The organism is Streptomyces sp. NPDC048734 (assembly GCF_043198675.1).
Lineage (GTDB): Bacteria > Actinomycetota > Actinomycetes > Streptomycetales > Streptomycetaceae > Streptomyces.
In genome coordinates, this window is the sequence record NZ_JBICUZ010000003.1 from 406682 (window position 1) to 522024 (window position 115343).

General features: G+C 70.3%; 98 protein-coding genes, 3 tRNA genes and 3 pseudogenes (1 of these 104 cut by a window edge). 44 read left to right on the plus strand and 60 right to left on the minus strand.

Annotation, left to right across the window (positions count from 1 at the left end; translation table 11 throughout):
- Positions 1-130 precede the first annotated feature (130 nt).
- On the minus strand, positions 131-1894 hold the full coding sequence (gene aspS, locus ACGFQC_RS10825) for an aspartate--tRNA ligase (RefSeq protein ID WP_363087633.1): 1764 nt from the start codon (positions 1892-1894) through the stop codon (positions 131-133).
- Between the two features lie 144 nt (positions 1895-2038).
- Between aspS and ACGFQC_RS10830 the strand changes: the two genes are divergently transcribed.
- Complete coding sequence (locus ACGFQC_RS10830) at positions 2039-4252, plus strand: SpoIIE family protein phosphatase (protein WP_363087634.1); 2214 nt, start codon at positions 2039-2041, stop codon at positions 4250-4252.
- On the opposite strand, the gene ACGFQC_RS10835 is transcribed toward ACGFQC_RS10830, so the two are convergent.
- The gene (locus ACGFQC_RS10835; protein WP_363087718.1) at positions 4147-5268 is read right to left on the minus strand and encodes an AI-2E family transporter; all 1122 of its coding nucleotides are present in this window, start codon (positions 5266-5268) and stop codon (positions 4147-4149) included. The genes ACGFQC_RS10830 and ACGFQC_RS10835 overlap by 106 nt on opposite strands.
- 192 nt (positions 5269-5460) lie before the next feature.
- Here ACGFQC_RS10835 and ACGFQC_RS10840 point away from each other — a divergent pair, with 192 nt between their 5' ends.
- A complete protein-coding gene (locus ACGFQC_RS10840) occupies positions 5461-6441 on the plus strand; it encodes a Bro-N domain-containing protein (protein WP_363087635.1) in 981 nt (326 codons plus the stop codon).
- 78 nt (positions 6442-6519) lie between these two features.
- On the opposite strand, the gene ACGFQC_RS10845 is transcribed toward ACGFQC_RS10840, so the two are convergent.
- Positions 6520-7497: a pirin family protein gene (locus tag ACGFQC_RS10845; RefSeq protein ID WP_363087636.1), complete on the minus strand. Its 978-nt coding sequence runs from the start codon at positions 7495-7497 to the stop codon at positions 6520-6522.
- A gap of 185 nt (positions 7498-7682) precedes the next feature.
- Positions 7683-8150 (minus strand): SseB family protein, encoded by a 468-nt coding sequence (locus ACGFQC_RS10850; RefSeq protein ID WP_363087637.1) that lies wholly within the window; start codon positions 8148-8150, stop codon positions 7683-7685.
- A 177-nt stretch (positions 8151-8327) separates the two neighbouring features.
- Here ACGFQC_RS10850 and ACGFQC_RS10855 point away from each other — a divergent pair, with 177 nt between their 5' ends.
- The 3 genes from ACGFQC_RS10855 to ACGFQC_RS10865 all read left to right on the plus strand — a co-directional run bounded on the left by ACGFQC_RS10855 (position 8328) and on the right by ACGFQC_RS10865 (position 11955).
- A complete protein-coding gene (locus tag ACGFQC_RS10855; RefSeq protein ID WP_363087638.1) occupies positions 8328-10154 on the plus strand; it encodes an acyl-CoA dehydrogenase in 1827 nt (608 codons plus the stop codon).
- 164 nt (positions 10155-10318) lie between these two features.
- The gene (locus tag ACGFQC_RS10860; protein ID WP_363087639.1) at positions 10319-11617 is read left to right on the plus strand and encodes a M18 family aminopeptidase; all 1299 of its coding nucleotides are present in this window, start codon (positions 10319-10321) and stop codon (positions 11615-11617) included.
- A 101-nt stretch (positions 11618-11718) separates the two neighbouring features.
- On the plus strand, positions 11719-11955 hold the full coding sequence (locus tag ACGFQC_RS10865; protein WP_363087640.1) for a DUF6458 family protein: 237 nt from the start codon (positions 11719-11721) through the stop codon (positions 11953-11955).
- 13 nt (positions 11956-11968) lie between these two features.
- On the opposite strand, the pseudogene ACGFQC_RS10870 reads toward ACGFQC_RS10865, so the two are convergent.
- A pseudogene (locus ACGFQC_RS10870) lies at positions 11969-12493 on the minus strand (alkyl hydroperoxide reductase); the annotation flags it as partial.
- Positions 12494-12879: 386 nt separating this feature from the next.
- Between ACGFQC_RS10870 and ACGFQC_RS10875 the strand changes: the two are divergent.
- Entirely contained in the window at positions 12880-13374 is a 495-nt protein-coding gene (locus ACGFQC_RS10875; RefSeq protein ID WP_363087641.1) for an LURP-one-related family protein, read from the plus strand.
- A gap of 150 nt (positions 13375-13524) precedes the next feature.
- Here the strand turns inward: ACGFQC_RS10875 and ACGFQC_RS10880 are convergent, their stop codons facing one another.
- Positions 13525-14346 (minus strand): carbon-nitrogen family hydrolase, encoded by an 822-nt coding sequence (locus ACGFQC_RS10880; RefSeq protein WP_363087642.1) that lies wholly within the window; start codon positions 14344-14346, stop codon positions 13525-13527.
- A gap of 178 nt (positions 14347-14524) precedes the next feature.
- On the opposite strand from ACGFQC_RS10880, the gene ACGFQC_RS10885 reads away from it, so the two are divergent.
- Positions 14525-15349 carry a maleylpyruvate isomerase family mycothiol-dependent enzyme gene (locus ACGFQC_RS10885; RefSeq protein WP_363087643.1) on the plus strand — a complete coding sequence of 275 codons (825 nt, stop codon included), beginning with the start codon at positions 14525-14527 and terminating at the stop codon, positions 15347-15349.
- Positions 15350-15448: 99 nt separating this feature from the next.
- On the opposite strand, the gene ACGFQC_RS10890 is transcribed toward ACGFQC_RS10885, so the two are convergent.
- Complete coding sequence (locus ACGFQC_RS10890; protein WP_363087644.1) at positions 15449-16351, minus strand: serine hydrolase; 903 nt, start codon at positions 16349-16351, stop codon at positions 15449-15451.
- Positions 16352-16579: 228 nt separating this feature from the next.
- Between ACGFQC_RS10890 and ACGFQC_RS10895 the strand changes: the two genes are divergently transcribed.
- Together ACGFQC_RS10895 and ACGFQC_RS10900 are read left to right on the plus strand one after the other, a co-directional pair.
- Positions 16580-17242, plus strand: coding sequence for a GntR family transcriptional regulator (locus ACGFQC_RS10895; protein WP_363087645.1), 663 nt, complete (start codon positions 16580-16582; stop codon positions 17240-17242).
- Complete coding sequence (locus ACGFQC_RS10900; protein ID WP_363087646.1) at positions 17239-18552, plus strand: MFS transporter; 1314 nt, start codon at positions 17239-17241, stop codon at positions 18550-18552. The genes ACGFQC_RS10895 and ACGFQC_RS10900 overlap by 4 nt, the downstream gene beginning before the upstream one ends.
- Positions 18553-18669: 117 nt before the next feature.
- On the opposite strand, the gene ACGFQC_RS10905 is transcribed toward ACGFQC_RS10900, so the two are convergent.
- The 3 genes from ACGFQC_RS10905 to pdhA (ACGFQC_RS10915) are packed head-to-tail and all read right to left on the minus strand — an operon-like array spanning position 18670 to position 22415.
- Positions 18670-20172, minus strand: a complete 1503-nt coding sequence (locus ACGFQC_RS10905; protein WP_363087647.1) for a dihydrolipoamide acetyltransferase family protein — start codon at positions 20170-20172, stop codon at positions 18670-18672.
- A 10-nt stretch (positions 20173-20182) separates the two neighbouring features.
- The gene (locus ACGFQC_RS10910) at positions 20183-21160 is read right to left on the minus strand and encodes an alpha-ketoacid dehydrogenase subunit beta (protein ID WP_363087648.1); all 978 of its coding nucleotides are present in this window, start codon (positions 21158-21160) and stop codon (positions 20183-20185) included.
- Position 21161: 1 nt separating this feature from the next.
- Entirely contained in the window at positions 21162-22415 is a 1254-nt protein-coding gene (gene pdhA, locus ACGFQC_RS10915) for a pyruvate dehydrogenase (acetyl-transferring) E1 component subunit alpha (protein ID WP_363087649.1), read from the minus strand.
- Positions 22416-23034: 619 nt separating this feature from the next.
- On the opposite strand from pdhA (ACGFQC_RS10915), the gene ACGFQC_RS10920 reads away from it, so the two are divergent.
- A complete protein-coding gene (locus ACGFQC_RS10920; RefSeq protein WP_363087650.1) occupies positions 23035-24039 on the plus strand; it encodes a phosphotransferase in 1005 nt (334 codons plus the stop codon).
- A 104-nt stretch (positions 24040-24143) separates the two neighbouring features.
- Here the strand turns inward: ACGFQC_RS10920 and ACGFQC_RS10925 are convergent, their stop codons facing one another.
- The gene (locus tag ACGFQC_RS10925; RefSeq protein ID WP_363087651.1) at positions 24144-25778 is read right to left on the minus strand and encodes a protein kinase; all 1635 of its coding nucleotides are present in this window, start codon (positions 25776-25778) and stop codon (positions 24144-24146) included.
- Between the two features lie 345 nt (positions 25779-26123).
- On the opposite strand from ACGFQC_RS10925, the gene ACGFQC_RS10930 reads away from it, so the two are divergent.
- Positions 26124-27758, plus strand: coding sequence for a protein kinase (locus ACGFQC_RS10930; RefSeq protein WP_363087652.1), 1635 nt, complete (start codon positions 26124-26126; stop codon positions 27756-27758).
- Between the two features lie 93 nt (positions 27759-27851).
- Here ACGFQC_RS10930 and ACGFQC_RS10935 read toward each other — a convergent pair whose 3' ends face one another.
- On the minus strand, positions 27852-28400 hold the full coding sequence (locus tag ACGFQC_RS10935; protein WP_363087653.1) for a bacterial proteasome activator family protein: 549 nt from the start codon (positions 28398-28400) through the stop codon (positions 27852-27854).
- Positions 28401-28601: 201 nt separating this feature from the next.
- Between ACGFQC_RS10935 and ACGFQC_RS10940 the strand changes: the two genes are divergently transcribed.
- Positions 28602-29321: a hypothetical protein gene (locus ACGFQC_RS10940; RefSeq protein WP_363087654.1), complete on the plus strand. Its 720-nt coding sequence runs from the start codon at positions 28602-28604 to the stop codon at positions 29319-29321.
- A gap of 280 nt (positions 29322-29601) precedes the next feature.
- On the opposite strand, the gene ACGFQC_RS10945 is transcribed toward ACGFQC_RS10940, so the two are convergent.
- A complete protein-coding gene (locus tag ACGFQC_RS10945; RefSeq protein WP_363087655.1) occupies positions 29602-30582 on the minus strand; it encodes an NAD(P)H-quinone oxidoreductase in 981 nt (326 codons plus the stop codon).
- Positions 30583-30730: 148 nt separating this feature from the next.
- Between ACGFQC_RS10945 and ACGFQC_RS10950 the strand changes: the two genes are divergently transcribed.
- The gene (locus ACGFQC_RS10950; protein ID WP_363087656.1) at positions 30731-31735 is read left to right on the plus strand and encodes an ATP-binding cassette domain-containing protein; all 1005 of its coding nucleotides are present in this window, start codon (positions 30731-30733) and stop codon (positions 31733-31735) included.
- Positions 31732-32580, plus strand: coding sequence for an ABC transporter permease (locus ACGFQC_RS10955; protein ID WP_363087657.1), 849 nt, complete (start codon positions 31732-31734; stop codon positions 32578-32580). Before ACGFQC_RS10950 ends, ACGFQC_RS10955 begins: the two co-directional genes overlap by 4 nt.
- A 70-nt stretch (positions 32581-32650) precedes the next feature.
- Here ACGFQC_RS10955 and ACGFQC_RS10960 read toward each other — a convergent pair.
- Positions 32651-33319, minus strand: a pseudogene (locus tag ACGFQC_RS10960) (potassium channel family protein); the annotation flags it as partial.
- Positions 33320-33432: 113 nt separating this feature from the next.
- Here ACGFQC_RS10960 and ACGFQC_RS10965 point away from each other — a divergent pair.
- Complete coding sequence (locus ACGFQC_RS10965) at positions 33433-34548, plus strand: potassium channel family protein (protein WP_363087658.1); 1116 nt, start codon at positions 33433-33435, stop codon at positions 34546-34548.
- Between the two features lie 122 nt (positions 34549-34670).
- Here the strand turns inward: ACGFQC_RS10965 and ACGFQC_RS10970 are convergent, their stop codons facing one another.
- The 5 genes from ACGFQC_RS10970 to pdhA (ACGFQC_RS10990) all read right to left on the minus strand — a co-directional run bounded on the left by ACGFQC_RS10970 (position 34671) and on the right by pdhA (ACGFQC_RS10990) (position 40706).
- Positions 34671-36074: a molybdopterin molybdotransferase MoeA gene (locus ACGFQC_RS10970; protein ID WP_363087659.1), complete on the minus strand. Its 1404-nt coding sequence runs from the start codon at positions 36072-36074 to the stop codon at positions 34671-34673.
- A complete protein-coding gene (locus ACGFQC_RS10975) occupies positions 36071-36991 on the minus strand; it encodes an NTP transferase domain-containing protein (RefSeq protein ID WP_363087719.1) in 921 nt (306 codons plus the stop codon). Before ACGFQC_RS10975 ends, ACGFQC_RS10970 begins: the two co-directional genes overlap by 4 nt.
- Before the next feature lie 177 nt (positions 36992-37168).
- Complete coding sequence (locus ACGFQC_RS10980) at positions 37169-38569, minus strand: dihydrolipoamide acetyltransferase family protein (RefSeq protein ID WP_363087660.1); 1401 nt, start codon at positions 38567-38569, stop codon at positions 37169-37171.
- Entirely contained in the window at positions 38569-39573 is a 1005-nt protein-coding gene (locus tag ACGFQC_RS10985; protein WP_363087661.1) for an alpha-ketoacid dehydrogenase subunit beta, read from the minus strand. The genes ACGFQC_RS10980 and ACGFQC_RS10985 overlap by 1 nt, the downstream gene beginning before the upstream one ends.
- On the minus strand, positions 39573-40706 hold the full coding sequence (gene pdhA / locus ACGFQC_RS10990; RefSeq protein ID WP_363087662.1) for a pyruvate dehydrogenase (acetyl-transferring) E1 component subunit alpha: 1134 nt from the start codon (positions 40704-40706) through the stop codon (positions 39573-39575). The genes ACGFQC_RS10985 and pdhA (ACGFQC_RS10990) overlap by 1 nt, the downstream gene beginning before the upstream one ends.
- A 175-nt stretch (positions 40707-40881) precedes the next feature.
- Here pdhA (ACGFQC_RS10990) and ACGFQC_RS10995 point away from each other — a divergent pair, with 175 nt between their 5' ends.
- Positions 40882-41457 carry an Lrp/AsnC family transcriptional regulator gene (locus tag ACGFQC_RS10995; protein WP_393288059.1) on the plus strand — a complete coding sequence of 192 codons (576 nt, stop codon included), beginning with the start codon at positions 40882-40884 and terminating at the stop codon, positions 41455-41457.
- 2 nt (positions 41458-41459) lie between these two features.
- Here ACGFQC_RS10995 and ACGFQC_RS11000 read toward each other — a convergent pair whose 3' ends face one another.
- Positions 41460-42047: a TetR/AcrR family transcriptional regulator gene (locus tag ACGFQC_RS11000; RefSeq protein WP_363087663.1), complete on the minus strand. Its 588-nt coding sequence runs from the start codon at positions 42045-42047 to the stop codon at positions 41460-41462.
- Entirely contained in the window at positions 42044-43558 is a 1515-nt protein-coding gene (locus ACGFQC_RS11005) for a 3-hydroxyacyl-CoA dehydrogenase (protein WP_363087664.1), read from the minus strand. Before ACGFQC_RS11005 ends, ACGFQC_RS11000 begins: the two co-directional genes overlap by 4 nt.
- Positions 43559-43718: 160 nt before the next feature.
- Here ACGFQC_RS11005 and paaN point away from each other — a divergent pair, with 160 nt between their 5' ends.
- The gene (paaN, locus tag ACGFQC_RS11010) at positions 43719-45410 is read left to right on the plus strand and encodes a phenylacetic acid degradation protein PaaN (RefSeq protein WP_363087665.1); all 1692 of its coding nucleotides are present in this window, start codon (positions 43719-43721) and stop codon (positions 45408-45410) included.
- A gap of 15 nt (positions 45411-45425) precedes the next feature.
- Here the strand turns inward: paaN and ACGFQC_RS11015 are convergent, their stop codons facing one another.
- From ACGFQC_RS11015 to ACGFQC_RS11025, 3 genes are read right to left on the minus strand one after another with little or no spacing between them, the layout of a single operon-like run.
- The gene (locus ACGFQC_RS11015) at positions 45426-46184 is read right to left on the minus strand and encodes a TrmH family RNA methyltransferase (protein ID WP_363087666.1); all 759 of its coding nucleotides are present in this window, start codon (positions 46182-46184) and stop codon (positions 45426-45428) included.
- Positions 46181-47398 carry an HTTM domain-containing protein gene (locus ACGFQC_RS11020; protein ID WP_363087667.1) on the minus strand — a complete coding sequence of 406 codons (1218 nt, stop codon included), beginning with the start codon at positions 47396-47398 and terminating at the stop codon, positions 46181-46183. The genes ACGFQC_RS11015 and ACGFQC_RS11020 overlap by 4 nt, the downstream gene beginning before the upstream one ends.
- A complete protein-coding gene (locus ACGFQC_RS11025; protein WP_363087668.1) occupies positions 47395-48267 on the minus strand; it encodes a DUF5819 family protein in 873 nt (290 codons plus the stop codon). The genes ACGFQC_RS11020 and ACGFQC_RS11025 overlap by 4 nt, the downstream gene beginning before the upstream one ends.
- Positions 48268-48662: 395 nt before the next feature.
- Here ACGFQC_RS11025 and paaA point away from each other — a divergent pair, with 395 nt between their 5' ends.
- From paaA to ACGFQC_RS11050, 5 genes are read left to right on the plus strand one after another with little or no spacing between them, the layout of a single operon-like run.
- Entirely contained in the window at positions 48663-49703 is a 1041-nt protein-coding gene (gene paaA, locus ACGFQC_RS11030) for a 1,2-phenylacetyl-CoA epoxidase subunit PaaA (RefSeq protein WP_363087669.1), read from the plus strand.
- Complete coding sequence (gene paaB / locus ACGFQC_RS11035; protein WP_363087670.1) at positions 49700-49987, plus strand: 1,2-phenylacetyl-CoA epoxidase subunit PaaB; 288 nt, start codon at positions 49700-49702, stop codon at positions 49985-49987. Before paaA ends, paaB begins: the two co-directional genes overlap by 4 nt.
- Positions 49984-50706 (plus strand): 1,2-phenylacetyl-CoA epoxidase subunit PaaC, encoded by a 723-nt coding sequence (gene paaC, locus ACGFQC_RS11040; RefSeq protein WP_363087671.1) that lies wholly within the window; start codon positions 49984-49986, stop codon positions 50704-50706. The genes paaB and paaC overlap by 4 nt, the downstream gene beginning before the upstream one ends.
- Positions 50700-51221: a 1,2-phenylacetyl-CoA epoxidase subunit PaaD gene (gene paaD / locus ACGFQC_RS11045; RefSeq protein ID WP_363087672.1), complete on the plus strand. Its 522-nt coding sequence runs from the start codon at positions 50700-50702 to the stop codon at positions 51219-51221. Before paaC ends, paaD begins: the two co-directional genes overlap by 7 nt.
- On the plus strand, positions 51221-52282 hold the full coding sequence (locus ACGFQC_RS11050) for a 2Fe-2S iron-sulfur cluster-binding protein (protein ID WP_363087673.1): 1062 nt from the start codon (positions 51221-51223) through the stop codon (positions 52280-52282). The genes paaD and ACGFQC_RS11050 overlap by 1 nt, the downstream gene beginning before the upstream one ends.
- Before the next feature lie 363 nt (positions 52283-52645).
- Here ACGFQC_RS11050 and ACGFQC_RS11055 read toward each other — a convergent pair whose 3' ends face one another.
- The 5 genes from ACGFQC_RS11055 to ACGFQC_RS11075 form a co-directional block, all read right to left on the minus strand.
- Entirely contained in the window at positions 52646-52975 is a 330-nt protein-coding gene (locus tag ACGFQC_RS11055; protein WP_363087721.1) for a rhodanese-like domain-containing protein, read from the minus strand.
- Between the two features lie 294 nt (positions 52976-53269).
- Positions 53270-54085 carry a J domain-containing protein gene (locus ACGFQC_RS11060; RefSeq protein ID WP_393288061.1) on the minus strand — a complete coding sequence of 272 codons (816 nt, stop codon included), beginning with the start codon at positions 54083-54085 and terminating at the stop codon, positions 53270-53272.
- Between the two features lie 17 nt (positions 54086-54102).
- Entirely contained in the window at positions 54103-54573 is a 471-nt protein-coding gene (locus tag ACGFQC_RS11065) for a hypothetical protein (RefSeq protein WP_363087675.1), read from the minus strand.
- Between the two features lie 21 nt (positions 54574-54594).
- On the minus strand, positions 54595-56058 hold the full coding sequence (locus ACGFQC_RS11070; protein WP_393288122.1) for a DUF2252 domain-containing protein: 1464 nt from the start codon (positions 56056-56058) through the stop codon (positions 54595-54597).
- A 378-nt stretch (positions 56059-56436) separates the two neighbouring features.
- A tRNA-Leu gene (locus ACGFQC_RS11075) sits at positions 56437-56520 on the minus strand.
- Between the two features lie 422 nt (positions 56521-56942).
- Here ACGFQC_RS11075 and ACGFQC_RS11080 point away from each other — a divergent pair.
- From ACGFQC_RS11080 to pknB, 6 genes are all read left to right on the plus strand, one after another.
- Entirely contained in the window at positions 56943-57818 is an 876-nt protein-coding gene (locus tag ACGFQC_RS11080) for a DUF3662 and FHA domain-containing protein (RefSeq protein ID WP_363087676.1), read from the plus strand.
- 10 nt (positions 57819-57828) lie between these two features.
- Positions 57829-58344 carry an FHA domain-containing protein gene (locus tag ACGFQC_RS11085; protein WP_363087677.1) on the plus strand — a complete coding sequence of 172 codons (516 nt, stop codon included), beginning with the start codon at positions 57829-57831 and terminating at the stop codon, positions 58342-58344.
- Between the two features lie 140 nt (positions 58345-58484).
- Positions 58485-60038, plus strand: a complete 1554-nt coding sequence (locus ACGFQC_RS11090) for a Stp1/IreP family PP2C-type Ser/Thr phosphatase (protein WP_363087678.1) — start codon at positions 58485-58487, stop codon at positions 60036-60038.
- Positions 60039-60065: 27 nt separating this feature from the next.
- The gene (locus ACGFQC_RS11095) at positions 60066-61505 is read left to right on the plus strand and encodes an FtsW/RodA/SpoVE family cell cycle protein (protein ID WP_363087679.1); all 1440 of its coding nucleotides are present in this window, start codon (positions 60066-60068) and stop codon (positions 61503-61505) included.
- Positions 61502-62974: a penicillin-binding transpeptidase domain-containing protein gene (locus tag ACGFQC_RS11100; RefSeq protein ID WP_363087680.1), complete on the plus strand. Its 1473-nt coding sequence runs from the start codon at positions 61502-61504 to the stop codon at positions 62972-62974. The genes ACGFQC_RS11095 and ACGFQC_RS11100 overlap by 4 nt, the downstream gene beginning before the upstream one ends.
- Positions 62975-63143: 169 nt before the next feature.
- Complete coding sequence (pknB, locus tag ACGFQC_RS11105; RefSeq protein ID WP_363087681.1) at positions 63144-65120, plus strand: Stk1 family PASTA domain-containing Ser/Thr kinase; 1977 nt, start codon at positions 63144-63146, stop codon at positions 65118-65120.
- 107 nt (positions 65121-65227) lie between these two features.
- Here pknB and ACGFQC_RS11110 read toward each other — a convergent pair whose 3' ends face one another.
- The 6 genes and pseudogenes from ACGFQC_RS11110 to ACGFQC_RS11135 all read right to left on the minus strand — a co-directional run bounded on the left by ACGFQC_RS11110 (position 65228) and on the right by ACGFQC_RS11135 (position 68933).
- A complete protein-coding gene (locus tag ACGFQC_RS11110; RefSeq protein WP_393288064.1) occupies positions 65228-65995 on the minus strand; it encodes a class E sortase in 768 nt (255 codons plus the stop codon).
- Between the two features lie 29 nt (positions 65996-66024).
- A complete protein-coding gene (locus ACGFQC_RS11115; RefSeq protein ID WP_393288124.1) occupies positions 66025-67119 on the minus strand; it encodes a class E sortase in 1095 nt (364 codons plus the stop codon).
- Entirely contained in the window at positions 67038-67676 is a 639-nt protein-coding gene (locus ACGFQC_RS11120; protein ID WP_363087684.1) for an aminodeoxychorismate/anthranilate synthase component II, read from the minus strand. Before ACGFQC_RS11120 ends, ACGFQC_RS11115 begins: the two co-directional genes overlap by 82 nt.
- On the minus strand, positions 67673-67882 hold the full coding sequence (locus ACGFQC_RS11125) for a hypothetical protein (RefSeq protein ID WP_393288131.1): 210 nt from the start codon (positions 67880-67882) through the stop codon (positions 67673-67675). The genes ACGFQC_RS11120 and ACGFQC_RS11125 overlap by 4 nt, the downstream gene beginning before the upstream one ends.
- Before the next feature lie 4 nt (positions 67883-67886).
- Positions 67887-68078: pseudogene (locus tag ACGFQC_RS11130) on the minus strand (class E sortase); the annotation flags it as partial.
- Between the two features lie 66 nt (positions 68079-68144).
- Positions 68145-68933 carry a DUF881 domain-containing protein gene (locus ACGFQC_RS11135; RefSeq protein ID WP_363087686.1) on the minus strand — a complete coding sequence of 263 codons (789 nt, stop codon included), beginning with the start codon at positions 68931-68933 and terminating at the stop codon, positions 68145-68147.
- A 141-nt stretch (positions 68934-69074) separates the two neighbouring features.
- On the opposite strand from ACGFQC_RS11135, the gene crgA reads away from it, so the two are divergent.
- On the plus strand, positions 69075-69329 hold the full coding sequence (gene crgA, locus ACGFQC_RS11140; RefSeq protein WP_363087687.1) for a cell division protein CrgA: 255 nt from the start codon (positions 69075-69077) through the stop codon (positions 69327-69329).
- Between the two features lie 256 nt (positions 69330-69585).
- Here the strand turns inward: crgA and ACGFQC_RS11145 are convergent, their stop codons facing one another.
- Both ACGFQC_RS11145 and ACGFQC_RS11150 read right to left on the minus strand, forming a co-directional pair.
- The gene (locus ACGFQC_RS11145; protein ID WP_363087688.1) at positions 69586-70479 is read right to left on the minus strand and encodes a rhomboid family intramembrane serine protease; all 894 of its coding nucleotides are present in this window, start codon (positions 70477-70479) and stop codon (positions 69586-69588) included.
- 139 nt (positions 70480-70618) lie between these two features.
- Positions 70619-71146, minus strand: a complete 528-nt coding sequence (locus tag ACGFQC_RS11150) for a peptidylprolyl isomerase (RefSeq protein ID WP_363087689.1) — start codon at positions 71144-71146, stop codon at positions 70619-70621.
- 333 nt (positions 71147-71479) lie between these two features.
- On the opposite strand from ACGFQC_RS11150, the gene ACGFQC_RS11155 reads away from it, so the two are divergent.
- Positions 71480-72181 (plus strand): DUF5324 family protein, encoded by a 702-nt coding sequence (locus tag ACGFQC_RS11155; protein WP_363087690.1) that lies wholly within the window; start codon positions 71480-71482, stop codon positions 72179-72181.
- Positions 72182-72311: 130 nt separating this feature from the next.
- Here ACGFQC_RS11155 and ACGFQC_RS11160 read toward each other — a convergent pair.
- A tRNA-Ala gene (locus ACGFQC_RS11160) sits at positions 72312-72384 on the minus strand.
- 184 nt (positions 72385-72568) lie between these two features.
- On the opposite strand from ACGFQC_RS11160, the gene ACGFQC_RS11165 reads away from it, so the two are divergent.
- Entirely contained in the window at positions 72569-73117 is a 549-nt protein-coding gene (locus ACGFQC_RS11165) for a DNA-binding protein (RefSeq protein ID WP_363087691.1), read from the plus strand.
- 202 nt (positions 73118-73319) lie between these two features.
- Positions 73320-74966, plus strand: a complete 1647-nt coding sequence (locus ACGFQC_RS11170; RefSeq protein WP_363087692.1) for a protein kinase — start codon at positions 73320-73322, stop codon at positions 74964-74966.
- Here the strand turns inward: ACGFQC_RS11170 and ACGFQC_RS11175 are convergent.
- Positions 74930-76321, minus strand: a complete 1392-nt coding sequence (locus tag ACGFQC_RS11175) for a hypothetical protein (RefSeq protein ID WP_363087693.1) — start codon at positions 76319-76321, stop codon at positions 74930-74932. The genes ACGFQC_RS11170 and ACGFQC_RS11175 overlap by 37 nt on opposite strands.
- Positions 76322-76770: 449 nt before the next feature.
- Positions 76771-76899: a DLW-39 family protein gene (locus tag ACGFQC_RS11180; protein WP_003999697.1), complete on the minus strand. Its 129-nt coding sequence runs from the start codon at positions 76897-76899 to the stop codon at positions 76771-76773.
- 339 nt (positions 76900-77238) lie between these two features.
- On the opposite strand from ACGFQC_RS11180, the gene ACGFQC_RS11185 reads away from it, so the two are divergent.
- On the plus strand, positions 77239-77607 hold the full coding sequence (locus tag ACGFQC_RS11185; RefSeq protein ID WP_363087694.1) for a DUF6344 domain-containing protein: 369 nt from the start codon (positions 77239-77241) through the stop codon (positions 77605-77607).
- Between the two features lie 454 nt (positions 77608-78061).
- On the opposite strand, the gene ACGFQC_RS11190 is transcribed toward ACGFQC_RS11185, so the two are convergent.
- The 9 genes from ACGFQC_RS11190 to dnaA all read right to left on the minus strand — a co-directional run bounded on the left by ACGFQC_RS11190 (position 78062) and on the right by dnaA (position 91028).
- Positions 78062-78138 (minus strand) — tRNA-Ile (locus ACGFQC_RS11190).
- Between the two features lie 123 nt (positions 78139-78261).
- Positions 78262-79074 carry a DUF3566 domain-containing protein gene (locus ACGFQC_RS11195; protein ID WP_363087695.1) on the minus strand — a complete coding sequence of 271 codons (813 nt, stop codon included), beginning with the start codon at positions 79072-79074 and terminating at the stop codon, positions 78262-78264.
- 18 nt (positions 79075-79092) lie between these two features.
- The gene (gene gyrA / locus ACGFQC_RS11200) at positions 79093-81687 is read right to left on the minus strand and encodes a DNA gyrase subunit A (protein ID WP_363087696.1); all 2595 of its coding nucleotides are present in this window, start codon (positions 81685-81687) and stop codon (positions 79093-79095) included.
- A 42-nt stretch (positions 81688-81729) separates the two neighbouring features.
- Positions 81730-83790 (minus strand): DNA topoisomerase (ATP-hydrolyzing) subunit B, encoded by a 2061-nt coding sequence (gene gyrB, locus ACGFQC_RS11205; protein ID WP_363087697.1) that lies wholly within the window; start codon positions 83788-83790, stop codon positions 81730-81732.
- 500 nt (positions 83791-84290) lie between these two features.
- A complete protein-coding gene (locus ACGFQC_RS11210; protein ID WP_363087698.1) occupies positions 84291-84821 on the minus strand; it encodes a DciA family protein in 531 nt (176 codons plus the stop codon).
- The gene (recF, locus tag ACGFQC_RS11215; protein ID WP_363087699.1) at positions 84818-85939 is read right to left on the minus strand and encodes a DNA replication/repair protein RecF; all 1122 of its coding nucleotides are present in this window, start codon (positions 85937-85939) and stop codon (positions 84818-84820) included. The genes ACGFQC_RS11210 and recF overlap by 4 nt, the downstream gene beginning before the upstream one ends.
- A gap of 77 nt (positions 85940-86016) precedes the next feature.
- A complete protein-coding gene (gnd, locus tag ACGFQC_RS11220; RefSeq protein WP_393288068.1) occupies positions 86017-86892 on the minus strand; it encodes a phosphogluconate dehydrogenase (NAD(+)-dependent, decarboxylating) in 876 nt (291 codons plus the stop codon).
- A 188-nt stretch (positions 86893-87080) separates the two neighbouring features.
- On the minus strand, positions 87081-88211 hold the full coding sequence (dnaN, locus tag ACGFQC_RS11225; RefSeq protein ID WP_363092295.1) for a DNA polymerase III subunit beta: 1131 nt from the start codon (positions 88209-88211) through the stop codon (positions 87081-87083).
- An 870-nt stretch (positions 88212-89081) separates the two neighbouring features.
- Positions 89082-91028: a chromosomal replication initiator protein DnaA gene (gene dnaA, locus ACGFQC_RS11230; protein WP_363092296.1), complete on the minus strand. Its 1947-nt coding sequence runs from the start codon at positions 91026-91028 to the stop codon at positions 89082-89084.
- Positions 91029-91406: 378 nt separating this feature from the next.
- On the opposite strand from dnaA, the gene rpmH reads away from it, so the two are divergent.
- From rpmH to ACGFQC_RS11275, 9 genes are all read left to right on the plus strand, one after another.
- Positions 91407-91544, plus strand: coding sequence for a 50S ribosomal protein L34 (rpmH, locus tag ACGFQC_RS11235; protein ID WP_018846094.1), 138 nt, complete (start codon positions 91407-91409; stop codon positions 91542-91544).
- A 21-nt stretch (positions 91545-91565) separates the two neighbouring features.
- Positions 91566-91937, plus strand: coding sequence for a ribonuclease P protein component (gene rnpA / locus ACGFQC_RS11240; RefSeq protein ID WP_363092297.1), 372 nt, complete (start codon positions 91566-91568; stop codon positions 91935-91937).
- Positions 91934-92287: a membrane protein insertion efficiency factor YidD gene (gene yidD / locus ACGFQC_RS11245; protein WP_363092298.1), complete on the plus strand. Its 354-nt coding sequence runs from the start codon at positions 91934-91936 to the stop codon at positions 92285-92287. The genes rnpA and yidD overlap by 4 nt, the downstream gene beginning before the upstream one ends.
- Positions 92288-92290: 3 nt before the next feature.
- Positions 92291-93550, plus strand: coding sequence for a membrane protein insertase YidC (yidC, locus tag ACGFQC_RS11250; protein ID WP_363092299.1), 1260 nt, complete (start codon positions 92291-92293; stop codon positions 93548-93550).
- A gap of 15 nt (positions 93551-93565) precedes the next feature.
- Positions 93566-94078, plus strand: a complete 513-nt coding sequence (locus ACGFQC_RS11255) for a R3H domain-containing nucleic acid-binding protein (protein WP_363092300.1) — start codon at positions 93566-93568, stop codon at positions 94076-94078.
- A gap of 118 nt (positions 94079-94196) precedes the next feature.
- Positions 94197-94913 carry a 16S rRNA (guanine(527)-N(7))-methyltransferase RsmG gene (gene rsmG, locus ACGFQC_RS11260; RefSeq protein ID WP_363092301.1) on the plus strand — a complete coding sequence of 239 codons (717 nt, stop codon included), beginning with the start codon at positions 94197-94199 and terminating at the stop codon, positions 94911-94913.
- Between the two features lie 265 nt (positions 94914-95178).
- Positions 95179-96249, plus strand: a complete 1071-nt coding sequence (locus ACGFQC_RS11265; RefSeq protein ID WP_363092364.1) for a ParA family protein — start codon at positions 95179-95181, stop codon at positions 96247-96249.
- Positions 96246-97352: a ParB/RepB/Spo0J family partition protein gene (locus tag ACGFQC_RS11270; RefSeq protein WP_363092302.1), complete on the plus strand. Its 1107-nt coding sequence runs from the start codon at positions 96246-96248 to the stop codon at positions 97350-97352. The genes ACGFQC_RS11265 and ACGFQC_RS11270 overlap by 4 nt, the downstream gene beginning before the upstream one ends.
- Positions 97353-97677: 325 nt before the next feature.
- Complete coding sequence (locus tag ACGFQC_RS11275; protein ID WP_363092303.1) at positions 97678-98295, plus strand: GNAT family N-acetyltransferase; 618 nt, start codon at positions 97678-97680, stop codon at positions 98293-98295.
- Between the two features lie 144 nt (positions 98296-98439).
- Here the strand turns inward: ACGFQC_RS11275 and trxA are convergent, their stop codons facing one another.
- The 7 genes from trxA to ACGFQC_RS11310 form a co-directional block, all read right to left on the minus strand.
- Positions 98440-98769, minus strand: a complete 330-nt coding sequence (gene trxA, locus ACGFQC_RS11280; RefSeq protein ID WP_363092304.1) for a thioredoxin — start codon at positions 98767-98769, stop codon at positions 98440-98442.
- A 40-nt stretch (positions 98770-98809) separates the two neighbouring features.
- Positions 98810-99778 (minus strand): thioredoxin-disulfide reductase, encoded by a 969-nt coding sequence (trxB, locus tag ACGFQC_RS11285; protein WP_363092305.1) that lies wholly within the window; start codon positions 99776-99778, stop codon positions 98810-98812.
- Positions 99779-99945: 167 nt separating this feature from the next.
- The gene (locus ACGFQC_RS11290) at positions 99946-100362 is read right to left on the minus strand and encodes a hypothetical protein (protein ID WP_363092306.1); all 417 of its coding nucleotides are present in this window, start codon (positions 100360-100362) and stop codon (positions 99946-99948) included.
- Between the two features lie 482 nt (positions 100363-100844).
- A complete protein-coding gene (gene sigM / locus ACGFQC_RS11295) occupies positions 100845-101570 on the minus strand; it encodes an RNA polymerase sigma factor SigM (RefSeq protein WP_363092307.1) in 726 nt (241 codons plus the stop codon).
- 27 nt (positions 101571-101597) lie between these two features.
- Positions 101598-103313 (minus strand): protein kinase family protein, encoded by a 1716-nt coding sequence (locus tag ACGFQC_RS11300; protein WP_363092308.1) that lies wholly within the window; start codon positions 103311-103313, stop codon positions 101598-101600.
- A gap of 136 nt (positions 103314-103449) precedes the next feature.
- Positions 103450-105741 carry a murein biosynthesis integral membrane protein MurJ gene (gene murJ / locus ACGFQC_RS11305; RefSeq protein WP_363092309.1) on the minus strand — a complete coding sequence of 764 codons (2292 nt, stop codon included), beginning with the start codon at positions 105739-105741 and terminating at the stop codon, positions 103450-103452.
- 44 nt (positions 105742-105785) lie between these two features.
- Positions 105786-108170 (minus strand): DUF6049 family protein, encoded by a 2385-nt coding sequence (locus ACGFQC_RS11310; RefSeq protein ID WP_363092311.1) that lies wholly within the window; start codon positions 108168-108170, stop codon positions 105786-105788.
- A 257-nt stretch (positions 108171-108427) separates the two neighbouring features.
- Between ACGFQC_RS11310 and ACGFQC_RS11315 the strand changes: the two genes are divergently transcribed.
- Positions 108428-109894: a CCA tRNA nucleotidyltransferase gene (locus ACGFQC_RS11315; protein ID WP_363092312.1), complete on the plus strand. Its 1467-nt coding sequence runs from the start codon at positions 108428-108430 to the stop codon at positions 109892-109894.
- 99 nt (positions 109895-109993) lie between these two features.
- Here ACGFQC_RS11315 and ACGFQC_RS11320 read toward each other — a convergent pair whose 3' ends face one another.
- From ACGFQC_RS11320 to ACGFQC_RS11335, 4 genes are all read right to left on the minus strand, one after another.
- Complete coding sequence (locus ACGFQC_RS11320) at positions 109994-110491, minus strand: hypothetical protein (RefSeq protein WP_363092313.1); 498 nt, start codon at positions 110489-110491, stop codon at positions 109994-109996.
- Between the two features lie 125 nt (positions 110492-110616).
- Positions 110617-111879 carry an MFS transporter gene (locus ACGFQC_RS11325; RefSeq protein WP_363092314.1) on the minus strand — a complete coding sequence of 421 codons (1263 nt, stop codon included), beginning with the start codon at positions 111877-111879 and terminating at the stop codon, positions 110617-110619.
- 162 nt (positions 111880-112041) lie between these two features.
- Entirely contained in the window at positions 112042-113124 is a 1083-nt protein-coding gene (locus ACGFQC_RS11330; RefSeq protein ID WP_363092315.1) for an inositol-3-phosphate synthase, read from the minus strand.
- 44 nt (positions 113125-113168) lie between these two features.
- Entirely contained in the window at positions 113169-113852 is a 684-nt protein-coding gene (locus ACGFQC_RS11335) for a helix-turn-helix transcriptional regulator (protein ID WP_363092316.1), read from the minus strand.
- A 384-nt stretch (positions 113853-114236) separates the two neighbouring features.
- On the opposite strand from ACGFQC_RS11335, the gene ACGFQC_RS11340 reads away from it, so the two are divergent.
- Positions 114237-115343, plus strand: partial view of a transglycosylase domain-containing protein gene (locus ACGFQC_RS11340; RefSeq protein ID WP_363092317.1) — the 5' end (the start) only. It continues 1590 nt past the right edge of the window; only the first 1107 of its 2697 coding nucleotides appear in the window; its start codon is at positions 114237-114239; the stop codon falls past the right edge of the window.

Below are 115343 nucleotides of genomic sequence, written 5' to 3' on the forward strand. Positions count from 1 at the left end.
CCGTGGGGGGCGCGGGTTGGGTGGCCCGCGCGGGGCCCCCCCCCCCCCCGGGGGGGGCGGCGGGGGGTCGCGGGAAATGGGTTGGGGCCCCGGAACCGACGTCGGTTCCGGGCCACTTCCGTCACACCGTCTACTTCGGCTGCGGCTTGCGCACCGTCAGGTGCAGCTCACGCAGCCGGGCCTCCTCCAGCTCCGTCGGCGCGCCCATCATCAGGTCCTGGGCGTTGCCGTTGAGCGGGAAGGCGATCGTCTCGCGGATGTTCGGCTCGTCCGCGAGCAGCATGACGATGCGGTCGACACCGGGGGCGATGCCACCGTGCGGCGGGGCGCCGAAGCGGAAGGCGCGCAGCATGCCGGCGAACTTCTCCTCGACGGTCTCCCGGTCGTAGCCGGCGATCTCGAAGGCCTTGAGCATGATCTCGGGCTCGTGGTTGCGGATCGCGCCGGAGGACAGTTCGACGCCGTTGCAGACGATGTCGTACTGCCAGCCCAGGATGTCCAGCGGGTCCTGGGTCTCCAGGGCCTCCAGGCCGCCCTGCGGCATCGAGAAGGGGTTGTGCGAGAAGTCGATCGCGCCGGTGTCCTCGTCCTTCTCGTACATCGGGAAGTCGACGATCCAGCAGAAGCGGAAGACGTTCTCCTCGAAGTGCCCGGCCCGCTTGGCGGCCTCGACCCGCACGGCGCCCATGATCTTGGAGACCTCGTCGAACTCGCCCGCCCCGAAGAACACGGCGTGCCCGGCGGCCAGGGAGAGCCGCTTGGTCAGCTCGGCCACGTCGTCCTCGGTGAGGAACTTCGCGATCGGGCCCGTCAGCGAGCCGTCCTCCGTGACGCGCACCCAGGCCAGGCCCTTGGCGCCCAGCGTGACGGCGTAGTCGCCGAGCTGGTCGAAGAACTTGCGGGGCTGCGCCGCGACGTCCGGCACCGGCAGGGCGCGCACGTGCTTGCCGGCGAAGGCCTTGAACTCGGAGCCCTCGAAGATGTCGGTGATGTCCACCAGCTCCAGCTGGGCCCGCAGGTCCGGCTTGTCCGAGCCGTACTTCAGCATCGCCTCACGGAAGGGGATGCGCGGGAACGGGGACGTCACGTGCCGGCCGTTGCCGAATTCCTCGAACAGCTCCGTCATGAGCTTCTCGATCGGCCGGAAGACGTCCTCCTGCTCGACGAAGGACATCTCCACGTCGAGCTGGTAGAACTCGCCCGGCGAACGGTCCGCGCGGGCGTCCTCGTCCCGGAAGCAGGGCGCGATCTGGAAGTACCGGTCGAAACCGGAGATCATCAGCAGCTGCTTGAACTGCTGCGGGGCCTGCGGGAGGGCGTAGAACCTGCCCGGGTTCAGGCGGGAGGGGACGACGAAGTCACGGGCGCCCTCGGGCGAGGTCGCGGACAGGATCGGCGTCGCCATCTCGTTGAAGCCCAGCGCCGTCATCTTGTGACGGATCGCCGAGATGACGGCCGTACGCAGCATGATGTTGCGGTGCATGCGCTCGCGGCGCAGGTCGAGGAAGCGGTACTCCAGGCGCCGCTCCTCGTTGACCCCGTCCTCGGTGTTGATCGTGAAGGGCAGCGGCTGGGCCGCGCCGAGCAGCTCGACCTCGCCGACCTCGACCTCGACCTCACCGGTGGGCAGGTCCGCGTTGACGTTCTCGGCGCCGCGGGAGACGACCTCGCCGTCGATGCGGACCGTCGACTCCTTGGTCAGCTTGTCGAGGGCCTCGTACGCGGGCGTGCCCGGTCGGGCGACGAGCTGCGTGATGCCGTAGTGATCGCGCAGATCGATGAAGAGGATGCCGCCCAGGTCGCGCCGATTGTGCAGCCAGCCGCTCAGCCGGACGTCGGTGCCGACGTCAGAGGCGCGGAGCTCGCCGCAGGTGTGGGACCTGTACCGATGCATCGTCGTTCATCCAGTCTTCGCGGATCGGGGGCATGTTTCACGTGAAACAACCCCCAGGGTACCGGGCGCCCCATGATCGGCTCCCACCATTACGGGCCCGGCGATCAGTGGCAATCCTCGATCGCATGTTCTTAAAGTGGGGCAATGCGCACTGGCGAGCCTCTGCCCGCCGTGGGGGAGGTCCTGGTTTCCCTCGCGACCGGTCTGTGGCACTGGGACACCGCCACCGGACTGGTCACGGTCGATGCCGAGGCGGCCCGGCTGCTCGGGCTGGCCTCCGAGGGCACCGTCCTCACGGAGGCCCAGGCCAGGGCCCGGCTGCACCCCGTCGACTGGAACGAGATCACCGGCGTGGTCCAGCTGGCCGTCGCCGAGGGCACCCTCGCCGAGGTCCGCATCCGGATCATGGACGAACGCGGGCGGATCGTCCGGGTCGTCCGCAGCCGCTCCAAGCCGTCCTTCGACCCGGCCAAGAAGGCGTACGAGCTGATCGGCACCCTCCAGGAGGTCACCGAGCCCTCGCCGGGCACCCCGGCGGGCCGCAGCGCGGTCACCGGTGACTGGCGGCGCTCCCGCGAGGCGTTCCTGCTGGACGCGGGCCGGGCGCTGGCGGAGGCCCGGTCCACGGAAGAGGTGCTGCGGGTCGCGGCCGGTCTGTCGATGCCGGGTTTCTCCCCGGACGGGCTCGCCGTGTTCGGCGTGGAGGCCGACCGCCTGACGATCATCGGGCACCACGGGCAGCGGGACAGCGACCAGGCCCCCTTCACCCAGATGTCGCTCCAGACGGACTATCCGGCGGCGGAGGTCGTCCGCACCGGCAAGGCCGTCTACGTCTCCTCGCCCGAGCAGTACAAGTCCCGCTACCCCCTCACCTGGCCCCTCGCCGCGCAGTTCGGCCACCATTCCTGGGCGTACCTGCCGCTGACGGTGGCCGGGCGCACCATGGGCGCCTGGCTGGCCGCCTTCGCCTACCCCGTCGCGTTCACCCCCGACGAACGGTCGGTGCTCACCACCGTGGCCCGCATGCTCGCCCAGGCCCTCACCCGGGCCGGGGCCGCCGAGACCCAGCGGGAGCTGACGGACGGGCTGCAGCGCTCCATGCTGCCCAGCCTCGGCACCGAGATCCCCGGCATGACCCTCGCCGCCCGCTACATACCGACCGGCGGCGGCCTCCAGGTCGGCGGCGACTGGTACGACCTGATCCCGCTGCCCAGCAAACGGTTCGCGCTGGTCATCGGGGACGTACAGGGCCACGACGTGCGGGCGGCGAGCCTCATGGGCCAGCTCCGCATCGCCCTGCGGGCCTACGCGGCCGAGGGCCACGGCCCCGACGCCGTCCTCTCCCGCGCCTCCCGCTTCCTCTACGGCCTCACCCGCACCGACGACACCGACTTCCTCTCCGACCTGCGCTTCGCGACCTGCCTCTACATCGAGGTCGACCCCGTCACCGGCGTGCTGACCACCGCCCGCGCCGGGCACCTGGACCCGGCGATCCGACTGGCCGACGGCACCGTCATGGTGCGCCCCACGGCCGGCGGGCTGCCCCTCGGCATCGACCCGGACTCCGACTACCCCACCACCCGTCTCGGCCTGGAGCCCGGCGAGGCGCTCATGCTGTGCACCGACGGGCTGCTGGAGACCGGCGGACACGACCTCGACACCGGCTGGCGGCGCGTCCGGAAGACCCTGGAGACACACGGGGGCGGCCTGGAGGAACTGGCGGACGCGCTGGTGCAGGCGGTGCACGGGCCGTCGTCGCACCACACCACCGGTCCGCTGGCCGACCGTCGCGAGGACGACATCGCCCTCCTGCTCGTCTGCCGCCGGGGCAGCGCGGGCTGCGGCGGTCCGAGCGCCGCCGCACCGGTCCGCCCGGCCCTGCGGCGCTCCATGCTGACGATCGCCCAGGCCGAACCCGAGCGGATCGCCGAGGCCCGCGGGCAACTGCGCGACCTGCTGCACGACTGGCCCAGCGACGACCAGGTCGACTCGGCCGTCCTCCTCGTCTCCGAGATGCTGACGAACGTCCTCGTGCACACCGACGACGACGCGCTGCTGGTGGCGGAGGTGGCCGGCGACCCCGGCGGACGCCGGATGCGGATCGAGGTCACCGACACCAGCGACTCCCTGCCCCACAAGCGCCGCCCCGGCGAGCTGGCCTCGTCCGGCCGCGGCCTGGTCCTGACCGAACTGCTCGCCGACGCGTGGGGGGTGTCCCCGCGCGGCGAGGGCAAGACCATCTGGTTCGAGCTCTACGAGCCGGCGGCAGGCGGTGCGGACGGCGTGGACGGGGAGTCCGGCGACGGCGGCGCCGCGGGACCCCCCGGCGAGGCCCCCGGGGAGCCGGGGTCGGCGTAACGCTGCCGCAGCTCGTACAGCACCCCGAAGGCCGCCGCCGTCAGCGGCACGGCGAGCAGCATGCCGAGGACCCCGGCGACCGACGCCCCCGCGGTGATCGTGATCATCACCACCGCCGGATGCATCTGCACGGTCCGGCTCTGGATCATCGGCTGCAGCACGTGCCCCTCCAGCACCTGCACGGCGAGCACCACCCCGAGCGCCCACAGCGCGATGACGAACCCCCGGTCGGCGAGTGCGACCAGCACGGCGACGGCCCCCGAGAGGAACGCGCCGAGATAGGGGACGTACGCGCCGACGAAGACGAGCGCCCCCAGCCCGACCGCGCCGGGCACGTCGAGGACGAGCAGCCCGACGGTGATGCACACGGCGTCGATGAACGCGATCAGCGAGGTCCCCCGCATGAACCCCTCGACGGCCTGGAAGGCCCGCCGCGCCATCGCCTCCAGGCCGCCCGCGGTGCCGCCCGGGGCGGCCGCTCGCAGCGCTGCCACGGCCCGGTCGGAGTCCCGCAGGAAGAAGAAGACGAGCAGCAGCGCCAGTACGGCCATGGCGAGGCTCTCGCCCACCACGCTCACCCCGCTGATCACCCCGGAGGCGGCCGTCCCGCCGAACTTCGTCGCCAGCTCCCGGGCGTTGGAGGCGATGTCGTCGAGCGAGGTCCCGGCGGCCCCGAAGTGCTCGGCGATCCCCCGCGCCGCGTCCTTCAGCGAGGCGACGATCTGGTCCCCGCTGTCCGCGAGCGCGGCGACGACGATGTAGACGGCCCCTCCCACCACGGCCAGAACCGCCAGGCACGTGACCCCCGCGGCCACCGACCGGTTCACCCCCGCCCCGACCAGCCGCCGGTGGAACGGCCCCAGCAACGCCGTCCCCAGCAACGCCAGCAGCACCGGCACGACCGCCGTGCGGAACTCGGCGCACAGCCGGATCCCGACGTACACGACCCCCGAGGCCAGCAGGATCACCACACACCAGGCGGCGAGACGGCGAACGGGGGCGGGAAGCGACGACAGCACGCGTCCAGCCGACCACGCGCTCCGCGGGCTGTCCTGCGCGGACGGACCGGACGGGTGAGCGACGCCTCGTCATGCGGTCGTGCCCACCGCACAGAATCGACACATGAGCACACAAAGGAGTGAACTTACCCATTCTGCGGATGAGTTACACCTCCCTCTCTCTACCGTTCGAGACGGAGGTGATGCTCGATGCACGAGCAGAACGACATGCCGTCCACCGAGGCGACGGCACGACAGGACGCGATCGACATCAACGACTTCGTGTTCGCGGCGACGGGGGCGCGGGTACGGAGGCTGACGACGCCGGACGGGGAGCACTGGTTCGTGGCGGCGGACCTGGCCACGGAGCTGGGGTACGCCAACACGCGGCAGGCGCTCGCCTGGCATGTTGCGCAAGATCGGCAAACCACCCTCAACGATCTTGCCCGAAGCGTCTATGGAGTAGACACCTCAAGCAAGATTGCAGGTCACGGGCTCAAGAAGTCCATGAAGATGGTGAACCTGCACGGTCTCGTCGCCCTCGTCAACGGCTGCACCAAACCCGAGTCCCAGCCCTTCAAGACCTGGGTCTCCGAGGTCATCGCCACCATCCAGCGCGACGGCTCCTACTCCCTGGAACCGGCGGCCGTGCAGCCCGCTCCCACCGGCGGCACGGCCTACGCCATGCCCCAGCAGGTCGCCGACGCGATCGTGCGGCTGGAGACGCGCAACATCCAGGCCGACGAGATGCTGGCGGCCGCCCAGGCGCAGCACACCGAACTCCTGGGAGAGATCAGCCGCAGCCAGCAGGCGATCGCCCGTAGCCAACAGGCGATCGCCCGCAGTCAGACCGCGCTCGTGCGCAGTCAGGACCAGATCGCCGAGGCGCTCCAGGAGATCGCGCACGTCCTCAGGGGAAGCCGCCCCGAGCCGAAACTGACGCCGCAGCAGCTCCTCGCCTCCTGGAAGGCCGAGAACCTCGTCTTCACCGAGGACGTCCACGCGGTGGCGGCCTGCCTGGCGCCCGCGCTCGTCCGGGGCGAGGCGGGCTACCGCATGGAGGAGATCGCCGCGCGCACGGGGCTGTCCACCGCTCGCGTCCACGACTGCCTGCGCACGCTGCTCAAGCGCGGCTGCATGCGGCAGACGGGCTGCACCACGGACGGGGCGCCCGTCTACGTGCTGCCGTAGAAGCATCCCGACGACGACGGGCCCGAAGCCGCAAAACGAAGTTGCGGCTTCGGGCCCTCTCGTACGTTAGCGGCTTCTTCAGGCCTGCGGGCCACTCTCCGACATCCCGTGCACCGCCGGGACCGTGCCCAGGCGCCCCTTCTGGAAGTCCTCGAACGCCTGCTGGAGTTCGTCGCGGGTGTTCATGACGAACGGGCCGTAGTGGGCCATCGGCTCGCGGATCGGCTGCCCGCCGAGGAGGACGACCTCCAGGTCCGGGGTGTGGGAGTCCTGCTTCTCGTCCGCACGGACGGTCAGCGAACCGCCGGCACCGAAGACCGCGGTCTGGCCCAGGTGGACCGGACGGCGCTCCGCACCGACCGTGCCCCGGCCCGCCATGACGTAGGCGAGGCCGTTGAAGTCCTCGCGCCAGGGCAGGGTGATCTCCGCACCCGGCGCCAGCGTCGCGTGGACCATGGTGATCGGGGTGTGGGTGATGCCGGGCCCGGCGTGGCCGTCCAGCTCACCGGCGATGACCCGCAGGAGGGCGCCGCCGTCGGGGGAGGTGAGCAGCTGGACGCTGCCGCCGCGGATGTCCTGGTAGCGCGGGGCCATCATCTTGTCCTTGGCCGGGAGGTTCACCCACAGCTGGAGGCCGTGGAAGAGGCCGCCGGACATCACCAGGGACTCCGGCGGGGCCTCGATGTGGAGCAGGCCGGAACCGGCCGTCATCCACTGGGTGTCGCCGTTGGTGATGGTGCCGCCGCCGCCCTGGCTGTCCTGGTGGTCGAAGATCCCGTCGATGATGTAGGTGACGGTCTCGAAGCCGCGGTGCGGGTGCCACGGGGTGCCCTTCGGCTCTCCCGGCGCGTACTCCACCTCGCCCATCTGGTCCATCATGATGAACGGGTCGAGGTGACGGTAGTTGATCCCCGCGAAGGCCCGGCGCACCGGGAAGCCCTCGCCCTCGAACCCGCTGGGCGCGGTGGTGACGGTGAGCACGGGACGTGCCACGGCGTCGGCCTGCGCGGTCACACGGGGCAGGGTCAGCGGGTTCTCGACGGTCACTGCAGGCATGTCCGTACCTCCTTGGGCGGTGTACGTCCGAGTTTAGTTGAGCGTTGAACTTTCTACCACCCAGAACGACGAGAGCCCGGAGGACATTCCCTCCGGGCCCGTGCCATCTGGGCGGTCGACGTCCGCCGCCGGGGGGGCAGGGTCACCCCCGCCTCCGGCCGGACGGTGAGCCGTCAGCCGTGCGGTCAGCCGTACATCCGGCGCATCGCGAAGTCGACCATCTGCTCGACGGCCTTCGCGTCGAAGACCATCCGGTGCTCGCCCTCCATGTCGAGGACGAAGCCGTAGCCGGTGGGCAGCAGGTCGAGCACCTCGGCACCGGTGATGACGAAGTACTTCGACTCCTTGCCCGCGTACCGGCGCAGCTCCTTGAGCGTGGTGAACATCGGGATCACCGGCTGCTGGGTGTTGTGCAGGGCGAGGAACCCGGGGTTGTCGCCGCGCGGGCAGTAGACCTTCGAGGTGGCGAAGACCTGCTGGAAGTCCTCGGCGGCCAGCTGCCCGGTGGTGAAGGCCCGCACCGCGTCCGCGAGCGAGGGCGGGGACGGCTCGGGGTACAGAGGCGGCTGCTGGCCGTACCCGCCAGGCTGCTGCGGCTGGGCGTACTGCTGCTGCGCGGCGCCACCGTCCATGGGCTGGCCGTATCCATACATGGGCGCAAGCGTACCGAGCGGGGATCACGGCGTCCGTGGGTAGACCCTTCTCACACTCGGCCGAGCGGGGTTGCGTCTTATTACCGACGGGTAGCATCATCGGAGCTACTTGTCGGTACGTGAACTAGCGCGAGGATCAAGTGCCTCGCCGATCTCTCTCTACGGAGCGCAGTCGCCATGGGGCACTACAAGTCGAATCTCCGCGACATCGAGTTCAACCTCTTCGAAGTACTCGGGCGCGACAAGCTGTACGGCACCGCCCCCTTCGAGGACATGGACACCGAGACCGCGAAAAGCATCCTCGAGGAGCTGACCCGCCTCTCGGAGAACGAGCTGGCCGAGTCCTTCGCGGACGCCGACCGCAACCCGCCGGTCTTCGACCCGGAGACCAACACCGCGCCGGTCCCCGCGTCCTTCAGGAGGAGCTACCAGGCCTTCATGGACTCCGAGTACTGGCGCCTCGGCCTGCCCGAGGAGATCGGCGGCACCACCACGCCCCGCTCCCTGATCTGGGCCTACGCGGAGCTGATCCTCGGCGCCAACCCGGCCGTGTGGATGTACTCCTCGGGCCCCGCCTTCGCGGGCATCCTCTTCGAGGAGGGCAACGAGGTCCAGAAGCACATCGCGAAGATCGCCGTCGACAAGCAGTGGGGCTCCACCATGGTGCTCACCGAGCCGGACGCCGGCTCGGACGTCGGCGCCGGCCGCACCAAGGCGGTCCAGCAGGAGGACGGCTCCTGGCACATCGAGGGCGTGAAGCGCTTCATCACGTCCGGCGAGCACGACATGTCGGAGAACATCCTCCACTACGTGCTGGCCCGTCCCGAGGGCGCCGGTCCCGGCACCAAGGGCCTGTCCCTCTTCCTCGTCCCGAAGTACGAGTTCGACTTCGAGACCGGCGAGCTGGGCGAGCGCAACGGCGTGTACGCGACCAACGTCGAGCACAAGATGGGCCTGAAGGCCTCCAACACCTGCGAGATGACCTTCGGCGACCGGCACCCCGCCAAGGGCTGGCTGATCGGCGACAAGCACGACGGCATCCGGCAGATGTTCCGCATCATCGAGTTCGCCCGCATGATGGTCGGCACGAAGGCCATCTCCACGCTGTCCACGGGCTACCTGAACGCGCTGGAGTACGCCAAGGAGCGCGTCCAGGGTCCCGACCTCGCGAACTTCATGGACAAGGCCGCGCCCAAGGTCACCATCACCCACCACCCCGACGTGCGCCGCTCGCTGATCACGCAGAAGGCGTACGCGGAGGGCATGCGCGCCCTCGTCCTCTACACCGCCTCCATCCAGGACGCGATCGCCGTCAAGGAGGCGAACGGCGAGGACGCCAGGACCGAGCACGCGCTGAACGACCTGCTCCTGCCGATCGTCAAGGGCTACGGCTCCGAGAAGGGCTACGAGCAGCTCGCCCAGTCGCTCCAGACCTTCGGCGGCTCCGGGTTCCTCCAGGAGTACCCGATCGAGCAGTACATCCGCGACGCCAAGATCGACACCCTCTACGAGGGCACCACCGCGATCCAGGGCCAGGACTTCTTCTTCCGGAAGATCGTCCGCAACCAGGGCGCCGCGCTGAACTCCCTCGCCGAGGACATCAAGAAGTTCCTGGAGCTCGGCACGGGCGGCGAGGAGCTGGCGGGCGCCCGCGAGCACCTGGCCAAGGCCGCCGTCGAGCTGGAGGCCATCGTCGGCCTGATGCTGACCGACCTCGCGGCCACCGAGCAGGACGTCAAGAACATCTACAAGGTGGGCCTGAACACCACCCGCCTGCTGATGGCCTCCGGTGACGTCGTCGTGGGCTACCTGCTGCTCAAGGGTGCCGCGATCGCCGCCGAGAAGCTGGAGACGGCCTCCGCCAAGGACGTGCCCTTCTACACCGGCAAGATCGCCGCGGCGAAGTTCTTCGCGGCCAACGTCCTGCCGGGCGTCACCCTGGCCCGCAAGATCGCCACCGGCGTCGAGCTGGACCTGATGGAGCTGGACGAGGCCGCCTTCTAGACCCCGGCGCGCGTACCGGCACACGCCGGTACGCATGCCCGCGGGCACCGTCCGGACCGGCCCCCGTCCGCTTCGGCACGGTTGCCCGAACTCCACACCGTCCACACGAAGGCCCGCTCCCCATCACCGGGAGCGGGCTTTCGTACGTCGTTAAGGTGAACCCCATGAGCGAACCCTCCCGCTTCGACCGCGGCCACACCGACGACCTCATGACCTTCCTGACGGCGAGCCCCTCGCCGTACCACGCCGTGGCGACCGCCGCCGAACGGCTGGAGAAGGCAGGGTTCCGCCAGGTCGCCGAGACGGACGCCTGGGAAGGGACGAGTGGCGGAAAGTACGTGCTCCGCGGGGGCGCGATCGTGGCCTGGTACGTCCCCGAGGGCGCCGCGCCGCACACCCCCTTCCGGATCATCGGCGCACACACCGACTCGCCCAACCTCCGCGTCAAGCCGCTGCCCGACACCGGTGCGCACGGCTGGCGCCAGGTCGCCGTGGAGATCTACGGCGGGCCGCTGCTCAACTCCTGGCTCGACCGCGACCTGGGCCTGGCCGGCCGCCTCACCCTGCGCGACGGTTCGACCCGCCTGGTCGACATCGGCCGGCCGCTGCTGCGGGTGCCGCAGCTCGCCGTCCACCTCGACCGGGCGGTCAACACCGACGGCCTCAAGCTGGACAAGCAGCGGCACCTCCAGCCCGTCTGGGGCCTCGGCGGCGACGTGCGCGACGGCGACCTGATCGCCTTCCTGGAAGAGGAGTCCGGACTGGCCGCGGGCGAGGTCGCCGGCTGGGACCTGATGGTGCACTCCGTCGAACCGCCCGCCTACCTCGGCCGCGACGAGGAACTGCTGGCCGGCCCCCGCATGGACAACCTGCTGTCCGTGCACGCCGCCACGGCGGCCCTGGCGGCCGTCGCGACGAGCGGCGCGGACCTGCCGTACATCCCGGTGCTCGCCGCCTTCGACCACGAGGAGAACGGCTCGCAGTCGGACACCGGAGCGGACGGGCCGCTGCTGGGCACGGTGCTGGAGCGTTCGGTGTTCGCGCGCGGAGGGTCGTACGAGGACCGGGCGCGGGCCTTCGCGGGCACCGTCTGCCTGTCCTCGGACACCGGGCACGCGGTCCACCCCAACTACGCGGAGCGGCACGACCCGACGCACCACCCGCGCGTCAACGGCGGTCCGATCCTCAAGGTCAACGTCAACAACCGCTACGCCACGGACGGTTCGGGACGGGCCGTCTTCGCCGCCGCCTGCGAGAAGGCGGGCGTGCCGTTCCAGTCGTTCGTCTCCAACAACTCCATGCCGTGCGGCACCACCATCGGCCCCATCACCGCGGCCCGGCACGGCATCCGCACGGTCGACATCGGCGTGGCCATCCTGTCGATGCACAGCGCACGGGAGTTGAGCGGGGCGGACGACCCGTACCTGCTGGCCAACGCGCTCGCGGCGTTCCTGGAGGGCTAGCCGGCGGTCGGCAAGGATGCGCGCCCGCATGGGAGTTGCCCGCCGGGGTACCCGGTTGCCGTGACCGGAACGACCGGTACACCGAGCAGGGAGGCGACATCATGGGCCTCGGCGGGTGCATCATCCTCATCGCCGTGGGAGCGATACTCACGTTCGCGACCGACTGGGACTTGCAGGGCGTCAACGTCGACCTGGTCGGCGTCATTCTGATGATCGTCGGCCTGATCGGCGTGACGACCTTCAGCAGCATCGCCCGGCGTCGCCGCGTGATGGTCCCCCCGGCCTCGACGACCGTGGTCGAGACGGAACGGCACCACCGCGACGGGTACGGCGTGTGACCGCTCTCCGGGATCAGGCGTCCAGGCCTGCCGGCCCCGACGGCAGCCGGCCGGCGCCGCTCTCGGCGAGCGTCACCGGAACGTCCCGGTCCTGCTGGCGGACACGGCAGGCGGGATGTTCCACCGACGGGTAGTCGTCGCAGGACGCGGCCGTCACGCGGACGTGCAGGACCCCTTCGGGCACCTCCGGGTTCAGCTCGGGCGCGCGCGGGAGGTCGGCGCCCGCACCCTCCCCGGCGAGCAGCAGCCCGGGCGGGGTCGCGGAGACCAGCAGGCGGGTGGCGGGACCGTACCGCGTGTCGGGCTTCTGGTCGGCGGGTGCCGGGAAGACCACGTCCAGCCGCGGGCCGCCCGGCGCCACGTCGGTGGCGGCGCGCCGCGAGCCGGCGGGCGACGGCGTCGTCCCGGACCACTTCTCCGGGCAGCCGGAGCCGGGTCAGCCGGTGCCGCACCGACTCCACGACGACTCCACGACGACGACGTCCTCCTCGATGAGGGCGGCACCGCTGGGCCCCCTCAGGTCGGTCGCCAGGGTGGTTCCGGGTGGCCGTCTCCGGATCGTCCGGCACGGGGTGCTCCACGCCGCATACCGCTCCGCCTTCGGCGAGCGCACCCCGATGACGACCACGGTGTCCCGGTGCTCCTCCTCCGGCTCCCGCACTTCGTCCAGGACGTGCGGGCAGTTCACACAGCAGAACGTCCAGAGATCCAGGATCAACATGCGGCCTCGGAAGTCGGCGAGGGTGAACTCCTTGCCCCGGTGTCCAGCCAGCCGCCCTTGCCCGTCAGCTCGGGGGCACGGACACGGGCACGCCGACGGGGTGCGGACTCGGCCATGGGCCAAGGGTGCCACCCGGCTGCGGCACTCGGCCCGTCGGGCTAGTGACGGCGTTCCGCGCGGCCCTGCGGGGAAGCCGTAGTGCCATGAGATTCCTCGTGCGCGACCGCATCCTCGGCTTCGGCGACGACTACTGGATCGAGGACGACCAGGGCAACAAGGTCTTCCTCGTCGACGGCAAGGCGATCCGGCTGCGGGACACCTTCGAGCTGAAGGACACCCAGGGGCGGGTCCTGATCGACATCCACCAGAAGATGTTCGCGCTGCGCGACACGATGGTGATCGAGCGGGACGGCGAACCCCTGGCCACCATCCGCCGCAAACGGCTGTCCCTGCTGCGCAACCACTACCGCGTCTCCCTGGCGGACGGCCGCACCGTGCTGGACGTCAGCGGCAAGATCCTCGACCGCGAGTTCGCCGTCGAGTACGACGGTGAGCTGCTCGCCGTCGTCTCCCGGCGCTGGCTGCACGTGCGCGAGACGTACGGCGTCGACGTCGTCCGGGACGACGCCGATCCGGCGCTGCTGATCGCGGTCGCGGTGTGCGTGATCCACCTGGCGGAGAAGGAACGCGAGGACTGAGGGGGAGGAGAGGGCTGAGGGGGTCGGGAGGAACGAGGGGACGGAAAGGCCGGGAGGGCCGGGAGCAGGCCGCAGGGCCGACGCAGGCCGGGAGGACCGGCGGACCGGCGGACCGGAAGCCGGCCGAGGCGTCCGGTCGCCCCGGCCCCGTCAGCGGCGCGGTGGCCGCAGCCCCAGCACCCGGTCCTTCAGGGCCGGGAACTGCTCCCTGGTCGCCGCGACCTTCGCCGGGTCGAACTCCACGGTGAGGACCTCCTCGCCGGGCCCGGCCTCGGCCAGCACCTCGCCCCACGGATCGACCACGATCGAGTGACCCGCCTGCGGAACCCCGGCGTGCGTCCCGGCCGTTCCACACGCGAGCACGAACGCCTGGTTCTCCACCGCCCGCGCCCGGGCCAGCAGCGTCCAGTGCGCCCTGCGGCGCTCCGGCCAGCCCGCGGGGACGACCAGGGTCTCGGCGCCGGCGTCGACGAGACCGCGGAAGAGTTCGGGGAAACGGAGGTCGTAGCAGGTGGCCACGCCCAGGGTCGTCCCGGGCAGCCGCACCGTCACCAGGTCATGGCCGGCACCCATCAGCACGGCCTCGCCCTTGTCGAACCCGAAGCGGTGGATCTTGCGGTACGAGGCGGCCAGTTCACCGGAGGGGGAGAAGACCAGCGAGGTGTTGTAGAGGGCGCCCTGCCCCGCGGCGGAGCCGCCGTCGGAGGGAGCCCGCTCGGGGATCGAGCCCGCGTGCAGCCACACGCCCGCGTCGCTCGCCGCCCTGGCCATCGCCTCGTACGTCGGCCCGGCCAGCGGCTCGGCCCGGGCGGCGAACTCCTCGTAGGCGAAGGCGCCGGTCGTCCACAGCTCGGGCAGGACCACCAGGTCGGCGACACCGGCCTGCTCCCGCACCAGAGCCGCGACCCGGCCCCGCCGCGATTCGGCCGATTCACCCTCATCCACGGCAATCTGGATCAGAGAGGCGCGCACACTACCACCGTCCTGGCATTCGAGCCGTCCATACGGGCCTACGATCGTCACACGAAAGCACTGCCGGGGTGCCTCACAGCAGCGTAACTTAGCGTTTCGAGACACCGCCGAGAGCCGCCTCCCGCTGGCAACGCCGCCATCACCCGCCCGTGTACCGACCGCCGAGGGGTCCCGTTCCGTGAGTCTGCATCCCACCCTCCAGCCCTACGCCGACGCCTGGACCCACTCCATCGAAGCGATATCCGAGCTGGTGCAGCCGCTTGTCGAGGGTGAGTGGAACAGGCGGACACCGTGCCCCGGCTGGTCGGTCCGCGACCTCGTGTCGCACGTCATCGGCCTGGACAGCGAGATGTACGGCGACCCGCGCCCCATCCACACGCTCCCGCGCGACCTGTTCCACGTCACGAACGACTTCCAGCGCTACATGGAGATGCAGGTCGACGTCCGCCGCCACCACACGGCGCCGGAGATGACCTCCGAGCTGGAACTCATGATCATCCGCCGCAACCGTCAGCTGCGGAACGAGACGCGTCAGCCGGACACCATGGTCCGCGGCCACCTCGGCACCGAGCTGACCCTCGAGGAGTCGATGCGCAACCACGCGTTCGCCGTGTGGGCGCACGAGCAGGACCTGCGGGCCGCCCTCGGCCGCCCCGGCAACCTCGACTCCCCCGGCGCGCACATCGCCCGCGACGTGCTGCTCGACGCGCTGCCGGCCGTCGTCGCCGAGAAGGCCGACGCGCCGCGCAGCTCCGCGATCGTCTTCGACGTCCACGGGCCGGTCGAGTTCCTGCGCACGATCCGCGTCGACATCCAGGGCCGCGGCACCCTGGAGACGGCCCCCGCGCTCGGCCCGGCCGCCTCCTTCTCCCTCGACTGGGAGACGTACGTCCGCCTGGCCTGCGGCCGGGTCACCCCGGAGGCGGTGGCGGACCGCGTGAAGGCCGAGGGCGAGCCGGAACTGACGGCGGCGATCCTGCGGAACTTCGCGGTGACGAGGTAGCCGCCGGACGGTCGCAGACGAGGTGGCCGCCGGACGGTCGCAGACGGAACGGGCCCGCCGTGGGGATCACGGCGGGCCCGTCGCACAGATGTGCCGACGTCAGCTGATCCTGGCGTAGCCGTAGTTGATGAGCTTCTTCACGTCGGTCGTGCGGCTCGCCGCGTCGGGAGCCGTGAGGACGGTGCCCACGACCGACTCGCCGTTGAGCGTGGCGGCGAAGATGAGGCAGTACTTGGCCTGCGTGCCGGAACCGGTCTTGATGCCCAGCGTGCCGTTCCAGCCGAGCAGCGTGTTGGTGTTGGTCCACGGCGCCATGGTGCGGGTGGCGCCGGTCTTGGTGATCGTCTTGGCCGTGTAGGACTTGGTCTTCACGACGGCCTTGAACGTGGAGCTCTTCATCACGCTGCGGCCGAGCTTCGTCAGGTCGCGCGGCGTCGAGTAGTTGGAGCCGTTGGTGAGGCCGTCGAACGAGTCGAAGTGCGTGTTCGTCATGCCCAGGTTCTTGGCCGTGGTGTTCATCTTGGCGATGAAGTTCTTGGTGCGGGCCGCGACGGTCGTGCCGGTGCCGAACTTGTCGGCGAGGACCATCGCCGCGTCGCAGCCGGACGGCAGCATCATCCCGTACAGCAGCTGACGGACGGTGACCTTGTCACCGACGATCAGCCTGGCCGTCGAGGGGTATCCCTCACGGACCATGTAGTCGCTGACCTCTTTCCTGACCGTGACCCTGGTGTCGAGGTTCAGGTTCGCCTGCGAGAGCACGACCTTCGCGGTCATGACCTTCGTGGTGGAGGCGGTGAGCCTCTTGTAGTCGGCGGACTTGCCGTAGAGCGTCGCGCCGGTCGCGCTGTTCATCAGGTACGCGCCCTTGGCCGTGATGGTGGGCGTCGTGACAGCCTGCGCGGGCGCCGCGGTGAGGACGCCGGTCGCGAGCATCGCGCCGGCCGTGACGGCGACGGCTGCGGCTCTGCGAACCCGGAAGCCCTTGATGGCGGTTATCAACTGAAATACCCCGATTACGTCGAATGCCCCTGCGGTGCGGCCGAGTTGGAGGGGAAAGCAGAAGGGGCCGCATGTGTGTGACACGTAAGTAGCACAGATGGTTGTGCGTCCGCTGCGAGGAATTCCGGATCCGCCCCTCACCTCGGGCCGCGCGGACGTCGGCCGGACGCCCGTTCCGCATGCTGGACCCGGCCCCCCTTGCACCCCTGTTGTATCTATGCTGTCCGCATGCCTTCCGCCGCGCCCGCGCCCGTCAAGCAGCCTCCCGCAGCCGAACGCGTCTACGCGCACGTCAAACAGGGTGTCCTGGACCGTCGTTACGAGGGCGGCGCCCTCCTCACCGAGGGCGAGCTGGCCGAGGCCGTCGGGGTCTCGCGGACACCGGTGCGCGAAGCACTGCTGCGCCTGGAGGCCGAGGGGCTGCTCAGGCTCTACCCGAAGAAGGGCGCCCTGGTCCTGCCGGTCTCCGCACAGGAGATCAAGGACGTCGTGGAGACCCGGCTGCTGGTCGAGGAACACGCGGCGCGCAAGGCCGTCCCCGCCCCCGCGGGGCTGATCCGGCGGCTCGAAGAACTCCTGGCACAGCAGAAGGCCCAGGCCGCCGCCGGTGATCTCGCCGGGGCCGCCGTCACCGACCGCTGCTTCCACGCCGAGATCGTCCGCAGCGGCGGCAACGAGATCCTGTCCCGGCTCTACGACCAGCTGCGCGACCGCCAGCTGCGGATGGGCGTCGCCGTGATGCACTCCCACCCCGACCGGATCGCCAAGACCCTCGCCGAGCACGAGGAGATACTCCGGGCCCTGCGCTCCGGCGACGCGGAGGCGGCCGTGGGGGTCGTCCACCGGCACGTCGGCTGGTTCTCGCACCTGGCGCGGGGGGAGGTCCGATGAGCAACATCACCCTGCCGGGTGACCCTCCCCCGGAGGGGGCACCCCCAGGCGGACGGCGCGCGGCAGCCGTCTGGGGGATCGGCGTCTCCGTCTACTTCGTCGCCGTCATCTTCCGTACGTCCCTCGGGGTGGCCGGCCTCGACGCCGCCGACCGCTTCGACGTGAACGCCTCGGCCCTGTCGACCTTCTCGATCCTCCAGCTGCTGGTCTACGCCGGCATGCAGATACCCGTCGGACTGCTGGTCGACCGGCTCGGCACCAAGAAGGTGCTGGCCATCGGCGTCGTCCTGTTCACCGCAGGACAGCTCGGCTTCGCCTTCTCCCCCACCTACGGCACCGCCCTCGCCTCGCGCGCGCTGCTCGGCTGCGGCGACGCGATGACGTTCATCAGCGTGCTGCGGCTCGGCACCCGCTGGTTCCCGGCGCGGCGCGGCCCCCTCGTCGCGCAGCTCGCGGGCCTGGCCGGCATGGCGGGCAACCTGGTCTCCACCCTGCTCCTGGCCCGGCTGCTGCACGGCATCGGATGGACGGCCGCGTTCGCGGGCAGCGCGTTCGCCGGGGTCGTCGTACTCGTCCTGCTCCTGCTGTTCCTGAAGGACCACCCCGAGGGCCACGAGCCCCAGCCGTTCCCGCACCGGGGCGCCGTCTACGTACGGCGGCAGATCGCCGAGTCCTGGCGGGAGCCGGGGACGCGGCTGGGCCTGTGGGTGCACTTCACCACCCAGTTCCCGGCGATGGTGTTCCTGCTGCTGTGGGGCATGCCGTTCCTCGTCGAGGCGCAGGGCCTCAGCCGCGCCACGGCCGGCGAACTGCTGACCCTGGTCGTCCTGTCCAACATGGCCGTCGGACTCGTCTACGGCCAGGTCGTCGCCCGGCACCACGGGGCGCGGCTCCCCCTGGCGCTCGGCACGGTCGGGACGACCGCGCTGCTGTGGGCGGCCACGCTGGCCTACCCGGGCGAGCACGCGCCGATGTGGCTGCTCGTCGTGCTGTGCACGGTGCTGGGCGCCTGCGGACCGGCGTCGATGCTCGGTTTCGACTTCGCGCGGCCCGCGAACCCGCCGGAGCGGCAGGGCACCGCGTCCGGCATCACCAACATGGGCGGGTTCGTCGCCTCCATGTCGACCCTGTTCGCGATCGGCGTCCTGCTGGACGCGACCGGCGACGACTACCGGATCGCCTTCTCCTCGGTGTTCGCGCTCCAGGTCCTCGGGGTCAGCCAGATCCTGCGGCTGCGCTCACGCGCGGCCCGCAGGGAGCGGGAACGCCTGGTCGCCAGCCGCGTGTCGTCCGTCCACGTACCCGTGTGACCCGAACCGCCGAGGCGCCCACCGTCTCCGGCCGTCCACGTCCTCGCCGCCGTCTCCCAAGGAGACCGCGCCCCCGTCACCCGGGTGCGCGGCTCCTGCGGACGGGGTGTGCGCCGGTCAGCCCCAGGTGATCAGTCTCTTCGGCTGCTCGAGGACGGCCGCCACGTCGGCGAGCACCTTGGAACCCAGTTCGCCGTCGACCAGGCGGTGGTCGAAGCTCAGCGCCAGTGTGGTGACCTGACGCGGCTTCACCTTGCCCTTGTGGACCCACGGCTGGAGCTTGATCGAGCCGACCGCGAGGATCGCGGACTCGCCGGGGTTGAGGATCGGCGTACCGGTGTCGACGCCGAAGACGCCGACGTTGGTGATGGTCACCGTGCCGCCCTGCATGGCCGCCGGAGACGTCCTGCCCTCGCGCGCCGTCGCCACCAGCTCGCCGAGCGCCTCGGCCAGCTGCGGCAGCGTCTTGTCGTGGGCGTCCTTGATGTTCGGCACGATCAGCCCTCGCGGGGTCGCGGCCGCGATGCCCAGGTTGACGTAGTGCTTGCGCACGATCTCCTGATTGGCCTCGTCCCAGGACGCGTTGACGTCCGGGTTGCGCCTGATGGCGACCAGCAGAGCCTTGGCGATCAGCAGGAGCGGGTTGACCCGCAGGCCCTGCATCCCGTACTTGTCGGGGTCCCGCTTGAGTTCCTCGACGAGCTTCATCGTGCGCGTGACGTCGACCGTCACGAACTCGGTGACGTGCGGCGCCGTGAACGCCGAGCCCACCATCGCCGCCGCCGTCGCCTTGCGGACGCCCTTGACCGGGACACGGGTCTCGCGTGCCGTGTCGTACGAGGCGACCGGAGCCGGAGCCTGCGCGGGGGCGGTGGCCGGCGCCGGAGCGGCCGCCGGCACGGGCTGCGGTGCCGTCGGCAGGACCGGGGTCTGCGCGGAAGCCGCGGCGGCGTGGACGTCCTCGCGGGTGACGATGCCGTCCGGGCCGGACGGGACCACCGAGGCGAGGTCCACGCCCAGGTCCTTGGCCAGCTTGCGCACGGGCGGCTTGGCCAGCGGGCGGGACCGGTCGGCGGCCGGGGCGACGGGAGCGGGGGTGACCGGGACGGGAGCGGCCGCGGGAGCCGTGCCGTGTCCGTTCAGTTCCGCCTGGACGGCCGTGGAGACCGCCGCCGGCTCCTGGGCCGGGATCTCGGCGCCCTTGCGCGGACGGCGCTTGGTGGAGGACGCGGCCACGCCGTACCCGACGAGAACCGGCTGGCGGCCGGACCCCCCGGCCTTCGGCTCCTCGGCCTTCGGCTCCTCGGGCTGCCGCTCCACGGCGGGGGCGGGGGCGGGGGCGTCGGCCGGGGCCGACCCGCCCGACACGTCCACCGCGATGATCGACACGCCCACGTCGACCGTGGTGCCCTCGGGGAACCGCAGCTCCCGCACCACCCCGTCGTAGGGGATGGGCAGTTCGACGGCCGCCTTGGCCGTCTCGACCTCGCACACCACCTGGCCGTCGGTCACCGTGTCGCCGGGCTGGACGTACCACTTGAGGATCTCGGCCTCGGTGAGTCCCTCGCCCACGTCGGGCATCTTGAACTCGCGCACGGACGCTTCCGTCATCGTCGTCACGACCCTCTCCTCAGTACGCCAGGGCGCGGTCGACGGTGTCGAGTACCCGGTCCAGACCCGGCAGGTACTCCTCTTCCAGACGCGCCGGCGGGTACGGGGCGTGGTAGCCGCCCACCCGGAGCACCGGGGCCTCCAGGTGGTAGAAGCAGCGCTCCGTGATCCGGGCCGCGATCTCCGCGCCCGAGCCGAAGAACACCGGCGCCTCGTGGACGACGACCAGACGACGGGTCTTCTCCACGGAGGCCTGGACGGTGTCGAAGTCGAGCGGGGAGACCGACCGCAGGTCCAGGACCTCCAGGTTCTTGCCCTCCTCGGCGGCCGCGGCGGCGGCCTCCTGGCAGAGCTTGACCATCGGGCCGTAGGCGACGAGGGTCAGGTCGGTGCCCTCGCGGACGACCCGCGCCTTGTGCAGGGGGCCGGGGATCGCCTCGGGGTCGACCTCGCCCTTGTCCCAGTAACGCCGCTTGGGCTCGAAGAAGATCACCGGGTCGTCGCTCTGGATGGCCTGCTGCATCATCCAGTAGGCGTCGCCGGCGTTCGACGGGGAGACCACCTTCAGGCCCGCCACGTGCGCGAAGAGCGACTCGGGGGACTCCGAGTGGTGCTCGACGGCGCCGATGCCGCCGCCGTAGGGGATGCGGATGACGACCGGCATCTTGACCTTGCCGAGCGCACGCGCGTGCATCTTCGCGAGCTGGGTGACGATCTGGTCGTAGGCCGGGAAGACGAAGCCGTCGAACTGGATCTCCACCACCGGGCGGTAGCCGCGCAGGGCCAGGCCGATCGCCGTGCCCACGATGCCCGACTCGGCCAGCGGGGTGTCGATGACGCGGGACTCGCCGAAGTCCTTCTGGAGGCCGTCCGTCACCCGGAACACGCCGCCGAGTTTGCCGACGTCCTCACCCATGACGAGGACCTTGGGGTCCGACTCCAGGGCCTTGCGCAGCGACTCGTTGATCGCCTTGGCCAGGGCCATCTTCTCCGCCATCTCAGTTACCCCCCTCGGGAGAGTCCGCGAACGACGCCTGGTAGGCGGCGAACTGGGCCCGCTCCTCGTCGACGAGCGCGTGCCCGTCCGCGTACACGTTCTCGAAGATGGCGAAGTGGTCCGGGTCCGGCATGGAACGGACCGCTTCGCGCACTCGCCTGCCCAACGCCTCGCTCTCGGCCTCGAGTTCCGCGAAGAATGCCTCGTCCGTGTGGTTTGAGGCCTCCAGGTACCGGCGCAGGCGCAGGATCGGATCCTTCGCCTCCCAGGCCGCCCGCTCGTCGTCGTGGCGGTAACGCGTCGGGTCGTCGGAGGTGGTGTGGGCACCCATGCGGTACGTGTACGCCTCGACGAGGGTCGGCCCCTCGCCCCTGCGGGCCCGCTCCAGCGCCCACTTGGTGACCGCGAGACAGCCGAGGACGTCGTTGCCGTCGACGCGGACGCCCGGGAAGCCGTAGCCCTGGGCGCGCTGGTAGAGCGGCACGCGGGTCTGCTTCTCGGTCGGCTCGGAGATCGCCCACTGGTTGTTCTGGCAGAAGAACACCACCGGCGCGTTGTAGACCGCGGAGAAGGTGAACGACTCGGCCACGTCGCCCTGGCTGGAGGCGCCGTCGCCGAAGTAGGCGATGACCGCCGAGTCCGCGCCGTCCTTGGCCACGCCCATGGCGTAGCCCGTGGCGTGCAGCGTCTGGGAACCGATGACGATCGTGTACAGGTGGAAGTTGTTGCCGTTGGGGTCCCAGCCGCCGTTGTTGACGCCGCGGAACATGCCGAGCAGGTTCGCGGGGTCGACACCGCGGCACCAGGCGACGCCGTGCTCGCGGTAGGTCGGGAAGACGTAGTCGTCGTCGCGCAGGGCCCGGCCGGAGCCGATCTGGGCGGCCTCCTGGCCGAGCAGCGAGGCCCACAGGCCCAGCTCGCCCTGGCGCTGGAGGGAGGTGGCCTCGGCGTCGAAACGGCGGGTGAGCACCATGTCGCGGTAGAGAGCGCGCAGCGCCTCGGGCGTGATGTCGGCGACGTACGGGTCGTACTCGGCGTTCTTCACGCGCTCGCCCTCGGGCGTCAGGAGCTGCACGAGCTGGGGCTCGGCGGCGCCTTTCCCGGCGGCGGCGCGGCTGGTGCGGGTGGTGCGCTTGGTGCCGGTGGCCTTGGCCGCCGCGCCGGTGGCCTCGGCCGCCGTCCCGGTGCCGGTGGCGCCGGCCTTGCCTCCGGCGCTGCGTCGCGGCTTGCGCGCGGCAGTGCTCTCCACGGTCACGTGTGCTCCTCCGTCGGTCCGGCCCCCGGGGTTGCCGGGTGACCAGTGCGGCTCACCTGTTCCGAAACCCGTGCACGGGGTAGGTGCCCTCGGCCGGAACAGGCGTGACAGGTGCCCCGGCGAGCGCCCTGCAAGCCTCACGTTACCCAGTGCGACACATTTCTGTGAAACCCCACTTGACCTGCGTTTTTGCTTGGATTTCCAAGTAAATCGGCAAAGCCCGGAAGGAGCCTGGTCACAGCCTTGCAGGAGGCCGGAGCAACGGCACGTTATCCCGCGCACCCAGGTCACGGGAAGAGTTTCCGCCCGGGAGTGCCTCCGAGTACACGTATGGACAAATACCCACATTTCTTCACGGTTCCCTCCCGGATCCGCACTCCGGAAGGCCGGTCGCGGCACTCGCGCCGAGCCGCCCGCCCCCCGCCTGCCACCCCGCGACGAGCGACCGCCCACGCGGCGGGCGACACGCCTCGGGACCACTTCACCGCTGAGGCGCACCCCAAGCCGACCACCCGAGATCACTTGTGACAGTCGGTGACTTTCTGTGACAACGCCCAGCTCACAGCCTCGCCGCGTGCCCTACCATCGGCGCGTGCCGCGCTCCTGTGTACCACCCCTGATGACCCACGCGCCCCCTGTGGGCGCCCTGCTCCGGCGCTACGCCGCCGGCTCCGCGCTCGCCTGCGAGCCCGTCGACCAGGGGCTGCTGAACCGCGGCTACCGGCTGCGCACCACCCGCGGCCGCTACTTCCTCAAGCACCACTTCGATCCCGACACCGCCGACCCGGCCTCGATCGTCCGTCAGCACCGGGCCACCCAGCGCCTCGCCGACCTGGGTGTCCCGGTCGCGCCCCCACTGCCCGGCCGCGACGGGCGCACGGTCGCCGTCGTCGGCGGCCACGCCTACGCCCTGCACCCCTGGATCGACGGCCGGCACCGCCACGGCGCGCAGCTCACACCCGGCGCGTGCGGACGTCTGGGGGCGCTGCTGGGGGTGGTCCACGCGAGCCTGGAACGCGTGATGCCGGCCCACGCGCGGGCCCGCGCCACCCCCGCCGAGAGCCCCGCGCCCGCCGACACCTTCGCCCTGATCGACGACCTCATCGCGCGCGTGCGCCGGCACCGCCCCGCCGACTCCTTCGACGAACTGGCCCGCCACCGGCTCCTGGAGCGCCGCACCCTGCTGGAACGGCACGCCGACCGGCGCCCCCCGCACGCCGGCCCGGCCGGCTGGGTGCACGGTGACTTCCACCCGTTCAACCTGCTCTACCGCGGGGAGGCACCCGCCGCCATCGTCGACTGGGACCGGCTCGGCGTGCAGCCCCGCGCCGAGGAGGCCGTACGCGCCGCCGCGATCTTCTTCGTCCGGCCCGACGGCACCCTCGACCTGCCGAAGGCGCGGGCCTACGCGCGCGCGTACCGGCCCGCCGCCGGGGCCACGTCCTGCGAGCTGGCGGCGGCCGTGCACCGGGTGTGGTGGGAGCGCCTGAACGACTTCTGGATGCTGCGCTGGCACTACGAGCGCGGTGACACCCGCGCCGACCCGCAGTTCCCGGCAGCCTCCGCCCTCGTGGTGTGGTGGACGCGGGAGTACGACGCGGTGTGCGACGCGTTCACGGACTGAGGGGTTCTGGGTGTTTCCGAGGGGAGTACCCCGACCGACGCGCACGCGCGCGTGAGGCCCTGTCAAAAGGGCTCACGCGCGCGTACGTCACGCTGTGCGGTCGGTCAGCCGGCCTCGCCGGCACTCCCGCCGGTGGTGACGCCGGAGATGGTGCCGCCCTGCGTCGTGCCGCCGTCGGTGGTGCCGCCGTCGGACGTGCCGCCGTCAGTGGTGCCGCCGTCGGTGGTGCCGCCGTCGGTGGTGCCGGGGTCGCTCGGCTCCTCCGAGACCGGGGCGCTCGTCACGGGATCCGACGGCTCGTCCGACGGCTCACTGCTGTAATCCGGGGACGGCTCGTACGACGGCGTGTACGACGGCGTCCAGTTGGACCCGGAGTTCGAACCGGTGCTGCCCTCGGAGGTGTCCTCGGACGAGTCGTCGGACGGCTCCTCGCTCGGCGACGGGCTCGTCCGGTCGTTCGAGGCGGACGGGGTGGCGCTCGGCGACGTCGAGGTCCCGCTGCCGCCGCCGCTGCCGTCGCCCTTGCTGTTCAGCGCGAGCGCGACGCCCGCGGCGATGGCGATCACCGCGAGGACGGCGAGGATCCACAGCTTGCCGCGGCCGTTGTCCTGGTTGCCGTGCCCCTCGAACCCGCCGTCGTCACCGTGGCCGTAGCCCGCGGGCAGGATCGGCTGCGGGATCTGCGAGGTGTGGGAGCCGCCGACGCCCTGCGGCAGCACGCTGGTGCTCGCGAAGCCCGCCGCGGCGGCACCCGCGCCGGTGGCCGTCCCGACCGGACCGGTGTTCCAGGTACCGGTGTGGGCGCCCTGTTCGTACAGCATCTGGAGCCCGTACTGGACGAGGCCGCGCATCTCCTCCGCGGTCTGGAACCGGTCGTCGGGGTCCTTGGCGAGAGAACGCATGACGAGGCCGTCGAGTTCCGGCGGGCACACGCCGTCCGAGGTCCGCGACGGCGGCACCGGGATGTCCTGCACATGCTGGTAGACCACCGACAGAGGGGTCTCACCGGTGAAGGGCGGCCGCAGCGCGAGCAGTTCGTACAGCAGGCAACCGGTGGCGTACAGGTCGGAGCGGTAATCGACGGCCTTGCCGAGCGCCTGCTCCGGGGAGAGGTACTGCGGGGTGCCCATCACCATGCCGGTCTGCGTCATCGTCGTCGACGCCCCGTGCAGGGCGCGTGCGATGCCGAAGTCCATCACCTTCACCGCGCCGTTGTCGGTGATGATCACGTTCGCCGGCTTGATGTCGCGGTGCACGATGCCGTGCTGGTGCGAGTAGGCGAGCGCCTCCAGGACCCCGGAGACGATGATCAGGGCCTGCTCGGGGCCCGGTGCCTCGGCGTTGAGGAGCAGGTCGCGGATCGTCCGCCCCTCGACCAGCTCCATCACGATGTACGGCACGCTCTGGCCGCCGACGACGTCCTCACCGGAGTCGTACACGGCGACGATCGCGTGGTGGTTGAGGCCGGCCACCGACTGGGCCTCGCGCGTGAAACGGGCCTTGGACACCGGGTCCTCGGCGAGGTCGGCGCGCAGCAGCTTGACGGCCACGGTGCGGCCGAGACGCACGTCCTCGGCGGCGAACACCTCCGCCATGCCGCCCCGCCCGAGTCTGCCGGTCAGCCGGTAACGGCCGTCTCCGACAAGCCCGCCGTTACCCCACATCTCCGGCGCATCTGACATACCGCCGCCAGTCGCCTCGGGGTCGGACGGGCCCTGAGCGCGCTGCTGCTGTGCCATCAGTCCTCGCCGTCGTTTCTGCCCGCGGTGCGCGCGGTGTTGTCACGGTATCCGTCGGCCACGCTACAGCCTCCGCGCAAGCCGCCGGTCCGGGATCAGCCCGGGTATCGACCCCAGACGGATCGGCCATCAAACCCGCACTCCGCGCCGGCGTGCAAATTCTGTGCACCGGCGGTACGGCACCTGTAACGCTTCCGCGACTCTTCTTGCGCGTACGGTCACGGAACGGGCACCGAGCTTGACGTGTCGGTGCCCTGGGGCAGACTTGGCCGGGAATAGCACTTTCGATCAATGGGCAAGCCACGGCGAGCGGCAGCGCTGAGGGCCTGACGGGGGACGCAGAGAATGAGCCAGGACGGCGCGCAGGGCCGGTACGCGGGGCGGGCGCTCGCCGGCGGCCGCTATCAGCTGCGCGACTTGCTCGGCGAGGGCGGCATGGCCTCGGTCCACCTCGCCTACGACTCGGTGCTCGACCGGCAGGTCGCGGTCAAGACGCTCCACACCGAACTCGGCCGCGAACAGGCCTTCCGCGAGCGTTTCCGCCGCGAGGCCCAGGCCGTGGCCAAACTCACCCACACCAACATCGTCTCGGTCTTCGACACCGGCGAGGACGACGTCGACGGCCTGACCACGCCGTACATCGTCATGGAGTACGTCGAGGGCCGTCCGCTCGGCTCGGTGCTCGACGAGGACGTGCGGCGGCAGGGCGCGATGCCCGCCGACAAGGCCCTGAAGATCACCGCGGACGTGCTGGCCGCGCTGGAGATCAGCCACGAGATGGGCCTGGTCCACCGCGACATCAAGCCGGGCAACGTGATGATGACCAAGCGCGGCGTCGTCAAGGTGATGGACTTCGGCATCGCGCGCGCGATGCAGTCCGGGGTCACCTCGATGACACAGACCGGCATGGTCGTCGGCACCCCGCAGTACCTCTCCCCCGAACAGGCCCTCGGCCGCGGCGTGGACGCCCGCTCCGACCTGTACTCGGTCGGCATCATGCTCTTCCAACTGGTCACCGGACGGCTGCCGTTCGACGCCGACTCGCCGCTGGCGATCGCGTACGCGCACGTGCAGGAGGAGCCGGTGGCTCCGTCCTCGATCAACCGCGCGCTGCCGCCGGCCGTCGACGCGCTGGTCGCCCGCGCGCTGAAGAAGAACCCGAACGAACGCTTCCCCACCGCCGTCGCCATGCGCGACGAGTGCCTGCGCGTCGCGGCCTCCCTCCAGCCCGCGCCGCCGAGCATCGTGCCCGGCACCCCCGCGCAGAGCGGCTCGGGCGTCGGCTCCGCGGTGTTCCCGCCGGTCGGCCAGAGCCCCCAGCCCCCGGTGGGCAACGTCCGGACGCCGTACCAGCCGGCCCCGACGCCCAACCCGTACGGCACGCCCTCGACGCCCGCCCCGTCGTACGGCTATCCGCAACAGGGCTACCAGACGCCCGCTCCGGCCTACGGCCACCAGCAGGGACCGCAGAACCCGCCCGCTTACGGCATGAACCCGCAGACCTCGGTCTCGGGAGCGCCGGGCGGCGGCCGCAAGAGCAACGCGGGGGCGCTCGTCGGGTCGGCGATCGTCGCCGTCGCGACCGTCGGCGCCCTGATCGGCACCCTCGCCTCCAACGGCGACGGTGACGACAAGGGCGGCGAGCCCGTCACCATCGCCTCCGCCTCGTCGACGAAGGCCGCCGGCTACCGGGGCCCGGACACGGCCAAGACGATCGACACGACCGAGTGCACGGAGCCGCAGGAGTCGTACAACGACCCCGACAAGATCCGGGTCCCCAACTTCAAGTTCAAGAACATCGACTCGGTCAAGGCCTGCTTCCAGGCCGCCGGTTGGTCGATCAAGACGAAGGACCAGGACGAGAACACCTACGGCGACGGAACGGTCATGGACCAGTTCCCCTCCGCCGGGACGGACGTCGACCCGGAGGACATGCCGGAGATCGAACTGAGCGTCTCCACGGGCAACCCGCCCTCCTGACCCCGGACGACCGAGAAGGGCCCGGCGTCGGCCGCCGGGCCCTTCTCGTCGGTGCGGATGTGATCGGTTCGGATCGGTTCCTCAGGCAGGGTCCTACAGGTACGGACCGCCCGAACGACCGCCCGCGCGCGGGTCGTCGGGGCCCTCCGGGCCGCCCACCCCCGGCGGCAGGGCACGGCGCATCTGCTCCAACTGAGCCCGCGCGGCCATCTGCTGGGCGAACAGCGTGGTCTGGATGCCGTGGAACAGGCCCTCCAGCCAGCCCACCAACTGGGCCTGCGCGATCCGCAGTTCCGCGTCGCTCGGGGTCGACCCCTCGGTGAACGGCAGGGAGAGCCGCTCCAGCTCCTCGACCAGCTCCGGCGCCAGGCCGTCCTCCAGCTCCTTCACCGAACTCGAGTGGATCTCCTTGAGACGGACGCGGCTCGCCTCGTCGAGGGGGGCCGCACGCACCTCCTCCAGCAGCTGCTTGATCATGCTGCCGATCCGCATGACCTTCGCCGGCTGCTCGACCTGCTCGGTCACGGGGATCTCACGGGAGTCGTCGTCCGCGTCGATGCCACCGAGAGCCATGCCGTCCTGGCCTACGACCAGGATCTTCTGGGCGTTCTCCGGCGACCGTTCGTTCCTCGGCATCTCCATGCCGCCATTCTCTCGCACCCGTACACCTCATCACCGTGGCGCCCCCCGTGAAGGGTGGTCCATCGTTTTCCCGTTCAGCGCAGTCCGGAATGCGATGCCCAATCCGTCATGTGAGGCTTGTGGCCTCATTTCGCGACGACTGAACACCGGGAGGGGGTCACGGGCGTGACTCCATGGCGGCGAGGGCTGTGCGGGGTGGGAATGGGGACGGGATTGCTGGTGGCCGTGCTGCCGTACGGGGGTGTGCGGGCGGACGCGGCGGCACCGGCGTACGGCTCCGGGGCGGCGCATCGCTCCGGGGCGGCGTACGAGAGCCGGTCGGCGGAAGCGAGCAGGCCGACGGAAGCGAGCAGGTCGGCCTCCGGTCGTGGCCCGACGCATGGTCCCGGAGGAACGCACGGGACCGGTCCGGCGCACGGGACCGGTCCGGCGCACGGGCGGCCCGTCTCGACGCCCTCGCAGGGTGCCGGGCACGACCGCGTCCCGCCGTCACCCGGCCTGCCGTCGCCCGTTCCCGCGGCGGCGTCCCCGACCGCGTCGCCGTCCGCGTCGGCCGCGGCGTCACCCGGCGGCCCCGACCGGGCGGGAAGCCGGGCCGGGGAGGGACGGGCACGCCCCGGCCGCACCGAGGAGACGGCCCCCGAGGCCGTCGACGAGGACACGGACTCCGGTGACCAGGAGGGCTACGACGAGGAGGGCTACGGCGAGGAGCCGGCCGAGACAGCGGCCGGGGAGACGACCGCTCCGCACGAGGCCCGGCTCGTCCCCTCCCCGTCTCCACGGGCCGCACGGCAGGCCGAAGCCGCAGAGGAGCGGCCCGTCGGACGGATGCTGCGGGTCCTGCCCCTCGGCAGCGGTCTGGTCCTCATCGGCATGGGCCTCGGCCTCGCCTTCCTCGGCCTGCGGCTGCGCCGCGGCTAGTGCCGCGACAGGCAGCGTTCGCCCCGTCGCGACGCCCGGCACGCTCCCCCGGAAGGGGGACCCCACCCGCCGCACCGGCCGAAGACCCGAGTACGTCCGGTACGAGGGCCCCGGCCGGCACTCCCCCAGCCTCCGGCCGGGGGTATCCCCGGAGCACGCACCGGCCGCCGCTCCTTCACGGGCGAACGTCGCCCGCCACGGCACCAAAGACTTTCGTGCGGGCCGGGCCCGCGAGCCCGGCCCGATCCGCACGAGAGGCACCGAGGCCGGCGGTGCCGATTCAGTGGGCGACGAGCAGGACCTTGCCGACGTGTCCGCTGTCCTCGACGACCCGGTGCGCCGCGGCCGCGTCGCTCATCGGGAGTTCGCGGTCCACGACGGGACGGACCTGGCCGGCGGCGAGCAGCGGCCAGACGTGCTCGCGCACGGCCGCGACGATCGACGCCTTCTCGCCGAGGGGGCGGGCCCGCAGCGAGGTCGCGCTGATCGCGGCGCGCTTGCCGAGGAGCGCGCCGATGTTCAGCTCGCCCTTGACGCCGCCCTGCATGCCGATGATCGCCAGCCGGCCGTTGACGGCGAGGCTCTGGACATTGCGGTCCAGGTACTTGGCACCCATGTTGTCGAGGATGACGTCGGCTCCGGCACCGTCGGTGGCCTTCCCGATCTCGGCGACGAAGTCCTGCTCGCGGTAGTTGATCAGGATGTCCGCGCCCAGCTCGGCGCACCGCTCCAGCTTCTCCGCGCTGCCCGCGGTGACGGCGACCGTGGCGCCGACGGCCTTGGCCAGCTGGATCGCCATCGTGCCGATGCCACTGGAGCCACCGTGCACCAGCAGCGTCTCGCCGGGACGGAGGTGGGAGACCATGAAGACGTTCGACCAGACCGTGCAGGCCACCTCGGGCAGCGCCGCGGCCCGCACGAGATCCACGCCCTCCGGCACCGGCAGCAGTTGTCCGGCCGGTACGGCGACCTTCTCGGCGTACCCGCCGCCCGCGAGCAGAGCACACACCTCGTCGCCGACGGCCCAGCCGGAGACGCCGGGACCGAGCGCGGCGATCCGGCCGGAGCATTCCAGGCCGGGGTAGGGCGAGGCCCCCGGCGGTGGGTTGTAGAAGCCCTGCCGCTGGAGGACGTCGGCACGGTTGACGGCACTGGCCGCCACCTCGACCAGGACCTCGCCCTCGCCGGGTACGGGATCGGGAACCTCGTCCCACACCAGCGCCTCGGGACCACCGGGTTCGGGAATCGTGATCGCATGCATGAGAGCGACGCTACCCCGCGGTGGCCGGTCGCAGCCGTCCCGCCCGCCGGGCCGGTCCGTGGCAAAAACCCGGTGCGCGAGCGATGAGTTCGCGCGACGGTGGAGGTCTCCCCTGCATCACCCACATGCGCGGAAGGAACACCCCACCATGAGCCAGCACACCGCCGGCCTGGCGATCGAGACCGCGGGCCTGGTGAAGACGTTCGGCGGGACCAGGGCCGTGGACGGCGTGGACCTCGCCGTCCCCGCCGGCACCGTCTACGGCGTCCTCGGCCCCAACGGCGCGGGCAAGACCACCACCGTGAAGATGCTCGCCACCCTGCTGCGGCCCGACGGCGGCCAGGCCCACGTCTTCGGCCACGACGTCGTCCGCGAGGCCGACGCGGTGCGCGGCCTGGTCAGCCTCACCGGGCAGTACGCGTCCGTGGACGAGGACCTCACCGGCGCCGAGAACCTGGTGCTGCTGGCCCGGCTCCTCGGACACGCCAAGAAGGCCGCGCGCGAGCGGTCCGCGCAGCTGCTGGAGGCCTTCGGGCTCACCGACGCGGCCGCGAAGCAGGTCAAGCACTACTCGGGCGGCATGCGCCGCCGTATCGACATCGCCGCGTCCATCCTCAGCACACCCGACCTCCTCTTCCTCGACGAGCCGACGACCGGGCTCGACCCGCGCAGCCGCAACCAGGTGTGGGACATCGTGCGAGCGGTGGTCGCGCAGGGCACCACCGTGCTGCTGACCACGCAGTACCTGGACGAGGCCGACCAGCTGGCGTCCCGCATCGCCGTCATCGACCGCGGCAAGGTGATCGCCGAAGGCACGAAGGGCGAGCTGAAGGCGTCCGTGGGCGCCGGGTCCGTCCATCTGAGGCTGCGGGACGCCGAGCAGCGCCGGCAGGCCGCCGAGGTGCTGAGCAGGGTGCTGGACGCGCGGGTGCAGCACGACCCCGACCCGGTGGCCCTGACGGCCCGGCTGGCCGCGACGGCCGGCGACACGGCAGCCGAGCAGGTCGCCCGTGCCCTGGGCGAGCTGGCCAGGACCGGTGTCATCGTCGACAACTTCTCGCTGGGCCAGCCCAGCCTGGACGAGGTCTTCCTCGCCCTCACCGGACACGACACCCAGGCGGACGACGCCCTCAGGAACGAGGTGGCCGCATGAGCACCGCGACGACGAACGAGACCCGCGACCTCGCACCGGTCCGCGCCGACTCCCTCGCGGCACTGCTGGTCGCCGAGGAGCGCCCGCGGCGGCCGAGCGCCTGGTCGGCCTCCCTCACCTTCGGCTGGCGGGCCGTCCTCAAAATCAAACACGTGCCGGAGCAGCTGTTCGACGTCACGGCGTTCCCGATCATGATGGTGCTGATGTACACGTACCTCTTCGGGGGCGCACTGGCCGGGTCGCCCGAGGAGTACATCCAGTTCCTGCTGCCCGGCATCCTCGTGATGTCGGTCGTGATGATCACCATGTACACGGGTGTGTCGGTGAACACGGACATCGAGAAGGGTGTCTTCGACCGGTTCCGTTCGCTGCCGATCTGGCGGCCGTCGACGATGGTCGGCTATCTCCTCGGCGACGCCCTGCGCTACGCCATCGCGTCCGTGGTGATGCTCACCGTCGGCATGATCCTCGGCTACCGGGCGGACGGCGGGGTTCCCGGGGTCCTCGCCGGCGTCGCCCTGCTGATCGTCTTCTCGTTCGCGTTCTCGTGGATCTGGACCATGTTCGGGCTGCTGCTGCGCACCGAGAAGTCGGTGATGGGCGTCAGCATGATGGTGATCTTCCCGCTGACCTTCCTGTCCAACGTGTTCGTCGACCCGAGGACCATGCCGGGCTGGCTCCAGGCGTTCGTGAACAACAGCCCGGTCACCCACCTCGCGTCCGCGGTGCGCGGGCTGATGGCCGGCGACTGGCCGGCCACCGAGGTCGCCTGGTCCCTGGGCTGGGCGGGAATGTTCGTGCTGGTCTTCGGGCCCGTGACGATGCGCCTCTACAACCGCAAGTAGCGGTTGGGCCCCTACCACCCCGGCTTGCGGTTGCGCCTCTCTCGACCGCGAGCCGGGGTGTGCGGCCCGGTCAGAAGCGCAGGGCCTTCGGCGCCTCCGGCGGCACACGCACGATGGTGACGAGCCGGTCCGTCAACTCCAGCACCCCGATGGCCGGATCGTCGTAGGCCAGCACCCGGTGACCGCGCACGACGCTCACCACCAGGTCGTCCGTCTCGCGCGGGGTGCGCCCCGCCTCGGCCTTGGTGACCGGCCGTTCGACGAGGTCGAGGCCACTGCCCTGGTGGATGAGGTCCTCCATCACCCGACCCGCCGCGGGACTGAGCACGGACAGACCGAGAAGCCGCCCGGCCGCTCCCGCACTGGTGATGACCTCGTCGGCACCGGACTGCTTCAGCAGCGGCGCGTTCTCCTCCTCGCGCACCGCGGCCACGATCTTCGCCCGCGGATTGAGCTGGCGGGCCGTCAGGGCCACGAGTACGGCCGTGTCGTCGCGTTCCGTCGCGATGATGATCCGCCCGGCCCGCTGCACCTCCGCCCGCCGCAGGACGTCACTGCGGGTGCCGTCACCGACCACACCCTCGTAGCCCTCGGCCGTCGCCGCCTCGATCATCCTGGCGCCGGGATCGATCACGACGACCTGTTCCTTCCGCAGCCCCGCCGCACAGGCGGTCCGGATCGCGGACCGGCCTTTCGTGCCGAATCCGACGACGACAATGTGGTCGCGCAAGGGGGACCTCCGGGTTGCTGGGCGAAAGCTCGGTACGCAAACGGGTGTCGCGTGCAAGGGGTGCGACTCCGCCGTGAACCATGGTGCCCACCGATCGGATCACCACCACAGGGGGCCACGCGATGCGAGACCATGAACGACACCCGACCGGGCCGGGACGGCTCTCCCTCTTCCGGTCCCTGTGGTACCGCTCACGCGCCGAAGCACGGGACGACGCCGAGGCGGGCCGCTCCATCACGATGCCGCTGCAGAGCGCCCTCCCTCCGCTCCAGCAGGTGCTGCGACGCCTCTCCCTCGGCCTGCTGGTGCTGATGGTCACCACACTGATCGTCTACCTCGACCGCGGCGGCTACAACGACAACTCCGACAGCTCCGTCGACTTCCTCGACGCCGCCTACTACGCCACCGTCACTCTCTCCACCACCGGCTACGGCGACATCACCCCCGTCAGCGACTCGGCCCGACTCGTCAACATCCTCGTCATCACACCGCTGCGCGTGCTGTTCCTGATCATCCTGGTCGGCACGACCCTCGAAGTCCTCACCGAGCGCACCCGCCAGCAGGTCCGCATCCACCGCTGGCGCAGCCGCACCCACCAGCATGTCGTGGTCGTCGGCTACGGAACCAAGGGCCGGCACGCGGTGAAGACACTCGTCGGACAGGGCGTCCCCAAGGAGCAGATCGTCGTGGTGGACGCCCAGAGCAAGGCCGCGCACGCAGCCGGGGACGACGGGCTGGTGTCGGTGATCGGGGACGCCACCCGTTCGGAGACGCTGCTCAAGGCCGAGGTCGCCCACGCCTCCCGGGTGATCGTGGCCCCGCAGCGCGACGACACCGCCGCCCTGGTCACGCTCACAGCCCGCCAACTGAACAGACGCGCCACGATCGTCGTCGCCGCGCGGGAGGACGAGAACGTGCCGCTGCTCAAGCAGAGCGGCGCGGACACCGTGGTCACCAGCTCCAGCTCCGCCGGCCGACTGCTGGGCGTCTCCATGGTCAGCCCGACCGTGGCCAGAACCCTGGAGGACCTCATGACTCTCGGCAGCGGCCTGGATCTCATCGAGCGCCCCGTCACCAGGCAGGAGGCGGGCAGGTCACCACGCGCATCCAGGGACCTGGTGGTGGCGGTCGTCCGCGGCAAGGACCTGCTGGACTTCGCCGACCCCCGCCTCACGCAGCTTCAGGCGGGGGACCGGGTGATCACGGTGAGCCGGGCGAAGGTGGTCGAACAGGCGTGAGCCGGGCACCACGCTTGTGGCGGCGCACTCTTTTGCGGGGCCGTTTCACGTGAAACATTCCGATACGGCCCATCCGGCCGTTTCGCGCGAAACAACCGGATGACTCACCCTCTTCGCCTGTTTCACGTGAAACAGGCGTCGACCCCGGCTGCCGTCCACGGAAGATCGAGCAGTTCCATCTCCTGACCGGCCCCCGCGCCACCGGGCGGTACGACGGCGAGTGCGTCGGCCGCCGCGATGCCCCGCAGCATCGCCGGGCCGTTGTAGTGCAGCGGCACAGCGTGATCGCCTCGCAGGGCGACCGGGACGAGCCGGGTGTCCCGCGGGTGACCGTGCGCCGCCTCCCGCAGGGGCAGCGTGTACGGCTCCGGGGTGGGGCGGCCGGCGAGGGTGCGCAGCAGGGGCTCGGCGAGCGTCAGGAGCCCGGAGACGGCCGCGAGGGGGTTACCCGGCAGGCCGACGAGGTGCCGGTCCTCCGTGATCCTGGCCAGCAGCATCGGATGGCCGGGCCGCACCTCGACCCCGTCGACCAGCAGTTCGGCGCCGATGCGGCGCAGAGTCGGGTGAACATGGTCGACGGGCCCCGCAGCCGTCCCGCCGGTGGTGACGATCAGATCGGCCGTGGACGTGACGAGAGCTTGATGCAGGGCTTCCGCGTCGTCGCCGAGCCTGCGCAGCGCCACCACCTCGGCACCCATCGCCCGCAGCCACGGCGGAAGCATCGGTCCGAGCGCGTCTCGGATGAGTCCGTCGTGCGGGCGGCCCTCGGTGAGCAGTTCGTCGCCGAGGACGAACACTTCGACACGGGGGCGGGGGATCGCGGCGAGCGTGTCGTATCCGGCGGCCGCGGCGAGCCCGAGGACGGCCGGAGTCACCACCGCTCCGGCGGGGAGCAACTGCTCACCACTGCGGCACTCCTGGCCGCGTGGACGGATGTCCTGCCCGTGCGGGAGGCTCCGGTCGGGGTGCAGCCGACCCTTCTCGTCGGTGCGGCCGTGCTCGCTGCGCAGTACCGCGGTCGTGTCCGAGGGGATCCGGGCGCCGGTGGCGATCCGGACGGCCTCACCGTCGACGAGGCGTGCGGGTCCGGCCTCTCCGGCCAGAACACCCTGGTCGCGTACGGCCCAGGGACCGGGCCCGGCGACCGCCCAGCCGTCCATCGCGGAGGTGTCGAAGGAGGGGAGGTCGGTCAGTGCGGTGAGGGGAGCGGCCAGGACGAGGCCGAGGGCGTCTTCCAGAGCCACGGAGACGGGTGTACTGCGGGCGGCGAGGGAACGGGCGGCACGACCGGCACGGGCGCGGGCCTCGGCCCAGGGGGTGGCGACGGCCTTCCCGCGGCGTGCTTCGCGGGCGGGGGCGGTGCCGGCGTGCGAGCCATGACCCTCGCCGTGCGTGACCGCAGAGGCGGGTGTGGCACCGGCGGACGGACGGGCGGGTCGGTTGCCGTGCTTCACGAGGGCGAGCACCTCCTCGACGTCGAGATCCTCTTCGGCATCCTCACCGTCCCGGATGCCGGGGGCGGTCATCCGGCGTCCGGGCGGGTGTCGGGTGTGGCGTCGGGGGCCACGTCGGGCTGTCCCGAGGCGGGCCCGGCACCGGGAGCGGTCCCGTCCGTCCCACCGGTCCCGCCGATCTCGTCGGCCTCGTCCGCCCAGCGGATCGCCAGGGCGGTGGCCTTACGGGTCGCCTCGGCGACGGCTTCCGGGCCTCCCCCCGCCCGCCCGGCGACGTAGCCCACCAGGAAGGTGGTCAGGGGAGCCGCCGGCCGGGCCACTCCGTGGGCGGCGTCGCGGGCGAGGTCGAGGAGAGCACCGGTGTCGACCTCGAGATCGATGTCCAGCTCGTTCTTGACTGCGGAAATCCATTCATCCAACACGTGGCCATGCTCCCTGATGCGTGTTCTGGCGGCGGCGATGTCGTCCCAGGTGTCGCAGTCGAAGGACGCGACGGGGTCGGGGACGCGGGTGAGGTCGAGACCGGCGGTCAGCCGGCGCAGGGGCAGCCCCGTGAGGCCGCCGTGTTCCTCGCCGAGCGCCGAGAGTTCGCGGCGCAGGGCGGACGTGCGGTAGGCGGCGACGAGCGGCTGGTCGCGGCCGTCGGCGTCGGTGAGCAACGCGCCCTCGGCGCCCTCTGCGTTCAGGGCGGCCAGCAGCCGCCGGACGGTGTCCGCCGCGAGGAACGGCAGGTCGGCGGAGAGGACGACGACGGAGTCCGCGGTGACGTGGCGCAGCCCGGCACCGAGTGCCGCCACCGGTCCCGCGCCGGGCGGATCCTCGCGTGCCCAGCGCACGGGCCGGGCGGTCGGCCGCGGGTCCGCGACGACGACCGTGGTCTCCGCGTGGGTGCAGGCTGCGAGCACCCGGTCGAGCAGGGCGCGCCCGCCCACCCGCACACCGGGCTTGTCGGCGCCGCCGAGCCGGCGGGCGCCGCCACCGGCGAGCACGACGGCATCGTGGCCGACGGCACGGCGGACGAGGGGGACGCCGACGCCCTGCTCGAAAGGCGCGGCGGCGTCCTGGTCGGGGCGATCGCCGGAGGTGACCGCCCGCGGCTCGTTCGGAGTCACCCCCCGAGTATGCGCGGCACTCCGATCACACGGAACGGCGGAGTGCCCATACGGTCACAGGGTGCGCAGCAGCACCGCCGGCTGCTCCACGCAGTCCGCCACATGACGCAGGAAGCCGCCCGCCGTGCCGCCGTCGCACACCCGGTGATCGAAGGTGAGCGAGAGCTGGACGACCTGACGCACGGCCAGTTCGCCCTCGTGCACCCAGGGCTTGGGGACGATGCGGCCGACACCGAGCATGGCGGCCTCGGGGTGGTTGATGATCGGCGTGGAGCCGTCGACGCCGAAGACGCCGTAATTGTTCAGCGTGAACGTGCCGCCGGTCAGATCGGCCGGTGTGAGGGTGCCGGTGCGGGCCGCCTCGGTGAGCCGGGCGAACTCCGCGCCGAGGCCCTCGGTGTCGCGGGCGTGCGCGTCGCGGACGACGGGCACCACGAGACCCCGCTCGGTCTGCGCGGCGAAGCCGAGGTGGACGTGGTCCAGGCGGACGACCTCCCTGGCTTCCTGGTCGACGGTGGAGTTGAGCTCCGGGAAGCGGGCCAGGGCCGCGGTGCAGATCCGGGCCAGGAGCGCCAGGAGGGAGATCTTCGGTCCCCCGGCCGCGTTCATCGCCGTACGGGCACGCAGCAGCTCGGTCGCGTCCGCGTCGACCCAGCAGGTCGCGTCGGGAATCTCGCGTCGGCTGCGGGAGAGCTTGTCGGCGACGGCCCCGCGGACGCCCTTGAGCGGGATGCGGGTGCCGGCCGTGGCCGCGGTGGGGACGGGGGTGACGACCGCCGTCTGTGGGGCCACGCGCGGGTGCGGCTCGGGAGTCGCCGTCGTGGTCCGGCGCGCGGCCGCGGCCCGCAGCGCGTACTCCACGTCGGCCCGCAGGATCAGGCCGTCGGGACCGGATCCGGTCAGCTCCCTCAGGTCGATGCCGTTCTCACGGGCCAGCCTGCGCACGAGGGGGGAGATCACGGCCACGGGGCCGTCCGCCGCCTCGGCGGTCCGTACTCCCCCGTTCGCCGAGGCCACCGTCGGCGCCACGGGCACGGGGGCGGGGGCCGGCCGGTCAGGCCGCACCCTGCGGCGGCGCGCGGGCGCCTCGGAGGTGCCGTACCCCACGAGGACGTTGCCCGAGCCCTGGCCGCCCGCGGCGGCCGACGCGCCCTGGGTGCCCCCGGTGACCGGGGCGTCAGGGTTGTCCGCCGGGCCGCCGGAGGCCGGTGCGCCCACGGCGACCGTGATCAGCGGAGCGCCGACGGGCAGTTCCGTACCCTCCTCGCCGAAGCGGGCGGTGACCACACCGCCGTAGGGGCAGGGCACCTCGACCATGGCCTTGGCCGTCTCGACCTCGACGACCGGCTGGTCGACGGCGACGACGTCACCGACCTCGACCAGCCAGCGGACGATCTCCGCCTCGGTGAGTCCCTCCCCGAGGTCGGGGAGCTTGAACTCCAGCACCTGTGCCATCAGCTCTCGGCCTCCCACTGCAGACGCGCCACGGCGTCCAGGATGCGGTCGACGCCGGGCAGGTGGTGGCGCTCCAGCATCGGCGGCGGGTAGGGGATGTCGAACCCGGCGACGCGCAGCACCGGTGCTTCCAGGTGGTGGAAGCAGCGCTCCGTGACGCGGGCCGCGATCTCCCCGCCCGGGCCTCCGAAGGAGCCCGATTCATGGACGACGACCGCCCGTCCGGTCCGCCGCACCGAGGCTGTGACCGTCTCGTCGTCGAACGGCACCAGGGAACGCAGGTCGACGACTTCGAGGTCCCAGCCCTCGGCCCGGGCCGCCTCGGCGGCTTCGAGGCACACGGGCACCGACGGCCCGTACGTGATGAGTGTGGCGCTCCGGCCCGAGCGCCGCACCACCGCGCGGCCGATGGGTTCAACGGCTGCCGGCTCCTCGGGGTTCCAGGAGTCCTTCGACCAGTACAGGCGCTTGGGTTCGAGGACGACGACCGGGTCGTCGGAGGCGATGGCGGCACGCAGCAGACCGTAGGCGTCGGCGACCGTGGCGGGCGTGACGACGTGCAGCCCGGGGGTGGCCATGTAGTAGGCCTCGGAGGAGTCGCTGTGGTGCTCGACGCCGCCGATGCCGCCGCCGTAGGGGACGCGGATCGTGACCGGCAGCGGCATGCGGCCGCGGGTGCGGTTGCGCATGCGGGCGACATGGCTGACGAGCTGCTCGAACGCCGGGTAGGCGAAGGCGTCGAACTGCATCTCCACGACCGGGCGGAGGCCGTACATGGCCATGCCGACCGCGGTGCCGAGGATGCCCGCCTCGGCCAGCGGGGTGTCCGTGCAACGGTCCTCGCCGAACTCCGCGGCGAGTCCGTCGGTGACCCGGAAGACGCCGCCGAGGGTGCCGACGTCCTCACCGAGGACGTGCACGGACGGGTCGGCGGCCATCGCGTCGCGCAGGGCGCGCGTGAGGGCCTGCGCCATGGTGGCGGGCTTGACGGCGACGGTGGTCATCAGTGCGTCCCTCCCTGCTCCGCCTCGATCTCGGCCTGCAGCAGGGCGCGCTGTTCACGAAGTTGCGTGGTGGGCTCGGCGTACACATGGGCGAAGAGGTCCATGGGGTCGAGCGGGGCGTCCTGGTTCATGCGGGCGCGCAGGCCGGCGGCCATGGTCTCGGCGGCGTCCCGGGCCGCCTGCTTCGTCTCCTCGTCGAGCAGCCCTCGCGCGGTCAGTTCGTGCTCCAGCAGGTCGATCGGGTCGTGCCCGCGCCAGGTCTCGACCTCGGCGTCGCCGCGGTAGCGGGTCGCGTCGTCGGCGTTGGTGTGGGCGTCCACGCGGTAGGTGATCGCCTCGACGAGCGTGGGACCGCCGCCCGCGCGCGCGTGCCGTACGGCGTCGGCGAGCACCTCGTGCACGGCGGCCGCGTCGTTGCCGTCGACCAGCCGGCCGGGCATGCCGTATCCGACGGCCTTGTGGGCCAGCGAGGGCGCGGCGGTCTGCTTGGCGAGCGGGACGGAGATCGCGAATCCGTTGTTCTGGACGAGGAAGACGACCGGCGCCCGCCAGACGGCCGCGAAGTTCAGCGCCTCGTGGAAGTCGCCCTCGCTGGTGCCGCCGTCACCGACCATGGCGAGCGCCACCACGTCGTCGCCCTTGAGGCGGGCGGCGTGCGCGAGGCCTACGGCGTGCGGGAGCTGCGTGGCGAGCGGGGTGCTCAGGGGGGCCACGCGGTGCTCGTACGGGTCGTAGCCGGTGTGCCAGTCGCCGCGCAGCAGCGTGAGGGCCTCCACCGGGTCCACGCCGCGGGCGACGACCGCGAGGGTGTCGCGGTAGCTGGGGAAGAGCCAGTCCTGCTCCTGGAGGACGAGGGCGGCTGCGACCTCGCAGGCCTCCTGGCCGGTGCTGGAGGGGTAGACGGCGAGACGGCCCTGCTTGGTCAGGGCGGTGGCCTGCGCGTTGTACCGACGGCCGCGCACCAGCTGGGCGTAGAGCCCGCGCAGCAGCTCCGGGTCGGCCTGCGCGGCCGCCTCGGTGCCGAGGACGCGGTACGGCTCCGCGTCGGGCAGCAGCGGCGCGGGGTCGGTGCGAGGCTGCCAGGCGGGCGGCGGTGTCGGCCGGTATCCGCCCCGCTGCTCCATGACCGTCATGACGGCACCTCCTCGTGGGAGTGGCTACGGGGGACGGGTCGGCTGTGACCCGCCTCACCTACCGATTGTTCGGTCGTCGGCACATTTTGGCTACAGGGCCCCCCAGGCTGTGGACAAACGGTTCTTCACAACCTGAGATGGGTGCAGGACGTCCACGGCGAAGAGGCGGGGGGACATGACAGCTGAACAAATGGCCGAGAGTGCCGAGAGTCCGGACGGCAACTCACCGCCGCGCGCTGAGACCACGGCCCCGCCGCGCGCGGAAGGCATGACCCCGCCCCGACCGCTCGACGCCAAGGCCCCGCCCCGACCGCTCGACGCCATCGATCAGGACATCCTCCAGATGCTCCAGGCGGACGGCCGCGCCTCGATACGGTCGGTCGCCGAGCGGGTCCACGTGTCACGTGCCAACGCCTACGCACGCATCAACCGGCTCATCGAGGACGGCGTGATCCGCGGCTTCGGCGCGCGCGTGGACCATGAGCGCGCGGGCCACGGAACGTCCGCCTACGTCACGCTGAAGATCGTCCAGAACTCCTGGCGCACGGTCCGCGAGCAGCTCAGGCAGCTGCCCGGCGCCTCCCACATCGCCCTGGTGGGCGGCGACTTCGACGTCCTGCTGCTGGTGCACACGCCCGACAACAGGTCGCTGCGCGAACTGGTGCTCACCCGCCTCCAGGCGATCCCGGAGGTGCTCAGCACGCGCACGCTGCTGGTGTTCGAGGAGGAGGACCTGGAGCCGCAGGGGTGACCTCAGGCCCGCAGCAGCCCTGAGAACACCAGCCGGGCGACCGCGTCGCCCACCTCGCGCTCGCCCATGCCCCGCCCGTCCGGGCGGTACCACTCGACGATCGAGTTGATCATGCCGAAGACGAGCCTGGTCGCGAGCCGCACCTCCACGTCACCGCGTACGTCCCCGTCGGCGGCGGCGGCCTTCAGCAGCGCGGCCACCCGGTGGTCGAAGTCGCGCCGCCGCTCCAGCGCCCACCGCTCGGTGGCGGTGTTGCCGCGCACCCGCAGCAGCAGCGTCACGTACGGCAGTTCGGAGATGAGCACCTCGACCATGCGCCGCACGACGTACTCCAGGCGCTCCACCGCACGTCCCACACGCGCGTGCTCCTCGTCGAGGATCGCGAAGAGGCCGTCCAGCGCCCGGCTCACCGCCCGCCGCAGCAGTTCCTCCTTGCCGCTGACGTGGTGGTATATCGACGACTTGGAGATGCCGGCCGCCTTGGAGAGGTGCTCCATGGAGGTACCGTCGTAGCCGCGCTCGATGAAGACCTGCACGGCGACCGAGAGCAGGGTCTCCGGGGTGTACGTGTCGCGCTTGGCCGTGGTCATGGGGTGCCCTCCCGCTTGTCGGCGGAGTGTCCGTGGCGGTAGAGCGCCAGAGAGGGCGCGTAGCGGCCGGAGGGCTCGCGCAGGTGCAGCTCCTCCAGGAGGTCGTGGGCCCAGACCCGGCCGAGCCTGCGGCTCCACTCGAAGGGGCCGAGCGGGTAGTTGACGCCCAGGCGCATCGCGGTGTCGACGTCCTCCTCGGTGGCGACGCCCTTGGCGACGGCGTCGTGCGCGAGGTCGACGATCCGCGCGACCGTACGGGCGACGATCATGCCGGGGACGTCGCCGATGACGCTGACGTCCTTGCCGAGTGCCTGGAAGAGGCCGATGGCCTCGGAGAGCGTCCGCGGGGGAGTGTCCTGGGAGGCGGACACGGCGATGCGGGTGGCCTTGCGGTAGTCCAGGGCGAGGTCGAAGTAGACGACGTCCCCGAACTCCACCGAGGTCTGGCCGTCGGCGAGGGCGAGCTGGCCGCCGCTCGGCAGCACCAGACGGGTGCCGCCGTCCTCGTCCTCCTCACGGACCTGGATGCCCGCCTCGCGGATCATCGCGAGCAGCTCAGAGGCGGGTCCCAGGTCACCCTCGGCGACCACGTACGCGGGCGGCCGGCGCTTCTCCGCGGTGTGCGGCTCGGCCCGCTCGGCGCCGTCACGGTGGTCGAACCAGCCCTGCCCGGTCTTGCGGCCCAGGCGGCCGGACTCGACCAGGCGGCGCTGGGAGAGCGAGGGGGCGAAGCGCACGTCCTGGAAGAAGGACTGCCACACGGAGTGCGTGACGGACTCGTTGACGTCCTGGCCGATCAGGTCGGTGAGTTCGAACGCCCCCATCCGGAAGCCGCCGGACTCGCGCAGGACCGCGTCGATGGTGGCCGGGTCGGCGCCCTGCGCCTCGTGGACCGCGAAGGCCTCGGCGTAGAAGGGCCGGGCGATGCGGTTGACGATGAAACCCGGGGTGTCGGCACAGGCGACGGGCGTCTTGCCCCAGGCGCGGGCGGTCTCGTACGCGCGCGTGGCCGACGAGACGTCGGTGGCGAACCCCGAGACGACCTCGACCAGCGGCAGCAGCGGAGCCGGGTTGAAGAAGTGCAGACCGACGAGACGGCCCGGGTTGCGCAGGGCGCCCGCGATGGCCGTCACCGACAGGGAGGAGGTGTTCGTGGCCAGCAGACAGTCCTCGCCGACCACGTCCTCCAGGGCGCGCATCAGCTCCTGCTTGACGTCCAGCCGCTCCAGGACGGCCTCCACGACCAGCGCGCAGTCCGCGAGTCCGGCGAGGCTGTCCACGGGTGTGAGGCGGGTGCGGGCGGCGTCCCGCTCGGCGGCGGTGAGACGGTCCTTCTCGACGAGCCGGTCGAGACGGGCACCGATCGCGGCGGCCGCTCCTCCCGCGCGCCCTGCGACGGCGTCGTACAGGCGCACCGGGTGGCCCGCGGTCAGCGCGACCTGGGCAATGCCCTGGCCCATGGTGCCGGTGCCGACGACGGCCACGGGGCTGCTGAGGTCGAGTGCTGTCATGTGCGCGATCCTCCCGCACGGGGTTTTCCACAGATGCGGCGGACCCCCTTGTCCCGACCGATCGTTCGGTTACTCTAACCCTGACTGCCCGTTCCTGTCCCTGTTTCCGTCCAGGTCCAGAGCTCGACGAAGAGTTCTCCAGACGAGGAGTTGGTCCCGCATGGCCGCCGAACTCACCGCTCACGCCTTGATCGCCAAGCACCGGCCCACCCTCGACCAGGCCCTGGAAGCGATCCGCACCCGCGCGTACTGGTCCCCGCACCCCGAGCACCCCAAGGCCTACGGCGCCGACGGCAGCCTGGACGCGGCGGCGGGCAAGGCTGCCTTCGACGGCGTCCTGGGCACCCGCCTCGACCTCGGCCAGCCCGGCACCGACGGCTGGGTGGGCGGCGAGGTCTCGCCGTACGGCATCGAGCTGGGCGTCGAGTACCCGCACGCGGACATCGACGAGCTGCTGCCCGCCATGAAGGCCGGTCAGCGCGCCTGGCGGGACGCGGGCGCGGAGATGCGCGCGGTGGTCTGCCTGGAGATCCTCAAGCGCGTCGGCGACCGGACCCACGAGTTCGCGCACGCGGTCATGCACACCTCCGGCCAGGCCTTCATGATGGCGTTCCAGGCGGGCGGCCCGCACGCGCAGGACCGCGGCCTGGAGGCGGTGGCGTACGCGTACGTGGAGCAGGTCCGCACGCCCGACACGGCGGAGTGGACCAAACCGCAGGGCAAGCGCGACCCGCTGGTGCTGACCAAGCAGTTCACGCCGGTGCCGCGCGGGATCGCCCTGGTGATCGGCTGCAACACCTTCCCGACGTGGAACGGCTATCCGGGCCTGTTCGCCTCCCTCGCCACCGGCAACGCGGTCCTGGTGAAGCCCCACCCGCGCGCGGTGCTGCCGCTCGCGCTGACCGTGGCCGTCGCGCGCGAGGTGCTCGCGGAAGCGGGCTTCGACCCGAACCTGGTGGCGCTCGCCGCCGAGCGGCCCGGCGAGGGCATCGCCAAGACCCTGGCCACCCGCCCCGAGATCAGGATCATCGACTACACCGGCTCGACCGCCTTCGGCGACTGGCTGGAGGCCAACGCCCGTCAGGCGCAGGTCTACACCGAGAAGGCCGGCGTCAACACGGTGCTCGTCGAGTCGGCCGCCGACTACAAGGGCATGCTGTCCAACCTGGCGTTCTCGCTGTCCCTGTACAGCGGCCAGATGTGCACCACCCCGCAGAACCTGCTGATCCCCCGTGACGGCATCCGTACCGACGAGGGGCCCAAGACCTACGACGAGGTCGTCGCCGACCTGGCCCGCGCGGTCGACGGCCTCCTCGGCGACGACGCGCGCGCGAACGCCCTGCTGGGCGCGATCGTCAACCCGGACGTGAAGGCCCGCCTGGAGGCCGCGGCCGGTCTCGGCGAGGTCGCCCTGGCCTCCCGCGAGGTGAGCAACCCCGAGTTCCCGGGTGCCGTCGTGCGCACGCCCGTGATCGTCAAGCTCGACGGGGCCAAGCCCGACGACGAGGCGGCCTGCATGAGCGAGTGCTTCGGACCGGTCTCCTTCGCCGTCGCGGTCGACTCGGCGGCGGACGCCGTCGAGCTGCTGCGGCGCACGGTCCGCGAGAAGGGCGCGATGACGGTCGGCGCGTACACGACCGACGAGGAGGTGGAACGGGCCGTCCAGGAGGTCTGCCTCGAGGAGGCGGCGCAGCTCTCGCTCAACCTCACCGGCGGGGTGTACGTCAACCAGACGGCCGCCTTCTCCGACTTCCACGGCTCGGGCGGCAACCCGGCGGCCAACGCCGCGCTCACCGACGGCGCGTTCGTGGCGAACCGCTTCCGCGTGGTCGAGGTCCGCCGGGAGGCCTGAGGACCCGCGCGGGGCCTACGCGCGCGGGGCGCCCCCGGTCGCGCTCCAGTGGTACAGCGTCATGGCCACGCTGGTCGCGAGGTTGTAGCTGGAGACCTGGGGGCGCATCGGCAGGGACAGCAGGTGGTCGGCCCGCGCGCGCAGCGCCCCGGACAGCCCGCTGCGCTCCGAACCGAAGGCGAGGACGGCGTCGTCCGGGAGCTCCACGCCCCGGATGTCCTCCCCTTCCGGGTCGAGCGCGAACACCGGCCCGGCCGGCAGCTCGTCGGCGGTCAGCCGCTCGACGGCGGTCGCGAAGTGCAGCCCGGCGCCGCCGCGCACCACGGTCGGGTGCCAGGGGTCGAGCGTGCCGGTGGTGACCACGCCGGTCGCCCCGAAACCGGCGGCCAGCCGGATCACGGCACCCGCGTTGCCGAGGTTGCGCGGATCGTCGAGGACCACGACGGGCGCAGGGCGGGGCGTGCGGGACAGTACCCGCAGATTGGCCTCGCGGGAGGGCCGTAGCGCCAGGGCGGCCACGGCGGTGGGATGCGGCCGCGGCACCAGCGAGGCGTAGACCGCCTCCGGCACCTCCGTCAGGAGCGCCTCCAGTGTCGCCCTCACGTCGGGGGCGAGATCTTCGGCGAGGGCGAGCGCCGCCCGCCGGTCCACGGCGACCGCCACCGGCACCTCGGCCCCGAAGCGCAGGGCGTGCTTCACGGCGTGGAAGCCGTCGAGCAGCACACAGCCGCCGGCGAGCCGGCGCCACCGGCCGAGCGGATCGGGATCGGTCATGCCGGGAAGCCTACGCGGCTGGGCTCGGCGTCCTCGGGCTCGTGCGCCCCCCGCTGCCCGGGCACCGCGGCACCGCGCCGAGGCAGCAACGCCTCCCACACGCGCGCGGCCCAGCCGCCCAGCCTCCGCAGGAACGACGTCGGCAGGAAGACCGCGTCCGTCGCGATCATCGCCAGGGAGAAGAACGGCAGCCCGAGGAGCACCGCGATCGCGGTGTGCTCGGCGATCATGACGACGAGCAGGACGTTCTTCACCCGCCGGTTGAACAGGGTGAACGGGAAGGCGACCTGCACGACGACCGTCCCGTACGTCACGAGCATCACCATGGTGCCGCTGGACGACAGCAGATCACCGAGCGCCGGCCAGGGGGAGAAGTAGTCCAGGTGCAGCGGGTAGTAGGCGGCGGTGCCGTCCTGCCAGCGCGAGCCCTGGATCTTGTACCAGCCGGCCGTCGCGTAGATCAGACAGGCCTCCGCCATGATCACCAGCAGGGCACCGTTGTGCAGGATGTCGGTGATCACGTCGAGCAGGATCCGGGGCTCCGCGGACGTCGCGAGGCGCGTGACGGCCCACCGCACGCCCAGCGCGGCCCACACCGTCCACAGGATCGCCGGCACGGTCCAGTCGCCGTCGAACCGGCCGCCCGCGGTCACCGTGACCAGCGCCACGCCGAACACGCTCCACAGGGCGGGCCCGAGCCGGTCGGTGACGCGCTCCCCCCGCGCGCGTGCCTCGGCCGCGCGCCGCTCCCGCCGCGCGTCCAGCGACCAGACCCGGCCGCAGCGCAGGAAGACCAGGTACATCGACATCAGGTGCAGGACGTTGTCGCCGCCGTCGCCCACGAAGACGCTGCGGTTCTGCAGCGAGAGCACGCCCACCATGAACAGCACCGACATGGTGCGGGTGCGCCAGCCCAGCAGCAACAGCAGGCTCGACAGGACCGACAGCGCGTACACCGCCTCGAACCAGCCCCGGCCGTCCGACCACATCAGGGCTGTGAAGGCGCCGTTGTCGTCGATCAGCCGCCGGGCCAGCTCCCAGCTCCACGGGCCGTCGGGACCGTACAGCTCCGCACGGTGGGGAAGCTCGCGCAGCAGGAACAACAGCCAGGTCAGGCTGAACCCGATGCGGACCACGGCGCTCTGGTACGGCCCGAGCGCCGACCCGGTGACGCGCGCGATCACGGCGGACACCGACAGGGAGAACCGGTTCACCGCGCGCCTCCCTCGGTGTCACCGGCGGCCAGTGGCCACCAGGGCAGCACCCGGTAGACCGGCTTCGACGAGACCTTGTCGGTGCTCCAGGAGGGCGCCGGCACGTTGGTGGTGCGGGAGCGGACCTGGACGCGTTCTATGGTGCCGCCCCGGCCGGCCGCCTCGCCGCGTTCCAGCCGCAGCACGACGATGTTGCGCAGGTAGGTCTCGGCGAGGGTGCCGCGCGGACCCGACGAGCGGTTGTCGGAGTCGTGCGAGCCGACGTAGAAGTCCCAGGATCGGCGCAGCTCGTTCTGCTGGGTGTGGCTCGGCACCAGGTTGCCGTCGATGCCCCGGCCGTCCTGGGCGGACAGGTCGAACCAGCCGGTGGTGCGCGCCGTGCCGTCGGCGGTGCGGACGTCGGCGCGGACCTGGACGGCGATGTTCTGCTGGAGCGGGTTGGGCGCGAAGAGCTTCCAGTTCTGCTCGAACTCCGGGTAGATGTATTCGTCGATCGCCTTGCCGTGCGCCTTGGTGACCGTGTTGGACGGCGCGACATGGAGGAACACCATGCCGACGTGGACACAGACGGCGACCGCGACGACGGCGACCGCCAAGGCGGCGACGACCTGGTAGCGCGGGGAGAGAGCGGCAACGCCGCCCCGTGGCTCGGGCCCGTCCGGGGGCCCCTCCTGCACGGCCCCGGGTCGGACGCCGGACAGGTCGTCCTGGGCGGCCTCGGTCCGGGCACCGGACAGGTCCCCCCCGGCGGCCTCGGTCCGGACACCGGACCGGCCACCCCGCACCCGCTGCTCCTCCGTCGACGCCCGCGGCCCTCGCGGCGCCTCGGCCTCCCGCGGGGGGCCGGCACCTCCGTCGTACGCGTTCATTCCGCCCCGTTCCCCGGTTCCGGTCCGTCTTGCGCCTGCTCGCCGGGCCACGGTGACCCGTTCGTACCCGTCGGCGCGTCCGTCCACGTCGACCCGCTCTCGCGCACCGCGTGCGCGAGCACGGGTCGGGACGGCCTTCGCACGGCCGTCGCACAGTCGTCGCACGGAACGGTACTCAGCCCGGCCCGTCCCGCGCAGCCCTCCCCCCGAGCGGGGCCGGCCCGGTACGCCGCGAGGCCCCGCCGCAGACGGGCCGCCCGAGTTTCCCCCGGGGACGCCGGCAGGTTGTCCACAGCGGTTGACACCTTACGACGGCCGTCTCACCATGGAATCGCACGGACCGAACGATCGGTCGGGAGAAGGCTCGGAGAGAGCCCGAGGTCGAGGGGGACCGCATGGCGACAGCAGCCGCGCACCAGACGGCCCGCACACAGCGGTACGGCGGCCGGGAAACCGCCGACGGCGAGCAGGACGCCCGGGAGCGCGCCTTCGACGCCGCGGTGGCCGCCGACGAACGCATCGAGCCACGCGACTGGATGCCCGACGCCTATCGCGCGACGCTGGTCCGCCAGATCGCCCAGCACGCCCACTCCGAGATCATCGGCATGCAGCCGGAAGCCAACTGGATCACGCGCGCGCCCTCCTTGCGCCGCAAGGCCATCCTCATGGCGAAGGTCCAGGACGAGGCGGGCCACGGTCTGTACCTCTACAGCGCCGCCGAAACGCTCGGCACGAGCCGCGAGGAACTGCTGGACAAGCTGCACACCGGCCGCCAGAAGTACTCCTCGATCTTCAACTACCCCACCCTGACCTGGGCCGACGTCGGCGCGATCGGCTGGCTGGTGGACGGCGCCGCGATCACCAACCAGGTCCCCCTGTGCCGCTGCTCCTACGGCCCGTACGCACGCGCGATGATCCGCGTCTGCAAGGAGGAGTCCTTCCACCAGCGCCAGGGATACGAACTGCTGCTGGCCCTCAGCCGCGGCACCCCCGAACAGCACGCGATGGCCCAGGACGCGGTGGACCGCTGGTGGTGGCCCTCACTGATGATGTTCGGCCCGCCCGACGACGAGTCCGCGCACTCCGCGCAGTCGATGGCCTGGAAGATCAAGAGGCACTCCAACGACGAACTGCGCCAGCGCTTCGTCGACATCTGCGTCCCGCAGGCCGAGTCACTGGGCCTCACCCTCCCCGACCCGGACCTGAAGTGGAACGAGGAGCGCGGCCACCACGACTTCGGCCCGATCGACTGGGCGGAATTCAAGGAAGTCCTCAAGGGCAACGGCCCGTGCAACGAGCAGCGGCTCACCCAGCGCACCCGGGCACACGAAGAGGGCGCCTGGGTCCGGGAGGCCGCCGCGGCCCACGCGGCCAAGCACAGCCGAGAAGACGACGAGAGCCGCGAGAGCCGTGGGACGGGAGCGAAGCAGGCATGACGAACACCGACTGGCCCCTGTGGGAGGTCTTCGTGCGCTCGCGCCGCGGCCTCTCCCACACCCACGCGGGCAGCCTGCACGCGCCGGACGCGGAGTTCGCCCTGCGCAACGCCCGCGACCTGTACACCCGGCGCGGCGAGGGCGTCTCGCTCTGGGTCGTGCCCTCCGCCGCGATCACCGCCTCCTCGCCGGACGAGAAGGACCCGTTCTTCGACCCGGCAGCCGACAAGGCGTACCGGCACCCGACCTTCTACGAGATCCCGGAGGGGGTGAAGCACCTGTGACCACGGCCGCGCACACGAACACCGCCGCTCTCGCCCTCGGCGACGACGCTCTGGTGCTCTCCCACCGTCTGGGGGAGTGGATGGGCCACGCGCCCGCGCTGGAGGAGGAGGTCGCTCTCGCCAACATCGCCCTCGACCTGCTGGGCCAGGCCCGCATCCTGCTGTCGATGGCCGGCGACGAGGACGAACTGGCCTACCTCCGCGAGGAACGCGCCTTCCGCAACCTCCAGTTGGTGGAGCAGCCCAACGGCGACTTCGCCCACACCATCGCCCGCCAGCTGTACTTCTCCACCTACCAGCACCTGCTCTACGACCGACTGGCCGCCAAGGACGGGCCGTTCGCGGGGCTCGCGGCCAAGGCCGTCAAGGAGGTCGCCTACCACCGCGACCACGCCGAGCAGTGGACCCTGCGCCTCGGCGACGGCACCGAGGTCAGCCACGAGCGGATGCGGCGGGCCTGCGACGCCCTGTGGCGGTTCACCGGCGAGATGTTCCAGCCGGTGGACGGCGTCGACACCGGCCCGGCCGACCTGGAGACCATCTGGCTGGAGTCGGTCAAAGCCGTGCTGCGCCGGGCCGGACTGGAGCTGCCCGAGGGGCCGCGGACCGGAGCATGGCGCGCGGGCGCGGGCCGTCAGGGCCTGCACACGGAGCCCTTCGGACGGATGCTCGCCGAGATGCAGCACCTGCACCGCAGCCACCCGGGGGCGTCATGGTGACCCTCACCCCCCTGGAGGCGGAACTCCTCGCGGTCGCCGGTTCGGTGCCCGACCCCGAGCTGCCCGTGCTCACCCTCCAGGAGCTGGGCGTCCTGCGCGCGGTCCATGTGCGCGACACGGACGCCGTCGAGGTCGAACTGACCCCGACCTACACCGGCTGCCCGGCCGTGGAGGCGATGTCCACGGACATCGAGCGGGCGCTGCGCGACCACGGCGTCCGCGAGGTCACCGTGCGCACGGTCCTCACCCCCGCCTGGTCGACGGACGACATCTCCGCCGAAGGCCGTCGCAAACTGCGGGAGTTCGGCATCGCGCCGCCGCGCGCGCAGCGCACGGCCGGACCGGTCGGCCTCACCCTCGGACCGACCCGCACCTTTGAGCAGGACCCGGTCCGCTGCCCCCACTGCGGCTCTGCCGACACCGAACTGCTCAGCCGTTTCTCCTCCACCGCCTGCAAGGCGCTGCGGCGCTGTCTGGCCTGCCGTGAACCCTTCGACCACTTCAAGGAGTTGTGATGGCCCGCTTCCACCCGCTCCCCGTGGCCGCGGTGGACCGGCTCACCGACGACTCCGTGGCCCTGACCCTCACCGTCCCCGCCGCACTGCGCGAGGAGTACCGGCACGCGCCGGGCCAGCACCTCGCCCTGCGGCGCAGGGCCGACGGGACCGAGATCCGGCGGACGTACTCGATCTGCTCACTCGCGCCGGAGCCCGGCGGTGAGGGCCCTCGCACCTTGCGGGTGGGCGTGCGGCTGGTAGAGGGCGGCGCCTTCTCGACCTACGCGCTCAAGGAGATCAACGTCGGGGACGAACTGGAGGTGATGACACCGGCGGGCCGGTTCACCCTCGATCCCGCACCCGGTCTGTACGCGGCGATCGTGGGCGGCAGCGGCATCACCCCGGTGCTGTCGATCGTCTCCACCCTGCTGGCCCGCCAGCCCGAGGCCCGGTTCTGCCTGATACGCAGCGACCGTACGGCAGCGTCGACGATGTTCCTGGAGGAGGTCGCCGACCTCAAGGACCGCTATCCGCAGCGGATGCACCTGGTCACCGTGCTCTCCCGGGAGGAGCAGCAGGCCGGGTTGCCGTCCGGGCGGCTGGACCGGGAACGGCTGACCGGGCTGCTGCCGGCGCTGCTGCCCGTGGCGGACGTGGCGGGCTGGTTCCTGTGCGGGCCGTTCGGCCTGGTGCAGGGCGCGGAGCGGGCCCTGCGAGAGCTCGGCGTCGCCCGCGCCCGCATCCACGAGGAGATCTTCCACGTGGACGTCACAGCCCCCGCGTCCACCACCCCCGCCCCGGCGCACAGCACGGTCACCGCCCGCCTCGACGGCCGCGGCGGCAGCTGGGCCGTGGCGGACGGCGAGTCGGTCCTGGAGACGGTGCTGCGCAACCGGCCCGACGCGCCCTACGCCTGCAAGGGCGGGGTGTGCGGAACCTGCCGGGCCTTCCTCGTCGCCGGCGAGGTGCGTATGGACCGCAACTTCGCGCTGGAACCGGAGGAGACCGAGGCCGGCTACGTACTGGCGTGCCAGTCGCATCCCCTCACCGAGGCGGTGGAGGTGGACTTCGACCGGTGAGCCGGGAAGGACACGGCGACGGCCGGTGCACGGCGCCCGGCCGTTCCCGTTCCCTTCTTCCAGAACCCACCCTGTCCTGACGGTACGTCAGATCGGCTGACGCGTCGGAGAAACAGGCCGTGGCCTTCGGCTTTCCCGAGGAGCAGCGGGCGGCGGTCGGGGCCGCGCGAGGCGTCTTCGCCGACGTCGGCCGTCCGCTGCACCGCCACCACGCGTGGGCCACACACGCGGAAAGCTCTCCCCGGAGCCCGCGGTGGCGCACGAGGAGGCCCTGGGCGACCTGCCGGCCGCCCACGCCCTCGGCCGACCTCCACCCGCTCACCGCCACACGGACCCGCAGATCCAGCCCGTGCGGCTGCGGGACTACAGAACGAAGCCGGGCTGCCCGTCGTCGGTGACGACCGGGCGGCCCACGGCCGACCAGTGCTGCATGCCGCCGTCCACGTTCACCGCGTCGACGCCCTGCTGCGCGAGGTACATGGTGACCTGGGCGGAACGGCCACCGGAGCGGCAGATCACATGGACCCGCCCGTCCTGCGGAGCCGCCTCGGTCAGCTCGCCGTAACGCGCGACGAACTCGCTGATGGGAATGTGCAGTGCCCCTTCGGCATGGCCCGCCTTCCACTCGTCGTCCTCCCGGACGTCCAGCAGGAAGTCGCCGTCCTTGAGGTCCTCGACCCCGACCGTGGGCACACCAGCTCCGAAACTCATGCCCCCGACGCTACCGGACGCCCCGCACCCACCGTCGGCCCCGCCGCAGGTCCGATGCCCCGCGCCCACCGACGGCCCCGCCGCCGGGCTCCGCCCCGGGACCGCGCCGGACACCCGGCGGCCGAGCCCCTCCGCCGAACGGCAGGTCAGAGCGGAGGCCCCGAAGGGCAACCCCAGACCGCCGGCCCCGGACCGACAGAACCGGACCGCCAGTCCCGCCGCCGAACGACAGGGCCGGCTGCGGACCCGAATCGCCACCCCCGAACCGGATGCCCCTCAGCCCGTCAGCTCCGCCAGCTCGGTCTCCCGCTTCGCCACCTCGGCCAGGAGCTGCTCGGCGATCTCCTCCAGAAGCCGGTCGGGGTCGTCCGGCGCCATCCGGAGCATCGCGCCGATCGCGCCCTCCTCCAGCTCCCGGGCCACCAGCGCCAGCATCTCCTTGCGCTCGGCGAGCCACTCCAGCCGGGCGTACAGCTCCTCGCTGGGGCTCGGCCGCCGCTCCTCGAGGGCCGGACCGGCCGCCCACTCCTCGGCCAGCTCCCGCAGCGCGGCCTCGTCGCCCCGGGCGTAGGCGGCGTTGACCCGCGTGATGAACTCCTCACGCCGCGCCCGCTCCGCATCCTCCTGTGCCAGGTCGGGATGGGCCTTGCGGGCCAGCTCCCGGTAGAGCTTGCGGGCCTCGTCGCTGGGCCGCACCCGCTGCGGCGGCCGCACCGACTGGTCCGTGAGCATGGCCTCGGCCTCCGGGAACAGCCCGTTGCCGTCCATCCAACCGTGGAACAGCTCCTCGACCCCGGGCATCGGCATGACCCGGGCCCGCGCCTCGTCCGCCTTGCGCAGGTCCTCCGGATCACCGGTGCGGGCGGCCGTGGCCTCGGCGATCTGCGCCTCGAGCTCATCGAGCCGGGCGTACATCGGACCGAGTTTCTGGTGGTGGAGCCGCGAGAAGTTCTCGACCTCGACGCGGAAGGTCTCCACCGCGATCTCGAACTCGATCAGCGCCTGCTCAGCGGCCCGCACGGCTTTCTCGAGCCGCTCCTCGGGCCGCGACTGCTCAGCTTCGGGGGTCGTCACCCGACCAGCGTAGGCCACCCCTGAGGGGGACCCCCTCAGTCCCGGTGCTCCGGGCAGTCCGCCGCCACCCACTCCGCCTCCAGATCCCGGCAGACCACGAGGAGCGTGCCGGGGCGGCAGGCCAGTTCATGGGTGCAACCGCCGGGGTGCGGGAGGATCTCGTCGAGCATCACCGCGCCGACGTCGTCGAGAGCGCAGACGTCGAGGACGTCGGCCTGGAAAAGAGAGACGCCCGTGTAGCGGACGACGAGGTCCTCGTCGTGCTTCCAGCAGTTGTGCCCGAAGCGGATCTCCAGGTCCTCCTCTCCCGCCCGGCGGGCCTCCACCGGCAGGAGATCCTTCACGCACCGCCTGGCCGAGAAGTCGTAGTGATCCGGATCGGTGGCGAACGCGCGCGCCCCGGGAGGCAGTTGCCCGCCCAGCACCGGCAACCGCTCCAGGTACGGCCTCGGATCGAGGACCCCGAAGAGGTCACCGACCCGGCCGTCCAGCTCGACGTACTTCACCGAACGCCCCTCATGCCGCGCTCACACCCCCGTCTCCGCCGCGATCCTCCCCGCCCGTACCGCCGTCACCAAGTCCGCGTGATCCGCCTCCGTGCGGTCGGCGTAGGCCACCGCGAAGGCGGCCATCGCCTCGTCCAGTTCCTCGTTCTTGCCGCAGTAGCCGGCGATGAGTCGCGGGTCGGCACTGTGCGAGTGGGCACGGGCCAGCAGGGCGCCGGTCATGCGGCCGTAGTCGTCGACCTCGTCGGCGGCGAGAGCGGCGGGGTCCACACTGCCCTTGCGATTGCGGAACTGCCGGACCTGGAAGGGCCGGCCCTCGACCGTGGTCCAGCCCAGCAGGGAGTCGCTGACCACCTGCATGCGCTTCTGCCCGAGGACCACCCGCCGCCCCTCGTGCTCGACGGCCGAAGGCTCGAAACCGGCGCTCGCCAGGTGCGGCACCAGCACCGAGCGCCGCGCCTCCTTCACCTGGAGCACGAGCGGCTCGCCCCGGTGGTCCAGCAGCAGGACGACGTAGGACCGGGTGCCCACGCTGCCCGTGCCGACGATGCGGAAGGCGACGTCGTGCACCGCGTGCCGGGCCAGCAGGGGCAGCCGGTCCTCCGGCAGCGTGGTCACGTACTGCTCGAGGGACACGGCCACCGCAGCGGCCTCCGCGTCGGGGACGCGCCGCAGCACCGGTGCCGCGTCGACGAAGCGGCGCCCGCCCTGCGGGGACGACTCGGTCGACTTCGCGGCGAACCGCCCGCTCGTGTTGGCCCGCGCCTTCTCCGAGACCCGCTCCAGCGTGCCCAGCAGGTCGCGGGCGTCGGCGTGCGAGACGAGTTCCTCGTCGGCGATGGCGTTCCACGCGTCCAGCACCGGAAGCCGAGCCAGCAGGCGCATGGTGCGGCGGTAGGCGCCGGCCGTGTCGTACGCCGCCCGGCGGCAGGTGTCCTCGTCGGCGCCGGCCTCCCGGCCCGCGAGCACCAGGGACACGGCCAGCCGCTTGAGGTCCCACTCCCAAGGGCCGTCGACCGTCTCGTCGAAGTCGTTCAGGTCGATGACCAGGCCGCCGCGGGCGTCGCCGTACAGCCCGAAGTTGGCGGCGTGCGCGTCGCCGCAGATCTGCGCCGTGACGCGGGTCATCGGGGTGCGGGCCAGATCATGGGCCATGAGGCCCGCCGAACCCCGCAGGAACGCGAACGGTGTGGCAGCCATCCGCCCCACCCGGATAGGTGTGAGTTCGGGAAGGCGACCCCGGCTGGACTCCTCGACCGCGGTCACCGCGTCGGGGCGGGAGGGGTCCAGGTCGAGCCCGGCGTGTGCCGCGCGCGGCACCCGGCGGCGCAGGGCCTTGCCCTCCTCCTTCGGCGAACCCGCGGCGGGCCACTCGGCGAACCCCCGTGGCCGGGGAAGGCGCGAACCCTCGCCCCGGATCGCCCGCGCACCCTCGACCGCGCCCTCGTCCGCACCCGCGCCCACCCCGGCACCGACCTCTGTCACCACGACCGCCTCCCCCGCACCCGGACGAACAACAACTGCTGCAGACCGTACCGCCGACAGCCGAAACCCGTCCGAGGCTGTGGACAACCATCCCGGCACCGCCCCGCCCGCACGCGACACCGTCCCTCCCACCCGCGCAGGACGCCCCTCGACCACGACCACCCGCCCCGTCCGCCAGGTCCACCCTGTCCGCGCCTGCTCGCTCTGCCCTGCCCCCGTGAGATACCTCACGCGCGCGAGCTGCATCCACGCATCCGGACCCCCTCGCCTGCACGCGTCCGGACCTCCCTGCCCCTGCGTCCACGCATGCCGCACACATCCACGCCCCCGGACACGCGAAAGCCCCGCAGATCCGAAGACCTACGGGGCTTTCAACTGTGCGCGAGGGGGGAGTTGAACCCCCACGCCCTTTCGGGCACTGGAACCTGAATCCAGCGCGTCTGCCTATTCCGCCACCCGCGCATTGGGTGTGTCATCAGGGTGTTGGCCTTGCGGCCCGGCGCCTTCCGACATGCAGAACATTAGCACGTGGGCCAGGGTGCGTTCACATCCCTCCTTGCGGGGCAGAGGTCACCGCGAGAGGCCCCCGGCAACCTCCGTACGTCTCGGCGACGACCGGTTCACGTATCAACCTCGTACCTATGGCGGCCGTCTCCCCGGTAGGCGGGCGAGCTCCACAGTCAGGTGCGGGACACTGGTCCTCGGCCGCCTCTACGATCCTGGGCAGAAGAACGAGCGAAGGACGCGCAAAGGACGCCGTCGACACCGGTCGGCGGAGCCGACAGGGGGAACCGGCCGATTCACCGGCGCGTGGATACGATCAGTAAGCAGTACCAGGTAGGCAGCAGGACACGGGACGCAAGTCACGACGGAGGAGGTGCCCCATGGGAGTCCTGAAGAAATTCGAGCAGCGTCTCGAGGGTCTGGTCAACGGCACCTTCGCCAAGGTGTTCAAGTCCGAGGTGCAGCCCGTGGAGATCGCGGGAGCGCTCCAGCGGGAGTGCGACAACAACGCGACCATCTGGAACCGCGACCGGACCGTCGTACCCAACGACTTCATCGTGGAGCTGAGCACGCCGGACTACGAGCGGCTCAGCCCCTACTCCGGCCAGCTCGGCGACGAACTGGCCGGCATGGTCCGCGACTACGCGAAGCAGCAGCGCTACACCTTCATGGGACCGATCAAGGTCAACCTGGAGAAGGCGGACGATCTCGACACCGGTCTGTACCGCGTGCGGAGCCGCACCCTCGCCTCCTCCGCCAGCGGCCCCCAGGCGCCCGAGCGCGCCCCCGGCGGCCGCCCCGGCGGGTACGGCTATCCACCGGCGGCCGGCGGCGCGGCGGCCGCGCCCCCCATGCCCGCCGCGCCCCCGCCCGGTGCGCCCGGCGGCCGGCCCGGCGGGTACGGCTACCCGCCCGCGGCCGGCGGTCAGCGCCCGGCGGGCGGCGGACTCGCAGGTGCCCCGGCGCCCGGCTCCCGGACCCGCCACTGGATCGAGATCAACGGCACCCGCCACCAGATCTCCCGCGCGACGCTCGTGCTGGGCCGCAGCACCGAGGCCGACGTGCGGATCGACGACCCCGGCGTCTCCCGCCGGCACTGCGAGATCCGGACCGGAACGCCCTCGACGATCCAGGATCTCGGGTCCACCAACGGCATCGTGGTGGACGGGCAGCACACCACCCGCGCTACGCTCCGCGACGGCTCGCGGATCGTCGTGGGCAGCACCACCATCATTTACCGGCAAGCCGAAGGGTGAAGCGGGGGCAATGTCAGAGCTGACCCTCACGGTCATGCGGCTGGGTTTCCTGGCCGTACTGTGGCTGTTCGTGATCGTGGCCGTGCAGGTCATCCGCAGCGACCTGTTCGGTACGCGTGTCACCCAGCGCGGTGCGCGCCGGGAGGCGGCCCGACCTCAGCAGGCGCAACGCCAAGCGCCTCCCCAGCAGCGCCAGCAACCCGCCGCGGGAGGCGGGCGCAGGGGGCGCAACGCCCCGACGAAGCTGGTCGTGTCCGAGGGCACCCTCACCGGCACGACCGTCGCGCTCCAGGGCCAGACCATCACCCTGGGCCGTGCGCACGACAGCACCATCGTGCTGGACGACGACTACGCCTCCAGCCGCCACGCCAGGATCTACCCGGACCGCGACGGCCAGTGGATCGTCGAGGACCTGGGCTCCACCAACGGCACGTACCTCGACCGAACGCGGCTGACGACTCCCACACCGATCCAGCTGGGTGCGCCGATCCGTATCGGCAAGACCGTCATCGAGCTGCGGAAGTAGTGCTACATCATGAGTGAGCGCGAGCGGAGCGAGCACGCCAGGTCGGCCGGCACCCAGGGCCCCGGCGCGCTCCCGACCGGAGGGTGGGCAGTGTGGCTCGACACGACCGGCTGTACCCGGGGCCGACGGGCGAGGTGGGCATGAGTCTGTCACTGCGCTTCGCCGCCGGATCGCACAAGGGCATGATCCGGGAGGGCAACGAGGACTCCGGTTACGCCGGTCCGCGCCTGCTCGCCATCGCCGACGGCATGGGCGGCGCCGCCGCAGGTGAGGTCGCCTCCTCCGAAGCCATCTCCACCATCGTCGCCCTCGACGACGACGTGCCCGGCTCCGACGTCCTCACCTCGCTCGGCACGGCCGTGCAGCGCGCCAACGACCAGCTGCGTTCGCTGGTCGAGGAGGATCCCCAGCTCGAGGGCATGGGGACCACGCTGACCGCGTTGCTGTGGACCGGCCAGCGGCTGGGGCTCGTGCATGTCGGCGATTCGCGCGCCTACCTGCTGCGGGACGGCGCACTGAGCCAGATCACGCAGGACCACACCTGGGTGCAACGCCTCGTCGACGAGGGCCGGATCACCGAGGAAGAGGCCACCACCCACCCGCAACGCTCGCTGCTGATGCGGGCGTTGGGCAGCGGGGAGCACGTGGAGCCGGATCTGTCGATCCGTGAGGTGCGGGTCGGCGACCGCTATCTGATCTGCTCCGACGGCCTGTCCGGCGTCGTCTCGCACCAGACGCTCGAGGACACCCTCGCCAGCTACCAGGGCCCGCAGGAGACCGTGCAGGAGCTGATCCAGCTCGCGCTGCGCGGCGGCGGCCCCGACAACATCACGGTGATCGTCGCCGACGTGCTGGACCTGGACACCGGCGACACCCTCGCCGGGCAGCTGTCCGACACCCCGGTCGTGGTCGGCGCCGTCGCCGAGAACCAGAACCAGCCGCACGTCAACGGCATCATGCAGACCCCCGCCGGCCGCGCCTCCGGCCTCGGCCGGCAGGGCCGCGGGCAGGGCGGCGGCGAGTTCGGCCCGCCCGGCTCCGGTGACGTCACCGGCTTCATCCCCACCGACGGCTTCGGCGACTACACCGACGACGACTTCGTCAAGCCCCGCAAGGGCCGCCGGTGGCTGAAGAGATCCCTGTACGGCGGTCTCGCCCTCGCCGTCATCGGCGGCGGGCTGTACTCCGGCTGGCGCTGGACCCAGACCCAGTACTACGTCGGCACCAAGGGCGAGCACGTCGCGCTGTACCGGGGCATCAGCCAGGACCTGGCCTGGGTCTCGCTCTCGAAGGTCGAGAAGGACCACCCCGAGATCGAACTCAAGTACCTGCCGCAGTACCAGCAGAAGCTGGTCGAGGCCACGATCGCCGAGGGCAGCCGGTCCACCGCCCAGAAGAAGATCGACGAACTGGCCGTACAGGCGTCCGCGTGCCGCAAGCAGGCGGAGGCGACCACCGCGACCGCCGCCACCCCCAGCGCGGCCGGATCCACGACCGGTGAGGGCGGGGCCGGCGGCACCACGGGAACCACTCCCGTCTCCCTCACGTCCAAGGCATCGCCGACCCCGACCCCGTCGGGATCGGCGCCGTCCCCGTCCGCGTCTCCGTCCACATCAGCGACCGCCACTCCCGGCGCCGGCCCCACCCTCTCGGAGGATGAGCAGAAGGTCGTCTCGCTGTGCGGTAAGCAATAGGCAAGCCGTGAGAGGCCCCGTCACACGATGAGCAGTACAACCAACACGTCGACGCACCACACGTCCACGATCGGCTCGATCGGCACGCCGAGCCGGCGCAACACCGAGCTGGCGCTCCTGGTGTTCGCCGTCCTCATCCCGGTGTTCGCCTACGCCAACGTGGGCCTCGCCCTCAACGAGCAGGTGCCGGCCGGCCTGCTCAGCTACGGCCTGGGCCTCGGCCTGCTGGCCGGCGTCGCCCACGTGGTCGTCCGCAAGTTCGCGCCGTACGCAGACCCGTTGATGCTGCCGCTGGCGACGCTGCTGAACGGCCTCGGGCTCGTGGCGATCTGGCGGCTGGACCAGTCCAAGCTGCTCCAGTCCATCGACCAGGCCGGCAACGCCGCCCCCCGGCAACTGCTGTACACGGCGATGGGCATCGCCTTCTTCGTCGTGGTGCTGATCTTCCTCAAGGACCACCGCGTCCTCCAGCGCTACACCTACATCTCCATGGTGGGCGCGCTGTTCCTGCTGCTGCTGCCGCTGGTACCGGGCCTCGGCAAGAACATCTACGGCGCCAAGATCTGGATCCAGGTCGGCAGTTTCAGCATCCAGCCCGGCGAGTTCGCCAAGATCGTCCTGGCCGTGTTCTTCGCCGGCTACCTGATGGTCAAGCGCGACGCCCTCGCACTCGCCAGCCGCCGCTTCATGGGCCTGTACCTGCCGCGCGGCCGCGACCTCGGCCCGATCCTGGTGGTCTGGTTCATCTCGATCCTCATCCTGGTCTTCGAGACGGACCTCGGCACCTCGCTGCTGTTCTTCGGAATGTTCATCATCATGCTGTACGTCGCCACCGAGCGGACCAGCTGGATCGTCTTCGGTCTGCTGATGTCGGCGGGCGGCGCGGTCGGCGTGGCCAGCTTCGAGCCGCACGTCCAGCAGCGCGTCCAGGCCTGGCTCGACCCGATGAAGGAGTACATGCTCTCCCGGCAGGGCCAGGCGGGCCACTCCGAGCAGGCGATGCAGGCACTGTGGGCGTTCGGCTCCGGCGGCACCCTCGGCACCGGCTGGGGCCAGGGCCACTCCGAGCTGATCCGGTTCGCCGCCAACTCCGACTTCATCCTCGCCACCTTCGGCGAGGAGCTGGGCCTGGCCGGTCTCATGGCGCTCCTGCTGCTGTACGGCCTGATCGTGGAACGCGGCGTGCGCACCGCCCTCGCCGCCCGCGACCCGTTCGGCAAGCTGCTCGCCATCGGCCTCTCCGGGGCCTTCGCCCTCCAGGTGTTCGTCGTCGCGGGCGGTGTGATGGGCCTCATCCCGCTGACCGGTATGACGATGCCGTTCCTGGCCTACGGCGGTTCCTCCGTCATCGCCAACTGGGCTCTGATCGGCATCCTGATCAGGATCAGCGACACCGCGCGCCGTCCGGCCCCGGCCCCCGCCTCCAACCCCGACGCCGAGATGACCCAGGTGGTCCGCCCGTCATGAACAAGCCCCTGCGCCGGATCGCGATCTTCTGCGGACTCCTGATCCTCACGCTGCTGCTGCGCGACAACTACCTCCAGTACGTCAAGGCCGACAGCCTGGCCTCCGACGACGACAACCGCCGCGTCAACATCGCCCGCTACGCCACCCCGCGCGGCGACATCATCGTCGACGGCAAGGCCATCACCGGCTCCGTCGAGACCACCAGCGGCGACTACAAGTACAAGCGCACCTGGACCGACGGCGCCATGTGGGCACCGGTCACCGGCTACTCCTCGCAGGCCTTCGGCGCCAACCAGCTGGAGAAGCTCGAGGACGGCATCCTCACCGGCAACGACGACCGGCTCTTCTTCCGCAACACGCTCGACATGCTCACGGGCAAGAAGAAGGAGGGCGGCAGCGTCGTCACCACCCTCAACGCCGCCGCGCAGAAGGCCGCGTACAAGGGGCTGGGCAGCAGGAAGGGCGCCGTCGCCGCGATCGACCCGGCCACCGGCAAGATCCTCGCCCTGGTCTCGACGCCGTCGTACGACCCGTCGAAGTTCGCCGGGGCCTCCGACAAGGACGCCGAGGCGTGGAGCGCGGTCCAGAAGAAGAACAACCCCGACGACCCGATGCTGAACCGGGCGCTGCGCGAGACCTACCCGCCGGGCTCCACCTTCAAGGTCGTCACCGCGGCCGCGGCACTGGAGAACGGCGTGGCCTCCGGCATCGACGACGCCACCAAGACCCCGGACCCGTACCAGCTGCCGGGCACCACCACCGACCTCACCAACGAGCACGGCGTGTGCGAGAACGCCAGCCTGCGGTACGCGCTCATGGTGTCCTGCAACACCGTCTTCGCGAAGCTGTCCGACACCGTCGGCAACGAGAAGATGATCGAGCAGGCACAGAAGTTCGGCTACAACAACAAGGAGCTGGACACCCCGGTCCGCGCCTCCGAGAGCGTCTACCCCGAGGACAACAAGCCGCAGAACGCCATGGACGGCATCGGCCAGGCCTCCAACCGCGCCACCCCGCTCCAGATGGCCATGGTCGCCTCGGCCATCGCCAACGACGGCAAGCTGATGAAGCCGTACATGGTCGACCAGCTCAAGGCCGCGAACCTCGACACCATCGAGACGACCGAGCCGCAGGAGCTGTCCCAGGCGGTGTCCTCGGAGACCGCGCAGAAGCTCCAGGAAATGATGGAGACGGTCGTCAACGACCCGCAGGGCACCGGCGGCAAGGCGAAGATCTCCGGCGTCGTGGTCGGCGGCAAGACCGGTACCGCCCAGCACGGCCTGAACAACAAGGAAAAGCCGTACGCCTGGTTCATCTCCTACGCGAAGCTGGCCGACGGCAGCTCGCCGGTCGCCGTCGCGGTCGTCGTCGAGGACGGCGCCGCCAACCGTGACGACATCAGCGGTGGCGGCCTCGCCGGCCCGATCGCGAAGGACGTGATGAAGGCCGTCATCGACAGCAAGAAGTGACCCCCATCACGTCGCCCACACATCGGTGCACGTTGCGATACCGGTCCGGTATCGGGTGACGGGCTTGGCCAGGTCACACAGCGCCGTCCGGGTACGGTATGCCCGGACGGCAGCCGCCGACCGCACACGTGTGCCGGTCGGGACCGACGGAGAGGGCTGGTAGGTAGCTATGGAAGAGCCGCGTCGCCTCGGCGGCCGGTACGAGCTGGGCCACGTGCTCGGCCGTGGTGGCATGGCCGAGGTCTACCTCGCGCATGACATCCGCCTCGGCCGCACCGTGGCGGTGAAGACGCTGCGCGTGGACCTCGCGCGCGACCCTTCCTTCCAGGCCCGGTTCCGCCGGGAGGCCCAGTCGGCCGCCTCGCTCAACCACCCTGCGATCGTCGCGGTCTACGACACGGGCGAGGACTACATCGACGGGGTCTCGATCCCGTACATCGTCATGGAGTACGTCGACGGCTCCACGCTCCGCGAGTTGCTCCACTCCGGCCGCAAACTGCTGCCGGAGCGGACGCTGGAGATGACCATCGGCATCCTCCAGGCCCTGGAGTACTCGCACCGCGCCGGCATCGTGCACCGCGACATCAAGCCGGCGAACGTCATGCTGACGCGCAACGGCCAGGTCAAGGTCATGGACTTCGGCATCGCCCGCGCCATGGGCGACTCCGGCATGACGATGACGCAGACCTCGGCCGTGATCGGCACCGCCCAGTACCTCTCCCCGGAGCAGGCCAAGGGCGAGCAGGTCGACGCCCGCTCCGACCTGTACTCCACGGGCTGTCTGCTGTACGAACTGCTGACCGTACGGCCGCCGTTCGTCGGCGACTCCCCAGTCGCGGTCGCCTACCAGCACGTCCGCGAGGAGCCCCAGGCGCCCAGCGTCTTCGACCCCGAGATCACGCCCGAGATGGACGCGATCGTGTTGAAGGCCCTCGTCAAGGACCCCGACTACCGCTACCAGTCCGCCGACGAGATGCGCGCCGACATCGAGGCCTGCCTCGACGGCCAGCCCGTCGCGGCCACGGCGGCCATGGGCTCGGTCGGCTACGGCGGCTACCCGGACGACCAGCCGACCACCGCGCTGCGCTCCGGCGACGGCGGCGCCACCTCGATGATGCCCCCGGTGAACCCGGACGGCGGCGGCTTCGGCTACGACGACCGTCCCGACCGGCGTCGCCAGAAGAAGTCCAACACCTCCACGATCCTGCTGATCGTCGCCGCCGTCCTGGTCCTGGTGGGCGCGATCCTGATCGGGAAGTGGATCTTCAGCGGTGACGGCACGGGCAACGAAACGGTGACCGTGCCCACCCTCATCGGGAAGACCCAGGCCGAAGCCACCCAGCAACTGGCGAACATCGACCTCAAGGTCGGGACCGTCACGCAGAAGCCATGCGAGGACCAGGCCAAGGGCAACATCTGCGAACAGGACCCCGCCCCCAAGGCCGAGGTCGACAAGCAGTCCGCCGTCAACCTGGTGGTGTCCACGGGCGCGCCGAAGGTCGCCGTGCCCAGTGTCCTCGGCAAGAGCCTCGACGACGCCAAGAAGGTCCTCGAGGGCGACCAGTACCAGCTGGTCGTCGAGACCAAGAACGAGATCTCCACGGAGGCGCCCGGCACCGTCCTGGACCAGGACCCGAAGCTGGGTTCCGAGGTCGAGAAGGGCTCCAAGGTCACCCTCACCATCGCCAAGGCGGAGGACAAGGCGACCGTTCCCGACGTCCTCAACCAGAGCTGCGACCAGGCCAAGGCCCAGATGGAGGCCAACAACCTGGTCGGCAACTGCACCGAGGTCGAGACCCAGGACCAGAACCTGGTCGGCAAGGTCATCTCGACCACACCGCAGGCCAACTCGAAGGCCACCAAGGGCTCCCAGGTCCAGATCCAGATCGGCAAGGCGCCCGAGAACCAGCAGACGCAGGTTCCGGGCAACCTCCAGGGCATGAGCCTGAAGGACGCCAAGAAGGCACTCCAGCAGGCGGGCCTGAACGTCGGCAACGTCACCGTCGACGACGACAACGCCACGGTCATCAGCTCCGACCCGGCCCCGGGCAGCACGGTGAACAAGGGCCAGACGGTCAACCTGGTCACCATCGGCGGCGGCGGGAACAACGGAGGGGGCGGCTTCTTCGGCGGGAACTCCGGATAGCCGCCGCGCCCCTCCACCGCACGAAGGCCTCGGGCCCTGCCGGACGATCATCCGTCCGGCAGGGCCCGAGGCCTTCTGCTCTGCTCAGCAGGGCTGAGGAGGGATCCTCAGCGCAGCTCCGCCGGCGGCGTCCGCTGCGCGTCCACCTTCTCCACGCGGTCCAGTTCGCCCCACACCACGTACCGGTAGCGGCTCGTGTAGACGGGGGTGCAGGTGGTCAGGGTGATGTACTTGCCGGCCTTCTTCCTGCCGGACTCCTCCGGGACCGCGCCGAGGACCTCGACGTTGTACTTGGAGGTCTCGGGCAGGACCGCGTACACCTTGTAGACGTACCAGTCGTCCTTGGTCTCGAAGACGATCGGGTCGCCCTCACCGAGCTTGTCGATGTTGTGGAACTTGGCGCCGTGGCCGTCGCGGTGGGCGGCGAGGGTGAAGTTGCCGTCCTTGCCGCTGGTCGGGAGCGTGGCCTTGACGGGGTCGGTGTAGTAGCCGGCGACGCCGTCGTTGAGGATCTTCGACGTGGTGCCCTTCTCGACCAGGACCTCGCCGTTGCCCATGGCGGGCACGTGCAGGAAACCGATGCCCTCCTTGGTGTCGAGCGCGCCCGGACCGGCCTCCTGCGCCCAGTTGTCGCGGACCTTGTCGCCCTGCCGGTCGGCCTTGCGGTCGGCGACCACGTTGGTCCACCACAGGGAGTAGACGACGAACAGACCGAGCACCAGCCCGGCCGTGATGAGGAGTTCACCGAAAACGCTGACCGCCTGCGCGATCGGTCCGCCGCGCCGCCGCGGGGTCGGGGGCGGGGCGGCGGCGTCCCGCGTGCCGCTGTGCTCCTGGTGACCGGTGTGCTCGGTGTCGCCGGTGGTCGCTGCCACGTTCAATCTGCCCCTACTCGACTGCACGCCTACTCGACGAGCGCATCCGGCTTGCCCTTGCTGCGCGGCCGTTCCTCGACCATCTTGCCCCAGACGATCAGCCGGTACTTGCTGGTGAACTCCGGCGTGCACGTCGTCAGCGTGATGTACCGGCCAGGCCCGGTGAACCCGGATCCCGGCGGCACGGGTTCGAGGACGCTCACGTTGCTCGGCGAGGTCACCGGGAGCATCGACGCCATCTTGTAGACGTAGTACTCGTCCTGCGTCTCGACGACGATCGCGTCGCCGGGCTGGAGCCTGTTGATGTACCGGAACGGCTCACCGTGTGTGTTGCGGTGGCCTGCGAGCCCGAAGTTGCCGGTCTTCGCGTCGGGCATGGCCGTCTTCAGCGCGTCCTCGCCGTAGTGCCCGACCATGCCCTTGTCGAGCACCCCCTTGTTGCTGATGCCCTCGGCGATCGGCACCACCACGTCCAGCTTCGGGATGTGCAGGATGGCGAAGCCCTGTCCCGGCGAGAAGGTGCCGGGGTTGCGCTTGCCGCTCGCCCAGTCGTCCTGGAGGCTGCTGGCCTCCTTGTCCGCCTGCGCGTGCGCCCGGACGTTCGTCCACCACAGCTGGTAGGTGACGAAGAGGAGCATCAGCACACCGGTGGTGATGAACACCTCGCCGACCGCCCGGCTGGCGACGACCGCCGCACTCGGCCTGCGGGCCCGCGCCTGCCGGCGGGCCTCCACCCGTGAGAGGGGCCGCGCCGCTGTTCCCGACGGCCCCTCGGGGCCACCACGGCCGCCCTGGCTGTCGTGGTCACCGTGACCCCCGTGGCGCCCGTGGCGGCCCCTGGCGGCCTTTCTGCGGGCCGCCCGGCCTCCCGCCGGGGTTCCCGCGACAGGAGGGGCCGCGGAGGCTCCAGAAGCGGACAGGGAATCGCCGCCGAACACGGACCCGGGCGACTGCGGTACCCGCAGCGCCACCGTCTCCTCGTCGATGGGAGGCTCGTACGGCGTGCCGCCGTACAGATCCTCACGCTCGGGGCGCACTGCGGTCACGCCGTGGCCCTGCCCACCACCGGGGCGAGCCCCGCCGACCTCGCCACGGCACCCTGGTCGCCGCACTCCACCAGCCAGTTGGCCAGCATCAGGTGCCCGTGCTCGGTGAGTACCGACTCCGGGTGGAACTGCACTCCCTCGACGGGCAGTTCACGGTGGCGCAGACCCATGACGATGCCGTCCCGGGTGCGCGCCGTGACCTCCAGCTCGGCCGGGACCGTCGCCGGCTCGGCCGCGAGCGAGTGGTAGCGGGTCGCCGTGAAGGGCGAGGGCAGACCGGCGAAGACGCCCTTGCCGCCGTGTTCCACCAGCGAGGTCTTGCCGTGCAGCAGCTCCGGCGCACGGCCCACCACACCGCCGTACGCCACCTGCATCGACTGCATGCCGAGGCAGACGCCGAAGACGGGCACCCCGGTGCTCGCGCAGTGACGGACCATGTCCACGCAGACTCCGGCCTCTTCCGGGGTGCCGGGGCCGGGCGACAGCAGAACACCGTCGAAGCCGTCCTGGGCGTGCGCCGTCGACACCTCGTCGTTGCGCAGGACCTCGCACTCGGCACCCAGCTGGTACAGGTACTGGACCAGGTTGAAGACGAAGCTGTCGTAGTTGTCGACGACGAGAATGCGTGCGCTCACTGGTTGTCCACCGTCACATCGTTGAAGGGAAGCAGCGGTTCGGCCCACGGAAAGACGTATTGGAAGAGGGCATACACCACGGCCAGAACCAGCACGATCGAGATCAGCGCCTTCACCAACGCGTTTCCCGGCAGATGCCGCCAGATCCAGCCGTACATGCCGTCCCTTCCGTCGCACCACGGCACCAGACTCACGCCGTACGTCACCAGACTAGCGGCGCAGGGCCTTCGCTCCGCCTGCCTCCACAGGCTGTGTGGAGTCCAGGTATGCCCGGATGATCAGCCGGTGGCCGTGCCCCCACTCGGGATCGCACGTCGCCGGCGTCGGAGGGTGTCCTGGACGCGCACACCCCGACTTACGTGGCGCAGGGCCGATCACCTCGATGTTCGGGGGCACTGTTTCAAGGAGACGGTCGCCGTCCCTGCAAGCACCGGCGTGTTCCACGTGAAACCAAGCCGCGAGGTGTGGCTACTCCACCGGCTTCGCGTAGTGCAGATCCACGGTGCCCGAGTAGCCGGGCAGCGTCACCGTGCCGTCCTCGGTGACCTTCCAGCCGAGCCCGTAGACGTTGACGTACACCATGTAGTTCTGGATCGCCAGGGAGTCGGCGAGCGCCTGCTGGAGCTTCTCGGGATCCCCGACCGCCTGGATCTTGTACGGCGGGGAGTAGACGCGGCCCTGGAGGATCAGGGTGTTGCCCACACAGCGCACCGCACTGGTGGAGATCAGCCGCTGGTCCATGACCTTGATGCCCTCGGCGCCGCCCTGCCACAGGGCGTTCACCACGGCCTGGAGGTCCTGCTGGTGGATGACCAGGTAGTCGGGCTGGGGCTCCGGATAGCCGGGGAGCTTGGCGGTGGCGTTCGGCGGGGCGTCGTTGAGCGTGACCGTGACCGCCCGGCCCTTGACCTTCTGGGTGCCCGCAGCGTCCTCGAGCCGGGCCAGTTTCTCGTCCTCGGCCAGGGTGCTTCCGTCGTCGGCCTCGGCCAGTGACTCGACCTCGTCGCGCAGGGCCGCGTTGGACTCGTCCAGCTCGCCGTTCTTGTGACTGCGCTCCTGGATGAGGTCGGACAGCTTCAGCAGTGAGGTGTCCGTGCGGATGTTGGTGCCCTTGGCGGTGTCGAAGCTGGTGAAGAAGATGAGACCCGCGAGGGCGAAGACACCGGCGGTGAGCACACGGACCGGCCGGAAGCGCGGACGGCGGCCGGGAGCGGAACCTGTTGAACCCGTCCCGGGGAAGTCGGCAGAATTGCTCAACGTACCCTTATCTCCTTCGGCGCCGTAGAAGCACTACGCTAACGGACGCCCGGGGGAGCGGTCAGTGTCCCCTTGTACGCCGCCCCGAGCCCGACCCAGCAGCCTGCGCGGCCACGCAGCGCATCGACAGGAGAGACCCTCGTGCCGAAGTCACGTATCCGCAAGAAGGCCGACTACACGCCGCCGCCCGCGAAGCAGGCGACCGCCATCAAGCTCAACAGCCGCGCCTGGGTCGCGCCGGTGATGCTGGCCATGTTCCTCATCGGACTCGCCTGGATCGTCGTGTTCTACGTGACCGACGGATCACTGCCCGTCGACGCCCTGGGCAACTGGAACATCGTGGTCGGCTTCGGCTTCATCGCCGCCGGCTTCGGTGTCTCCACCCAGTGGAAGTAGCCGGCGGAGCACCTCTGCCCAGGGGTATCCACCGAGTTATCCACAACCCTTTTCCACAGTGGGGAAAAAGAACGACCATCTGTGGATAACCCTCCGGACGTTGACGCCGGTATGACGAACGGCCAGCAACCGAAAACTTGTTCGCCCCCTGCCTGACCTGCGGAAAAGCTGGTCGACGGCAGGGGGCACAGTTGTTCCCGCACCGTGTGCACAAGATCGGGCACACGCTGTGGACAACGCGGGTCCCCGGCCGCGCTCAGGTGAGCTGGGCGGTCCTCAGCAGCGTGACGACCACGATCGCGGCCAGCACGAGGGCACAGGTGCCGTACTGCACGAGGGAGCGGCGATCGCGTGGAGCGTGGACCATGGCGAACCCGATGACGACACCGGCCACCAGGCCGCCGATGTGGGCCTGCCAGGAGACGTTGCTCCACCCGAAGGTGATGATCAACGTGATCACCAGCATCGCCATGATCGGCCGCATGTCGTAGCGCTGCCGCCGCATCAGGACGGCGATCGCGCCGAAGACACCGAGGATGGCGCCCGAGGCGCCGAGGGAGGGCTGGTTGGGGGCCGCCGCCAGATAGGCCAGGGCGCTGCCGGCCAGTCCGGACAGCAGGTACAGCGCGAGATAGCGGGTGCGCCCGAGAGCTTCCTCCACATACCGGCCGATGAACCAGAGACTGAGCATGTTGGACAAGATGTGGAAGTAGTCCAGGTGCAGGAACATCGAGGTCAGCAGCCGGTACCACTGCCCCTCGGCGACGCCCTCCACCGAGCCCAGCTCGGGCACATACGCCAGCCCCAGCAGGCTGAACCGGTCGGTGAACCGGTCCCCGACGGCCAGCTGCACCACGAACACCGCGACACACAGGCCCATGAGGACCTTGGTGACCAGGTGCGGGTCGGCCACGACGGTCCCGCCCGCGAGGGTGCGGGGCCGGTTCGCGTCCGGCGCGTGCCCCGTGCCGGAGCCGTTCCGCACGCACTCCGGACACTGGAAGCCGACGGAGGCGCTCACCATGCACTCGGGGCAGATCGGGCGCTCACACCGCGTGCAGCGCACGCCGGTCTCACGACCCGCATGCCGGTAGCAGACCGGCAGACCGCTCCGCGCGTCGTCCGGCCGGCTGCCTGGCGCCTGATCCATGGGCTCCCCCGATCTCGTCGTGAACAAGGCTGTGCCCCGACCGTCCTTACGGACGAGCGGGGCAAATGGTTCCCACGGGGCGCCGGGCGCCGACCGACCCGGTGCCGCGCCGCGCCGTGCGCTCAAGTGCGGATCAGGGCTACCGCTTCTCGACGACGACCGACTCGATGACGACGTCCTTCAACGGGCGGTCGGTGCGCGGATTGGTCTGGGTGCCCGCGATCACGTCGATGACCTTCTGGCTCGCCGGGTCGGTGACCTCGCCGAAGATGCTGTGCTTGCGGGTCAGCCAGGCCGTCGGGGAGACGGTGATGAAGAACTGCGAGCCGTTGGTGCCCGGGCCGGCGTTGGCCATCGCCAGCAGATACGGCCGGTCGAAGCGCAGGTCCGGGTGGAACTCGTCCTCGAACTGGTAGCCGGGCCCACCGGTGCCGTTGCCCAGCGGGTCACCGCCCTGGATCATGAATCCGCTGATCACCCGGTGGAAGACCGTGCCGTCGTAGAGCTTGGCCGAGGACTTCTCGCCGGTGGCGGGGTGGGTCCACTCCCGGCCCCCGGTGGCGAGGTCGACGAAGTTCTTGACCGTCTTGGGCGCGTGGTCGGGGAAGAGCCGGACCTCGATGTCGCCGTGGTTGGTCTTCAGGGTGGCGTAGAGCTGCTCGGCCACGGTCTGCCTTCCGTTGTCTTCGTGTGACCCACCGATCCTCGCACGCCCAGGGCGGTCCGTCGCCCGACCCCGTCCCGTGCGCAGGAACCACCCGCTTCACGTACGGAAAAGCGCCGGTCCGGTCCGGGACGGGGGCAAGCCGGGCCGATCCGTGGCATTGTCGACGACACGTTCCCGTTGCCCCGTATTCATCCGCTCTTGGATCCGATCAAGACAACTCGGGCGTCCGGCACCCGTATGCCCGTCCGCGCATGCCCCAGAGGCCGTCGGCAGGCATGATCCGTAAAAGGGTGGAAAGTCGAAATACCGTACGCCACCGAGGAGGAGGAACCCGTGACCCGCATCGACAGCGTGCGCGCCGCGACCGGTTCGGCGAAGGACAGCGTGCTGCACGCCGCGGAAGTGGTGGCGCCCTACGCCGACACGGCCAAGGAGAGGGCCGCGCTCTACGCGCACGAGGCCCGCGTACGGCTCGCGCCCAAAGTGTCGCAGGCCGCCGAACAGGCCCGCGTCCAGTACGACGCCCTTGTGGCGCCCCGCTTGGAGCAGGCGTTGGCGCACGTCCCACCGAAGGTCGACCAGGCCGCTCATGAAGCTGCCCTCCGTACGCGCCTGGCCGCCCGGCAGGCCGCCGACTACTCCCGGCCGAAGATCGAGCAGGCAGTGGCCGCGGCCGGACCCGTGAAGAGCGAGGCCGCCGCCCGCAGCGTCGCCGCGGTGGCCGCCCTGCGCGGTCAGGTGACGCCGAGGGACATCGAGAAACTGGTGCGCAAGCATCGCCGCCGGGCCAAGGCGGGCAAGCTCGCCAAGGCACTGGCGCTGGCCGGTGTCGTGGCCGGAGGCGCCTTCGCCGTCTGGAAGTGGTGGGACAAGCAGGCCAACCCCGACTGGCTGGTCGAGCCCCCCGCCGCCACCGAGGTACCCGCCGCAGCCGGTCTGACGTCGGTCGACGGCAGCGGTGACGCCTCGGCTCTCGACCCCGAGGTGCAGGTGAAGGAGGATGAGGAGACGTCGAACCGCGAGGACCGCGGCTGAGCTTCTCCGCCCACGTTTCACGTGAAACAGCCCCGAGGATCCAGGGAGCCGTCGCTCCAGGGACCCGCGGAGTCGCACGAAGAAGAGCCCCTCCGCCCGGTGGTCACCGGACGGAGGGGCTCTTTCGATGTGGAGCCTAGGGGAGTCGAACCCCTGACATCTGCCATGCAAAGACAGCGCTCTACCAACTGAGCTAAGGCCCCTCATGGGGAAGCGTCCGGCCGGAGGAGATGATCCCGGCGGGCGCCGACGACCAGAGTACCGGGTCACCCCCCGTATCTCGCAAAAAGATGGGGGGTCCCCGCGGATGACCACTCTCCGTAAGATGCTCGGCGTGGTTCGCGACAGCGAACCGCGGTTTCTTGGGGAAGCGATGGGGAGACGCACATGGACGCCGCACAGCAGGAAGCCACCGCGAGAGCGCGGGAACTGCAGCGGAACTGGTACGGGGAGCCGCTGGGGGCGCTCTTCCGTAAGCTCATAGACGACCTCGGTCTCAACCAGGCTCGTCTCGCGGGGGTGCTGGGGCTGTCGGCGCCGATGCTGTCCCAGCTGATGAGCGGGCAGCGGGCGAAGATCGGCAACCCGGCGGTCGTACAGCGGGTGCAGTTGTTGCAGGAACTGGCGGCCCAGGTAGCGGACGGCAGCGTCAGCGCCGCCGAGGCGACCGAGCGCATGGACGAGATCAAGAGGTCGCAGGGGGGATCGGTGCTCAGCAACACCACGCAGACGACGAGCGGTTCGGGGGCGCCCACGGTCAAGCGGGTCGTCCGCGAGATCCAGTCGTTGCTGCGCTCGGTGGCCGCCGCCGGTGACATCATCGACGCGGCCGACACCCTCGCCCCGACCCACCCGGAACTGGCAGAGTTCCTCAAGGTCTACGGCGCCGGCCGCACCTCGGACGCCGTGGCGCACTACCAGTCCCACCAGAACTGAGCACCGGGCCCGGTGACCGAAGGGGGTTCGGCGACCGGGCCGACGGCACAGTACGGGACCGCGAGGGGCACGGAAGTGGCGCTCTTCGCCGGGGGATGACGCGAGCCGGATCGTGACGGGCCACGGGGGTCGTATCACTCATCACCGGGGTAGCGAGGGGACAGCAGGCGGGATTCCCGACGGGGAGGAGCGACGCACCACCATGGGTGAGGTCTTCGCCGCACGGTACGAACTCGCCGACCCGATCGGCCGCGGAGGGGTCGGCGCCGTCTGGCGCGCCTGGGACCATCGCCGCCGCCGTTACGTCGCCGCCAAGGTGCTCCAGCAGAGCGACGCCCACGCGCTGCTCCGCTTCGTCCGCGAGCAGGCGCTGCGCATCGACCATCCCCACGTCCTCGCCCCCGCCAGCTGGGCCGCGGACGACGACAAGGTCCTGTTCACCATGGACCTGGTCACCGGCGGTTCCCTGGTCCACCTCGTGGGCGACTACGGCCCGCTGCCTCCCCTGTTCGTCTGCACCCTCCTCGACCAGCTGCTGTCCGGACTCTCCGCGGTCCATGCGGAGGGCGTCGTCCACCGTGACATCAAGCCCGCCAACATCCTGCTGGAGGCCACCGGGACGGCCCGCCCGCGGCTGCGGCTGTCCGACTTCGGCATCGCGATGCGGCTGGGCGAACCACGCCTGACCGAGACCAACCTCGTGGTGGGAACACCCGGCTACCTCGCTCCCGAACAGATGATGGGTGCCGAACCCGACTTCCCCGCCGATCTCTTCGCAGTCGGCCTCGTCGCCCTGTACCTCCTGGAGGGTGCCAAGCCGGACGCCAAGGCCCTCCTCCAGTACTTCGCGGAGCACGGGACTCCGGGCGCTCCCAGGGGTGTCCCCGAGCCGCTGTGGCAGGTCGTGGCCACGCTGCTGCAGCCGGACCCCGAAGCCCGCTTCCGCACCGCGACGGGGGTGCGCAAGGCACTGGCCGCGGCCGCCGAGCTGCTTCCCGCCCCCGGCCCGGACGACGAGCAGATCGAGATCTTCGACCAACTCGGTCCGCTGCCGGAGGGCTTCGGGCCACAGGGCCCCTCGAAACCGGCGCCGGACGTCGCGGGCGCCCCCTCGTCCTTCGGGCGGATGCCCCCGCAGCGTGGCTCCACGGGGTCCGCTCCCGGCGGCCCGGGCCGGGTTCCCCTGCCGGCGTGGCCAGGCACGGGTTCCATCGCATCCGGGACCCCGGCCCCGCCCGCCGCCCCGCCCACCACCGCGCCCCCCGTCGTGCAGCCTCCGGTGCCGCCGCGACGGCCACCCGTGCTCCAGGCCGGACCGGGGCCGACCGCGGGCGCCGTACCGCACGGGACCGGCGCCGACGACGCCGTACCGCCCGGATCGTCCCCGTCCGGCGGGCCGGGGGCGGAGGGCTTCCCGGCACCGGACGCCGCACCGCACGTCTTTGATGCCGGCGATCCACGTCAACGGCGTGACACCTCGTCCACCGGTTCCGGCCCCTCCCTGTCGGACACCGGCAGCTTCCACCTGCCGCCTCCCCTGCACCCGGGCACGGCCTCCGGGCAAGACCTCCTTCGCGGCGCCCCGAGCGAATCCACCTTCGCCCTGTCTCCCCGGCCCTCGTCCGCCCGGCGTGTCGACACCTCCACCGCTTCCTACACCGCTCAGGACCCACAGGCTCCGCCTCCCGCGAGCCCGGCTCCGGGACCGCCGGCGCCCGTCCGCCGTCGCGGTCACCGCCGAGCGAAGGCAGCCCGGCGGCCCGGGCCGCCCGCCAAGGTCGCGCTGCCCCTCCTGCTGCTGGCCCTGGCCTGCTACGCCGTCGGGTTCTGGGCATTGGCCCGGATCTGAGCGGAGGTGCGGCGTCTGGCCGTCACCGTCCACACGCCGAGCACCAGCAACACTGCGCTGCCGGTACCGATGCCGCCCACGGCCACAGCCGCCATCGCGCCGTCACCCCCGGCACCGCCACCGCCGTCGGCCGTACCGCCGGCTGAAGCGCCCTGCCCGCTCCGCTCACCGGTCCCGAAGACACCACTCGGCACCGACCGGCCCTCGTACCCGGGTCCGGCCTGTGCGGTCCCGCCGATCCGGACACGCAGCTTCACGCCGTAGGGCCCCTCACCGAAGCGTTCGGCGACGTGCGCCGAGAGGTACACGGCGAGGTAGTGGAAACCCGCGAACCGCAGGCTCTGGGCCGGGTCCGTGGGGGCGTACCGGTTGACGTAGCGGACCGGCGGCAGCGGGGGCAGAGAGGTCGACTTCTGGGTGCCTCCGTAGCCGATGCTCGTGCCGGCGATCTCGGCGCGCACCGGGTTGTAGACCGTCAGGTCGAGGGCGGGGACCACGAATCCGGAGTCCGTGCCCGCGCTGTCCAGGTCGACGGTGGCGTACAGCTGCTGTCCCCAGTCGACGGGCACCTTGTAGTAGAGGGTCTGTCCGGGGACGATCTCGTCCCGCCAGACGCCCTGCCCCACGGCGGTCGCGCCGGAGAAGCCGCCGCCGCCCGGACGGTCGACGGGTTCCGCCACGAGGGGCGCGGGCGTGGCGGAGTCCCACACCTCGGGCACACTCGTCGCACCGCCACCGCCACCGCCACCGCCGGCCGTCGGCGGCTCGGACACGGGCGCCAGTTCCAGCTCCCAGGACTGCCCGGCCCCGGTGCTGGTCTCGGTGCGCTCGACCACGAGGAAGTAGGTGCCGGCCTCCTGGCACAGGCCCTTGCCCGCCAGGATCTCGCGCGCCCCCCAGGCGGTGACCGGATGCGGGTCCCTGGAGGGGCCCACGGTCACCGTGTCGTAGGAGCAGCTGCTGCCGTCGGCGTTCTGCACGGAGACCTTGACGCCGTCGCCGCTGGCGAGCGCGGTACCGGCGCGCGGGACGGCCGTGACGGAGACGTACGCGTTCGAGGCGTCGTCGAGTTCCAGCCGGTAGTAGGCCTTCTCGCGGCCCGCGAGGGCACTGCGGTACATGACGCCCGGCTCCAGGCGCATGGCCTCGGTGGTGCCTTCGGCAGCGGTGACAGCGCGCGCGCTCCGGTCGAACACGTAAGCGGGTACGTCGGCCGCGCCCGCGGCCCGGGCCACGGTCCCCGGCAGCCCGGCCCAGGCCACGCAGAACACCGCCGCCACGGCCGCGGCCCGCCCGATGGCCATCAGCACCGCGGCCTCCAGCAGTGCGGTCTTCCACCCCGTACGCCGGCCCATCAGGCACCCCCTCGACCTCGCCGGCAGCGGTCCTGTCCGGACCCGGCCGTGGGCCATCCTGCCCTGCCGGCCCAGGCGCCGCCCCCGCATCCCGCACGAACGTCCGAAACGGCTGCCCCGCCGCCCCTGGGGTCTGTCCTGCGGATCACGTCGGAGGAAACCGGCGGCGCCTTGCAGCCGAGGTGAGCGGGGTCCGGTGCGTCCGGCTGCAAGGCCGAGGAGGGCGTCGACGCGATGAGGGTGCCCCCGGGCGAGCACAGTCGAGCGTGGGGGAGTCGGCGACCGACGACAACACCGCTGAGGTCACCCCCTCCGGGGGAGGGCGTGCCGGACCCCGCGTCTGCGGCCTGATCCGTCGGACAGGCCCCAACCGGGGTCGGCCTCCCCCGCAACACAAAACCCCGACCGCACGGAGCGGTCGGGGCCTGATCAGTATTCGGTGTCGGTACTCACGAACCCGTGGGCACGGAGTCGGTCGCCTCCGTCCACAGATCCTGCTCGGCGCGATCCGCCTGGATCTGGCGGTACACGAGGAGCCCGCCGATGGCGGCCAGTGCGACCAGGAGAAGCTTCTTCACCGCGCGACCTCGTCTTTCGTTGACGTAGGGGACCTCTGGCGCCCGACTATACACACCGACCGATACCGATCGGTGACCTGCGTCGGCCCGCCAACTCCCGCCTCCGACAGCCCTGTAGGCAGGGCCGTGGCAGAGGATCACCCCCTCGGACCGGAGGGTGATCGCACCCGCACGGAGGGTCACTTCGCCCGCCTTCGATGAGTTATCGGCCCCCTTGCGCCCATCCGAGTGGTGTTCATCGGAACAACGCCACGCCACGGGCGTCGGTCCACCACTTCGCGCCCCGCATACACATCATGAGGAAAGTACGCAAATCGCCTGACCCGAAAGTGAGGGGCCATGACCGACCACCGGATCACGAAGCTCTGGACCGCCTTCGTCGCCGCCTTCCTCGCGCTGTGCACGGCGCTCGGACTCATCACGACCACCGCCGCGACGGCGGTAGCGCAGAGCGAGCCGACGCGCAACAGCGGTGAAAGCAACAACGCCGTACACGCGAACGTGCCGACGGCGTCCCCCTGGGCGTCCTGGCTACTGGCCCGGTCCCTGCCCCCCACGATGAAGCAGCGCATCCACGCCGAGGCCCACGGAAAGTCCCCCAACTGCCGCCAGCGTCCGCTCCCCGAGACGGAACCGGACGACCTCACGGCCCCGTGCGGCACCGAGACCGACCTCGCAGCCGAGCCCGTCACCCCCCTCCAGCGCTGACGTCCCGGCACAACGTGCCGCAACCCAGCCACGATCACGACGTAACGGCGAACTTGCGTACAGCCGCACGATGCAGGCCCGGCAGCTCCCCAGGAGCAACCGGGCCTTCGCCATGCCCAGCCTGGCACCTCCGGCTCCCCCACTCCCGTGCGGAGTCGTGAGTGACGAGTCATGAGCACGGGTTCCGCGGCTCAGGGCTCGGAGTCCAGGTCTCATCAGGCCCAAGACTGAGGACTGAGGACTGAGGACTGAGGACTCAGACCGAGGCTCACGGCCCCGCAGCACCCAGCACACCCAGCACCTGGTCAGACCGCCGAGCCCCAGTGATCAGTCACCTGACCCCACCCCTGCACCCACAGCCGACTCGCCCACTCCTCCACCCGACGCGTCACCGACCCAACCCCACACGAACACGCCGAAGGCCCCCAACCTGACCGGTTGGGGGCCTTCGTACTGGTGGGGCTAACAGGATTTGAACCTGTGGCCTCATCCTTATCAGGGATGCGCTCTAACCAACTGAGCTATAGCCCCGCCGCGCTTTGCGGTGTGTGTCCCGCGCGCTGACTCCTGAAGATTAGCGCACGACGCGGGCAGTCCCAAAATCGGTTGTCGCCGGAGGGGCGGCGGAGGTTTGGAACGGCCGATGCGGCCAAGTCACTCGTCTTCGGCGAGGGTCAGCTCGACGCCGCCCACAAAGCCCGCGGAGAGGTTGTAGATGAACGCGCCGAGTGTCGCGAGAGCCGTCGCGAGGACGACGTCGATGACCGCGATGATCGCCGTGAACAGCAACACGTTGGGCAGGGAGAGGAAGGACTGGAGGTCGAAGCCGTTCGACTCGTTGGAGCCGGTCGCCTCGGAGATCGTGCCGCCGACCGTCGAGAAGACGCCCATCGCGTCCATGACCATCCACAGCACGGCGGCCGCGATGATCGTGCAGATGCCCAGCGCGATCGAGAGCAGGAAGCTGACCTTCATCACCGACCACGGGTCGGCCTTCGCCACGCGCAGCCGGGCTTTGCGCACCCGGGGTGTGGTCCGGGCACCGGTGCGCGGCCGGCGGACCGCGCCGTCCGGGGCCGGGGTCGAGTAGGCCTGCGGCGGGTGGTAGGGCCCGCCGGGCTGCTGCCTCTGGCGTTCGCCGGGCAGCGGGGAGGCCTGCTGGGCCTCATCGGCCTGGCCCGCTCCAGCGGCGTACTGCTGGGTCTGCGGGCCTCGGGTGTCCGTCACAGTTCCCCCCTGGGATCCATGCGTGTCGGGCGAGTGCGAGTCCTTCACGGGCGACTTGATCGCCTGGAGATTGGTCGTGTGCGGATCCGTCACCTGCGCATCGGCCGTACGCGTGTTCTTCTTCACCGCGGCGGAGCCACGGCCGCCGTCCGTTTTCGTACCGGCAGGGGTACCGGTCGAAGGGCCGGCAGAGGTGCCGGCCGATGTTCCGACCGAACCGGCGCCCGTGGCTCCGCTCACGATGACTCACTCCTCGTGCTACTCGGTCGAGGGCGCCTCACCCTCGTCCGTGCCGCTGGTCGCGGCGTCCTCGGCGACGTCGTCCACGGCGATGTCGCCGTCGACCTCCTCCGCCTCGCGCCCCGCCTCGGCGTTACGTGCGATGCCGACCACGGCATCGCGCTTGCCCAGGTTGATCAGTTGGACGCCCATGGTGTCACGGCCCGTCTCCCTGACCTCGTTGACTCGCGTACGAATCACACCGCCGGACAGTGAGATGGCGAGGATCTCGTCGGTCTCCTCGACGATCAGCGCGCCCACGAGGGAGCCGCGGTCCTCGACGATCTTGGCGGCCTTGATGCCGAGGCCGCCGCGACCCTGGACGCGGTACTCGTCGACGTTGGTGCGCTTCGCGTACCCACCGTCTGTGGCAGTGAACACGAACGTACCGGGTCGAACAACATTCATCGAGAGCAGCTCGTCGCTCGCACGGAAACTCATGCCCTTGACGCCCGAGGTGGCACGGCCCATCGGGCGCAGAGTGTCGTCCGAGGCGGTGAACCTGATCGATTGGGCCTTCTTGCTGATCAGCAGCAGATCATCGTCGGCCGAGACGAGTTCGGCTCCGATCAGTTCGTCGTCGGATCCGTCCTCCCGCTCCCGCAGGTTGATCGCGATGACACCGCCGGAACGCGGCGAATCGTAATCCTTCAGAGGCGTCTTCTTGACCAGACCGCCCTTGGTGGCCAGGACCAGGTAGGGCGCCGCCTCGTAGTCGCGGATCGCGAGGATCTCGGCGATCGCCTCGTCCGGCTGGAAGGCCAGCAGGTTCGCCACGTGCTGTCCACGCGCGTCACGCCCGGCGTCGGGCAGCTCGTACGCCTTCGCCCGGTAGACACGGCCCTTGTTGGTGAAGAACAGCAGCCAGTGGTGCGTGGTGGAGACGAAGAAGTGGTCGACGATGTCGTCCTCCTTCAGCTTCGCGCCCCGCACCCCCTTGCCACCGCGCTTCTGCGCCCGGTAGTCGTCGGTCTTGGTCCGCTTGACGTAACCACCGCGTGTGACGGTGACGACGATGTCCTCCTCGGCGATGAGGTCCTCGATGGACATGTCGCCGTCGTAGGGGATCAGCTGGGTCTTGCGGTCGTCGCCGTACTTCTCGACGATCGCGGCCAGCTCGGCGCTGACGATGCCGCGCTGACGGACCGGCGAGGAGAGGATCTCGTTGTACTCCGTGATCTTCGCCTGCAGCTCGTCGTGCTCCTGGACGATCTTCTGCCGCTCCAGGGCCGCCAGGCGGCGCAGCTGCATCTCGAGGATGGCGTTCGCCTGGATGTCGTCGATCTCCAGGAGGTCCCTCAGGCCCGTGCGCGCGATGTCGACGGTGTCGCTGCGCCGGATCAGCGCGATGACCTCGTCGATGGCGTCCAGGGCCTTCAGCAGGCCGCGCAGGATGTGCGCCCGCTCCTCGGCCTTGCGCAACCGGAACTTCGTACGCCGGACGACGACCTCGATCTGGTGCGTCACCCAGTGGCGGATGAACGCGTCCAGGGAGAGGGTGCGCGGGACGCCGTCGACCAGGGCCAGCATGTTGGCGCCGAAGTTGGTCTGCAGGTCCGTGTGCTTGTAGAGGTTGTTCAGGACGACCTTGGCTACCGCGTCCCGCTTGAGGACGATCACCAGGCGCTGGCCGGTGCGCGAGGACGTCTCGTCACGGACGTCCGCGATGCCGCCGATCTTGCCGTCCTTCACCAGGTCGGCGATCTTCTGCGCGAGGTTGTCCGGGTTGACCTGGTAGGGCAGCTCCGTGACCACCAGGCACTGGCGGTTCTGGATCTCCTCGACCTCGACGACCGCGCGCATGGTGATGGAGCCACGGCCCGTGCGGTACGCCTCCTCGATGCCCTTGCGGCCGACGACGAGGGCGCCGGTCGGGAAGTCGGGGCCCTTGATGCGCTCGATCAGCGCGTCCAGGAGCTCCTCGTGCGAGGCCTCCGGGTTCTCCAGGTACCACTGGGCGCCGGACGCGACCTCGCGCAGGTTGTGCGCGGGGATGTTGGTCGCCATGCCGACCGCGATACCGGCCGAGCCGTTGATCAGCAGGTTCGGGAAGCGGGCCGGCAGGACGGTCGGCTCCTGGGAGCGGCCGTCGTAGTTGTCCGTGAAGTCGACGGTCTCCTCGTCGATGTCGCGGACCATCTCCATCGACAGCGGCGCCATCTTGCACTCGGTGTACCGCATGGCGGCCGCCGGGTCGTTGCCCGGCGAGCCGAAGTTGCCGTTGGAGTCCACGAGCGGCATGCGCATCGACCACGGCTGCGCGAGACGGACCAGCGCGTCGTAGATCGAGGAGTCGCCGTGCGGATGGTAGTTGCCCATGACGTCGCCGACGACGCGGGCGCACTTGTAGAAGCCGCGCTCGGGGCGGTAGCCGCCGTCGTACATGGCGTACAGGACGCGGCGGTGGACGGGCTTGAGGCCGTCCCGCACGTCCGGCAGCGCACGCGAGACGATGACGGACATCGCGTAGTCGAGGTAGGAGCGCTGCATCTCCGTCTCGAGCCCGACGGGCTCGACGCGCATGGCGATGTCGCCGCCCTCTTCAGGGGTGACGGGAGTGTTCTCGTCGGTCATTGCTGGTGTTGATCCTTCCTGGTCCGGTCAGCTGAGACCGACTCAGATGTCGAGGAAGCGGACGTCCTTGGCGTTGCGCTGGATGAAGGCGCGGCGCGCCTCGACGTCCTCGCCCATGAGGACCGAGAACAGGTCGTCGGCCTGGGCTGCGTCGTCGAGGGTGACCTGGCCGAGGACGCGGTGCTCCTGGTCCATCGTGGTGACACGCAGCTCCTCGGCGTTCATCTCGCCGAGGCCCTTGAAGCGCTGGATGGAGTCCTCGCGCACCCGCTTGCCGCGCTGGCGGCCCATCTCGATCAGCGCGTCCCGCTCGCGGTCGGAGTACGCGTACTCGACGTCGTCCCGGCCCCACTTGATCTTGTAGAGCGGGGGACGGGAGAGGTACACGTGCCCGGCCTCGACCAGCGGCCGCATGAAGCGGAACAGGAAGGTCAGCAGCAGGGTGCTGATGTGCTGCCCGTCGACGTCGGCGTCCGCCATCAAGATGATCTTGTGATAGCGCAGCTTCTCGATGTCGAAGTCCTCGTGCACACCCGTGCCGAAGGCGGAGATCAGCGCCTGGATCTCCTGGTTCTGCAGGATCTTGTCGATCCTGGCCTTCTCGACGTTGAGGATCTTGCCGCGGATCGGGAGGATCGCCTGGTACTGCGGGTTCCGGCCGGACTTGGCCGAGCCGCCGGCGGAGTCACCCTCGACGATGAAGATCTCGCACTTGGTCGGGTCGTTCGACTGGCAGTCGGAGAGCTTGCCCGGCAGCGACGCCGACTCCAGCAGGCCCTTGCGGCGCGTGAGGTCACGGGCCTTGCGGGCCGCCACGCGCGCGGTGGCCGCCTGGATGCCCTTGCGGATGATGTCCGCCGCCTCGACCGGGTTGCGGTCCAGCCAGTCGTTGAGGTGCTCGTAGACCGCCTTCTGGACGAAGGTCTTCGCCTCCGTGTTGCCCAGCTTGGTCTTGGTCTGGCCCTCGAACTGGGGCTCGCTGAGCTTCACCGAGATGATCGCGGTCAGACCCTCGCGGATGTCGTCGCCCGTGAGGTTGTCGTCCTTCTCGCGCAGCAGCTTCTTGTCGCGCGCGTACTTGTTGATCAGCGAGGTCAGCGCCGCACGGAAGCCCTCCTCGTGCGTACCGCCCTCGTGGGTGTGGATGATGTTGGCGAAGGAGTACACGCCCTCGCTGTAGCCGCTGTTCCACTGCAACGCGACCTCGAGGGACAGGTTCTTGTCCTTGTCCTCGGCCTCGAGGTCGATGACGGTGGGGTGGACCGCCTCTCCCTTGCGGGAGTTGAGGTACTTCACGAAGTCGACGATGCCGCCCTCGTAGTGGTACGTGACGGACTTGACCTCGTCCTTCACGTCGGCGCCCGCCTCGTCCGCACCGGTCACGGCCTTCGCCGACTCGCGCTCGTCGGTGAGTTTGATCGTCAAACCCTTGTTGAGGAACGCCATCTCCTGGAAGCGCCGCGACAGCGTCTCGAAGGAGTACTCGGTGGTCTCGAAGATGTCGCCGTCGGCCCAGAAGGTGACCGAGGTGCCGGTCTCCTCCGTGGCCTCGTGCCGGGCGAGCGGGGCCGTCGGGACGCCCATCTTGTAGTCCTGCGTCCAGCGGTGTCCGTCGGTCCGCACCTCGACGGAGACCTTGGACGACAGGGCGTTCACGACGGAGACACCGACACCGTGCAGACCGCCGGAGACCGCGTAGCCACCGCCGCCGAACTTGCCGCCCGCGTGCAGCACGGTCAGCACGACCTCGACGGCGGGCTTCCCCTCGGAGGGGACGATGCCCACCGGGATGCCGCGGCCGTTGTCGACGACGCGCACGCCGCCATCGGCCAGGATCGTCACGTCGATGGTGTCCGCGTGCCCGGCCAGCGCCTCGTCGACGGAGTTGTCGACGACCTCCTGCACCAGGTGGTGCAGACCGCGCTCGCCGGTCGAGCCGATGTACATGCCGGGTCGCTTGCGGACCGCGTCCAGGCCCTCGAGGACGGTGATGGCACTGGCGTCGTAGGAGGCCGTGACCTCGCTGGTCGAGGTCACGGCCTCGCTGGTGACGCCGGCGTCGGTGGACAGGATGTTCTCGTTGGGGTTGCCGGAATCGGCCACGAAGCGCCCTTTCTGGCACAGCACGAGCCGGGCTCGTCGGCGGGTTGCCGGAGCGGCTGCGGCATGTTGCGTTGGTAAGCCTTGATCAGCGTTGCTCAGCGTCTCCCGGGCGGTCCCCACGTTCGGGGCGGGATTGGCTTCCAGTCTACCGGTAGCGCCGACAGTGATGGTGGTTTGCCGGTACCTGAGTCCGCATGTGCCGCCCTCAACCGGTCTCCACCGGGTCCCCATATACGGAGCGGGCCTCCAAGAGGCTCACGGAGGCACTCAGCGCTTCCGGGTGTCAACCCTTGGCTACCGGCGAGTCAGTTCCGGTTCCGCCGCCTCGTCCGCACCTCGCAGGGCCTCTCCGGGAGCGGGTTCCGGCCCGGGTCGGAACGGGTCGGAACGGGTCGGAACGGGTCCGTACCACTCACGGGCCGCACGGAGCCGTACACCCGCACATGAAGACGGCCGGGACGGTACGACAGCACCGCCCCGGCCGGAGTACGTGACAGATGTCACCCGTAGGTGTCGCCGGGTCCCTTGCTGCCCGGGGCCCGCAGGGGGCCGTAACGACGCACGGGGCCCGCCGGACCCTGCACCCTGATCTGCCGCACCCGGCCGTGGCCGAGGTCCTCGTTGAGCCGGGCGACCAGCGTCGGGGCGAGCAACCGCAGGTTCGTCGCCCAGGCCGTGGAGTCGCAGCGCACGAACAGCACCCGCTCGTCCTCGTCGTACCTCTCCGGCTCGCAGTGCTTGGCCACGTCCTCGCCGACGATCCGCGGCCAGCGCCCCATCACCCCGCCCACCGCGGCCGGCGCCTCCCAGCCGCGCTCGGTGAGGAGCCGGTTGATCGCCGCACCGAGCGCCATGGGGTCGCGTCCGTCCGCCCGCGCGCCGGAGCGCAGGCCGCCGCCGCGCCGCGCCTGCTTCTTCTGCTGCACCGCGTCCCCACGCGCGCGTGCCTGCTCGCGCGCCGCCCTCAGCGCCACGCGCGCCAGGTCGACCCCGGAGGGCTCGGGCGCCTTCTCCGGCTCCTGCGACGTCATACGCGCTCCACGGTCCCCTGCGCCACGGCGTACCGCGCGCCCGCGAGCACCTGCGGGACGTCGTCGTCGACGGCGGCCGTCACCAGCACCTGCTCGCCCGGCGCCACCAGCTCCGCCAGCCGTTCCCGCCGCCGGCTGTCCAGCTCGGCGAAGACGTCGTCGAGGATCAGCACCGGCTCGTTGCCCTCCGCCCGGAGCAGGTCGTAGGAGGCCAGCCGCAGGGCCAGCGCGTACGACCAGGACTCACCGTGGGAGGCGTACCCCTTGGCGGGCAGCTGACCGAGTTTGAGCAGCACGTCGTCCCGGTGCGGACCCGCGAGGGTCACGCCCCGTTCGATCTCCTGCTTGCGCACCTCGGCGAGCGCACCCATCAGTTGCTCGTAGAGGTCCTCGCGCGCGTGTGCCTCGCCCGGCGCCGACGCCTTGTACTCCAGCGCGACCGGGCCGCCGCCGGGGGCGAGCTGCTCGTACGCCTTGTCGGCGAGCGGCTGGAGGGCGGCCACCAGATCGAGACGGGCGGCCAGCAACTCGGCACCCACGCGCGCGAGGTGCTGGTCCCACACGTCGAGCGTGGACAGGTCCATGGTCCGGCCGCCGTGCCGACGGGCCAGCGCGGCGGACTTCAGCAGGGTGTTGCGCTGCCTGAGCACCCGCTCGTAGTCGGAGCGCACCCCGGCCATCCGCGGGGAGCGCGCGGTGATCAGCTCGTCGAGGAACCGGCGCCGCTCCCCGGGATCGCCCTTCACCAGGGCCAGGTCCTCGGGCGCGAACAGCACGGTTCGTACGATCCCCAGCACGTCACGCGGCCTGACCTGCGAGGACCGGTTGATGCGGGCACGGTTGGCCTTGCCGGGGTTCAGTTCCAGCTCGACGAGCTGCTGCCGCTCGCCCTGCCGTACCTGCGCCCGGACGACAGCGCGGTCGGCGCCCATGCGGACCAGGGGTGCGTCGGAGGCGACCCGGTGACTGCCCAGGGTGGCGAGATAGCCCACGGCCTCGACGAGGTTCGTCTTGCCCTGCCCGTTGGGGCCGACGAAAGCGGTGACGCCCGGGTCGAGCGGGACTTCGACCCGGGCGTACGAGCGGAAGTCGGCCAGCGACAGATGCGTGACGTGCATGGTCGTTTCGCCGACCTCCCCGGCGTGACGGACCGCCGAAACGGTCCTGCGACGGACCGCCGAAACGGTCGTGTGGACTACTTTTTCTCTACCGCGTGGCCGCCGAACTGGTTGCGCAGGGCGGCGATCATCTTCATCTGGGGCGAGTCCTCCTGGCGGGAGGCGAACCGTGCGAACAGCGAGGCCGTGATGGCCGGGAGCGGCACCGCGTTGTCGATGGCGGCCTCCACGGTCCAGCGGCCTTCTCCGGAGTCCTGTGCGTAGCCGCGCAGCTTGTCCAGGTGCTCGTCCTCGTCGAGGGCGTCGACCGCCAGGTCGAGGAGCCAGGAGCGGATGACCGTGCCCTCCTGCCAGGAGCGGAACACCTCGCGCACGTCGGTGACCGAGTCGACCTTCTCCAGCAGTTCCCAGCCCTCGGCGTAGGCCTGCATCATGGCGTACTCGATGCCGTTGTGGACCATCTTCGCGAAGTGGCCGGCGCCGACCTTGCCGGCGTGCACCGCGCCGAAGTCGCCCTCGGGCTTGAGCGCGTCGAAGACCGGCTGCACCTTGGCGACGTTCTCCGGATCGCCGCCGTACATCAGTGCGTAGCCGTTCTCCAGGCCCCACACACCGCCCGAGACGCCGCAGTCGACGAAGCCGATGCCCTTGGCGGCCAGCTCCGCGGCGTGCTTCTCGTCGTCCGTCCAGCGGGAGTTGCCGCCGTCCACGACGACGTCACCCGGCTCCAGCAGCTCGCCCAGCTCGTCGACGGTCGACTGGGTGGCGGCACCGGCCGGGACCATCACCCAGACCACCCGCGGGCCCTTGAGCCTGTCCACAAGATCAGAGAGGCTGTGGACATCGGCGAGGTCCGGGTTGCGGTCGTATCCGACGACGGTGTGGCCCGCGCGGCGGATCCGCTCACGCATGTTGCCGCCCATCTTGCCGAGGCCGACGAGACCGAGCTCCATCAGTTGTTCCTTAGGTCGCTGTGTGGCGTGTGGGCACCTTCGTACCCCTGTCCGAGCCTAGTCCCGGACTGTCACGCACACCTGTGGGCATACGCGCTCAGACGTACCGCCCAGCCACGCGCTCACCTGCGGCTTCATCCACAGGCCGGGAAGCGTTCCTCCACGGCCTGTGGACAGGTCCGGACGGCTCAGCCGCTGAGGCGAACCGGCATGATCAGGTACTTGTAGGCCTCGTCCGCCTCGGCGTCGACCGCCGGCCTGCCGCTGAGCAGCGCGGGCTTGGTGGACGTCGTGAAGGACAGCTGGGCCACCGGGGAGTCGATGGCACTGAGGCCGTCCAGCAGGAAGGTCGGGTTGAAGGCGATCGAGATGTCGTCGCCGTCCAGCTGGGCGTCGACCCTCTCCACAGCCTGTGCGTCGTCGCTGGAACCGGCCTCCAGGATCAGCACGCCCTGCTCGAAGCTGAGCCGCACCGGTGTGTTGCGCTCGGCGACCAGGGCCACGCGCTTGACGGCCTCCACGAAGGGGGCGGTCTCGATCACGGCCACGGAGTTGAACTCCGTCGGGAACAGGGTGCGGTACTTCGGGAGGTCGCCCTCCAGAAGCCGGGTCGTCGTACGCCGGCCGGCACCCTCGAAGCCGATCAGACCCTCGCCCGCACCCGAGCCGGACAGCGCGATGGTGACGCTGTCGCCGCTCGTGAGGGCCTTGGCGGTGTCCAGGAGCGTCTTGGCGGGCACCAGGGCGACCGCGGACGCGTCCGGGTTCTCCGGCTTCCACAGGAACTCGCGGACCGCGAAGCGGTAGCGGTCGGTGGAGGCAAGCGTCACGGTGTCGCCCTCGATCTCGATGCGCACACCGGTGAGGACGGGCAGGGTGTCGTCACGGCCGGCCGCGATGGCCACCTGGGCGGCGGCGGAGGCGAAGACCTCGCCGGGAACCGTGCCGGTCGCGTTCGGCATCTGGGGCAGCGACGGGTACTCCTCCACAGGCAGTGTGTGGAGCGTGAACCGCGAGGAGCCGCAGACCACCGTGGCCCGTACACCGTCTGTGGAAATCTCCACGGGGCGGTTGGGCAGCGCCCGGCAGATGTCCGCGAGCAGCCGGCCGGAGACGAGGACGGTGCCCTCCTCCTCGACCTCGGTCTCCACCGACACACGCGCGGAGACCTCGTAGTCGAAGCTGGAGAGGCTGAGGGCTCCGTCCTCGGCCTTCAGCAGGAGGCCGGCGAGGACAGGCGCCGGCGGACGGGCCGGGAGGCTGCGCGCCGCCCAGGCAACTGCCTCCGCGAGTACGTCGCGTTCCACCCGGATCTTCACTCTTGCCGCCTCCTGCTGTTGCCGGCGCTTCTCGCCCTGCCTGGCCTTCGTCGTCTGTCTCGGTGTCGTCGGCCCCGGTGAGGGGAAGGACCACCGGGGACCAGTCTGACGCACCGCACTGACAGTAGGTGCCCGTCGGGGTCAAGTCGTGACGAGGGGCAGCCGGGGCCCGGACGACGAGTTGTGCACAGCCCCCCCTTCGAACCGGATTTCTCGCTCTCTCTGGTTGGGAGTAGTAGTAGGGGCTGTGGATACCGTGGATAACCCTGTTTCCGCAGCTCAGAGGCGATATTTTGTCCACTGGCCCTGGGGACGGAGGCGGTGGACAACCGGGGGCTTCTGTGGAGAACAGAAAGTTCTGCACACCTCATGCACAGGGTGAGGCGACTTCTCCCCAGGACCGTCCCCAGCTTTACCCGGCTTTCCCACAGCCCAATCCGGCACCTCCGTGTGACGCCTTTCACTCGGACCGGTGAGGAGGTGCGTCGGATTGCCGAACAGTGGACAGCCATGTGGAGAAGCCGCTGATCGCTGGGGACAACCAGCCCGACCCTGTGGGTTGCCAGTGGACAACTCCGTGCACAGCCTGTGGATCGTCCCGCTGTCCACAAGCTGTGGAAAACTTTTTTCCACCGATCCACAGCCAGGTGACCTGCCTCGATTCTCTTTCACCCAGGCCGCCTGTGGACAGAATCTGGACAACTTGGCAGTCCCCAGGGTGTGGACGCGAGAAAGTCACCGAATCTGTGGAGAGTGGCCGTAACCCGGCGAGTAATCGAACAGCGGATGACCGGGCGCCGACCCGCGGCACGTAGAAGGGCGTCCCGGGAACAGCTCCCGGGACGCCCTCGACAGGTCCGTGCGGCCCCGTCAGCCCGCCTTGATGCGGTTGGTCAGCTCGGTCACCTGGTTGTAGATGGAGCGCCGCTCGGCCATCAGGTTGCGGATCTTGCGGTCCGCGTGCATGACCGTCGTGTGGTCACGGCCGCCGAACAGGGCACCGATCTTCGGCAGCGAGAGGTCCGTCAGCTCGCGGCACAGGTACATGGCGATCTGCCGGGCCGTCACCAGCGCGCGGCCGCGGGAGGTGCCGCACAGGTCCTCGACCGTGAGCCCGAAGTAGTCGGCGGTCGCGCCCATGATGGCCGTCGAGGTGATCTCGGGCGCCGAGTCGTCACCACCGGGCATCAGGTCCTTCAGGACGATCTCGGTCAGGCCCAGGTCCACCGGCTGCCGGTTGAGCGACGCGAACGCCGTCACCCGGATCAGCGCACCCTCCAGCTCACGGATGTTGCGCGAGATGCGGGACGCGATGAACTCCAGCACCTCCGGCGGGGCGTTGAGCTGCTCCTGCACCGCCTTCTTGCGCAGGATCGCGATCCGCGTCTCCAGCTCGGGCGGCTGGACGTCGGTGATCAGACCCCACTCGAAACGGTTCCGCAGCCGGTCCTCCAGCGTCACCAGCTGCTTGGGCGGCCGGTCGGAGGACAGCACGATCTGCTTGTTGGCGTTGTGCAGCGTGTTGAAGGTGTGGAAGAACTCCTCCTGCGTCGACTCCTTGTCCGCCAGGAACTGGATGTCGTCGACGAGCAGGATGTCCATCTCGCGGTACCGCTTGCGGAAGCTGTCGCCCTTGCCGTCGCGGATGGAGTTGATGAACTCGTTGGTGAACTCCTCCGAGCTGACGTACCGCACCCGCGTGCCCGGATAGAGGCTGCGCGCGTAGTGCCCGATGGCGTGCAGCAGGTGCGTCTTGCCCAGGCCCGACTCCCCGTAGATGAACAGGGGGTTGTACGCCTTCGCGGGCGCCTCGGCGACGGCGACCGCGGCCGCGTGCGCGAAACGGTTCGAGGCGCCGATGACGAACGTGTCGAAGAGGTACTTCGGGTTCAGCCGGGCGGTCGGCTCGCCGGGCCCGCTCGCCGGCGCGGGCTTCGCGCCCAGCGGACCGGGTGCGCCGGACTGACCGTGACCGGCCGGGCCGCGGTGCGGATGACCGCCACCGGCCGAGGACTCCGGCATCTCCCGCCGGGTGGGGTCGCGCTGGTCGTACTCGGGGCGCGACTGCTGGTACTCGGAACGCTTCTGGTCGTAGGGCGAGCGGTCGTAGGACGGCCGCTCCATGGCCTGCGGCCGGTAGTCCTGGGAGGGCGGGCCGTAGGAGTCCTGGTCCTGCGGTTTGTACGCGTCCTGGGACGGCGGGCCGTACGCGTCCTGCCCGGAGCCGCCGTAGGAGTTCTGGGAGGGCGACGCGTAAGGGTCGCGCTCGGGGAAACCGAGGCGCTGCTGCTGCCAGCCGTACTCGTCCTGCGCCGGCCGGGGCCAGGCGCCGGGTTCGGGCCGCTGGTACTCCGAGGGGTAGGCAGGCCGCGCGGTCGGCAGCTGGTCCTGGCGGGCACCCTGGTCGCCCCCACCCTGGGACTGATCGGCGCGGTGCCGGCCGTAGCCCTGGTACGGGTTGTCGCGCGGGCCGTCGTACTGGCCCGGCTGCTCTTCGGGTTCGTCGTAGCGCGACGGCGCCGACGGGGCGGAGGGTTCGCCCGCGGAGTCGTCGACGGTGATCGCGATCCGGATCGGCCGGCCGCACTCCCGGCTCAGCGTCTCGCTGACGATCGGGGCGAGACGGCCCTCCAGCACGCCCTTGGCGAATTCGTTCGGCACGGCGAGCAGGGCGGTGTCCGCGACCAGGGCGAGCGGCTGGCAGCGCCTGATCCAGTGCTCGTCCTTCACCTCGACACCCTGGCCGCGGCCCTCACCGAGGAGCTGCTCCAGTACGCGTGGCCACACTGCGGCAAGATCGGCAGGTACGTCAGCCACAGGGCACGCTCTCTCGTGGGTCCCACGTTCGTGTGATGGTGGGACGGTTGGGGATTCGCATCGGGTGGGATCAGGGACAAAGGAACGAATCGGAGTTCAGCCACGGTAGTCAGGCCGACGGCTACGGTTCAAGTTGTTGTCCCCAGCCTGTGGACAGTGTCCCCCGACGGGGGTCGGTTTGACCGGATGGCGTAGCCGCGCGTACCGTGACCAGGTCGAGTTGTCGATGGCTGCTGCCGCCTGCCTCCGATGGGCACAGATCACGTCAGGTGATCGGGAAGCGGTGCACTCGGGCGTTGACCGCGAGCTACCTCGTGGGCGCACGGTGACAGCCAGGACGGCACCCCGCCACCACCGATTGATTTCTGGAGCCCCCGAGTGAGCAAGCGCACCTTCCAGCCGAACAACCGTCGTCGCGCCAAGACCCACGGCTTCCGCCTGCGGATGCGCACCCGCGCCGGCCGCGCGATTCTCGCGAACCGCCGCAGCAAGGGTCGCGCCAACCTGTCCGCCTGAGCCTGATCAGGTCATGACGTCGTGCTGCCTACCGAGCATCGGCTGAGGCGGCGCGAGGACTTCGCGACCGCGGTACGACGGGGTCGTCGGGCAGGACGCCCGACCCTCGTCGTGCACCTTCGAAACGGTGCAACGGACCCGCACGCGCCTGGGGAGAGCGCTCCCCCGACGCGTGCGGGTTTCGTCGTGAGCAAGGCCGTGGGCGGAGCAGTCGTGCGCAACACGGTGAAGCGCAGACTGCGCCATCTGATGCGCGACCGAGTCACCCTCCTTCCCCCCGGTAGCCTGGTAGTCGTACGGGCGCTGCCCGGTGCGGGTGACGCCGACCACGCACAGCTGGCCCAAGACCTCGATGCCGCCCTTCAACGGCTACTAGGAGGGGGCGCGCGATGAAGTACCCGCTGCTGGCCTTGATCAAGCTCTACCAGTGGACGATCAGTCCGCTGCTCGGGCCGGTGTGCAAGTACTACCCGTCGTGCTCCCACTACGGCTATACGGCCATCGACCGACACGGTGCGATCAAGGGAACGGCCCTCACCGCCTGGCGCATCCTGCGATGCAATCCGTGGTCGCTCGGCGGCGTGGACCATGTCCCGCCGCGTAAGCGTCCGCGGTGGCACGAGATGCTGCGCAACACATGGCGCGCACGCAAGGGCGGGCCCTCCGCCGCCGAAACGGCCACCGGAGAGAATCCTTCTTCGAGCCCGGCCGCAGAGATCCCGTCCCATGCCCAAGGAGCATGATTAGTGGACACGATTGCCAGCCTCTTCAGTTTCATCACCACACCCGTCTCCTGGGTCATCGTCCAGTTCCACAAGGTGTACGGCGCCCTCTTCGGCGCTGACACCGGGTGGGCCTGGGGCCTGTCCATCGTGTCCCTGGTGATCCTCATCCGGATCTGCCTGATCCCGCTCTTCGTGAAGCAGATCAAGGCGACGCGGGCGATGCAGACTCTGCAGCCCGAGATGAAGAAGATCCAGGAGCGCTACAAGAACGACAAGCAGCGTCAGTCCGAAGAGATGATGAAGCTGTACAAGGAGACGGGCACCAACCCGCTCTCCTCGTGCCTTCCCATCCTGGCGCAGTCCCCGTTCTTCTTCGCGCTGTACCACGTGCTCAACAGCATCGCGAACAACGACACCGTCGGTGTCATCAACGAGAGCTTGCTGCAGAGCGCCCAGAAGGCACACATCTTCGGCGCCCCGCTGGCGGCGAAGTTCACTGACAGCTCCTCCGACGTCACGGCGCTCGATGCCTCGCTGGCCACCGTCCGCATCGTCACCGCGATCATGATCGTCCTGATGTCGGCCTCGCAGTTCTTCACGCAGCGCCAGCTGATGACGAAGAACGTCGACACCACGGTGAAGACGCCGTTCATGCAGCAGCAGAAGATGCTGATGTACGTCTTCCCCATCATGTTCGCCGTCTTCGGCATCAACTTCCCGGTCGGTGTCCTCGTCTACTGGCTGACCACCAACGTGTGGACCATGGGCCAGCAGATGTACGTCATCCGCAACAACCCGACCCCTGGCTCCAAGGCTCAGGGCGCCTACCTGGATCGCCTCTACAAGCAGGTCACGCACCACGGCAAGACGCGCAGCCGCGGCCAGAAGGCCATCGTCAAGGCGATCGTGGCCAAGGGCCGCGACCGCAACGACTACGAGCGCAAGTTCATCAACGGTCTGAACAAGGCGGGCTTCGCGGCCCAGCCCGACGGCACCGTCGCGAGGGGCGAGGCTCAGACCGTCACCCTCACCGAGGACGGCGACGTCACGACGGCCACGGCCCGGCGTCAGCAGCCCAAGCGACAGACCAAGTCCCAGCGCCAGTCCGGAGTCACCAAGCCGGCCGGTGAGCCCACCTCGCTGACCAAGTCCGACGAGCCGGAAGACGCCAAGCCCGCCGGTGCGCCCAAGCCGAAGACCGGCTCCGGTGGCCGCAGCAGGGCTCAGTCCGGGCAGCGCAAGGGCGGCCCGCAGCGCCCCAAGTCCCCGTCCAAGAAGTAAGAAGGAGCCCATCCCGTGACGGAAGGCACCACCTCCGCTGCCGCCGAGGGTGCAGACACCCTGACCCGCCTGGAGCAGGAGGGTGAGATCGCGGCGGACTACCTCGAGGGTCTGCTGGACATCGCCGACCTCGACGGCGACATCGACATGGATGTCGAGGCCGACCGCGCTTCGGTGTCGATCATCAGTGACACGGGCGGCCGAGACCTGTACAAGCTCGTCGGCCGGGACGGCGAGGTGCTGGAGGCACTGCAGGAGCTGACGCGTCTTGCCGTGCACCGCGAGACCGGCGACCGCAGCCGCCTGATGCTGGACATCGCCGGTTACCGGGCCAAGAAGCGCACCGAGCTCTCCGAGCTGGGCGCCAAGGCCGCGGCCGACGCGAAGAACAGCGGTGAGCCGGTCAAGTTGAACCCGATGACGCCCTTCGAGCGCAAGGTCGTCCACGACGCGGTCAAGGCAGCCGGTCTGCGCAGCGAGTCCGAGGGCGAGGAGCCGCAGCGCTTCGTCGTCGTACTGCCCAACTGATTCAGTACGCACGTATCACCGGCCCCGTCTGTCGCGCAGGCGGGGCCGGTCTTTGTCAGCCTGGTAGTTCTGGTGGTCGGCGCGGAACGCGTCGATGCGGTACGGAAGGACGGTCCCCGTGACGGAGGCAGCGGAGCTCCCCCCTGCGCCCGAGCAAGCACGCGAGGTATTCGGTGATCGCTTCGCGGATGCGGTCCGGTACGCCGAGCTCCTGGCGGAGGCAGGTGTACAGCGTGGGCTCATCGGCCCACGAGAAGTGCCCCGGTTGTGGGAGAGGCACATCCTGAACTGCGCGGTGCTCTCCGAGGCCGTACCCGAGGACGTGACGATCTGCGACGTCGGATCTGGTGCCGGCCTGCCCGGCATCCCCCTGGCCCTGGTCCGGGAGGATCTGAAGATCACCCTGTTGGAGCCGCTCCTGCGACGCACCAACTTCCTGACCGAGGTCGTCGAGCTCCTCGGCCTGGACCATGTGACCGTCGTGCGTGGCCGCGCCGAAGAGGTCATGGGCAAGCTGCCGCCGGTCCATGTCGTGACCGCCCGCGCCGTCGCTCCCTTGGATCGCCTGGCCGCCTGGGGCATCCCACTGCTGCGCCCCTACGGCGAGATGCTCGCGTTGAAGGGCGATACCGCCGAGGAGGAGCTGAAGAGCGCCGCCACCGCGCTGAGCAAGCTCGGCGCGGTGAGCACGTCGGTCCTTCACGTCGGGGAGGGAGTGGTCGATCCGCTCTCCACGGTCGTGCGGGTCGAAGTCGGGGAGAGCCCCGGTGGCGTGAGGTTCGCCGCGAAGCGTGCCAAGGCGGCTCGGACAGGTCGTACGCGTCGTCGTCGCTGATTCAGCCCGAAGAACAGTCGTACTCCACACAAGCTGCCCAACCTGCGCATGACGGAGTGTCGCGACAGTTCGGTCGCGGGCGCTGTGCATCGTGTTTCACGTGAAACCTCGCTCATTGCTGCACGGCATCATCAGCCGTGGACACGCTGCGGCCGAACCTCGCGATCGGAAGCCTCTCGGCTCACTCGCCAGTGGGGTGGAGTTGTCCACAGAGGTGGATTTCTCCACAGAAGACCAGACCTCACTGGTTCACGACCCCGAAGGCATGGGAGGCTCTGTGCATTGCGAGCCTGAAGTCGAGGAGAGTGAATCCTTGCGGTCCGACGCCAACATCGCGGGACCGATGACCGATCCGGTCCCCGGTCCCCGTACCGAGTCGATGGGGGAGGATGTTTCACGTGAAACACTGCCTCCCATGGACGACACTCCGATCGGTCGTGCTGCCCAACTGGCAGTAGAGGCTTTCGGACGAGCCGGCGAAGGCCTGCCGCGGCCCGAGCAGACCCGCATCATCGTGGTGGCCAATCAGAAGGGCGGGGTGGGCAAGACGACGACGACCGTCAACCTTGCTGCCTCGCTGGCCCTGCACGGTGGTCGTGTTCTGGTGATCGACCTCGACCCACAGGGCAATGCCTCCACCGCTCTTGGGATCGATCATCACGCCGAAGTCCCGTCCATCTACGACGTGCTGGTCGAGAGCCGCCCCTTGGCAGAAGTGGTCCAACCGGTCCCCGATGTTGAAGGCCTCTTCTGCGCTCCTGCCACAATCGATCTCGCTGGTGCGGAGATCGAACTCGTGTCACTGGTGGCACGTGAAAGCCGGCTCGAGCGGGCCATCCAGGCGTACGAGCAGCCGCTGGACTACGTCCTTATCGACTGCCCACCCTCGCTCGGCCTCCTGACGGTCAACGCGCTGGTCGCCGGCCAGGAGGTCCTCATCCCGATCCAGTGCGAGTACTACGCACTGGAAGGACTGGGTCAGCTGCTGCGCAACGTCGACCTGGTGCGAGGCCATCTCAACCCCACCCTCCATGTGTCGACCATCCTGCTCACCATGTACGACGGCCGGACGCGCCTCGCGTCGCAGGTCGCCGAGGAGGTGCGCACCCACTTCGGCGACGAGGTGCTGCGGACGAGCATTCCCCGCTCGGTCCGTATCTCCGAAGCGCCGAGCTACGGCCAGACGGTACTGACCTACGATCCTGGGTCGAGTGGTGCCCTGTCCTACCTTGAAGCAGCTCGAGAGATCGCACTGAGGGGCGTCGGTGTCAGCTACGACGGTACGCACGCCCATATCGGTGCTCAGAACAATCCGACCATGGAGGGGATGCAGTGAGTGATCGACGGAGGGGGCTGGGCCGTGGTCTGGGCGCGCTGATCCCTGCTGCCCCGACGGAAAGGACACCGGCGCAGACCGCGGTGGGGGATGGAACCTCCACGTCCTCCGCCGGTGTCCCGGTCCTGACGACCGATCGTGGGGTGGCCGCGGCGAAGGTGGCCACGCTGCCGCCTGTTTCACGTGAAACCGAGGACTCCTCGGCGAACGGCGCAGCGGAGGTTCCGGCACCGCCCCTGGGTGCCCACTTTGCGGAACTCCCGCTCGACTTCATCACCCCGAATCCGCGCCAGCCGCGCGAGGTCTTCGACGAGGACGCACTTCAGGAGCTGATCACCTCCATCAAGGAGGTCGGTCTCCTCCAGCCGGTCGTCGTACGGCAGACCGGTCCTTCGCGCTATGAGCTGATCATGGGTGAGCGGCGCTGGCGGGCCTGCCGTGAGGCAGGCCTGGAAGCGATCCCCGCGATCGTCCGAGCCACTGACGACGAGAAGCTTCTTCTGGACGCGCTGCTGGAGAACCTCCACCGGGCTCAGCTGAACCCACTGGAGGAGGCTGCTGCGTACGACCAGTTGCTGAAGGACTTCAACTGCACCCATGACCAGCTGGCTGACCGGATCGGACGCTCACGTCCGCAGGTCTCCAACACGCTGCGGCTGCTGAAGCTCTCCCCAGCCGTCCAGCGCCGGGTGGCTGCCGGTGTGCTCTCGGCCGGCCACGCGCGGGCGCTGCTCTCCGTCGACGACTCGGAAGAGCAGGATCGGCTAGCCCACCGCATTGTGGCGGAGGGGCTGTCCGTGCGGGCGGTCGAAGAGATTGTGACCCTCATGGGGTCGCACCCCCAGGCCTCACAGCGGTCCAAGGGTCCCCGCGCCGGAGGCCGGGTGTCGCCGGCGCTGTCAGACCTGGCCACCCGGCTCTCGGACCGTTTCGAGACGCGGGTCAAGGTCGATCTGGGGCAGAAGAAGGGCAAGATCACCGTCGAGTTCGCCTCCATGGAAGACCTTGAGCGGATTCTCGGCAGTCTGGCTCCCGGCGAAGGACCCGTCCTTCAGAAGGGCCTAGTGGAGGGCGAGTCCGAGTCCGAGAAAACGGACGACTGAACCTTTCCCTGGCGAGGTCATCCCGTCCGCCGACTGCCAAGAGCGAGCCGTCTCCGTTGTGTATCGGAGCACGGCTCGCTCCTTGCTTTGACGCGGTGTCGAGAGAATCGCCTCGTGGATACGATGCGAGGAGGCATGGCACGACCACCTGATGACACCTTCGAGTGACAGGCGGAGCCATGCGAAGGATGAACTGGGCCGGACTGATGAGCACGGCCGTGGGTATCGGTGTGGTCGGTGGATTCGTCGGCGGCCTGCTCAGGTAACGGAGCGCTCTGACAGCCGCTCGCGGTGCCGCGGGCGAAGGAAGCGAGGATCAGCTCTCATGGGGCGTCGGCTCGTACCGCTCACGCTGGACAACCTTCAGGATCTCCCCCAGCGCTGCCGCTCGTGTGTCTTCTGGGAGCTGGACCCCGTCAGCGGCGAAGCAGCATCAAAGACGGGGACGACCGCGGTGGAGAAAGAGGCCTGGATCTCCGCCGTACTGCTCGACTGGGGCTCCTGCGGCCGGGTCGTTTACGTCGATGACGTCCCGGTGGGCTATGTGCTCTACGCTCCGCCCGCGTACGTTCCCCGCTCGACGGCGTTTCCCACGAGCCCTGTCTCCCCGGACGCGGTGCAGCTGATGACCGCGTTCATCGTGCCGGGCTATCAGGGGCAGGGGCTTGGTCGGGTGATGGTCCAGACGGTCGCCAAAGATCTGCTGCGCCGGGACTTCAAAGCGATCGAGGCGTTCGGCGACGCTCGCTGGAAGGACCCCGCCTGTCTTCTCCCGGCCGACCATCTGCTGGCGGTGGGTTTCAAGACGGTTCGGCCGCATCCTTCTCACCCGCGGCTGAGGCTGGAACTGCGCACCACCCTCTCCTGGAAGGAAGACGTGGAGATGGCGCTCGACCGGCTCCTGGGGGCCGTACAGAAGGAGCCGGTGCTACGACCGCTCTGATCGGCTCCCACTGACTTCTGGGACGGGCTGTGGGGACCGGTTCCGTGTGGTCGGCTCTCCGGACAAGCGAATGGGCCGACCTTTTCGGGTCGGCCCATTCGTGTTTCACGTGAAACATCCGCCGCGTGCGCGACGCTCAGAACGTCACTCGGCGATGAAGTCCTCGAGGTCGCGGACAAGCGCGGCCTTGGGCTTGGCGCCGACGATGGTCTTGGCGACCTCGCCGTTCTGGTACACGTTCAGAGTCGGGATGGACATCACGCCGTACTTGGCAGCCGTACCCGGGTTCTCGTCGATGTTGAGCTTGACGACCTCGATCTTGTCGCCGTACTCGGCCGCGATCGCCTCGAGGGACGGGGCGATCTGGCGGCACGGGCCGCACCAGGCAGCCCAGAAGTCCACCAGGACGGGCTTGTCGCTCTTGAGGACGTCCTGCTCGAAGGAGTCGTCGGTTACGTGCTTGAGGTCGGCCACGGCGGGCTCCTTTAAGTGATGTGTGTGGTGGGGCGGGAGGTCAGACGGCGGTCTTCTCGGGCTCGGCCTGCTCCTCGTCCGCAAGGGCGGCGAGGTAGCGCTCGGCGTCGAGGGCGGCGGAGCAGCCGGTGCCGGCCGCAGTGATCGCCTGACGGTAGGTGTGGTCGACGACGTCGCCCGCGCCGAAGACACCCGTCACGTTCGTCCGGGTGGACGGGGCGGCGACCTTCAGGTAGCCCTCCTCGTCCAGGTCGAGCTGGCCCTTGAAGAGTTCGGTGCGCGGGTCGTGGCCGATCGCGATGAACAGGCCCGTCACCGGCAGGTCGGAGAGTTCACCGGTCTTGAGGTTGCGCAGCTTGAGACCGGCCAGCTTCGGGTCGCCCTGGATCTCGGCGACCTCGCTGTCCCAGACGAATGTGATCTTCGGGTCGGCGAAGGCGCGCTCCTGCATCGCCTTGGAGGCGCGCAGGGTGTCACGGCGGTGGACGATCGTCACGGACTTGGCGAAGCGCGAGAGGAAGGTGGCCTCTTCCATGGCGGTGTCACCGCCGCCGATCACGGCGATGTCCTGGTCCTTGAAGAAGAAGCCGTCACACGTGGCACACCACGAGACGCCGCGGCCGGAAAGAGCGTCCTCGTTGGGCAGGCCGAGCTTGCGGTGCTGGGAGCCGGTGGTGACGATGACGGCCTTGGCCCGGTGGACGGTGCCGGCCGTGTCGGTCACGGTCTTGATCTCACCGGTGAGGTCGACGGAGACGACGTCGTCGGGGATCAGCTCGGCACCGAAGCGCTCGGCCTGGGCGCGCATGTTGTCCATGAGCTCGGGGCCCATGATGCCGTCCTGGAAGCCGGGGAAGTTCTCCACCTCGGTCGTGTTCATCAAGGCGCCGCCCGCGGTGACGGCCCCCTCGAACACCAGCGGCTTCAGCGAAGCGCGGGCGGTGTAGAGCGCCGCCGTGTAGCCGGCGGGCCCGGAGCCGATGATGATCACGTTTCGGACGTCGCTCACGGCTTGATTCCTCGTCTCTGGTCTGTGTCGATCGACCGGGGGAGCTTTTGGGAACTCTCACCCCACCCAACGGATCCTAAGGGGCGCGCATTCCCGGTGTGTCCGGGCACACCAAGGGGCCGACACCGTACGGGACACCACGCACGGCGAAGACGATGCCGGAGGCGTCAACGGCGAGTGTAGGAGTCCTTCAGGAGGATCTTCGCCGTGCCGGACGACGGTCGGCTGACGCAGGTCGCATCCATGAGGTACGCGGTGACCCGCGTGCTGTCGGAGCTGTGGGGGAGGACGACGAGGAGAGCTTCCCTCCCCTGGAACGTGCCCTTCTCGACGACCAGGGCCACGTCTTTTCGGTCCAGGCCCTTCTGGACACAGTCCGGCACCGTGGGCTGGTGGAGGACTCGGGGACTGCTGCTCTCGGGCTCGCCCTGCATACCCAGCGTCTGTGGACTGGAGGCGGGGGAGGCGGCGAGGAGATCGACGACCTGCTGCTCCAGACCGTTCTCCGAAAAGGTGTCCGCCACGGTGGCCCGCTGGCCGGGTGCCGAGGTGCCGGGTCCCTCGTCGCCGGTCAGTGACGACACCAGGACCGACCCGAGGCCCAGCGTGGTGACGGTGAATATGGTTCCCAGGACGGCGATCCTGCGGCGTCCGCCCCGACGGCGACTCTTCCGGCCGGGTCCGCCGGCAGCGGGAGGACGAGCATGCCCTGCGGGCCGCGACTGCACCGCCGATGTTTCACGTGAAACATGCGCAGCGGTGTCGCTCGGCTCGGGAACGGCAGCCCTCACCGTGTCCGGAGGTTCCGTAGTGGTGGCGCTGATCAACGCCTCGGCGGCGAGTGCGGCATCAATACGCCGGGCGACATCCTCCGGTACCCGCGCCGGTCCGGGCAGCCTCCCCAAGAGGCCTCTGATCTCCTCCAGCGACGCGTGGACATCCGCGCAGGGCACGCAGGTGGCGAGGTGCCGATGCACCTCCGCGCTACGGGAGGGAGTGAGCAACCCTTCGGTGAGCTCGGAGATCTCCGCTACGTCCGGGTGTCCGGCCGTGTCCGTCGTCGATGTCACGCTCGCCCACCTCCGCCCTTCACAGCAGCTGAATCGCCGGTTTCGGCGTCGTCCGGATCCTCGCCCCGGGGACCCGCTGCCGGTGGGACGGATGTCCCCTCCGCCCGGTTCCGTCCCCGACTGCTTTCCCGTACCTCGTCGGAACTCGCCGGTCGCAGATGGGTGAGCAGCGGCAGCAGTTTCGCTCTGCCGCGAGCGCAGCGGCTTTTCACCGTCCCCATGGGAATGTCGAGCATGCGTGCGGCCTCGGCGACGGGGTAGCCCTGCATGTCGACCAGGACGAGCGCCGCGCGCTGGTCGGGCGGCAGGGTGTCGAGGGCTTCGAGGAGCTGGCGGTGCAGGTCGTTGCGTTCGGCGGGTGCCGAGGCCGACTCGTGCGGCTCCAGCAACTGTTCCAGGCGCTCGGTGTCATCGACTGGGGAGGTTTTGCGGGAGGCCGCCTTGCGGGCTCGGTCCAGACAGGCGTTCACGGTGATCCGGTGCAGCCAGGTGGTGACGGCGGACTGGCCGCGGAAGGTGTGGGCGGCCCGGTAGGCGGACACGAGAGCGTCCTGAACCGCGTCAGCAGCCTCCTCGCGGTCTCCCAGCGTTCTCAGGGCCACGGCCCACAGGCGGTCGCGGTGACGCAGCACAAGCTCACCGAAGGCGTCGGGATCACCCTCCACGTGGCGGGCGAGGAGGTCCTGATCGCTGATTCCGTCGTAGTCGGCGCCTGCTGCCATCGGGCCCCCTCCCCTTTGGACGAGATCTCAGCCCGTGAACTTCACGTCCGTGATGGCCTGTTTGTAGCCGGAGCTACTGAAGCCATCGGTGGGGGCATACGGTACGGCCGTGATCCAGAGCAGTACGTACTGGGACTTCACCGCATTCGACGCCTTCACCGTCAGCGAGGTACCGCTGGCGTCGGCGGTGCCGATCTCCTTCATACCGTTGATACCCGTGGACGGGGTGAGCGAGTCCGTGGCGTAGAGCTTCACAGTCGTGTGATCACCCGCGTACCGGAGTCCTATCGATGCCGCGGAGACCTCCTGGGCCGAACCGAGGTCGTAGACGATGCCCACGCCGGGCTTGTAGGGAGCGAGGCTCGGGCCTTCGTCGTAGCGCTTGGTCCGCCAGTAGGTGGAGCTGTCGCCGTCGTAGGTGTTGGCGACGTCCTCCGGCGCCTGGGCGGAGCCGCTGGCGATGTACTCCTGTGAGCCCTGGATCTTGAGCTGCTGGACCGGCTTGGGTGCGGTGCTGTTGTTGTCGTCGGCGTCCGTGGTCTGCGTCTGGTTCGGGTCGTCGGTGTTGTTCTGGTCCATCAGGGCGTCCGCGAGCTGCCAGCTGCCAAGGCCGAGGGCCGCGATGAGCAGTGCGGAGACAGCCCACTTGAGCGCCTTGCCGGTACGGCTCTGCAACGGGGGAGGCGGGGCCTGTACCGGCTGGGTGGCGCCCGGGTGCGTCGAGGGGCGTCCGTAGCTGCCCTGCTGGTACGTCGTGCGCTGGTACTCGGGGGGTGCGGCGAAGGCGGGCTCCGGCGGGCGGATGCGGGGCATCTCACCGATGGCCTTGACCAGCTCCTCAGGAGTGGTGCAGGCGGACTCGTGCCGGGAGGCGGTCGCCCCGTCGTTGACGAGCGCGCGCATGGCCAGCTCCGACAGGCCGCGGTGGACACCGGCACGCACCTGGTCGGGAGGGATCAGCCCGATGTCCTTGGGCAGACCGGACAGTCCGTAGGCGTCGTTCTCGTACGGCCAGCGCTGGGTGAGCGCCGCGTACAGCAGGGCGCCGATCGCTTTGGTGTCGGTGCGCTGGGGGGTGTCGGAGCTGATGCCGCGCAGCGCCGCGTTCACGGCGAGGCCGCGGATGCGCCACTGGCCTGTGGAGGTGCGCAGCACGGCGTTGGGGTTCAACCGCAGGTGCGCGAGTCCTTCGCGGTGGGCCGCCGCCATGGCGGAGGCGATCTGACTCACCATCTGGTAGGCGTCGTGCGGCTCCAGCGGCCCGGAGGCGAGAAGAGTGGTCAGTTCGGTGGCGTCGGGCAGCCACTCGTGGACCACGTAGACGAGGTCGTTCTCCTCGACGGCGTCCAGGACCTGGACGAAGCGAGGGTCGCCGAGCAGGGCGGAGGACCGGGCCGCCGCCAGGACGGAACGGGCCCGTGGGTGAGCGGAGGGCAGCACATGGACGCCGACGGCACGGCGGAGTTTCTCGTCGACCGCACGCCAACTGCTGAAGCCGTCCAGACGGGTGACACAGTCCTCGAGCCGGTAGCGTCTGGCGAGCTTGTGGCCGCTGTGCAGTTCCGGCGCCGAGGCCTTTCCGGGACCCCTGGTCCCACCACTCCCCTGTGCCTCGTCGCTGTCCGTGTCCCGCTCCCGGTTCTTGGCCACACCGTCGGCCGTGGACTGGTCCGCCTGTGCGGTCAGCGGCTCGTCACCGCTGTTGTCTGCCACGTCGACGGCAGCCGTACTCGGTTCCGCCACCGTCGTTCCTGCCTCCCCATCCATGCGCGCCGTCCGACCCCGTGCGCGCCGTCCGACGCCGAAACCAATTGTGCCCACAGTCCGGCGCTATGCACGACACGCGGCGGCGGACGATGGTTGTGCGCCTACCCCTGGCTCAGCGACCCAGGCGTCCGCGCACCATGCCGACGAGCGAGTTGAGCTCCTCGATCCGCATGCGGCGGGCGGCCACGAAGAAGACGCCGAGCAGGACGGCCCCACCCGCCAGCAGTGCGGCGAAGGAGCCGAGGACGCCCTGACCGAGAGTCTGGGCGATGCCGTAACAGGCGGCGCCGCTGAGCAGGGCGGCCGGCACGGCGGCGATGCACAGCCGCGCGTACGTCCGCAGCACGCGGGCGCCGTCCAGGTCCCCGCCGAGCCGCTTGCGCAGACGGCTCCAGGCGACGCCGACACCGGTGGCGTAGGCCAGGCCGTAGGAGGCGGCCATGCCGACCACGGCCCAGCGGGCAGGGAGCAGGAAGTAGCAGGCGGCGGAGGCGGCTGCGTTGACGGCCGCCACGATCACCGTGTTGTAGAAGGGGGTCCGGGTGTCCTCGTACGCGTAGAAGGCGCGCAGGACGACGTACTGCACGGAGTAGGGGATCAGGCCGAGGCCGAAGGCCATCAGCATGAAGCCCATGTTCGTGGCCTCGCTGATACCCGAGGAGCCGAAGATCAGAGTGCACATCGGGACGCCGAGCGCGATGAACCCGAAGGCGATGGGCACGATCGCGACGGCCGTGGTGCGCAGCCCCTGGGAGATGTCGTCGCGGACGGCACCCGCGTCCTCCTCGGCCGCGGAGCGCGAGATACGGGGCAGCAGGGCGGCCATCAGCGACACCGTGATGATGGCCTGCGGCAGACCCCAGATCAGCTGAGCGTTGGCGTAGGCGGCGAAACCGGTGCCCCTGACGCCCGAGTCGATGCCTGCGGCGGTGGACAGCTGGGTGACCACCAGCGCGCCCGCCTGGTTGGCCAGGACGAACAGGATCGTCCACTTGGCGAGCATGGCGGCCTTGCCGAGGCCGTGGCCCTTCCAGTCGAAGCGCAGCCGCATCCGGAAGCCGGTCTCACGCAGGTACGGGATCATCGCGAGGGCCTGGACGACCAGGCCGAGCAGGATGCCGATGCCGAGGAGACGCTGGCCCTCCGGCGGGATGTTCGTGACGCTCATCTCGGAGTCCGCCGAGGTGCCGTACACCCACAGGAACATGCCGAGCGTCACGATGATGACGATGTTGTTCAGGACCGGCGTCCACATCATCGCGCCGAACTTCCCCCGGGCGTTGAGGATCTGCCCCATCACCACGTGGACGCCCATGAAGAAGATCGAGGGCAGGAAGTAGCGCGTGAAGGTGACGGCGACCTCGTTGGCCGCGGGGTTGCTCGCGACGGGGTTCGCCAGCATGCGGACCAGGAGCGGGGCGGCGAACATCGCGAGGGCGGTGAGCGCCGCCAGGGCCACCATCACGAGGGTCAGGAGACGGTTGGCGTACGCCTCGCCCCCGTCGTCGTCCTCCTTCATGGCACGGACGAGCTGCGGCACGAAGACGGAGTTGAGGCCACCGCCGACGGTCAGGATGTAGATCATCGTCGGCAGCTGGTATGCGACCTGGAACGAGTCACCGAGGAAACCGAGACCCAGGGCGGAGACGATCATCGCCGACCGGATGAACCCGGTCAGACGCGAGACCATCGTGCCCGCTGCCATCACGGCGCTCGACTTCAGCAGCCCCGTGGCCCGACCGCCCTTCTTCGCGGGCGGCGCGGGGACCGCCGCCGGGGTGGCGGTGAGGTTCATGGTCTGGTCGACGCCGGACGCCGGCCCCTCGGGCCCTGGAACATGGACGGCCGCGGGCGCCCGGTACTGCGCGGTGAGACCCGTGCCGCTCGGAGCGTGTGCTGGCCCCGGTACCGCGGGCGAGTCCCTCTGGGCGCGGGTGTCGCCCTGCTGCTGGTCGCGGAAGAGGTGGGCGAAGGCATCGGGTTCGTGGCGCTCCTCACCGGAGTGAGTGACGAGGTCGTCCACACCCACGAACTGGGTCGTGCGCGGGTCATCGCCGTACGGCAGGTACTGCGTCGGGCCCTCCGGCTCGGGCGCCGGGGTCTGGGCCCAGACACGGGGGTCGGGCGCGTACGGGGACTGCTGCGGCTGCCCGTAGAGCGGCTGCTGGGGAGGGTGGGCGCCGGGCGGCGGCGGGGGGTGCGCGGCACGGTCGTAGAGCGCCTCGGCGACCGGATCCTGCGCGGTGAGGTCCTGGGACCGGTAGGGGTCCTGGTCGTAGGCGTCCTGGAGGTACATGTCCGCGGGGTGCTGCGGCGGCACCTGGCCCTGCTCGGGCGGCGGGCCCTCGGGGTAGCCCGAGCTGCCCGCGGCCTGGCCGCGGTCACCGTCGTACGGCGCGTTCATGGTTACCCCACCTCATCGTTCCGGGCCGTCCGGCCACGACATCCTCAACGGTCCACTCTCTCACCCGTCCCGGAGGGGTCGGCGCTTTCCGCTGCGGTGTCCGTGGTCCCGTCACTCGGCTGCGCCGGGCCGTCCGCCCCGGACCGGGCACCCGACTCGTCGTCGGGACGGCTCTCGGAGTCCTGCGCGCTCTCGGCGGCGTCGGCTGCCGGGTCCGTTCCGTCGGCTGCGTGGTCCTCGGCCCCCCGGGCCGCGGCGCGCTTGCGCTGGGTGTACATGCGGAAGCCGGCCAGCACCAGCAGCAGGACACCGCCGCCGATGACGAGCATCACCGTGGCCGTGATCTCGGTGACCTTCACGTCGAAGGTGACCGGTGCGCCGTACGCCCTGCCGTCCTCGGTGTACAGCTGGGCGACGACCGCCGCCTGGCCGTTGGCGTTGGCGGAGGTGGTGAACTTCACCGTCGTACTGTGTCCGCCGGAGACGGCGATGGGCTGCTCGTCATAGGCCTTGCCGCCGATCTCGAGACGGGTCGGATTGGTCGAGGTGAGCCGCAGCACCAGGCGTTCGACGCCCTGTACGAGGTTGTTCTGCACAGTCACCGGGATGGTGGCGCTGCGCCCGGAGAGCTTCAGCTCCGACTTCTCGATCAGCTTGACCTGGCCGGCGAGCGTGCCGAGATAGGCCTGGACGCCTTGGCGGAAGCTGCTCGCCGCGGCGGTCCGGCCCCGCCAGGAGGCGGACATCTCACGGTTGACGGCCCGCCCGAAGGGAGTCACCACCCGGGACTCGTCGGTCAGGATCACCTTGAAGTTGTCGAGCCGGTCCTGCGTGGTCGCGATGTCCACGAAGGCCGACCGCGGCAGCTCCCGCTTGGCGAGCGAGGCGGGGTACGCAGAGCGGGACGGCACCCTCGTCGTGGCGCCCGGGTCGGGCTTGGCGGTGGCGGCCGCCGTGAGCTGCTGCGCCTGCGACCAGGTCCCGCCCTGCAGGGCCGTGACCGCTTCCGCCATCGCCTGGGCCTGAGCCGCGGTCGGCATGCGCTGAGGGGCCACGACGATGCTGCGCTGTTTGTCCGACTGGAGGTTCAGCGCCAAGCTCTGCGCCAGGAACTCCTGCACGGCGAGTGTGGACGCGGAGGCCGCCGTCAGGTCGCTCTGGAACGCCTGCGACAGTCTGGCGTCCGCCACCACCGCGGTGGTGCCGCCGCCGATGGGGCGGGCCGCGGAGGGCGTGTACGACAGGCCGCCGTTCTCCGTCAGGCTGTCACTTCGCGCGATCACCTTGTCGGCGCCCGCGGAGGTGGCGACCTTGACGATCGACGGGTCCACGGCACCCTCGACCGGCCAGGCGAAGTCGGTGCTGGGGGTCACGTGGAGGACGGTCTCCACCGTGTAGACGGCGACGTCCGTGGCTGCCTTGAGCTGGCTCAGGGAGCCGGTGACGCTGGTGCCGCTGTGCGCGAGGGAGGCCAGGTCGGGGTCGGCGTAGGGCAGGGCGACGACCTGCTTGCCCCGTACGGCTTCCTGCAGTGCGGCGAGCCACTGACTGGCGACGGCCTGGTGCTTGCCGGCCGTGGTGGTGTCGCCGGCGAGGATGTCGTACCGCTCGGTCATGGCGTCGACGGAGGCCAGCAGGTCCGGGTCGATCACCCAGGTGACATCGAGGGTCCGCCCCAGGCTCAGGAGCTGGTCGAGGCGGCCGCCGGGCGAGATCTCCGCGGCGAGGTCGTCGTTGAGGAAGACCGGTGTCTGCTGTTCGTCGGACCCGGTCTCGGCTGTCATGTGGACGTTGGAGACCAGCGGCCACAGCACCGTCGTACGGGTTCTGGTGTCGGCCTGGTCGGGCTGCCACGGCAGGAACGTCCGCTGGATGCCGAGCATCCGCTCCCACGGCTTCGCGGATGTCTCACCCGAGAGGGAGACGCCCAGGGGATACACACCGTCGGCCCCGAGATCGAGCTCGTCCACCGGTACGGAGATGCTGAACTGCTGGGCGACCCCGGGAGCGAGCTTGGCGAACTTGGCGATGTACTTGTCGCCCACCTCGGATCCGGTGGCGCTCGACAGGTCGTCGGGCCGCTTGGCGGTGCTGTCGATCGCCGAGCGGGTCGCCAGAGCGGACCCCAGGTGCAGGTCGACGTGCGCGTCCGTGACGGTCTGCTTGCCCTTGTTGGTCACCGTGCCGGACACCGTCAACGTGTCGCCCTCGGTGGGAGCGCTGGGGGTGAGCGAGTCGACGGCGACGGCGACCGTGCCGGTGTCGGAGGCCGCCTTGGCGGAGGTCTGTTCGGCGGCCGACGCCGAGGACGCGGGCAGCTGGAGCAGGCCGGCCAGCAGAGGCGTCCCCGCGAGCAGTGCTCCGGTACGCCGCAGCCACCGGCGGGCAGGTGAGGGAGCCATCCCCGGGAAGTCTGCCGCCTCGGCCACGCGCTCGTCCGTCCCTCGTCGTCGTCAGTGGTCGTCGGTATGTGCGTCCACGCATGGTAACGATGCCCGCTGAGGGTAAGTGCCGCGGTCTGCTCCGCAAGATCAGGTGCAACCGGCAGCGCCTCCACTATGTGCATGTATAGGGAGGGACAGTGGCGTATGTCATGAAGGCTGGTGATTGCGCGTCTATTGAGGGAGGTGGCTGTCCCCTTTATAGGGGCGCCCGTGCCGTGCCGGGCCACGTACCCTCTTCTGTTGTGCCGAACGCCAACGAAGACAACCTCAGTGTCCTGAGTCAGGTGCAGCATCGCGCGGTGAGTGAACTGCTGCGGGTGGCTCCTGTCGCCGACGACCTCGCCCGCCGTTTCCAGGAGGCCGGGTTCTCGCTCGCCCTGGTCGGCGGTTCGGTCCGGGACGCGTTGCTCGGCCGACTCGGCAACGACCTCGACTTCACGACGGACGCCCGCCCCGAGGACGTGCTGAAGATCGTCCGACCCTGGGCGGACGCCGTATGGGATGTCGGGATCGCGTTCGGCACGGTGGGTGCGCAGAAGGACGCCCGCGTCGAAGATGTTGATCGAAGCTTCCAGATCGAGGTGACCACCTACCGGTCGGAGGCCTACGACCGGACGTCCCGCAAGCCCGAGGTGTCGTACGGCGACTCCATCGAGCAGGACCTGGTGCGGCGGGACTTCACGGTGAACGCGATGGCTGTGGCCCTCCCGGAGAAGGAGTTCATCGACCCACACGGTGGCCTCCATGATCTCGCCGCGCGAGTGCTGCGCACTCCAGGGACGCCGGAGGAGTCCTTCTCGGACGACCCGCTGCGGATGATGCGTGCCGCACGCTTCGCCGCCCAGCTCGACTTCGAGGTGGCCCCGGAGGTCATCACGGCGATGACCGAGATGGCCGGCCGGCTCGAGATCGTCTCGTCCGAGCGCGTGCGGGACGAGCTGAACAAGCTGATCCTTTCCGAGCGTCCCCGTAAGGGCCTGACGCTGCTGGTCGACACCGGGCTCGCCGAGCACGTGCTGCCGGAGCTGCCCGCCCTGCGGCTGGAGAGCGACGAGCATCACCGGCACAAGGACGTCTACGAGCACACGCTGATCGTCGTGGAACAGGCGATCGCGCTGGAGAAGGACGGCCCCGACCTCACTCTCCGTCTGGCCGCGCTGTTGCACGACATCGGCAAGCCGCGAACCCGTAGGTTCGAGAAGGACGGCCGGGTCTCCTTCCACCACCACGAGGTGGTCGGCGCGAAGATGACCAAGAAGCGCATGACCGCACTGAAGTACTCCAACGAACTGGTGAAGGACGTCTCGCGCCTGGTCGAACTCCACCTCCGCTTCCACGGCTACGGCACCGGTGAATGGACGGACTCCGCCGTCCGCCGGTATGTACGGGACGCCGGGCCGCTCCTCGAGCGTCTTCACAGGTTGACCCGCTCCGACTGCACGACGCGCAACAAGCGCAGGGCGACCGCGCTCTCACGTGCGTACGACGGGTTGGAGGAGCGCATCGACGAGCTGAAGGAACAGGAGGAGTTGGACGCGATTCGTCCGGATCTCGACGGCAACCAGATCATGGAGATCCTGGGTGTCGGTCCCGGCCCTGCCGTGGGCAAGGCCTACAAGCACCTGCTCGAACTCCGGCTGGAGAACGGCCCGATGGAGTACGACGCGGCGGTGGCGGCGCTTCAGGAGTGGTGGGCCAGGGAAGCCTGAGGCGTGCGCGGCAGGGGCATGTTTCACGTGAAACATGCCCCTGTTGGATGTGCCGAAGGGCGGTGTTTCACGTGAAACACCGCCCCTTCTGTGACTGCCTTACTTCGTGTAGTCCTTCAGGCAAAGCAGGAAGTTGCTGCCGTCACCGGTCTCGGTGTACGAGTACTGGAAGTCCTTGGCCTTTTCCGAGCACTTGGTCTCCGCGCTGATCATGGAGAAGTCGCCCTCGACCTTCGCCAGCACCACATACTGGGCCTTCGAGGAGCTGCACTCGACGACCTCGAGGTCGGGGTCGTTGTTGTCGGTGCTGCCGCGGTGCATGCAGTCGCCGACCGCCGCGGTGTTGGCGTCGTCCCGGCTCGATATGAAGGCAGCGATGCCCACACCGATGACGGCCAGGACGATCACGACGTTCTTGATCAGCTTGAAGCTGACCTTGCGGCTGGGCGGCGCCGGGGGGACCGCGCCGTAGGGGGCGGTGGGCTGCTGCGGGAAGCCAGGCTGCGGCGGGTACGGAGCCTGGCCCTGCGGCTGGCCGTAGGGCTGCTGGCCCTGCTGCGCGAACGGATTCTGGCCCTGGGGCGGCGGAGTCGTCACTGGGGGTCCCCCTAGAGAACATAGGTGTGCGACGTGCGTGAGGCACGAGATAAGACGCACGTAAATTACCGGCCACCACTGACAACGCTGCAGCCCAGGAGAGGTCTGTGGCATTGATGTGACACTTACTGACGTTCAAAACGTCCTATAGTCGCAGAAACAGCCCCGTAGATAACGGCGACCGTGACCACCAGGGCCGTGGAGCGCCCGTCCGGCGGCAGCATCACGGCGGCCACTCCGGCGGCGCCGACGAAGGCGACGTTGAACAGCACGTCATAGAGGGAGAAGACGCGGCCGCGGAAGCCGTCTTCCACGGAGAGCTGGACGATGGTGTCGGTGGCGATCTTCGCGCCCTGGGTGACGAGCCCCAGGGCGAAAGCCGCGACGAACGCGGCGGCTTCGGCGAACGGAAGCATCAGCGCGAGTTCCAGCACGGCGGCCACGGCCGAGCAGACGACGATCCAGCGGCCCGGGCCCAGACGCCGGGTGGCGGACGGGGTCACCACGGCCGCCACGAAGAAGCCCACGCCCGCGATGCCCACCGCCAGCCCCAGCAGGGCCAGCCCCTCTTCCGGGGCGGAGGACCAGGCGTACCGGCAGAGCATCAGTGTCATGACGGTCAGGGCGCCGTAGCAGAACCGCATCAGCGTGATCGCGCCGAGTGCCCACGCGGCCTGCCGACGACCCGGCTCGGCGAGGTGACGCAGGCCGGCCGCCAGGCCGCGGGCCGTTCCCCGGAGGGTGGTCATGAGACGGGGCGGGATCCGGTCCCGTTCGGGACCGAGCAGATCCACCGCCAGGCGCAGGGACGCCAGGGCGGCGCCCAGGTACAACGCCGAGCCCAGCAGGACGACGGCGGCGTCGGAGTCGGCGGCCAGCAGCCGGACCGTGAAGGCGAGCCCTCCCCCGGCGGTCGCGGCGAGCGTGCCCGCCGTCGGCGAGAGGGAGTTGGCGATGACCAGGCGCTCGGCGTCGACCACGCGCGGCAGTGCCGCCGACAGACCGGCGAGGACGAAGCGGTTGACCGCGGTGACGCAGAGAGCGGAGGCGTAGAAGAGCCAGTCGGGAACGCCGCTGACGATCAGGGCGGCCGTGACCGAGGCCAGCAGGGCCCGCAGGAGGTTGCCGTAGAGGAACACCTGGCGGCGGCGCCAGCGGTCCAGCAGGACGCCGGCGAAGGGGCCGACCAGGGAGTACGGGAGGAGCAGCACCGCCATCGCGGAGGCGATCGCGGTGGCCGAGGCCTGTTTCTCCGGGGAGAAGACGACGTAGGCCGCGAGCGCGACCTGGTAGACGCCGTCGGCGCACTGGGAGAGGAGCCGTACGGCGAGCAGGCGCCGGAAGGCGCCGAAGCGCAGCAGGACGCGCAGATCGCGGACGACGGCCATGGGGGACAGCCTCACATACGGCGAAGCCCCCGGATCACACGACCCGGGGGCCCTCGTCAGCCCTGGCAGGAGCGAATTTCAGCGCTGCCGGACGCAGCGCGGTGTGCTGTGCCGAGCCGGCGCGCGACCCTCGGTCGTGTCTGCGCGCCGTGCTCGGCCGAATCAGCGCTCGACTTCGCCGCGGATGAACTTCTCGACGTTCTCGTAGGCCTCGTCGTCGAAGTACTGGACCGGCGGGGACTTCATGAAGTAGCTCGACGCCGACAGGATCGGGCCGCCGATGCCGCGGTCCTTGGCGATCTTCGCGGCGCGCAGGGCGTCGATGATGACACCCGCGGAGTTCGGGGAGTCCCAGACCTCGAGCTTGTACTCCAGGTTCAGCGGGACGTCACCGAAGGCGCGGCCCTCGAGACGGACGTACGCCCACTTGCGGTCGTCGAGCCAGGCCACGTAGTCCGAGGGACCGATGTGGACGTTCTTCTCGCCCATGTCGCGGTCGGGGATCTGCGAGGTGACGGCCTGCGTCTTCGAGATCTTCTTGGACTCGAGGCGGTCGCGCTCCAGCATGTTCTTGAAGTCCATGTTGCCGCCGACGTTGAGCTGCATGGTGCGCTCGAGCCGGACACCGCGGTCCTCGAACAGCTTCGCCATCACACGGTGCGTGATCGTGGCACCGACCTGGGACTTGATGTCGTCACCGACGATCGGCACGCCGGCCTCGGTGAACTTGTCCGCCCACTCCTTGGTGCCGGCGATGAAGACCGGGAGGGCGTTGACGAAGGCGACCTTGGCGTCGATGGCGCACTGGGCGTAGAACTTCGCCGCGTCCTCGGAGCCGACGGGCAGGTAGCAGACGAGGACGTCGACCTGCTTGTCCTTCAGCACCTGGACGACGTCCACCGGCTCCTCGGCGGACTCCTCGATGGTCTGGCGGTAGTACTTGCCGAGACCGTCGAGGGTGTGGCCGCGCTGGACCGTGATGCCCTTGTTCGGCACGTCACAGATCTTGATGGTGTTGTTCTCGCTGGCACCGATGGCGTCCGAGAGGTCGAGGCCGACCTTCTTCGCGTCGACGTCGAAGGCGGCGACGAACTCGACGTCACCGACGTGGTAGTCCCCGAACTGCACGTGCATCAGGCCCGGGACCTTGGACGCCGGGTCGGCGTCCTTGTAGTACTCGACGCCCTGCACCAGCGACGCCGCGCAGTTGCCCACGCCGACGATGGCTACGCGAACCGAACCCATTCCGGTTGCTCCCTGTGTGTACGAGTGAGGCCCTGAGTGGGCTCTCACGTGGCGGTTTCGCCGGGCGTATCCGTCCCGGGGGTGTCCCCGGGACGGGGCAGGCCGCCCGTCGATCCAGATGTGGTGTTCTGTTGAGCGGACCCTCCGGAACCGGACCCCTTCAGGTCCCGTCCGGCCCGCTCGCTCTCGATGAGCTCGTTCAGCCAGCGCACTTCGCGCTCCACGGACTCCATTCCGTGGCGCTGGAGCTCAAGCGTGTAGTCGTCGAGGCGCTCCCTGGTGCGCGCCAGTGAGGCGCGCATCTTCTCGAGGCGCTCCTCCAGACGGCTGCGACGGCCCTCCAGGACGCGCATGCGCACATCGCGGGAGGTCTGGCCGAAGAAGGCGAAGCGAGCGGCGAAGGTCTCGTCCTCGTACGCGTCCGGGCCCGTCTGGGAGAGGAGTTCCTCGAAGTGCTCCTTACCTTCTGCCGTCAGCCGGTAGACGATCTTGGCGCGGCGTCCGGTGAGCGGAGCGGCCAAGGCGTCCTCCGGGCTGTTTCCCGCTTCTTCGATCAACCAGCCGTTGGCGACGAGCGTCTTGAGGCAGGGGTAGAGGGTTCCGTAGCTGAAGGCACGGAACACGCCCAGTGAGGTATTGAGTCGTTTGCGCAGCTCGTAGCCGTGCATCGGGGACTCGCGGAGCAGTCCGAGGACGGCGAACTCGAGGATTCCGGAACGTCGGCTCATCGTCGCCTCCTCTCTCCCGCGACCCGTGCTGACGGGCCCACTGACGGTCTTATGCCGGGCTGATGTATCGACTCGATACATCAGCACGATAGAACGGCCCTGCGGCTGGGACAAGGGGGGTGATAGTGAACGGGATCACATCACGGATTCATTGCGGGCAAGTTGCCTGGTTTGAGATGAACTTCGGAGCTGGACGGGTTTTGAGGGTGCGTAGTCTGTGCGCCATGCAAACCACCGGGACTCGCGAGACGCCGGGGGGCGTCGAGTTCCCCGGTGCAGTACGGGTGAATGCGCCAGCGAACCCATCCGTACTTCGGGGGGACAGGAAACCAGCCGCCGTTTCCAGGCGCGCACGGATGCGCCTGCCCGAGGAGTAGTCGTTCGATGAGCGAGCACCGTCGCAAACCGCCGCAGCCGCAGGAAGGCGGACGTGCCGCGGCCCGACGCGGCCAGTCCGGCTCGTCCTCCGGCCGCCGTGCGGCACCGCGAGGCGCCACCGGTTCTCCTTCCGACTCGTACGGGTCGGGCTTCCACGGGCCGGGAGGCGAGGACCCGTTGTCCGGTGGCCGCGCCGACGCCCGGCGCGCGGCACAGAGGAGCACGGGTGGCCGGCGCAGAGCCGCCGAGCCGGCAGGAGGCAGCCGAGGCGGACCGTCCGGTCCTCCGGGCCGGGGCAGAGGGCGTCCGGCGCCCGGCAAGAAACGCCTGGTCGACTACCCGCGCGCCGGCAAGTACGGCTGGCAGCGCTGGGTGCCGTCCTGGAAGCTCGTCGCCGGCCTGTTCGTCGGCTTCATGGGCAGCCTGGTCGCGGTGGCGGGCGTCGGGTACGCCATGGTCGGCATCCCGGAGGTCGCCAAGACCGCCACAGCGCAGAACAACGTCTACTACTGGAGCGACGGCAGCCAGATGGTCGCCACCGGTGGTGAGACGAACCGTCAGATCATCGACCTCTCCCAGATCCCCGAGGCGATGCGCTGGGCGGTGATCTCGCAGGAGAACAAGACGTTCTACGACGACAGCGGCATCGACCCCAAGGGCATCGCGCGCGCGGTGTTCAACATGGCGCGGGGTGGACAGACGCAGGGTGGCTCGACCATCACCCAGCAGTACGTCAAGAACGCCATGCTGAACGACCAGTCCCAGACGATCTCCCGGAAGTTCAAGGAGATCTTCGTGTCGATAAAGGTCGGCGCGGAGGAGGACAAGGACGACATCATCGAGGGCTACCTGAACTCGGCGTACTACGGACGCAACGCCTACGGCATCCAGGCCGCCGCCCGTGCGTACTTCGACAAGGACGCCATCAAGCTCAACGAGGGCGAGTGCGCCTTCCTCGCCGCCACGCTGAAGGGCGCCACCTACTACGACCCCGCCGGCGCCACCTCCATCGACGCAGCCGCGACGCCGGAGGCCAACCGCAAGCGGGCTCTGGCCCAGATGCAGGACACCCTCGACAAGATGGTCGAGTACGAGCACCTGGATGCCGCCAAG

Coding starts and splice junctions, on each gene's coding strand:
- ACGFQC_RS10965 (WP_363087658.1), top strand. CDS start 33,433: ATGCGAGACCATGAACGACACCCGACCGGGCCGGGACGGCTCTCCCTC.
- ACGFQC_RS11265 (WP_363092364.1), top strand. CDS start 95,179: ATGGGAGGCTCTGTGCATTGCGAGCCTGAAGTCGAGGAGAGTGAATCC.
- recF (WP_363087699.1), bottom strand. CDS start 85,939: ATGCACGTCACGCATCTGTCGCTGGCCGACTTCCGCTCGTACGCCCGG.
- ACGFQC_RS11025 (WP_363087668.1), bottom strand. CDS start 48,267: ATGAACGCGTACGACGGAGGTGCCGGCCCCCCGCGGGAGGCCGAGGCG.
- ACGFQC_RS11090 (WP_363087678.1), top strand. CDS start 58,485: ATGAGTCTGTCACTGCGCTTCGCCGCCGGATCGCACAAGGGCATGATC.
- ACGFQC_RS10875 (WP_363087641.1), top strand. CDS start 12,880: ATGAGATTCCTCGTGCGCGACCGCATCCTCGGCTTCGGCGACGACTAC.
- ACGFQC_RS11080 (WP_363087676.1), top strand. CDS start 56,943: ATGGGAGTCCTGAAGAAATTCGAGCAGCGTCTCGAGGGTCTGGTCAAC.
- ACGFQC_RS10860 (WP_363087639.1), top strand. CDS start 10,319: ATGAGCGAACCCTCCCGCTTCGACCGCGGCCACACCGACGACCTCATG.
- paaD (WP_363087672.1), top strand. CDS start 50,700: ATGGTGACCCTCACCCCCCTGGAGGCGGAACTCCTCGCGGTCGCCGGT.
- ACGFQC_RS10830 (WP_363087634.1), top strand. CDS start 2,039: ATGCGCACTGGCGAGCCTCTGCCCGCCGTGGGGGAGGTCCTGGTTTCC.
- ACGFQC_RS11275 (WP_363092303.1), top strand. CDS start 97,678: ATGGGGCGTCGGCTCGTACCGCTCACGCTGGACAACCTTCAGGATCTC.
- ACGFQC_RS11000 (WP_363087663.1), bottom strand. CDS start 42,047: ATGACCACGGCCAAGCGCGACACGTACACCCCGGAGACCCTGCTCTCG.
- ACGFQC_RS11170 (WP_363087692.1), top strand. CDS start 73,320: ATGGGTGAGGTCTTCGCCGCACGGTACGAACTCGCCGACCCGATCGGC.
- ACGFQC_RS11175 (WP_363087693.1), bottom strand. CDS start 76,321: ATGGGCCGGCGTACGGGGTGGAAGACCGCACTGCTGGAGGCCGCGGTG.
- ACGFQC_RS11325 (WP_363092314.1), bottom strand. CDS start 111,879: ATGGCCGTCGTCCGCGATCTGCGCGTCCTGCTGCGCTTCGGCGCCTTC.
- ACGFQC_RS11100 (WP_363087680.1), top strand. CDS start 61,502: ATGAACAAGCCCCTGCGCCGGATCGCGATCTTCTGCGGACTCCTGATC.
- paaB (WP_363087670.1), top strand. CDS start 49,700: ATGACGAACACCGACTGGCCCCTGTGGGAGGTCTTCGTGCGCTCGCGC.
- ACGFQC_RS10955 (WP_363087657.1), top strand. CDS start 31,732: ATGAGCACCGCGACGACGAACGAGACCCGCGACCTCGCACCGGTCCGC.
- gnd (WP_393288068.1), bottom strand. CDS start 86,892: ATGGAGCTCGGTCTCGTCGGCCTCGGCAAGATGGGCGGCAACATGCGT.
- ACGFQC_RS10865 (WP_363087640.1), top strand. CDS start 11,719: ATGGGCCTCGGCGGGTGCATCATCCTCATCGCCGTGGGAGCGATACTC.
- ACGFQC_RS10850 (WP_363087637.1), bottom strand. CDS start 8,150: ATGTATGGATACGGCCAGCCCATGGACGGTGGCGCCGCGCAGCAGCAG.
- pdhA (WP_363087662.1), bottom strand. CDS start 40,706: ATGACGGTCATGGAGCAGCGGGGCGGATACCGGCCGACACCGCCGCCC.
- ACGFQC_RS10910 (WP_363087648.1), bottom strand. CDS start 21,160: ATGGCGGAGAAGATGGCCCTGGCCAAGGCGATCAACGAGTCGCTGCGC.
- ACGFQC_RS10985 (WP_363087661.1), bottom strand. CDS start 39,573: ATGACCACCGTCGCCGTCAAGCCCGCCACCATGGCGCAGGCCCTCACG.
- ACGFQC_RS10995 (WP_393288059.1), top strand. CDS start 40,882: ATGACAGCTGAACAAATGGCCGAGAGTGCCGAGAGTCCGGACGGCAAC.
- ACGFQC_RS10950 (WP_363087656.1), top strand. CDS start 30,731: ATGAGCCAGCACACCGCCGGCCTGGCGATCGAGACCGCGGGCCTGGTG.
- ACGFQC_RS11210 (WP_363087698.1), bottom strand. CDS start 84,821: ATGACGTCGCAGGAGCCGGAGAAGGCGCCCGAGCCCTCCGGGGTCGAC.
- ACGFQC_RS11095 (WP_363087679.1), top strand. CDS start 60,066: ATGAGCAGTACAACCAACACGTCGACGCACCACACGTCCACGATCGGC.
- paaA (WP_363087669.1), top strand. CDS start 48,663: ATGGCGACAGCAGCCGCGCACCAGACGGCCCGCACACAGCGGTACGGC.
- yidD (WP_363092298.1), top strand. CDS start 91,934: ATGAAGTACCCGCTGCTGGCCTTGATCAAGCTCTACCAGTGGACGATC.
- ACGFQC_RS10920 (WP_363087650.1), top strand. CDS start 23,035: ATGACCCACGCGCCCCCTGTGGGCGCCCTGCTCCGGCGCTACGCCGCC.
- ACGFQC_RS11165 (WP_363087691.1), top strand. CDS start 72,569: ATGGACGCCGCACAGCAGGAAGCCACCGCGAGAGCGCGGGAACTGCAG.
- ACGFQC_RS11335 (WP_363092316.1), bottom strand. CDS start 113,852: ATGAGCCGACGTTCCGGAATCCTCGAGTTCGCCGTCCTCGGACTGCTC.
- ACGFQC_RS11330 (WP_363092315.1), bottom strand. CDS start 113,124: ATGGGTTCGGTTCGCGTAGCCATCGTCGGCGTGGGCAACTGCGCGGCG.
- ACGFQC_RS10925 (WP_363087651.1), bottom strand. CDS start 25,778: ATGGCACAGCAGCAGCGCGCTCAGGGCCCGTCCGACCCCGAGGCGACT.
- ACGFQC_RS10980 (WP_363087660.1), bottom strand. CDS start 38,569: ATGGCACAGGTGCTGGAGTTCAAGCTCCCCGACCTCGGGGAGGGACTC.
- aspS (WP_363087633.1), bottom strand. CDS start 1,894: ATGCATCGGTACAGGTCCCACACCTGCGGCGAGCTCCGCGCCTCTGAC.
- ACGFQC_RS11005 (WP_363087664.1), bottom strand. CDS start 43,558: ATGACAGCACTCGACCTCAGCAGCCCCGTGGCCGTCGTCGGCACCGGC.
- ACGFQC_RS11085 (WP_363087677.1), top strand. CDS start 57,829: ATGTCAGAGCTGACCCTCACGGTCATGCGGCTGGGTTTCCTGGCCGTA.
- paaN (WP_363087665.1), top strand. CDS start 43,719: ATGGCCGCCGAACTCACCGCTCACGCCTTGATCGCCAAGCACCGGCCC.
- ACGFQC_RS10845 (WP_363087636.1), bottom strand. CDS start 7,497: ATGCCTGCAGTGACCGTCGAGAACCCGCTGACCCTGCCCCGTGTGACC.
- murJ (WP_363092309.1), bottom strand. CDS start 105,741: ATGAACGCGCCGTACGACGGTGACCGCGGCCAGGCCGCGGGCAGCTCG.
- gyrA (WP_363087696.1), bottom strand. CDS start 81,687: ATGACCGACGAGAACACTCCCGTCACCCCTGAAGAGGGCGGCGACATC.
- ACGFQC_RS10940 (WP_363087654.1), top strand. CDS start 28,602: ATGGGGACGGGATTGCTGGTGGCCGTGCTGCCGTACGGGGGTGTGCGG.
- ACGFQC_RS10970 (WP_363087659.1), bottom strand. CDS start 36,074: ATGACCGCCCCCGGCATCCGGGACGGTGAGGATGCCGAAGAGGATCTC.
- sigM (WP_363092307.1), bottom strand. CDS start 101,570: ATGGCAGCAGGCGCCGACTACGACGGAATCAGCGATCAGGACCTCCTC.
- ACGFQC_RS10945 (WP_363087655.1), bottom strand. CDS start 30,582: ATGCATGCGATCACGATTCCCGAACCCGGTGGTCCCGAGGCGCTGGTG.
- ACGFQC_RS10895 (WP_363087645.1), top strand. CDS start 16,580: ATGCCTTCCGCCGCGCCCGCGCCCGTCAAGCAGCCTCCCGCAGCCGAA.
- ACGFQC_RS11050 (WP_363087673.1), top strand. CDS start 51,221: ATGGCCCGCTTCCACCCGCTCCCCGTGGCCGCGGTGGACCGGCTCACC.
- ACGFQC_RS11015 (WP_363087666.1), bottom strand. CDS start 46,184: ATGACCGATCCCGATCCGCTCGGCCGGTGGCGCCGGCTCGCCGGCGGC.
- ACGFQC_RS10855 (WP_363087638.1), top strand. CDS start 8,328: ATGGGGCACTACAAGTCGAATCTCCGCGACATCGAGTTCAACCTCTTC.
- ACGFQC_RS10840 (WP_363087635.1), top strand. CDS start 5,461: ATGCACGAGCAGAACGACATGCCGTCCACCGAGGCGACGGCACGACAG.
- pknB (WP_363087681.1), top strand. CDS start 63,144: ATGGAAGAGCCGCGTCGCCTCGGCGGCCGGTACGAGCTGGGCCACGTG.
- ACGFQC_RS11185 (WP_363087694.1), top strand. CDS start 77,239: ATGACCGACCACCGGATCACGAAGCTCTGGACCGCCTTCGTCGCCGCC.
- ACGFQC_RS10935 (WP_363087653.1), bottom strand. CDS start 28,400: ATGGAGATGCCGAGGAACGAACGGTCGCCGGAGAACGCCCAGAAGATC.
- ACGFQC_RS11145 (WP_363087688.1), bottom strand. CDS start 70,479: ATGGATCAGGCGCCAGGCAGCCGGCCGGACGACGCGCGGAGCGGTCTG.
- ACGFQC_RS10900 (WP_363087646.1), top strand. CDS start 17,239: ATGAGCAACATCACCCTGCCGGGTGACCCTCCCCCGGAGGGGGCACCC.
- ACGFQC_RS10930 (WP_363087652.1), top strand. CDS start 26,124: ATGAGCCAGGACGGCGCGCAGGGCCGGTACGCGGGGCGGGCGCTCGCC.